The organism is Lactobacillus sp. ESL0230 (genome assembly GCF_003692805.1).
Taxonomy (GTDB): Bacteria; Bacillota; Bacilli; order Lactobacillales; family Lactobacillaceae; genus Lactobacillus; species Lactobacillus bombicola.
Map to the genome: position 1 here is coordinate 1 of NZ_REHI01000003.1, position 115,343 is coordinate 115,343.

Consider the following 115,343-nt stretch of genomic DNA (forward strand, 5'->3'; position numbering starts at 1 on the left):
AAAAGAAGTACGGTGGCAAGAGCAAGAAGGAAACACCTGTAACCATGCCGAACACAGAAGTTAAGCTTCTTAACGCCGAGAGTAGTTGGTGGGAGACTGCCTGCGAGGGTAGGACGTTGCCGTGCTTTTTTAATATTCCGGCTTAGCTCAGTTGGTAGAGCGCTTGACTGTTAATCAAGATGTCGTCAGTTCGAGTCTGACAGCCGGAGCAAGGTTAAAAGAGAAGGTTTAATAACCTTCTTTTTTTGTTTATGAAAATTTATTTTATTTAATGCTGGGCTGTATTCTTAGTTGTGTGAATTTTGTAATTAGTTTTTTAAGACCAGGATCAAGCCTTTTCTTGTGTTTAACTGCAATAAAATACTTAATTTGAATTAAAGTGTGATCAAGTGGAAGAAGATTAATTGGAGTTCGATTCATTCTTTTGATAATACTAGCAGCTGAAATGGTTAATCCCACTCCCTTAATTGCTAAATTTGTTGCAGTTAATATACTTTTACTTTCAAGAACAATGTTTGGCTTGACGTTGAATTTATGAAATATACCATTCACTTGATGACGAATAGCGGAATTGCTAAAACTAACTACAAATGGTTGTTGCAATATTTCCTTAAGATTGTATTCATCTTGATTAAGAATAAACCGGTCTTTTTTAAAATATGATGATTGAGGTGAAATAATCACATAGTAGTTTTCTTCCCCATTAACGAAAAAATCGAGCTCAGTGTTGAGTGATTCAGGTGTTTGTCCAATGTAACAATCAATTTGCTCATTCAAAAGCTGCGTTTCGCTATTTCTAGGAAAGGTTTCAGATAATTGAATCTCAATATTTGGGTTTTCAGCCAGAAAATCGGGTAGTAATTCTGGTATTAAAAAAGTTCCGAGGCTTTCTAAGACCCCAATTCTAATTATTTCTTTTTTGGGTGAGGCGTATCGAATCAACTTTTTGGCTAAATTTTGGTTATTGGCAGTGGTTGTTTCAAGGTATTTGTAATAGATTACGCCGGCTTTAGTTAATGTAAACGGAGTAGTTTTTCGATTAATTATTTTGGTCCCTAATTTATGTTCGATGCGTTTAAGTAGTTGAGTTAAATAAGGCTGTGAGATATATAGTTCTTGGGCGGCTCGGGTAAAATTGCTTTCTTTTAGTAAAACGTCAATGTAGTGTAAGAGTATTTCTGGATCTTTCATCTGTTTCCTCCAATAACACTTTTATTATAGTCTATTTGCTAGAAAACTATTTCATTTTGTTAAATAAAGTTAGTAAAATTTAGTTATTAAAGATTTTACAGAGAGGAATTATTTCAATGATGAAGCCAGGTACATATAATGTAAAAGCAAAAGGGCATGGCTCAAGTTTTATGCCAATGAAGGTTACTCTTTCTGCGACCGCTATTGAAAATATAAGCATTGATTCTAGTGCTGAAACTAAAGGGATTGCTGATGAAGTTTTTAGGCGGCTACCCCAGCAGATTATTGCTAATCAAACACTAAATGTTGATGTGATTAGTGGTGCTACAATCTCTAGCCGCGGTGTTATCGATGGAGTTGCTCAAGCCATCGATGAGGCTGGCGGTGAGGCAAATAAATGGAAACAGCGGGCTAAACCCATTGCTAAAAGCGATAAAGATGAAGAATATAATGTAGATGTGGTTGTAATTGGTGCTGGAGGTGCTGGGCTTGCTGCAGCAACTAGAACAATCCAAAATGACCAAAAAGTGATAATTTTAGAAAAATATCCACAAATTGGTGGCAATACTGCGCGGGCTGGTGGACCTTTAAATGCGGCTGAACCAGAATGGCAGGACAAATTTAAGGCCTTAGCAGGTGAAAAAGAAAGTTTGGCAAAATTAGCTGCGCTACCAATTGATCAAATTGATTTAGAATATCGGCTTGATTTTCAAAAATTACAAAAACAGATTAATGCATACCTTGAATCGGGGGCAAATTATTTATTTGACTCCACCTTACTACATGAAATTCAAACTTACTTGGGTGGTAAGAGAATTGATTTAAATGGAAATGAAATTCATGGTAACTACGAGTTAGTCAATAAGCTTGTTAATAACGCATTCGCTTCAGTGCAATGGTTGACTAATTTAGGTGTAGAGTTTAATCGTGATGATGTAGCAATGCCTGTTGGTGCTTTGTGGCGTAGAGGCCATAAACCAGTTGAGCCAATGGGCTATGCTTTTATCAAAGTTTTGGGTGAATGGCTCAGAAATCATGGCGCAACTATTTTAACTGAAACCCGAGCAAAACATTTAATTATTGAAAATGGGCAAGTTAAAGGTGTGCTTGCCGAAAATAATGGCAAACAAGTGACTGTTCACGCACCAAAAGTCATTTTAACTTCAGGTGGGTTTGGTGCGAACACAAAGATGGTCCAAAAGTATAACACTTATTGGGCACAGATTGCTGATAATATTGCAACTACTAATTCACCAGCAATAACCGGTGATGGAATTGCTTTGGGACAAGAAGCAGGCGCTGCTTTAGTGGGTATGGGTTTTATTCAACTAATGCCAGTATCTGATCCAGAAACGGGTGAATTATTTACAGGCATTCAGACACCACCTGAAAACTTCATCATGGTTAATCAAAAAGGAGAACGTTTTGTCAATGAATTTGCAGAACGGGATACTTTGGCTAAAGCAGCAATTGCTAATGGTACTTTATTTTATTTAATTGCTGATAATAAAATCAAAGCAACAGCCTATAACACAACTGAGGAGTCTTTGGCAGCACAAGTTAAGGCTGGGACACTGTTTAAGGCCGATACTTTAGCAGAACTAGCTGAAAAAATAGGGGCAGAGCCTGCTACTTTAGTTAATACAATTAATAAATACAATTCGTATGTAGATGCCGGTTATGATCCTGAATTTAATAAGAGTGCCTTTAATTTAAAATGTGAAGTTGCCCCATTTTATGCAACACCACGTAAGCCAGCAATTCACCATACTATGGGTGGGTTGAAAATTAATTCTAAGGGGCAAGTGCTTAATCAAGATGATCAAGTTATTACTGGTCTATTTGCTGCTGGTGAAGTTGCGGGTGGTCTTCATGCTGGGAACCGCCTTGGCGGCAATTCATTAGCTGATATTTTTACTTTTGGCAGAATTGCTGCAGATACTGCTTGTAGTCAACTTATATCAGATACTACCAATAGCTCACCACAAAATTAAAAATTAATCAAAAAATAGCCAGTCTTCAGGCTATTTTTTGATTAATTGTCCTTGTTCTAAAGCTACAAAAATGGTGACGATTAATAAATCGGCACAGCCCCCCAAACTATAATTATGGTCTAAACATATTTGGCTAATCTTGAGGAGATATTTTTTTCCTGAGACTGTAGCATAACCTCCTAGAGCAAGATAATGGTTAGCACAGCTGTGTAGCCAATTAATCACATCATAATTACCTGCGCGCTTAATAAGATTACTGTCAACCGTTACTGTAGCAATTTTCATTAAGGTATCTAGTAATCGGCACTGGAGCGTACCGGTGCTCTGCTTTAAGAAAGGCAGGGCATATTTTTTTACAATGGGATAACCTTGTTCAGCTTGTGCACGTGCGCCACCAATGCTGTATTGTTGAAATTCACGTTCACCAGCTGTTTGTAATTGGTTATTTTTTTCTAGGTCATGTTCAACTAAACCATGGCACATTCTAGCGATAGTTGTAAACAATTCAGCCTGATTTTTCTTACAATAACTTTGAGCGCAAACAAAAATACCTAGAGCAAAAATTGCCCCTTTATGGGTATTGACTCCGTTTGTAGCTGCTAGCATTTCTTCTTCAGCTAATAGACCTTCTTGTCTTAATTGAGTGAACATGGTGGAGAGGTCTGTTCCAGTGAAGGTTTGCCCAATTTGTGTAGCTTTATTGAAGTAATGCTCTAGGCTTAAGCTACTGTCAATAAAGGTATAAATATTCATATCAGGATGTGGTCCAGGATTAGCGGGATCAACTAAGCCAGGTTTAGGCAAGGTAGTGACTTCATATAAAAGAGCGCGTAGCGCATTTTGAGTGATTGAATTAGTCATAAGTTCCTTAATTGTGATTACTACTTAATTGCTAAATTGTCGACTAAAGTTTGAATTTCTTGTTTGTTACTTTTAATAAAGTCAATAAAGTCAATAATTCCAGCTGAAAAATGCTGGTTAGGATCATAAACAAGATAAACTTGCCGGATATTTTTAGGTAAATCAAGTTGAATTTGATGAATATCAAAGCCACTGAGATAAATGGTTTTGGCAACAACGCCCACAATATCGTTGGTCAGTACTTGACCAGCAATTGCCAATTCATCATGTAAACGATTGATGATATGCAAATCAGAAGCAACTGCAAGCAAAGCGTTGGTGATATCGCGACCAATTTGAATTTTAGTGGAGTAGGTCATGATGGATTCGCCTTGTAATTCACTGGGCGACATGCGATTAATTTGAGCTAAATTATTATCGGGTGCAACAATTGCAATAATTTCTTCGGTATAAAGCGGAATATAAGTTAGGTAATTAAATTCGGGTACGTAAGAGCAGATACCGATATCATACCATCCATTTTTAATGCCCTCGCATATTTGATAAGAGGGATTATCATGATAAATAAAATGCGGGGAAATCGCACTTTCTTGTTGGTATTTTTTGGTTAAATAAGGCAAAAAGATACCAATTGCAGTAGGGATGCCAGCAATATGAATATTGCCTTGATCTTGACTAATTTTTTGAGCAATCTTTTTTTTACCATATTCCAATGAAGTTAACGTTTTGGTGACCGTGTCATAAAAAATACGGCCATATTCGGTTAACTGGACATAGCGCCCATTATGTTTGAACAGTTTGCAATGCAATTCGGTCTCTAGTTGCTTAATGGAAACTGATAAGGTGGGCTGACTGATAAAAAGATTTTCGGCAGCTTTTGTATATTGTTTTTGGTCTGCCAACTCTTGAAAATAGTAAAGTTGATTTAAATTCATGTTGAATACCTCAATAGTAATTACCATATCAATTGCGCTTTAAATGCTATACCAAATTTTAGTGAAGCGCTTTCTATAATTGTTTATAGGTGTATTGGGAAAATTAATATGTGACTTGAAAAGTTGTTCACATGCTGTTTTAGGTCGGTAATAATTAGTGAATTAATAAGCAAAATGGAGGTGAAAGAGTTGCCTAAGACCAGTAAAATACTCTGAAAACATTGTTGATTATATTTAAAATTAATAATTTAAACTTTGATATCAATTTTACAAAGTTTATTTTTTTAAACATAATACAGGCAAAATATAATATTTCCAAGGAGTAGAGGAGATTAAATTATGTCTGAACAAAATAACTTACACGTCTTACCACCATTTGAAACAACACCAATTATGCACCATGCTAAACCAGGTGAAGCAATGGCGCAAGAAGATTTTACTAATTATTTAAAGGAAATTCGCCATTTGGCCCAAAACGAGTTCGATCAAATGACGAATTTTATTGAGGAGCAGCGTAAATTTCCTGATGACTTTTTTCCGTTAGCCATTAAACACGATCTTTATCGCTTTGCTTTACCGCGAGAGTATGGTGGTTGGGGCCTTAGTGAAAAACAAATCTTACAGGTTCAGGAAGAATTTTCCCGTACTCAAGGCGGTATTCGCATGCATTTACACCATGCTTCCGATATGAACTGGCGTATTTTAGCTGGCTTTGGTAGCCAAGAACTCAAAGATAAGTATATGAATAAGTTTCAAGATAAGTCAATCTATGCTAATTTTGCCCTTACTGAAAAAAGTGGTGGAACAGGAGCAGACTTGCATACATTAGCGGTTAAAGACGGTGATGAATGGGTTATTAACGGCGAAAAAACACTTATTTCTCATGCTGATGTAGCTGATTTTACCTATTTAATTGTTGTCACTGATCCTGATAAGCAAGGTGATGAGCGCCTGTCAGCTTTTTTTGTACCAACTAATACGCCTGGTTTTGAAGCAATGGAAATGCCACTCATGATGGGTTGTCGTGGTGCGGGGCACGCAGATTTGAAATTTACTGATATGCGAATTCCTGAAAAATATATGTTAGGTAAACGTGGAGAAGGAATGAAAGTTGCTATTTCAGCTTTATCACTTTCACGTGCACATATTGCCGATTCTAATTTAGGGATGGCTCAACGGATGCTGGAAATGTCCATTGCTTATGCTAAGGATCGCACTACCTTTGGTAAGCCTTTATGTAAGCGACAATCAGTTATTTTTGAAATTGCTGATATGGGTTCACGAATTCACGCTTTAAGGTTGATGCTCTGGGATTTAGCTGAAGATTACGATGCAGGTAAAGATATCACTAAAAAGGCTTCGATGGCAAAATTAGAAAGTATTAATACTGTTAAATTAGTTTCTGATTATATGCTGGAAATTTTTGGTGGTATTGGTTATTTCCAAGATAATCCTTATGGTCCAGCTGAACGTTTGTACCGTGATTGTCGGGCAATGTGGCTTGAGGAGGGGCCACGTTCTGTTCAACGTTTAACCGCGGGGCGGTTGTTGATTAATGACGGTGGTCAAACCCCAATTACCAGTTTGTAAATCAAATTAATGAAGCGGACCAAATTATTAGGGGGGGAAGAGATGATTTAGCCCGCTTTAATTATTGATAGCTTGGAGATCAGAAAAATGGCTAATGAAATTTTAAAGGGCATTAGAGTAGTTGATTTAACACAATTTCTAGCAGCTCCAACTGTGGGGCGCGTTTTAGGTGAATGGGGTGCAGATGTTATTAAAGTGGAAGCCCCTAAAGGCGATGCTGGGCGAACCCAAGGTGCAGTTTTTGGTATGAAGTATGAGGACGATGAGAACTTAGGTTTTGATGTGTCCAATATGAATAAGCGCTTTATTACGTTGAATATGAAAATTCCTGCTGGATTACAAGCGTTTAAAGACTTATTAAAAAAGGCTGATGTATTTTTAACATCAGTGAGAACAAAAAGTTTAGCAAAGATGGGATTATCTTGGCCGGAATTGCATCAAGAATTTCCTAAATTAGTGTTTGCTCAGGATCGCGGTTATGGAGAATTTGGTCCTAAGAAAGATGCTGCCGGTTATGATGCTACGGCATATCAAGCTCGTGGTGGCGTACAAGGAACAACAGTTGATAAAGGTGGCAATCCTTATAATCCAGTGAACGGTTACGGCGACTTTCAAGTTTCAATGACTCTGGCAGCAGGTATTTGTGCGGCTTTAGTTCAAGTAGCTAGAACTGGTAAGGGAGATAAAGTTGTTGTTAACTTAAATCATGCAGCAATCTTTATGCAGAATATTGCAATGGTTTCAGCGCAATATGGCAATGAGTATCCTAAGAGTCGCCGAGAAGTAACCAATCCTTTCAATGATACTTATAAGACAGGTGATGACCGCTGGTTTGTTTTATGTGTACCTGAATATGACCGTGATTTTGATAAGGTAATGCACCTTATTGGCCGTGATGATCTTAAAGGTGACCCGCGCTACAGCCATATGGATATCCTCAATACTCAAGGAAATAGTAGTGAAGTAATTGCCGTTTTGGAAGCGGCTTTTAAGAAACAACCGCTAACCTATTGGTTAAAGCTCTTCAGTCAAGAAGATTTGCCTTTAGAGGCTTGTCAAGTACCGACAGAAATTTATCAAGATTCTGAGGCCATTGACAATGATGAAATTCGACTGATGGAATTTCCTTCAGGTGCTAAGCGCTATATTCCAACTAATCCAGTTCGTTTTGCTTCGCAAGGAAATCCAACGCTTAAGCCTTCACGCGCACAGGGCTCAGATACTCTGGAGGTGCTCAAACATGATTTAGGATATAGCGACGAGCAAATTGCAACAATGCTTGCTAGCGGTGCAGCTAGCGGTGTTCGCCATTTAGGTGAACCGATTAAATAGGTGACAAAATGGTATTACAATACACACAACAACAAAAAGAATATCGTCATTTAGCCCAAGAATTTGGTGAGCATTACTTGACTTCTGAAATGATTAAAAAGTATGACCAAAATGGTGCTTGCCCCCTAGAACTTTTTAAGCCAGCGATTAAATTAGGGTTACACATGTTGGAAATTCCAACTGAATATGGTGGGGCAGGTCTTTCATATGAAGATTCAGCGATTGTCTTTGAAAAACTAGCTGAGTATGATGCTGGCTATGCTTTGACTTTGATTACTTCATTTGTCGCCTTGCGCTGCGTTTTGCTGGCAGGTACTAAGGAGCAGGCAACTAGGTTTGCTCAAGTTTTAGCACCTGGTCATTTTGCAGCCTTTACGATGTCAGAGGCTGATGCGGGTTCAGATGCAGGAGCAGTTAAGGCAACGGCGGTGCGGCAAGGTGATGAGTACATCTTGAATGGTAATAAAGCCTTTGCCACTAATGGCGGTCTTGCTGATATTTTAATTGGTATTTTTCGCACCTCGGATGCAGGTAATCATGGTTTATCAGCTTTTATGATTGATAAAAAGACACCTGGAATTTGGGCGGGTCAACATGAAGATAAGATGGGTTTACGTTTGTCCGATACAGTTCCTTTGAGTTTTAAAAATGTGCGTGTTCCAGCTGCTAATTTACTGGGTCAAGAAGGACGTGGGCTCAATATTGCCCTTGAAAGTCTTAATTTATCACGGGCGTACGTTTCTACTCTTACGGTTGGAATTATGCAGAGAGCCCTTGATGAAGCAGCTAAATATGCCAATGAACGTGAACAATTCAACCAACCAATTGCGCAATTTCAATCGGTACAAAACATGCTCGCTGATATGGCTACTAGCGTCGAAACAGCTCGTTTATTAGTTAATAATACGATGAAGATGATGGACCAAAATTTAGCGGTGCGGCAAGAAGGTGCAATGACCAAATTGTACGTCACTGATGTAGCTCAAAAAGTAACTTCGCAAGCCGTTCAAATTCTTGGTGGTTACGGTTACACCCGAGCATATCCCGTTGAAAAATTAATGCGCGATGCCAAAGGATTTCAAATTCTTGAGGGTACTAATGAAATTCAGCGTATGACGATTGCGCGCGAAGTTAGCAAAAAATATTACGGTTAAGGAGGAAGGCCATCATGAAAATTGCATTAATTGCTAGGGCTGCTTGGGCTGATCCGCAAGCTTACACGGTTGACAAACAGCGGGTAATTGTTAAACCAGAAAATTTATTTTTAAGTTTGGCTGACCGCGCTATTTTGACCTTTGCACAGCAAGTTGTTCACACTCGAGGCGGAACTATCGATGCTTATACATTTGAACCTGATGCAGCAGCTGCTGATCGAATTTTACATGAAGCTTTAGCTTTAGGGGCAACGACTGCGACTAAAATTGTCGGCGGTGATTTGGCTGATCCTTTGCAGCAAAGAGAACTTATTCAGCGATTTGTTCAAAGACTGATTAAACAAGGCCAGCACTATGATTTGTGGTTGACAGGCGATACTGCTGATTCAGGTTTTGTAGCTATCCTTGCCCAAGAATTAGCAGCGTACTGTTATGAGCATGTAACTGCGCTTGATTCAGCGTTTAACTTTGAAATTAGTCTTGCAAAAGGTAAATTGCTGGGCCAATGCCAACTGCCAGCAGTTATTACAACTGATGATTTGATTCAGGTACCTGAACTGGCAACTTTTGCGGCCTTAAAGACCGCAATGGCAGCCGCGATAACAACCATCGATTTACCCATTAAGAGCAAACCGAGCACTTTAGTCGCGATGCAAGAGCAAACTGACAAGGTAATTTTTAATTTGGCACAAGAACCAGATGCAACTGCTAAATTGGTTGCTCAATTAAAGCAAGACGGAATTCTGAGGTGAACAAATGACACCAATTTATTATATTCAACTGGAAGATCAAAAGATTGCCGAAGGCAATAGCAGTAATACTTTAGCCGGACTCAAAAACAGTTTTACCGGACCGAAGTCCGTTTTAGTTTTTAGTAATCAGGCTATGCAAATCCAAACGAAATATCGGCAAGCTGGAATCCCAACCATTATTTATCAAAATGAGCATTATACTTTGACAAATTTGACCAGCGTTGTGACCACTCTAGTTGCGCGCTTTACTGCAGAAAAAGAATACCTGATTATTTGTGATAATGATCAAGTGGGGAGCAGTCTAGGCAGCCGCTTGGCAGCCGCTTTAGGGGTCGATTTTGTCGCTAATGTTCAAGAAGTGCAGCAGGAAGGCGCAACGCGCATTGCTAACCAATCGCTTGGTCAAACACATGTGTGTCGGCAGGTGCCTTTAGCTGCTAAAAGTATAATCACTACATCTTGCACTGGCGTGGCAGGAAAGGCTAATACTGAAGTAGAAGTGCTTGATTGGAACATGCAGCAAAAAGGGGTAGCTTATCAGTATGTTGCCCAAAAGCAGTCTGCAAATGATTTGGCATACGCTAAGGTTGTTGTGGCTGCTGGCAAAGGCTTAGGCGCTGCAGAAAAATTGCAGCCTTTGCAGCAGTTAGCGCAGCACTTAAATGCTAGTGTAGGAGCAACTAAAGCCGTCACCGACCAAGGCTGGCTTGATGCTACGCGAATGATTGGTATTTCGAATTTGATTATTTCACCCACAGTCTATTATGCTTTTGGCATTTCTGGAGCAGTGCAGCATACGATTGGTATGAAGAAAGCCAAGCAGGTAATTGCCGTGAATACTGATCCTGCGGCCCCCATTTTCAAACTGGCCAACTACGGTATTGTGGGTGATGCCAACACGGTCATTGAACAGCTCAATCAGCTTTTAACGGAGTAATTCAAATGGGTGTTGAACAGAAACTGACCACGGTAAAGGCATTGTGGCATGAGCGCCTGAAGCAAAACCCTGATGACCTCTTTGTCATTGAAGCGGGCCAGCGGTACAGTTATGGGCAGATTGGCCAGCTGGTTGAGCAGGCGGCTAAGCGCTTAACAGCTTGGGGCGTTCAAAGTGGCGACATTGTTGCCTTGCAATTTGAATTAGACCTCGAAAATATTGTGCTGCTGCTGGCCTGCATTGAAGTAGGAGCAGTTATTAATCCTTTAAATCCCCATTTTGACCGGGATGAAGTTACAGCATTGATCAAGCGCTTTAAACCCTATGCTATTATTTCGCAAAAATCAGTGCGCGGTCGAGATACAATTAGTACTTTTCAGCACTTGCCCAACTACCAGCTCACCTGTACGGGTGATTTAAAAATGTTTATCCGCCAAGATCGGCTGGCAACAGTTTTTAAAGCAAATGAGGGACCAGCAGGCGCTGTTGTTATTTTAAATACATCTGGCACTAGTAGCGCTCCAAAGGGGGTTGTGTTAACGAATACTAATCTTTTAGTTGCCGAAGCCGCTTATCTGCAAGCTTTTAGCATTACCAAGAGTGATCTGACGCTGCTCTTATCTGGGATGTATCATGCAATTGGTTTTCATCACGGCTTAATTGCTACTATATTAGCGGGCAGTAAAATGGTACTTCTTAAACACTATGCTATTGCCGAAGTAGCGAAGCTATTACAAGAAGAACCGATTACCTTCATCGATAGTTTGCCTACGGTCATGTATGATCTTTTATTTAAAGTGGCTGATTTAGGCCAATTACGACAGTTAATTTGCGGCGGGGATCAAATTAAGCGCGAACTTCTTCAGCAGGCCCAAAAAAGAAATCTGCCGCTGTATAACTGCTATGGCTTAACGGAAGCTGTCCCATTTAGCTACACGCCCAGGGCTTATTATCAGCAGCAACAGGGCCTGACGACTGCGGTAACGCCAATGGCTGGTATTAAAGTCCGGTTAGTCAACGACCAGCAGGTCATTAATCGAGCAAATATCACTGGCTTAGTTGAAGTCAAGGGACCCGTTATCTTTAAAGAATATTTAGGCGAACCAGAAAAAACTGCGGCTACTTTTGATGGTGAATGGTTGAAGACTGGTGACCTAGCACACTATAACCAAGTTGGTTTATTAGAAATTGAGGGCCGCAGTGGTGACCGCATTATTCGCGGTGGTGAAAAAATTGCAGCTTGCCTTGTTGAGGAAAAACTGAAAGTTTGCTCAAATATTCAGGAAATTGCTGTTATAGGCATCCCTGATATGCGTCTTGGACAACGCATTGGCGCCTTTATTGTTCCAAGAGACCAGCAGAAAAAAATTACTAAAGCTGAACTTCTTGCAGAATTGAGTAAATACGGAGTTGATAAAAAATATTGGCCCGAAAAAATTTGGCAGTTAACTGCTTTACCCCGCACAGTTAATGGCAAGATTAAAAAATATCAATTAACAGAATATTTGAGGGATCAAGCAAGTAATGTACAACAAATTTTTTAAGCACTCAATGGCAGATTATTTTGTTACTCCGCAGATGCTCAACCACATGAACATCACCCATGGTGGGACGATTTTAACTCGGCTTGATTCGGCAATGGGATTATTTGCTAATTCATATGCTAAGACCCAAACTTTAACCGGTCGCATTGATCGCGTTAGTTTTTATCGGCCAAGTTCAGTAGGTGATCATCTTAGTTTTTGTCTCACATTGCTTAAAACAACTAAGCGGACCATGACAATTTATGCTGCAATTAATCGCCTTTCACTGGATAATAGGCAAACAGAATTAATTGGTGAGGCTGTGCTGACTTATGTCGCAGTTGACGCGCAATTAAGACCAATTCAGGGTCAGATTGAGCCATACCAAGTAAGTGATAAGACTGAAGAAGAGTTCATTCATAGCCTTAAAGATCGTTTAGGTCTTTAGCAATACGCTAATTATTTAATTTTTTTATTAAATTATTGAAAAAACCTATTATTAAAATCAATTGGGTAATTGGCTAAAAAAAGGTTAAAACTAGACGTCAATGGCTATGCTGGCTAGACGAAGATAAACAGCAATCTTTGCGATGATGGCGACAAAGTCAATAATGACAAGGTTATTGCTTATAGCTAATACTCATACTTGTACCATAATAAATCATTATTTTTATTTAATTAAATGGGTTATATTATTGGGTAATTAATTACCAATAATTTTGAAAGGTGAAGAGATGGAAAGAAAGAATAATTATGCAGGTGTTGCCACCTCCGTTTATATGCACTTTGCGGTTGTGGGGGCGGCGACACTGTTTATTAGTCAGTATCGCCAAGTTTTAGCACAGTCATGGCATGCAACTGAAACTCAAATCTCGTTGGTGATGGCGATGGTTGGCCTCGGGCGGATTATTACTATTTTGTTTGCAGGTGCGATTTCAGATAAGATTGGTCGCAAGAAGGCCTTGTTGATTGCACTTACTAGTGATGCTATTTTTTTGTTGGGAGCAGCTTTTGCTAATAATATTTGGGTGGCTGGAATAGCGGCGATGTTTTTTGGCGCTACTAACTCTTTTGGTGATACAGCTGGTTATCCGGCTCTAGCCGATGCCTTTCCGACTAAAACGGCCACGATGAATTCTTTTGTGAAAGCAGCCATGCAGGTAATGCAGATGCTGTTTCCATTTTGTGTCAAATTGATCAGTAATCCGCGAATTACTGCTTGTATTTTAGTTGCGTTGATTTTAATTGATGTTTTTTTAACTATAAAAACAGCTTATGCACCGCAAGCGCAAGCCCAAGAGACTAAAGTTGAGCAGGCAACGGCTACAATGCAAACTAGTAGCAATCAGCCAAAACTAGCAGTTGATGGATTAATGATTATTGCTTTAGGATTTACACTTTGTTTTACTTTTTATATTTTTTCCTTATATGCGCCCTATTATGGTCAATATGTACTCAACGAACCTGCTGCTAATGCTAATCAACTAGTTTCGTGGTATTCAATTGCGTCATTGATCTCGGTCTTTGTGACTTCAGTTTTAGTAACAAAAGTAAAGCGTTTGACCTTGATTATGGTTTATTCAGCTATTACTGCAGTGGGACTTTTATTCATGGTTTTGTCTCCTTCACCATTAGCGGGTGAAACTGGCGCGTTAGCAGTCGGGTTCTTCACCGCTGGTGGCGTATGGCAAGTTGGCTTATCTGTTTTGACTTCTTATTTTCCACAAAGTCATGGCAAGATCACATCATATTATAGCTTTGCCCCTGCCATGGTTTACTTTGTTGCACCATTAGTAGCAGCTTTTGTCTTAAAAGCTAATGGTACAAGTACCTTGATGGTTTTCTGGATTACGGCAATTTTTGCAATAACTTCAACTATTCTTGCCGCAATTTTGATTGTGCGCAGTAAGAATTTTGATATTGCAGATTAGTTAGAGAAAGGCAAATTTATGACTAAAATAATAAAGACCCAAGCTACTGGGCGTAATGGACAGATTGATTTTGAAATTAAGTTAACGGGTAACCATATTGATGACTTAGAGGTAACTAAAAATGTGGAAACACCTGGAATTTTTAACCAAGTTGTTGATAAATTAAAAACTCAAGTTATTAATGAGCAAAGCTTTGATGTTGATGCAATTTCGGGTGCTTCAATTATGACGCAAGCCATGCTGGATGCTGGTAAAAAGGCACTCACAGAAAATGGAGTAGATACTACAACCACTAGCAAAGCCAAAGAGCATCAAAACGTTACCCTTGATGTTGATGTAGCTGTTATTGGTTCTGGCATGGCCGGATTAATGGCTGCTTGTCGGGCCCTTTCTTTAGGTAAAAAGGTACTTGTACTTGAAAAAAATGGGTATCTTGGTGGTGCAACGATTTTGAATGGGTCCAATGTAGTGGGCACAGGATCAAAATTATCAGTTAGTATATTTGGTGAAGAAGCTAAAAGGGACACACCTGAATTACTGGTGCAAGATATTAGGCGTGAATGTCGAGGCACTAATGATGCTGGGTTATCTAATCTATTAGCTGAAAATATTGGTAAGGCAGTTGATTTTATTACCGAGTTTGCTACTTTGACCTATCAAAAAGCAGAAACGCAAACGATTGAGCATTCAGTTGACCGCCAAATTGAAATGCCAACCGCCAGTTCATATGAATTGATTACCAAGGTTGGTGAGGCCTTTACCCAAAAAGGAGGGCAAATTTTACAGGAAACTCGGGTAGAAAAGCTAAATAAGAATGAAAAAGGTGAGCTAGTTTCATTAATTGCGGAAAGTAAGTATCAGACTACTAAAGTTAACTTCAAGTCATTAGTGCTAGCAGCTGGAGGTTGGGGTGCACGTGATTATCAGGAACATAAAACTACGATACCATATTATGGTCCAATGACCTCAACTGGTGACTATTTTGATTTTGCCAAAAATATGAATTTAGTTGCACGCAATCTTGATTGGTATAAAGTTTATCCACATGGACTTGAAGTTGAACCAGGTATTGCCAAATTGACAACTTATTCCACTAAGGAAGCCAGCGATATGGGGGCAATTTTTGTTAATACTGATGGTCAGCGAATTGTGAATGAATCGGCGCCATATACCCATTTTCGTGATGCAATTGCGGCCCAAAAGGATAAGCTTGCTTTTGTAATAATGGATCAAAGAATGTGGGATAGATTCTATGAATTGTTACTCAAGTATGGTTTCACTCAAGATGAAGTGCAAGGCTTCTTTGATTTAGATGGTAAGAAGAGTCCAATTTTGGTTTCTGGTAATCTCAAAGTAGTTGCTCAAAAAGCGGGTATTAATTATGCTAATTTACAAAAGACGTTAGCAGAGTATGAAGAAGCAGTTAAAGTTGGCAAAGACTCTGAATTTGAACGTCCAGCACAATTTATGCATAAATATGAAGGCGATACTTACTACGTAATTGAACAAAAATTACGTTTTTGCACTACTTTGGGTGGATATGAGACTAACAAGCATTTACAGCTTTTGACCACTGATTTTAATCCCGTTCCTAATTTTTATGCTGCAGGTGAAATAATTGGTGGTGCCAATGGTCATGATTCAATGCCAAGTATGATGAATTCATGGAGTTATGCTTCCGGCTTTATAGCAGGAACTGAGGCTGCTGATAATGCTAATTTTAGCCAATCACATTTGGTTTCACGTGAAACAGTAAATGTGGTATCGGGTGCATCTACTAAATAAGTATAGATATTATTTTTTTAAAAGTAAGGAGCTAAAATAATGACAAATCAAATTACAGGCGTGAATGGTCCAATTACTGGTTGGCTGGATGGCCACACTTATTTAATTGGTTTAATGGCTTATCCGATTCGGCATTCAATGTCACCTACAATGCACAATAACGCTTTTGCCAAATTAGGTCTAAATTATACTTATCTCTGCTTTGAAATTGGTAACGATAAACTTGCTAGCGCAGTTGATGCTATTCGGACTTTAGATATGCGCGGTTCAAATGTATCGATGCCAAATAAAAAAGAAGTGATTAAATATCTTGATAAACTATCACCAGCTTCAGAAATGTGTGATGCTGTTAATACCATTGTTAATGATCAGGGTGTTTTGACTGGTTACACTACAGATGGTATTGGCTTTGTCCAGGCACTTAAAGCTGAAGGCATTGAAATCAAAGATAAGATAATTACTCTAACTGGAGCTGGTGGTGCTGCGACTCCGATTGCAGTTCAGTCCGCTTTGGATGGTGCTAAGGAAATAAAAATGTTCAACATTCAAGATGATAAATGGGCCCAAGCTGAAAAAAATGTGCAAACAATTCAAGAAAAGACGACTTGCAAAGTTTCATTAACCGATTTAAGCGATCAAGCTGCATTTAAACAGGCAATTGCTGAAAGTGATATTTACTGTGATGCTACGAGTGTCGGCATGAAACCGTTAGAAGATAAAACTTTGGTTTCAGATCCATCCTGGTTCCATAAAGAGATGGTCGTTTTTGATACAGTTTATGCTCCTAGAACTACTAAACTAATGGAAGTAGCTCAAGCAGCAGGGGTTGAACATGTTTTTAACGGAATTGGCATGATGATTGAACAAGGGGCCGCCTCATTTAAACTCTGGACGGGTCAAGATATGCCAACTGACTATATTCGGGAAATTATGTTTACCGATAAGTAAGAAAAGTTGAGGTAGACAATGGCAACTATTAAGGTTAGAAATATTGTTTTGGGAACAGGGCTACCTAAAATTGCTGTTCCAAATGTTGGACGAACGGAAACAGAAATTTTAACTGCAGCGGAAACAATTGTTGCTGCCCAGCCAGATTTAATGGAATGGCGGCTCGATTACTATGCAGCTGGAATTGCTGACCAGGCCGCCTTAATTGCAACTGCCCAAAAATTACGACAAACGGTGGGCGACTTGCCGCTTTTAGTAACCTTTAGAACGCAAAATGAAGGTGGCGTTGCTGCATTAGCAGATGATGCTTATTTGGACTTAGTGGAATTAATTATTACCAAGCGCTTAGGCGATGCAGTTGATATAGAACTGTTTCATGATGAAGAGCGGATTAAGCAGCTCGTTTCCTTAGCCCATGATTACAATATCGTAGTAATTATGAGTAACCATGATTTTGATAAGGTACCCGCCCAAGATGTCATTGAATTTCGCCTTAAAAAGATGGCACAATTGGGGGCAGATATTCCTAAATTAGCCTGCATGCCGCATACTCCGCAGGATGTTTTAACCTTATTAGAAGCTACTCAGGTAGTGCATAAAGCAATTCCTAATCCTTTAATTACAATGGCAATGGGTGATTTGGGTAAAGTTACGCGAATTGCTGGTCAGGTTTTTGGTTCAAGCTTATCTTTTGGGGCGGTAAGTCAAACTTCGGCACCAGGACAGCTTTCACTTAAAGATTTACGCAATGCAGAAAATTATTTGGCTTTACATGACTAATTTAGCAAACAAAAAAAGGTACACAATTGTGTACCTTTTTTTGTTGTCAAATAGTAACTAAGCTTCGTAAGTACCAACTTTTTTCAAGTTGCCTAAAACACTCTTACCGTGAGGTGATTGACCAATTGCAACTGTCAAGTCTTGTCCAGCTAAATTACCATGGTGTTCGCCATCAGTCCAGTGAGCATTGCCAGTAACATCGTAAACATCGCCATCAATTGCTACATAAGCTGGATTTCCATTTTTACCATCATATTTTGCTAAAGATTCTTTTGTGAACTTCTCCATTGAAGCACACTCCTTTCAATAAATAGAATAAAACCTATCTAAAATATAACATAATCCTAAAAAGGTTAGATGTCTAATTATACGCTTTAAAAAATTTTATGGTGGTAAAACTAAACTTTTTTATTGAATGACTAACTTTTATATTTATGCCTGCAACTTTAAGCCAATTTATCTAGTTAATATTAATATCGCCATTGCCACAAGTAACTCTTAGAAGAGGTGTATGTTGCCTGACTTTAGAAAAATGACCAGAATAATTGTTATGGCGGAAGTTGATTTCATTACCAGAATGAGTTGAAAGTAAGTAACTAATCATCGGTGCCTCGCTCATTTGAAAACTACCATCATGTAAATTGAATGAACTGCTACCAAGAATTTTGGAATTGCTGATTGAAATATCGCCATCAGTAAGAGAAACAGAGGTTTTAAATTGGCTAGCAAAAATTGTTAAATCTCCATCATTGCAGTTAGAAGTGTCTGCTTTTAGGGTTGAATTTGTTACCTTAATGTCACCTTCATCTAAGGTGAAAGACGTCTTCAAGGCCTTGATATTGTTGATACTAAGGTCACCATCATCCATTTGCAGGTCAATGTCAGCGATAGTTAAGTCATTTAAACTAACGTCTCCTTCATTGACCAATCCTGAAATGTTGCTTACAGCGTTTTTATCAGGAACAGTAATTAAAAGTTTGCAATCATCGTTAGATGCTTGGTGGTCATTAGCAAGCGTCAGTTCTTGATTTGTTACTCCAATCTTGACTGCTTTAATGTTGCGACTTGTAATTTTTACTTGAAATTGGTCACCCTTAGCAATGTTAATGTCGGCTTCGTTAACCCTGATTTTAATTTTGGAAAATTTCTTCAGGTTGTTTGTTTTACTACTTACAGAATGCTTGTGCTCATGGTCACTAAAAAAGCTACCATTAGTTATTTCATGATGTACTTCTTGCATATTTTATTTGCTAGTATTAAATTTAATAATTAGTAATAAAACAAGACCAATAACTGCAATGATACCAATGATTTGATAGAACTTTTTCATTGTTAAATGTTCCTTTAATTGATTGCAATATCGCCGTCGGCACTGACTACTTTAAGAAGAGGCGTGCCATTAAGCCTTTTAACTAGGTGGCTAGTGTGATAAGTATTGTCAAATTTAATGGTATCCTCTGAATCAGCTGTAAGGTCGTAACTAATTTTAGGTGCCTTGTTCATTATAAAATCACCGTCATTTAGGTTGAACGAACTATTGCCAGTAATTTTAGAATTTTTGATTAACGCATCACCATCATTTAAGGTTGCGGTAATTTTGCACTGAATGTCTGTAATTTTACAGTCGCTATCACTTAAAGCTAATTTTGCACTTGATAAAGTCGAATTGCTGACTTTAAACTCGCCATCACTTAAGATTAAATTCAATTTTTTAACGATGGTATTTTTTAAAATAGCATCACTATCATCGACTTTAATGTTTATTCTTGGAATAATTAAGTTTTTTAAAAGTAGGGTGCACGCATAACATGAACCAGATATTTCTAATAGGGAGTGGCTCTTTGGGACCCTAATTTCAACGTGATAGTTTCCATTATTATAATGGGGTTCGGGCTTGTCAAAAATGGTTAACTGGTTATCTTTAATGGAAGTTTTAATTTTACTAATATCGGCGCCATAATTGCCTATAATAGTTACTTGATATTTCTTACCAGGAATAACTTGGATGTCTGGGAGGTAGGTGTCAAGTTTGATTTTGGTAAATTTTTTAAAAACAATTGTCTTTCTTTTAGTTTGGTTGCTGAACTGGTTTGGTTTGTTAAAATGACTCATTGTTTGAGATGTTGTATGTATGTCATGGTAGATATTTAGACCGATAGCCAAAAAGAAGACGACAAGTACTAGAGCACATATTTTATAAAACTTTTTCATTTATAATAATCCTTCAGCTTGCTTAAATTGATTTGCGAGTAGTTTTTCTTGTAGTATATGCCAAAAGTAAAGTTGGCATATGTAGCGATTAAAAAGTTGGACAATAAAAATAAAACACTACCAAGACAAATGGAAATTTTCCCTGGCAATAGTGGGGAGATGTTGTCGTGTTTTTTGTTCCTAATATATAACATTTTAATTTAGATGTTTATAATTAACAAGATTAAATTAATGCCTTTTTATTAAAAAAATAATATGGGGGAATTAGCAAATTATTATTCAGATAAAAACATAGCTAGGAAAGATGAATTTTTGAGATAACAAAAAAGCACTGTTACTTACAGTGCTTTTTATTTATGATGGGTGGCCAGGGGTTCGAACCCTGGACCCACGGATTAAGAGTCCGTTGCTCTGCCAGCTGAGCTAGCCACCCATTTATTTCTGTTGACAGTTAAATATATTAGCAAGTATTTCTAGTTTTGGCAAGTCATTTTTGCAAAAAAATTAGGATAGTTAGTTATGGCGTCTTTAACCATTAACTAGCAAAAAAGCACCGCCTTCTCGCAGTGCTTCTTTTTAATGGGTGGCCAGGGGTTCGAACCCTGGACCCACGGATTAAGAGTCCGTTGCTCTGCCAGCTGAGCTAGCCACCCAAAAAATGTTATCTTAAATAACCAACAAAAATTATTATGCTATTATTTTAAATGAAATGCAAGCTTTTTTGTTAAATTTTTGTGCTTTTTTTGGCTAAATAGTTAAAAAACAGTATAATGTTAAGCAAAGGGGGGCTTTCGATGCCAAAGAAGATTCTCGTTGTCGATGACGAAAAACCAATTTCTGATATTATCAAATTTAATTTGACGAAGGAAGGCTTCGACGTCGACACTGCCTATGATGGGGAAGAAGCTATTAAAAAAGTTGATGAATATAATCCAGATTTGATGATTTTGGACTTGATGTTACCCAAAAAAGATGGTTTAGAAGTGGCACGTGAAGTTAGACAAACTCATGATTTACCGATTATTATGGTAACAGCTAAAGATACGGAAATTGATAAAGTACTCGGGCTGGAAATGGGAGCGGATGATTATGTTACTAAGCCATTTTCTAATCGTGAACTTGTAGCGCGAGTTAAAGCTAATTTACGGCGCCGTAGTATTGCTAAAAAAGTGGAAAATGATAGTGATAATACTTCAACCAAGAATATAACTATTGGTAATCTGGTGATTATGCCTGATGCCTATATTGTTGAAAAAGAAGGTAAAAAAATTGAACTCACACATCGTGAGTTTGAGTTGCTTTATTATTTAGCGCAACATATGGAACAAGTAATGACTAGGGAACATTTATTGCAAACAGTTTGGGGCTATGATTATTTTGGCGATGTTCGTACCGTTGATGTAACAGTCCATCGTTTGCGGGAAAAAATCGAGGATAATCCGATTCAGCCGCAGATTTTAGTAACTCGTCGCGGTGTTGGCTATTATGTGAAACAGCCAACAGAAGACTAATTAAAGAAAGCCTGCAGAATGATTTTTTGCGTGGCTTTCTTTTTATATATTTGGATAATTATGAATAGAATAAAAAATAAATTTAAGCATTTAACTATTTCAATTAACACTACATTAGCAACTGTTTTTATGGCAATGATTATTGCGACAATTGAGGTCATTGGGGTATATTTCACTAGACAATTAGAACAAAATAGCATTGATAATTTTCAATCGTCAATTCAAGTACTACCAATTGTAACCAATCAGTTATCACTGCAGTTAGTCAGAGATAATAAGCACACTAACAGTAACTTGAATCGTATAGTCAATGATTATAGCAACGGAATTGGTACGATTAGTGAAATTATTGTTGTTGATAATAAGGATATCATTCGGGCTGTTTCTAGGTTAAATGATAAAAATCGTATTGGACAAAGAGTCAATAACACTATTGTTAAGCAAGTAACTTCAACGGGTAGACAAGCTACAAAGGTAGTTAATGATCATGGTGACTATATGATTCAGGTGACACCTCTGAATGCAGGCAATGGTTCTACCAATATTGTGGGCGCAATTTACGTTAAAGCATCAATGCAGGGTGTTTTTAATGATTTACGAAATATTTCTTTAATGTTTTTAGTGACCTCATTAGTGGCAGCAGTAATGGGTGCTATTTTATCATTAGTAGTTTCACATGCAATTACTAAACCTATTGAGGAAATGCAAAGTCAAGCTCTAAATATTGCTGACGGAGATTATTCTAGTCAAGTAAAAATTTATTCTAATGATGAATTAGGTCAGCTAGGCCAAGCATTTAATACTTTGTCAGTTAGAATTGAACGTTCACAAGAAGAATCTGAAAGTGAGCAGCGAAGATTAGATAGCATTTTGTCACATATGAGTGATGGGGTTCTGGCAACGGACCGGCATGGTAATGTTAATGTGGTTAATCAAATGGCACTTAACTTTTTGAATACAACTGAAGAAAAAATCACCAATAAGCCAATTGCGACAATTTTAGGTTTAAAAGAATCTTCCCAAGACTTGATTGCTAATCAGAAAGGAATTGTGCTTACAGTTAACGAAGGTAGTCGTGATGAAGTTATTTTACATGCTAGTTTTTCACTAATTAAAAGAGTGACCGGTTTTGTTTCAGGTAGTGTGTGTGTGTTACACGATATTACTGAGCAACAAAAAAATGAAAACTCTCAAAAACAGTTTGTTTCAAATGTTTCCCATGAATTGCGTACCCCGCTTACAAGTATGCACGCCTATATTGAAACCTTAAATGAAGGGGCTTGGAAAGATCCCAATGTAGCTCCTAAATTTTTACAAGTTACCCAAGAAGAAACTGAACGAATGATCCGTATGATCAGTGAATTATTAAGTTTGTCCAGGATGGATCGGGGTGCAGTCAAAATCAATTTTGAGTGGGTTAATTTTAATGATTTTGTTGCCCATATCTTAGACCGCTTCGATATGATTGTAAAAAATAATCAAAAAGAGGGTAAAAAGAAGTATACAATTAAGCGTCAATTAGGTACACAGGCCTTATGGGTTGAAATTGATACTGATAAAATAGCGCAAGTAATTGATAATATTATGAATAATGCCATTAAATATTCACCTAATGGTGGAGTGATTACTGCAAGTTTAACTCATGATGATCATCGCATTATTTTAAGTATTGCTGACCAAGGTTTAGGAATTCCTCGAGAAGATTTAAGTAAAATTTTTGATCGCTTTTACCGGGTTGATAAGGCACGCTCGCGTGCTCAAGGCGGGACTGGCCTAGGGCTAGCAATTGCTAAAGAAATTGTAGAGCAACATCACGGTCAAATTTGGGCTACTAGTAGTGAAAATAGAGGCTCAACTTTTTATATTGCCTTACCTTATGAACCAATGAGCGAGGGAGATGAGTGGGATGAAGCTTAAATTTAAATTAGGCGATATATTGTTACTAATTGGAACATTAGCAGCAGTTATTTTGTCGATTATTCTGTGGATTTTTATCATGACGAATAATCAATACTTTAGCCACATTAATCAAACTAGTAATGTAACTGAGCAGTCACATAGTCGCAACCGAATTATTTCAAATCTATTTGTACCAACCAGTTCTTATGGCTTTCAGAATGGTCAATTATATAACTTATATGATGCTAAAAAGAATTTACCGTTAGAATTTAGTAATGAACTTAAGGATGTCAAATATGGTAACATCGAAAAAATCAGCTCAAGTCAGCACAAGTATGAGCAAATGCTTAATAATTCTGCATATGTGCAATTAACCTTTCCTAATGAAGTAAGTGTAAATTTGCTTACTAAAAAGGATGTCACTAAAAATGACCAGAAATTTCGCCGTATTTTTATATCGCCGAGCAATTTTTATTTTTATTTAGGTAGTGATAAGAGTACAACAATTTATCGTGTGGGATTAATTAAGGCTGACTTTTCGCGTTTACGCAGTTATGCTCGGAATGCCCATGGACGTCAGCCGGTTAAATTTGTCCGATTAAATGATAGCTATGAAGTATTTTATACCCAAACAGAACATTGGCGGGTTTATAGTTATTTAACTAATAGTCAGCCAGATTCTTACTTCGTTACCCGGCTGCTCGGTACAGCCAATGTAACTGCTCGTTCAAGTAAAAAGGGCTGGACCACTTATTCGCTGAATTACTACACAAAATTGCGAGCACCAAATACTGAACTAAAAGAAGCAGATTTTTTATATTCTCGCTATGAAAAGAGTAAAGTTATGTCTACTAATGAGCGCTTACTCGATAGTGTTGAATATGTTCATAAGTTAGGTCTAAGTGAACAAGATTTGCGTTATTTTGATTATAGTAATGGATCAATTAGTTATGCTAATTATATTGAAGGCTTACCAGTTTTTTTGAGTAGTAAAAACCCGCAAATAACGACGCGTTTTGCGCAAGATGCAATAGAGGTTGCGTTTAATAATACTGATTTACAAATTCCAATTCCGTTTGATGGACAAACGCGAACTTTGCCTCCAAGTGAGACCGTAGTGCATAATTTAGTTAATGCGGGACTAAAGAAAACGGCAATCCAACGGGTAATTGTGGCGTATCGTGTAGAAAAAGATCATAGCCATGACAATTTAATTAATTTGATCCCAGTATATTATGTTAAAGCATATAATCAGTGGAGAAGTGCCGCAGAGTGGGAAAAATATGGCTCAAGTGGAGTTAACCAAAACCAGTTAGTGAAGGGGAATTAGGATGGATCGAAAAAGAATCGAATGGTTAATCTTAATTATATTTTTGTTAATTGATTTGTATCTTGGAATTGAAATGTGGCGCTCACCAATTAGTCTAAGCAATACGGCCGGAACGACAACTAGTATTCGGTCTGAAATGCGGGCAGATGGGATTGATATTCCATTACATATTTCGCGTAAGCAACAATCTGGTTATTATTTGGCGGCTAAAAATCGCGATTATCTTTCGCATAAAGAAAGTGCTTTAACGCAAGTGACAACTCACTATTCAAAAAGTGATAACAGCCTATCTGCAACACCGCAATCGGCAATTTTACTTTCAGGTAATCGGAAAAAAATGCTTGAGCAACTAGATGATTTTAAGAACGATCCTACTTGTGTACCATATGGTAAAAATTTTAAATATGAGCCAAGTATGTCTGGCGAAAATGCTTATTGTTATGTACAAAAAACGGATTACGGTCAAGTCTATGATAATGATGCTCAATTAACAATTAATGTACGGAATAATCAAATTATCGATTATACAATTTCTTATATGGGACCAATTAGTGCAGTAAGAGAACCGCAGTTAATTATTAGTGCCTGGCATGCGGTTAAAGCAATGTATACTGATCGTGAAATTGCTAATAATTCACGCGTGTTAAAGGTTAATTTAGGATACTCGAAATTGACTGAAGTTCGGGGCAACACGATTATGTTACCCACATGGCTTATTTTAGTAGAAAATAAAACAACCAAAAATATAACTGTAAAACGAGTTAATGCATTTACTGCCCAAATTTTGCAAAGTAGCTCGTACAATGTTCAGAAAAATTAGGAAGGAAATTAATGTGCGTGTTTCTGTTTTAGCTAGCGGATCTACGGGAAATACTAGTCTAATTGAGACCAAGCAGCATAAAATATTAATGGATGCAGGCTTGTCAGGGAAAAAAACAAAGCAACTATTAAAAGATATAGGAGTTGATATCCATGACATTGATATGGTTTTTTTAAGCCATGATCATTCAGATCATAGTAAAGGATTAGGCATATTGATGCGCCGCTATCCTAAATTAGCTGCTTTTGCAAATGATGGGACATGGAAATATTTGAATGAAAGTCAAAAAATCGGTAAGCTACCAGTTGACCAGATTAATGTAATTGAATCTGGTCAAACTAAAACGTTTGGTGATCTTGATATCACAGCTTTTGCTACTAGTCATGATGCAGCTAAGCCACAATATTACGTTTTTACTAGTGGCGGCAAAAGGATTGCCTTTTTAACCGATACAGGATATGTTTCGCAGCGAGTAAAAGCGGTAATTGCTGATTGTGATGCTTACTTAATGGAATTTAATTATGATGATCTGATGCTGCGTAACGGTCCTTATTCTTGGTCATTAAAGCAAAGAATTTTGTCAGACGTTGGACACCTATCTAATCTTGATGCGGGTCAAGCGCTATTAGACGTGGTTACTAGTAGAACTAAGCATATCTTTTTGGCCCACCTAAGTCAGCACAATAATACAGCTAAATTAGCTTATGATGCAGCAAAAGAGATAATGGTTAACGGTGATGCCAATTTACCAAGTGATGTTAAAATTGTCATGACCAATGCGAGTGCACCAACAAGCTTAATACAAATGTAATTAAATTATTTATATTTGTTCAAGCTTTATTAGTATTATTTAAAACATAACTAAAGGAGAACTAAATAATGGAAAAACAAAATAGTATTTTTAAAACTGCTATTGTTGGGATAGTAGCGGGTTTAATTGGGGGAGGTGCTTCATATGTGGCACTTGACCAAATTAATAATGCTAATTATAACAATAATGCGCAAACTAGTATTAGTTCCAGTAGTGCTAAAACTTCAAAAAATAGTGCCCGAAATAGTGGGGCAATGACTCCCGCCTACAACAGTGTTAGAGGAGCGGTTGTTTCGGTAATTAATATGAAACGACAAAATACACGTAGTAATTCTTTGTTTGATATTTTTGGTGACGATAATCCTAATAAGGATAAAGGTAAGTTGCAGACTTATAGTGAGGGATCTGGGGTTATTTACACCAAGTCAGGAAATAAAGGTTATATTGTAACTAACAACCATGTTGTTTCTGGGAGTGATAAAGTTCAAGTAATGCTCTCAAATGGAAAAACAGTTAATGCCCGCATTGTTGGTACTGATGCAACAACTGATTTAGCAGTTTTGTCAATTGATGCTAGCTACGCTACACAAATTGCTGAATTTGGCGATTCTAAGAGTTTGCAGGCAGGGCAAACGGTAATAGCCGTTGGCTCACCTCTTGGTAGTGAATATGCTTCAACCGTCACCCAAGGAATAATTTCCGCACCAGCGCGAAGCATTACCACTTCTTCAGCTAATCAACAGACAGTCATTCAAACTGATGCAGCCATCAATCCAGGTAACTCTGGTGGAGCCTTGGTTAATTCTGCGGGTCAGGTTATTGGGATTAATTCAATGAAGTTATCACAATCTGGTGATGGGACATCTGTTGAAGGAATGGGTTTTGCCATTCCTTCAAATGAGGTAGTTACAATTGTTAATCAGCTAGTTAAGAAGGGTAAAATTGTACGACCACAATTAGGAGTCAAAGTTATTGCGTTACAAGGGATGCCAGCTAGCTATCGTAAACAGCTTAATATTAAGTCTAACTTAAAAGATGGAATTTACATTGCAGAAGTTACTAAAAGAGGTGCAGCTAGTGTAGCTGGTATCAAAGTTGGTGATGTTATTATTAAGGTTGACAACCAATCTATTTCAGATGTCGCTTCGTTACACAGTATTTTGTATAATCATAAAGTTGGTGATCGTGTTAGTGTAACGATTAATCGTAATGGTAATGAAATGAAGTTAAATATAAAGTTGCAGGCTGATTAAGTTCGAAAAATAAATGTATTAGTTATTAAAAGCTGTACTACACTGATTTGGATGGTAATACAGCTTTTTTGTTAATAATCAATATGCGGAACATCGTAATATTCGTCTTTTATCTTTGTCAAGTTTTAAATGGGAGCTAAAATCTTGTTGATAACTGTGGAAAACTTTGTGGATTGTGCATAAATTAGCAAAAATTTCGTATAAGCTTTGTGGAAAACTTGTGAATTGTGTGTAAATATTATAGTTTATTTTTTGGCTAATAAAGCTAAAAAAACGGTGATAGCGCCATTCTTATCTAGAAAGTTTGTAAATTTCAACTATCCATGAATAGATGTGCGTAATTTAAAAATAAAAAATAAAAAAAAAGCAGCTAACACAAGTTATGATAAAAGTTAGTCTGATAACCACAAAATGTAGATTTTGCTTGTACACAGCTGTGGACAAAGTCAGTGGAAAGAATGGGTATTTGGGGATAAAGTAAAAATTATGAAGATAAAAATTATTTGTGTGGGTAAGTTAAAAGAAAAATATTTTAAGGACGCAATTGCGGAGTATCAAAAACGACTTAATCGATTTGCTAAAATAGAATTAATCCAAGTAGCTGATGAGCAAGCGCCTGAAAAATTAAGTTTAGCTGAACAAAATCAAGTTAAGGAAATTGAAGGACAAAGGATTTTAGCTAAAATTAAAAGTAAAGAATATGTGTATGTTACAGCGATTAAGGGTAAGGAACGTAGTAGTGAAGAATTTGCTTTAGAATTAGAAAAACTGGGGACTTATGGTCATTCAGATCTTACTTTCGTAATTGGTGGTAGTCTGGGCACTAGTTCTGCTGTAAATCAGCGGGCAGATGATTTACTTAGCTTCGGCAAATTAACTTTACCGCATCAATTGATGCGGGTGGTGCTAATCGAACAAATTTATCGCGGTTTTATGATTAATAATGGTAGTCCTTATCATAAATAAGAAGATAATAAAAAACAATCAACTATGAAGTGCCCCCAAATTTGGGGGTTATTTTTATGGCTAAATTATCTAAATAAGATAAAATTACAAGCTATCGGCTTTGCCATGAATATTAAATTGTTCCTCCTGAATTAAGTTGGCGTTATCAGGTTAGATCTAATATTGATTACTTGCTGGCGTTTCTTGCATGTCACGGCCTAACTATTTTGGCTTAACTTTACACTATTTATAGTAATGACTTTAACCCTCAAGTGGGTAATGTTTTACGGCTTTGAAAAGCAAGTTAAAAATCTTAATGAACTAGAAGATGCAATCAGAGACTACATTGAGTATTACAACCAGAAAAGAATTAAAAGCAAACTAAAAGGACCAACTCCGATTAAATACCGGTAATTAGTCCTCAGTTAATAATTAATAAAGCGCCCTAATTTTGGGTTCGCATCATCTATATGGCTATTTTTTATTTAATTGAAAGTAAGTAGTGCAAGGTTAACAAATAATAGAATAATACCGCTATATATCCAATCACTTATTTTTATTGGAATTGCCACGATCGTTGTCCGTGGCGCATCTTCAACATAGCCATGTGACTCCATTGCTTGGGCTAAATTTTCGGCTGAATTGAGGGCAATTAAGATTGCTTTGAAGTAGAGTGTAGGTGACCAAAAACTTAAATAAACTCCCCGCATCATTGCAGCGGTTTGGACTTTTTTAATTGCTTGTTTCATTTGGGGAACAAGATTAAGTGCTGCTAAAATGCCATATGCGAATTTACTTGGTAGATGAAAATTTTGTTCAAAGCAACGAGCAAATTCTGTGGTCGTAGTTCCAATAAAAACGCAGTAGATGGTCAGAGTGTAGACATAAATTCTACTAGCTAAACAAAGAGCGTTCTGTAAATTGGGTTCAGGTGTAAACCAGTACAGCGTAGCAAAGATGGTCGTTGCTGCTACTAATGGTAAAAGTAATGTTAAAAGTAAATTTTTGATTTTGACATGATTAAAAAGTAAATAAACTACTGCTATTCCAATAATGATTAAATTTGTAGGTAAGCTGGTTGTCAATGATATCTCTAAAGAAACTGTTACTGCTAAAAAGAACTTAAAACCAGGATTCAATGCGAGCACCTCATTTCGTTACATAGGTTAATTGTTGGTTTTTAAAAACAAGATGATAATCACACCACTCCGCAATGTTAGTAAGGTCGTGGGTAATAATTACTAATGTTTGCCCTTGTCGAGCTTGGTTCTCCTTTAATAAATTTATGATTTGTTTAGCAGAATGATCATCTAAGCCACTTAGCGGTTCATCAAGTAAGAGCACAGCTTGACTAGCAATGATCATCAATAAAATTTGCAATTTCTTTTGTTGACCACCAGAAAGGGAATAGACAGCTTGATCTAAGGTTTGATCTAATTCCAAGGCAATTAAAGCTTTATTAATTTCTGGGTCAGTAAAGAAATGGTTGTTAGGACTTTTTTTACTCAAGTTAAGCTCATCTGCAACTGAAATATTAATAAATTGGTCACTAGCTTTTTGGAAAACTTGCCCAACTTGCCGCAAATATTTACGCGCGGATAGTTGGCTAATTTCATGGTCATAATAAGTCAAGCTACCATCGTAGGATAACATTTTACTAAGGGCATTAAAAAGTGAAGTTTTACCAATGCCATTAGCTCCCGTAATGAGGGTGGTTTTACCAGCCATAATTTGTAAGTGCTTTTGGTTTAAAAGTAATCGATTTTCACTAATTTTTGTATTAGTTAAAGTAAAACAGGGTTGCTCACTTTGAGGGAGAGCAAAATGATAATTTTTTTTATCTTTATTTTTTTGCAATAAGTTATCTTTGGCTGCTGCACTTAGCTTAGTGATTACTTTTTTTTGAAATTGAAATATATTGTCACAAATATTTTGATAATTGCTTAAAAGATGATCACTAATGAGAATAGTTTTCCCTTGTTTTTTTAAAGCTGCTAATTTGTTAATTAAAAAGTGCCGAGTATCTGGGTCACAACTGGCAAATGGCTCATCAAGTAAATAAAGATCTACATCCATTGCTACTAGAACAGCTAGTGCGACTCGTTGCTGTTCACCACCAGACATTGTATTAATTTTTTGATCAAGTAGATGGTCAATCTGGGTAAATTTAACGGCCAATTTAAGACGCTGGGCATATTGTTCACGGTCAACTTGGAGGTTTTCTAAAGCGAAGATAATTTCTTCTCGCGGAGTAGACATTGTAAATTGTTCACTAGCATTTTGGAACAGCATCGCAGCTCGTAAGCCATTTAAATCAACTTCCCCAGTGAGTTGACCAGCATATTTGGGATAAAGTGCTGCAAGTATTTTTAGTAGGGTAGATTTGCCGCAGCCTGAAGGTCCTACTAATAATGAAAATTCTTTTGTAGGTATGGTTAAACTAAGGTTATCTAAAATTTTATTCTGCAGGTCATATGTAAAAGTTAAATTTTTAATAGTAATCAATTTTATTTCCTAAGTATAAAAAAAGTCATCATGGCTTCATACCAGATGACGTAAAATTCAAGTGATTTTCCCTTCGTTGGCATTATCCATGCAGGTTCAGTGGGTATGTTCTCAGCCTTATCGGCACCCCAAGATTAGTGTCATTATACCTAAAAGATGGTTTGCTGTCTATCTTGATCATGATATTAAAGTAAACTTTTTTGCTTTAAAAATTTATAAGTAACAAATCTTTTGATATATAATTAAAGTATAATATAAAATCATTGAGAAGGTGAAGGTATGACAGCAGCTAGGCTGGAACAATATTTAGCGAGTGTTTTACAAGCAATAAGTACTGATACAAATGAGGTATGTCTCAAACCAGTTAATAGCACTTTTGATCTATTTACGATTTATCTTGAAAATCATAATACTGGTCTACATCGCTATCAAACTGCTCGTCAAACTATTATTTTTATGGTGGCAGGAACAATAAACATAAAAATCAATGGAAAAAATATTCGTTTAGCAACAGGAAATAGCGTTTTTTTAGAACCAAAATGTGAATATGATGTTCCTAGGCAAACTAAAGAAGATATAATCGTTAAATTTGAATTTACTAATCATTTAAATTTTCTCAATGCTATAGCTAAATTTAATGATGACGAGCAGAAAATAGTTAGCCAAATAAAGTTATCTCTTAAGACGGAGCGGTTGTTATATTTAAAAAATTCAAAATTAGCCAAACCCACCCAACTGATGAGAAGAATCGTTGATGAATATTTAAACCAAAATTTGTTTACTAGTGAAATGATTAGTGCAGAATTAATGATGGCATTTTTAACAACGATTAGAAATCAAAAGCTATCAGCTCTACCACTGGTTAACTATGAATTTGCTGAGACAACTCTAGATCAATATATTGATGAAAACTTTGCTCATATTACTTTGGAACAAACTGCAAAGCATTTTGGTTTAAATCCTAATTATTTTTCAACTTTAGTTAAGCAAAAAACTGGAAAAAGTTTTGTTGAGCATGTTGATGAAAGACGTATGCAGGAAGCACGTACCTTACTAGCACGCCCCGATATTTCGGTTAGAGATATTATTTCTCAAGTAGGATATAGTGGTAAATCTTTTTTTTATAAAAAATTTAACGAGTATTATCATGAAACGCCAGTTCAAATGCGGACAGAATTATTTAGACAAGCAAATATCAACTTAAAATAATGAGATATTAATTTTATTATATAACTATTGTTATATTATGTATATATAAACTTCTGCTTGCTGGATACATATGCTACAATCGCTTTCAAAGTTATATTTATAGCATAATTGGTTGTTAATGACTTTAAATTGAAATCACATAGGTGTAGCCGAAAGGACACAAGATATGAGCAAAAGAAAAGGCATTTTTAAAGATGGTAAAAAAAGAATATTGGGAGCTGTTACCTTTATAGCGCTAAGTTTTTTAACTGCTAATACTAAAGTTGCTGCAGCAGCTTCCTTGTCATCTAGCCCCAAACCGGCTGTAGCTGTATACGAAGGTGCTACTGCTACTAATTCAGTTAAGGTAAAATATCAAGACGATAAAGGTAATCCAATTGCGTCGTTCAAGGATGAGGTAATTTCAACATCTAAAATTAAAGTACCCCAAATTCCAGGTTATACATTTAAGTCAGCGCAATATGCTGATCAGCCAATCGATTCTAAAGATAATTTAATTGAAATTACAACTCCTGTTGCAGATGGAATTTTAATTTTAACTTATACTAAAGATACGGTAGTTGATAAACGCGAACCAATTAAAGGTGCAAATGTCATAGTAAAATATCAAGCTGAAGATGGCAACACACTTGCCGCTGAAGAAGTTTTAAGTGGAAATCTGGGTGATGGTTATATTTCAACTGCTAAAGAAATTCCAGGTTATACACTTAAGACACGACCGACTAATGCCGTTGGATTTTTTGATAGTGTAGAACAGATTGTAACTTATATTTATACTAAGAACGGACAAACTAATTCTACGGGTAATGAATCTGTAATTCCTCCAAAAGACGATAAGTCAAGTAATAAACAGCAGGGACATTCTCAAAATTGTTTACCGACTGGTAAAAAACCGACTGATAGTAAGACTAAGATGACAAGCAATTCTACTAGGGGTAAGGGACTTAATGATCCCAATAACGATCACTCTGCAGGCAAGTTGCCGCAAACTGGTATAAATAAGCAATCCCAGTTATCACTTTTAGTAGCGGGAATTGTTTTATTATTAACTGGGATTAGTTTAACTAGTCTTAAGTCTAAGAAGAAAAATTAATTTTATAGTTATTTAAAAGGCACCCTTTTAAAAAGGTGCCTTTTTTATAATTACATTTTTTCTAAACGAACAATTCGATCTGCTGTTGGGGGATGAGTGTCAAATAAATGTGTCAATCCATGCTGTTGATGTAGAGGATTTTCAATATACATTCCGGCACTACTAGGGTCTGCTTTTTTCATAGGCTCTGAATTTTCAATTTTTTTAAGTGCAGAAATTAAACCTTGTGGATTACGCGTTAATTCTACTGATGAAGCATCAGCCAAATATTCACGATTTCGCGACAATGCCATTTGGGCTAAACTTGCACAAATGGGTCCGAGGATTAAGACGAACAAGATAGCAATAACTTTAAAAATTAAGTTCAAACTATTGTTGCTATCATTATTATCATGGTCATCGTCGTCAATCCACCAGATGTACCTACTGGCTATCCCTGATAGAAAAGAGATAACACCAACTAAGACAGCTGCAATAGTAGAAACCATGATATCGTAATTTCGAATATGCGAAATTTCGTGACCTAAAACGCCTTCTAGTTCTTCACGATTCATCATATCCAGTAGCCCTTGTGTAACTGCAACTGCTGAATGATTGGGATCACGGCCTGTCGCAAAGGCATTAGGACTTTGATCATTTATAATAAAAACACGTGGCATTGGTACACGACCAACTAAAGCCATATCTTGAACAATATGCCATAATTGGGGATTACTTTGTTCATCTATTTCTTGCGCATGGTTGAGGCTCATAACCATATTGGCTGGATTAGGTAAGACAATTAGCATATAAATAACGCTAAAGATAATGGCAACAATCAAACCTAAAAGCGGTCGATTACCGAAAATATAGCCTAAACCAGCGCCAACTAAAGCTAAAATAATTATAAACAAAGTCATAATAACTATTGTTTTTCGTTTGTTGCGAGCGATTTGTTCAAATAGCATAACACTAACCTATTGTTTAAAATTTTACTTTAGGTACTTCTTTTTCAGTTTCATTTGTTTGCAAGTAAGCAACTTTTTGGAATCCATGTATTTTTGCAACAATATTTGATGGGAAAGTCAAGAGTTTCTGGTCATATGATGCAGCAGATGAATTATAAAGTTGTCTGGAATAAGAAATTTTATTTTCAGTATTAGTTAATTCTTCCTGTAACTTCAAGAAATTTTGATTTGCCTTTAGGTCGGGATAGTTTTCGGATAATGCAAAAATTGTTTTTAACGAATCTGAAATTTGATTTGAAACTTTCATTGTTTGAGCGTGATCATCACTCGGTATATTAGTTAATTGATTGCGTAACTGAACAACGCGTTCTAATGTTTCTTGTTCATGTTTAGCGTATCCCTTAGTTGTTTCGACTAAGTTAGGGATTAGGTCATTACGCCGTTTTAATTGGACATCAATTTGACTCCAGGATTCTTCAGTATAGACTTTGGCTTTTTGTAAGCCGTTATAAAGTGTAATATAAATTGCAATTAATAATATGATAACAATAATAGCAATTAAAGTTAAATTGAACATTATTTTTCCTCCTAATTAGGTTATTATTAATTATAACTTACTATACCTGATTTTAATAATAATAAGTTAAATCCAAGGATTAAGAAAATTTCCTTAAACTATTAGTAGTATCCAACCAACAACTGTAAGAATAATTAAACTAATAAATTGCATAATAGACCATTTTTTAAAAAATTCACTGCGAGAAACAGTTGCATTTTGTGTAAATGTTTTCAAAACTAGCATATTTGCCATAGAGCCAATTGGTGACCCAAAGCCCCCAATATTTGATCCTAAAAATAGTGCTTTAGCATATGGTGTGAATTTACCAACTAATATAGTGGCTGGGACGTTACTGATTATTTGACTAGATAAAATTGATATAAAGTAAGTTGAACTTTCTGAATTAATCATTGTGTGAATTAAGGCAACAACTAAGGGAATTTGTTGGATGTCACTGATAAAAATAAAAAAGCACGTAAAAGTTAAAAGTAGTGCATAATCAAGTTTTAGTAAGATTTTTGGATTAATTATTAAAGCAAGTATAATTGCGACAACCATCGGAATAATAATGTTAATAACTTTAAAAACACCTAAAAAGAATAGCGCGAATACAGCTGTAGTAATTACAGTTGGCCGAATACTAATATTAATTTGTTTAGCACTTTGCGTTGGTATTTTTGTTTTGGGAATAAAATATAGAATAACAAAGGTAATTATTAACGCAGCTAGTAGATAAGGTAATGACCAAGAAAAGAACTCAATTGCATTAACCGAATATTTACTAACTAAAAAAATATTATGGGGGTTACCCCAAGGAGTAAAAGCAGCTCCAATATTTGCGCCCATTCCGATTAGGGTTACTGGTAAAATCTGCGGTAAATCACATCTTTTAGCAATATTTAAGTATAACGGAATTAGAGTTAATGCAGTAATATCGTTACCCAAAAACATACCAGAAATAATCGAAAGCAGTGTAAACAATGTGTTTAACTTTTTCATGTTGTCAGTTATGCTAGTCAACTTATACGCTAAGACGTCGAGTACATGTAAGTAAGCGTAAATTTGAATGATGATTAGCATTGTAGCGATAGAAAATATGGTATGTAAATTAATATCTTCTAAACGTGGTCTAGCAAAGAAAAGACTTATAATCGTTACCACGATAGTAATTTGTAAGATTCTATCACTAAAAATCTTTTTTAAGATGGACATAAAATGTCCCCTTTCACAGTTATAATCATCTATCATATTGCTATATACATTTTGAGCCTTTTTTTCTTTGTTCGCAATAAAAACTTTTCATTAGTAAATGGGTGTACATAAACATAAACTTTGACTTCCAGTTAAAAGATAGCCTATACTTGGGAAAATGATTAAGGATTAGGAGGAAGATAATATGAATAACTCTAAATCAATTAAAATCAATATTAAGCCTGAAGCAGCTGATAAAATAAAGGCACAAGCTGCTGGGCAGGTGGTGCTTTTAGCACTTAATGACGGCTCCAATAAATATTCGGATATTGGCGGTAGTTGTACAATCGGTGCAAATTTTCAATTTGTAATTTTAAATCAACCAGATCCAGATTTTCCAATTAAAGTAGACAATAATGCTGACTTAGATATGTATACTAGTTCAGCTGAATTGCAATATTTGGATGGAGGATTGATTGTCAGTCAAAAGGATGCAGCATTAAGTTTGGCTGATGATAGTGGTGTAATCGATGGTGCTGTTACAATTAATGTAAGTAAAAATAACTAATAAGTAATATAAAGAGCAGTCACTGGCTGCTTTTTATATATAACTAACTAGTCACGCACTGATCCATAGTGTACTTGGCGACAAACCTTGCTTGATTAGGCTTTTCGTGGTAAACTGTAAAAGATTTTCGGAAATCTGAAAGGAAGTATAGTACTATGCGTAAAGGTGAAAATTACAACACTGGTTGTGAACCAAGCCAAAGACCTAAAAACAAGAAGAATGGTAAAAAGCGCGTTGCTCATGTGGCAGCAGTTGTTGCTTTCTTGAACAAGGCTAAAGCAGACGAAAATAAGTAGTGTGCATTAAATAAACTAAAAGGGTGGATTACATTTGTAACCCATCCTTTTTTTATGGCCATAAGTTGGTTAAAATGGAGCTAAGATTAATGACATTATTTGCCTTAAAGGAGATATCTTAAAGTGAAATTTCAATGTAGCGCCTGCGGTCTGCGCCTTAATTCCAATCATTTCAAGTATCAAGAAGCAAAGAACCTGCAATTAACTAGTATTTGTGATCAATGTCTGCAACGGGGAGCAAAAGCCGAGGACTTTGGTAATGTACCAATTGCTATTTTTGCTCAAGCTTTGCTCTATGGGTTTGTTGGTCGAGATAATGAAGATCAAGAACTAAATTTTTTAGTGCATTCAAAAGATAAACGTAAGCGCTACGAGTCTTTTATTCAAGATTATGATAGTAATGAATTAGCACAGCAGCAACTTAGTCGGCAAGAGTTTAATCAAGCGCTCATCGCTAGTGAGGTGGGGGAAATTGAATTTATTCCACAATTAAATCTTACTTTTGCTGAAAATTTAAATAAATTAGGGCTAAATGTTGATTTTAAGTTAAATGAAGTCGACTTTATTGATCGTGAACGTATCCGGGCTAAATACCATTATCGCTGTCAATATTGCGGCCGGCGAGGGCATAGCGTGGACCACAAGCATCCGGTATCTTTATCACATAATAATGATTTTGACAATTTGATCTTGTCTTGTCAGGAATGCAATCGGATTAAATCTAATATGCCCTATGAACTTTTTATCAAGTTAAATGCACAAATCGCCCAACTTAATCAAAAATTAGTTAAGTATGAAAATGCTCTAGCAACCTTTAGCGGTGAATTTGAACAAAGAAGGCGCAGTATAGCTGCCACAATGCACCTTAAAGGTGTTGTTAACGATTCGGAATTAACGCAAATGCGAAAGCAAAATAAAAAATTACAAGATGCGATTGATAGTTTAAGTAGTGATTATACTGAATTGCGCCAATTGCGTGAGCAACACTTTAATGTTGGCTGGAAGTTATTAAAGGAGAATGCTAAAGAGGATATCATTTAAGTGATCAAATATTATAATTGAGATACAGGAAGGGGAGTTTAATAATGAAATTTAAAAAGATAAGAGGTCATTTTTCAAAACTAGTTAAGTTAGGAATAATGTTTGCTTTATTAGCTAGTATCGTGGAGTCTGCTGCAACTGTTCAAGGATCAGCCAAAACACTAGAAACAGTAGTAAGTAATCCGAGCTTAGGATTGGGAATTTGGACTGGAAAAGATGGTGACTGCAACTGGAATTATGATGTAGTTACTAAAACATTGACTATTGAAAATGGTCAATTATCATCTATTCCGCTTACCAAAGAGTTGTCGTGGGCAAATGAAATTGAGTATCTTAATTTTGACGGTCAGATAGAGTTACCTGCTAATGTGGCAAACAAATTTGCTAATTTAACTAGTCTAAAGGCCATTAGCGGATTAAATAAAATGGATACAAGTTCGACAAACAATATGGCAAGTCTTTTCGATAATGATCTAAATTTAACTAGTCTTGACTTGAGTCATTTTGATACCAAAAATGTAACCAATATGAGCAATATGTTTGCCTATAGTGGAATTACTAATCTTGATTTAAGTCATTTAGATACCAAAAGTGTTACAGATATGTCTGGTATGTTTTTTCAAACTAGAAAACTGAATAATCTTGATCTAAGTCATTTTGATACCAGAAATGTAATCAATATGAGCAATATGTTTGCCTATAGTGGAATTACTAACCTTGATCTAAGTCATTTTGATACCAGAAATGTAACCAATATGAGCAATATGTTTGCCTCTAGTAGAATTACAAATCTTGATTTAAGCCATTTTGATACTAACAGCTTAACAAGTATGAGAGGTATGTTTCAAGGCACTGGAGCTTTAGGTGAAAAATTCACTTTAAGTAGTCACTTTAATACTAGTAAAGTAACTGATATGTCGGAATTATTTGCTGCTACTAAATATGCACAGATTGTTTTAAACAATCTTGATACTAGTCATGTGACTAATATGCGCGAAATGTTTGCACGCTCTCACGTAAATAGTTTTGATTTAAGCCACTTTGATACTAGTCACGTTACTAACATGTCAGGGATGTTTTCATATAATACAAACTTAACTAGCCTTGACTTAAACCATTTAGATACATCTAATGTTACTGATATGTCCTATATGTTTACCAATGATACCAATTTGAATCACTTAAATCTCAGTGGCTTAGATACGTCTAAAGTAACTGATATGCATTATATGTTTGAAGCTGATCCGGCTTTAACTAGCTTAGATTTAAGCCACTTTGATACTAGTAGACTAATTAATATGCAGGCAATGTTTAGAAAAGATACAAATCTGGTTGACTTAGATTTGCACAACTTTAAGACAAATCAAGTCCAAATCATGGATGATTTATTTGAATATGATTCTAAGCTTGAAAGTGTAAATTTAAGGGGGTGGAATACCCAAAAGGTAACCACGATGAGCAGCATGTTTAGGCATTGTCCCCAGTTAGTTTACGTTGATCTCAGTGGTTTTCATACTCCCAAATTAAAAGACTCTACACTAATGTTTCAGTATGACTATAAGTTAGTTGGTATTGATTTGAGTCACTTTAACATCCATAATAGTAGCATTTTAGATCATGCAGGGAATCCAAATGGCTTTGCAGTTAAATTGGGTCATTATCGTTTGCGTAAGAGTTCAGGCGTGGGGCAAAGTTTTAAGCATATTCAAGCGGTAGGTAACGGAAAGCTTAGTCATCCTCAGGGGAAAAAATATACAGCAGAACAACTCTTTAGGTTGTATAATCATTCGGCTAAAAAAAGTCCAGTGGCAATCTATGTGATGTATAACGGTAAAAAACCAAGTTTTGCTAAACAACTAGGAATTAAATAATTAAAGAAAAATAGGTTAACTTATTAGAAGTTAACCTATTTTGGTTATTTAAGTAATTCTAATCACCTAATGGGAAATCCAATGAAATTAATTGCTTACTAGTCGCTTCTAACAGCCAAGTTGCTTCATTAACTTGGGCAATTGTTGCCTTGTTTGAACGTAAAACTTGGGAAGCATTAGTTAAAGCATTACGATAATTAGCTTCTAAATTACTATATCGGGTAATTACCTTATTAGTATTTTCAAAACTCATAAATAATTTTTGTAGCTCACTTTTATCAGCGTTGGTTGCAATAACTTGATCATTTTGAGCTTGCTGTTTTGTGTTTTGAATTTGTAGTTTATTTTGATTATTAAACTGAACATCACTGGCTTTGATAAAATAGTTACTATAGTTAGCCGCTACATTATTTGGTAAATCATTCTGTTTCAGTGGTTGTTGTGTTTGGTCATTAATTAATTTGGGATTATCATAGTTAAGGAAATGGTAAAATAATTCTGTTTTGTGTTCATTAGGTAGCCAGAGATAAAAGAGACCATCTATTAAAATTGAGTTATTGTTTGTAGTTTGAATACTTATACCACTAGGATTACCTGTAAAATCAAAGAGCTTAATAGAATTTCCTGTTACTGGAGTAACGGGGTTAAAAGCTAACGCTGTATAGTCAACAATTGGTAAGTCATTTCGAAAAGTAATATCTGTTTCATCAATGTATTCGTCGGGATAATCGTGTAGCCGATAGCTATATCCCTCAAAGCCGTCTAGATAGAGAGGAATAACCGCAAGATCAATTTTGATCTTTTGTCCTTTTTTAAGCAGATGATGGGTTTGATGTTGAGAAAGCGTACTTGTTTTGACTGTCGCAAGGAGAGTTGCTGAGCTAACCCCGTTATACCGAGCAATATGACCATCAATACTAGCAATATTATCTGCACGAAGATAACGATTGTGTCCTAAAGCATAATATTGCTTATTACTAATCGTTTTAGTCGGTAAATAAAATATTTGTTTTTGCTTATTAAGATCTTCATCATAAAAGAAATATTTAGGCATCGTTGTGGTTGGTCTGACTTTGCCATAATAAGTAACAATTGCATTTTGTGCAAGACTCTGTCCGGTAGGTTTACCCTTGGCAGTATAAATTAATGACTTGTTTGCCAATACAAGCTTACCTTTTTTAGTATCTTTTTTGTTGACGTCCCTAACAACTGCGGCATTTACGTAATTGCCACCGCCAAGATCATAATATTTTTGACCGTTAATTTTGTTTATTGCATAGTAATTAAAGTCTGAATCTTCATAGGTATAAATTATTTTGTAACCTTGCTGATCGGTCATAAAAGGATCAGGTGATGTATTCCTTTTAACTTTAATTTTATGGCCAAATTTGTCATAAAGATAATCATTTTTGATAAAAGTGATTTTCCCTTTAGATACTTGTTTTGCTGCTTGTATGGATTGTGGTTGATTAGTATTTACTAAAAAGTGACTTGCAATCAAAGAAACGACAGCAAGTCCAATACTAAATTTTTTCGTAATTTTCATTAGAAACCCCTTTTCAACTAATAATTAAATTGATGTATTTAATTGTATTATAGTATATTTAATGCCTAAACAAGCTTGAAGATATTATATCATCTGTAGGAATAACTTTGACCACCAGGTTTTATGGTGATTTTTTTAGTTAGAAGTATCAGAAATCTTTTTAAGCCGATCAACTTTTATCTCGGCTATTATGTAATTGCTGTTTTTGTTGCATAATTTTTTGATCAGTTAATTCAACTGCTAATGCAATACCTTTATTTTTTGTTGCAGAGCTAATGAAATTTAAAAAGACAGAAGGTCATTACTATCAAATGATATGGAGGCCAAAATTAGGAGCAATTATTAAATTTTAATTTAGGACTGATTTTCGATATGCAATCGAGGTCAGTCCTTTTAAGTTTCATTTGAGTCTTTTGTTATTATAGAAGTTACTATATTTTCTGATTGCTTCTTCATAATCTGGCTAAATTCTTTTAATGATATTGTTTATGAAACAAGCCTGTTAAGTAAATTAATAATTATGTCCTAAATAACATTGACAACGTTTTCTAATTAAGAATAAAATTATTTTATGCTGATATGCATATCATACTATATGTTTTATACAAACAAGTGTAATGATTAAAATAAGAAATGGATTAAGTAAAATGGAAAAGTTATCTAAAAGGTGTTTGTCTTTATGGGGTAAGAAGAAAGTTAAAGATGGACAACTATTGTGGTTGCCCTTAGTTGCCCATTTAACTGATACCCAAAAGGTTATTAATTTTCTCTATAATCAATGGCTTAGCCAAGGACAACAAGAATTTTTAACCCAAAACTTGACTGATGAGGAAATTCATAAATTGATTAAGTTTTTGGGATTTACCCACGACATTGGCAAGGCTACACCGGCTTTTCAAACTAAAGAATCATATGATCGAGCTCAGACTTTAGATAACGATTTAATCGAAAATTTAGTTAGAAGTGGTTTTTCTAAATTGGATCAGTTGGAATTGGCTTCACGCAATCTATCACCTCATAATAGGGCTGGAGAAGCCCTTTTATTGGAGTTTCAAGTTCCTGACACGGTTGCAGCTTTAATTGGTGGTCATCATGGAAAGCCTGAAACTGATTCGCCAAGTAATGATTTGACTGCCAATACATCAAATTATTATCAAAGCGATCAAGATGAAACTTTGAAACAGCCGTGGAAGCAGGTACAACGAGAGTTATTTGATTATGCTTTAGTAAGTTCCGGTTACAGTGATGTTAGCGAGATTCCTACGATTACTCAGCCAGAAGCAGTTATTTTAGAGGGCTTGCTTATTACAGCCGATTGGTTAGCTTCAAGTGAATATACCAGAAATGGGAAGGAACTCTTTCCCTTAATCAGTCTGGAACAATCATGGGCTGATTTGGATATGGAGCAGCGGTTTACGAAGGCAATGCATAATTGGTTATTAAATGGTACATGGCAACCGCAAAAAATAAATAAAATGACGGATCCATATCAAGAACGCTGGGGGTTTAACGCACGTCCTGTCCAAAAAGTAGCAACAAAAGCAATTGGTGAAACTATAGATCCAGAAATGATCATTGTTGAAGCTCCAATGGGTTTGGGTAAAACAGAACTGGCCTTAGTGGCGGCGGAACAATTAGCCTATCTTTGTAAAGAAGATGGCGTCTTTATCGGCTTGCCAACACAAGCTACAAGTAATGCCATGTTTAACCGGGTTGATCAATGGATAGAAAAATTAGCTGAAAAGCAAAAAGAAAATTTTCCGATTAAATTAATGCATAGTAAGGCCCAATTCAATAAAGTTTATAAACAATTACCTGATGCGGAAAATGTTGACACAGCGGGCGCTGTAACAGTTAATTCGTGGTTTTCAGGAAAAAAATCGATTTTAACTAAGTTTACGGTTGGAACAATTGATAACTTACTGTCAATGGCGCTAAAGCAGCGTCACCTCTTCTTAAAACATTTGGGTTTTAGCGGTAAAGTGGTGATAATTGATGAAGTTCATGCTTATGATGCTTATATGAGCCAGTATTTGTATAAGGCAATTACATGGCTGGGAGCCTATCATGTACCACTGGTGATTTTGTCGGCAACGCTACCGCAAGAAAAAAGACAAAAATTAATTAAAGCCTATTTAGGCGGAAAGTATGGTAAAAAATATAAGCATAATTTTAAAGGGCCAGCCGATTGGGAAAAAACGCAAGCTTATCCGCTGCTCAGCATTTTAGATAATGGGCAATTAAAGCAATTTTCTGATTTTCCCGGGCAAAGTGATCAGAAGCAGCAAAAATTGCAGGTGACCAGACTTAATTTAGCTGATGAAGAACTGATCGATCATGTTTTAGACAAAATAAGCGGTGGTGGTGTTGCCGGAATAATTGTAAATACGGTTAAACGGGCGCAAGCACTTGCTAAAATAGTGGGACGCAAAGGGGTTGAATGCTTAGTGCTACATTCTGCATTTTTAGCGGCCGAGCGGGGCAAGCAGGAAGAAAGATTGCAAAAAACAATTGGAAAAAATGCTATTCGACCTAAAAAATTGGTTGTAATCGGAACGCAAGTGCTGGAGCAATCACTTGATATTGACTTTGATGTTCTTTATACAGATATCGCCCCGATGGATTTGCTGTTGCAACGTGCAGGACGGTTGCACCGGCACAACATTAAACGGCCCAAGTTACTAGCAACGCCCCAGTTATTTGTGATGGGAATTAATTGTTTGGGTGATTATGGCAAGGCTAATCAAAGTATTTATCAGCAGTATCTATTGCTGAAGACCGATTATTTTTTAAAGAACCAGATTATTTTACCTAATGATATATCTGATCTTGTCCAAAAAGTTTATGACGCTGAAACAGATGCTGAAATCAAGGAAATCAAAACACCTAAAGCTAACTTTGAACATTATATTGCAAATGAGCAAGGCAAAGCAACAAGATTTCAAATTGGTAAGCCCAAAAAAGAAGCAATTACTGGCTGGCTTGATCGTAAACAAGGAAATGTTGATAAAGATGAGCAAAAGGCAAGCGCTGCTGTCCGTGATATTCAAGAAACAATTGAGGTAGTCTTAATTAAACATACCTCTCAGGGCGATTTCCTATTAGATGGACGTAAGTTAGATACAGTACCAGATTATGAAATTGCTGAACAAGTAATCAAATTACCGTCAGCCTTAACTACATATCCAAAAGAAGTTGAACAATTAATCGGGACGCTTGAGAATAAAACCAAGCATTATCATGATAATTGGAACAATAGTGTTTGGCTAAATGGAGCCTTAGTACTCCCATTAGATGATAAGCTGTCGGCTAAGGTTGGTAAGTGGAATATGGAATATTCTAAAAAGTTTGGCTTGAGTTATACAAGGGAGGATGACCATGATTGAAAGAAAATTTAATTTGACTACTGATCCTTGGATTAAGGTAATTGTCAGCGACACCAATCAAGAATTAAAAGTTTCGTTAATAGATTTATTTAAAAATGCACATCAATATCGGCAATTAGCAGGAGAGATGCGTGTCCAAAATTTAGCAATTATGCGCTTATTATTAGCAATTTTAACAACCGTTTATTCGCGTTTTGATGCAGCTGGCCAGCTATATGATTGGCTAATAGAAGGTACTGATCAATTTGGCTCTGACGCTAAATTTGATGAAGATTATGATGAAGAAGACATCGAGGAAGATACATTAACAACTTGGCACGAATTATACCAAAAGGGACAATTTTCTGATTTGGTAATTGAGTACTTAAAATATTATTCAGATCGGTTTGACTTTTTTGGTAAACATCCTTTTTACCAAGCAACCAAAGAAGAATACGACAGTTTGGTGCCAGCAAATAAGTCAGTAGCTAAGGGTAAAGGCACGGTAGCAATTAAACAAATTAATCGACGAGTTTCTGAAAGTAATAATTCGCCTGCCTTGTTCTCACCCAAAGCTGGTGAATATAAAAATGAAATGCCAATTGATGAATTAGTTCGGTGGGTTATTACCTATCAGAACTACACTGGGGTAACTGATAAAACTAAGATTACTGCTAGTGAGAAGTTTTCCGTTTCTCCCGGTTGGCTTTATAAGTTAAATCCAGTTCTGATCAGTGGGAAAAGTATTTTTGAGACATTAATGCTTAACTTGGTTCTCTATAATCAAGGTGAACAAAAAATTGCTTTAGAAAGACCTGTCTGGGAATTTGCCAGTGCCAAAGCGTATATTTCTGAGCGGCAAACAGGGAACCTGCCCGATAATCTTGCAGAACTTTATACGAGCTGGGCGCGAGTTTTGCATTTTGAGTGGAGCGAAGATGGGCAACCAACAATTTTTAGTGCAGGATTACCCAAAATTGACAGTACCAATGCTTTTATTGAACCAATGACTGTCTGGCATCAAGACGACAAAACGGGTAAATATCGACCAGCAGCTAGAAGCTTAAAGACTTTAAGTAAGTCAATGTGGCGTAATTTTAGTAATTATGTCAATGTTCAGACCGCTAATGATACCCAAGAACCCGGCGTTATTAAGTGGCTGCGGCTACTTAAAGAAAATCAACTAATTACCCGCAATAGATTGCTAACTTTAGTATCAATCGACTTAATTGATGATGGCAATGCAACATCGCAGTCGCCAACTGCAGAGCTTTATGATGATATGAGTATTGATATCGGTGTTTTATTTGATACAAATAATGTTTACTATTGGCCGGCAAGGATCGAACAAGTAATTGATCTTACCCAGAAAATTGGGCAGGATTTTTGGATATTTGCCCGTAATCTTGGTAAAATGCGCGGATTTCAAAAAGATGGTCTCACAGGATTTGCTAATCAATTAAGTGCACAATTTTACTATGGTTTGAATGAACCATTTAAAAATTGGCTAGCCAGCTTAACTGATGAAGATGAACGTGACCCGAAAATAATTGCTTGGCAAAACCAATTACGCAATTACGCTTTTAATGCAGGGCAAAAAGTAGTTGATACTAGTTCATCTCGAGATATCAAAGGTATCATTACCGAACATGGGTTACAAAATATTTTTATACTCATGGATCAATTTAAATTTAATGTGAATTTAGATTTAAAGAAAGGTAGGTAGAAATAATTTATGGCAGATGATTATAAAATTAAAGCAGTAACTAATAAAATTATTGAGCGGCTTTATAATAACGGTGATCTTGATAAAGCAACTCTGGCGGCATTAAGGGGGGCTTCTAAGCTTACTAGTCCTAAGGCACAAAAGGCCTGGCCAATCATAATGGATTATTTACCCCACAAATACTTGAGTCAAAATGGTAAACCAACAGCAGGTGAAGTTGCTGTTTATGCTGATATACGTTTTTATGCGATTTTTCAACAGGGCCAAGATAAGTTTGTTTCAGTAAAAGAAGAAAACACATCGGCTGGTGTTAGCTTCTTTACGGCGCTTGCCAAACTAAGACAAGACGAGAAAGTAAAACAAGCATTAGATCGGCGTGTACAGGTGTTGCTGGCAACAACAAATATTGACAGCGTATTGAATTCTTTAGTTCATCTAGTAGAAATACTAAAGAGTAATGATAATAAGACATTAGAGATTGATTTTCCCATGCTCGCGCAAGATTTATATAAATTTCAATGGAATTATCATTGTGCTAATGAGGTCAGATTAGCATGGGGTGAAGAATATTTTGGCCATAATAATGATTTAAGTGAAGGGAAGTAATTATAATGAATGAAAAGAATTTATTTTTAGATTTTAATGTGCTCCAGACAGTACCATCATCCAATATTAACCGTGATGATACCGGCGCACCTAAAACAGCGTTTTATGGTGGAGTTACACGTGCTCGTGTTTCATCTCAAAGCTGGAAAAGAGCAATGCGTAATTACTTTAAAAAAGAAAAGGTCACTATTGGAACTAGAACCAAAGAAATTGCTGTATATCTAGCAAAGCAAATCCAAAAATTAGACACTAGTCTAGATGAAAAAACGGCTATGGATAAAGCTGTTGCTATTTTGACTGCTGCTGGTATTAAAGTTAAAAAAGATAAAGATACTGGTAAAATGGCAACTGGTGCTTTGTTATTTGTTAGTCCGGGACAGATTAATAAATTAGCAGAATATGCTCTTAATCATGATAAAATTGACAATAAAGATGATAAACAAGCAATCAAGCAAATTTTCAAGGAAGATAATTCATTAGATTTAGCCTTGTTTGGTCGTATGGTGGCAGATAATCCGGAGCTAAATGTTGATGCATCAGCTCAAGTAGCGCATGTAATCTCAACCCACGAAATCGTGCCAGAATATGATTACTTTACCGCCCTTGATGACTTACAAGCAGATGACACCAGTGGTGCGGCAATGCTGGGAACGATTGAATATGATTCGGCTACTTTGTATCGCTATGCCAACATTAATGTTAAAGACTTAATTAAGAATCTTGACCAAAAAGATGCTCTTGAAAGCATCGCAGCGTTTATTAAAGCCTTTATTTTGGCAATGCCAACGGGAAAGCAAAATACCTTTGCTAACAAAACCTTGCCAAATTATATTATGCTGACTTTACGTACGGATACGCCGGTGAATTTAATATCTGCATTTGAAGAACCGGTAACTACGCAAAATGGTTATGTCAAAAAGTCAATTGAAAAATTGCAAAATGCATATAAGTCTGCTAACCAACTAGTCGATGAACCCTTATTTAACATCACGTTATCGCAAGTTGACTTAGCAAAAGATAAAAAATTCAACCAAGTTGATAAGTTGACTGAGTTAATTGAGCAGATTACTACCGCTTTAACAAAGGCAATAGCAGATGAAAACATTAACAATTAGACTAACGGCACCATTGCAGTCTTATGGCAATGAAGCAACCTTTGAAAGACGTACATCAGGTGATTATCCTTCAAAAAGTGCAATAATCGGCATGATTGCTGCCGCTTTAGGATATAGCCGTGATGACGAACGAGTGCAAGAATTAAATAAATTACAATTTGCCGTACGCATTGACCAGCCAGGTAAAATATTAACGGATTTCCAAACCGTTGAATGGAAAACTGGTACACGAAAAATTACCTATCGCGAATATCTTCAGGATGCTGTTTTTGTGGTGGCCATTGGCGGAGACCCAGACGATATTGATCGCATTAAATATGCTCTAAAACATCCTCGTTATGCCTTATTTTTAGGACGTCGTGCAAATTCACCAGCAGGAGTATTACAGATAACTGAATTTCCTGATAAAGATCCTGTTACGGCATTAAAAGCTTTACCTTGGCAGGCTTCTAATTGGTATCAAAGAAGACATAGCGCTGATGAATTGATAAAAATTCAAGTCGTTGCTGATGCTAATCTGCTGTCTACTAACAGAACAAGTTTGGTCAAGGATCACGTACTTTCACTTGATTCAAAAGTGCGCCAGTATAAGTCACGCCCTATTACCACAACACAGGTTGAATTACGTAATCCGCTTTTTAAGCAAAATACGCAGCATGATGCGATGTCGCCGTTATAGAAAGGAGCAGAGATGTACTTATCGAGAGTTCAAATTGATGTCGCTAATCGGCAAAAAACGAAAGATTTAACGCAACTTTCTGCTTTTCACAATTGGGTAGAGCAAAGTTTTCCTGATGAAATTAACAATGGCAAAAAATTACGGCATTTATGGCGAATTGATCAGCTACAAGGCAAAAAGTACCTATTATTATTAAGTGAAAATATGCCTGACAAACGACAACTTTTACGCTATGGTGTTCATGATACAGTCATGATTAAGAGCTATGATCGCCTGCTTAATAGCATAAAACAGGGACAACTACTGCAATTTAGATTAACGGCTAATCCTACTCATACTGTGCTTCAACCAGGTATAAAGCAGGGACGAGTTGTTCCGCATATTACGGTAGATTACCAACGAAAATGGTTAATTGAGCGTTCTCAAAAATTAGGTTTTCAATTGGGAACTACAACTGATAAATCGACTTTTGATATTGTTAGTCGCGATTGGCCATTATTATCTTATAGAAGTGGACGTAGACTGCGACTTAGCAGAGTAACTTTTGAAGGTCGGTTACGTGTAGAAGATGCAGATCAATTTAAACAAGCATTAATAAAGGGCATTGGCCGTGAAAAAGCATTTGGTATGGGTCTGATGACAGTGATACCTGGGAAGAATAATGACTGAAAAGTTTGGTGCCAGAAAACCTGATTTACCTGAGCTAGCGAGAGTAAAGGATCGATTAACTTTTCTTTATTTTGAACATGCAAAGCTGAATCGGCAGGATAGTGCACTCATGATAACTGATAGTCGCGGAACAGCTTTTGTTCCGGCAGCAATCGTGAGTGTCTTAATGCTCGGACCTGGGGTAGATATTACACACCGTGCCATGGAATTAATTGGTACTGCTGGTATGGCTGTTGTTTGGGTAGGAGAACGAGGTGTAAGACAATATGCTCACGGGCGTTCTTTGAATCATTCATCAAGACTTCTTGAAGCACAAGCAAAATTGGTTTCTAATACACGATCAAGAATTGCGGTAGCTCGAAAAATGTATCAAATGCGTTTCCCTAATGAAGATGTATCAGGATTAACGATGCAGGAATTGCGAGGTAAAGAGGGCAGTAGAGTGCGAAAAATTTATCGTGAGCAATCCCAGGCAACGGGAGTTTTATGGACCAGAAGAGAATATAATCCTGATAATTTTGAAGCTGGGACACCAATTAATAAAGCTTTAACAGAAGCGCACCAGGCTTTGTATGGTTTAAGCTATAGTGTTATTGTAGCAATGGGTGCTTCTGCTGGTTTAGGTTTTGTGCATACGGGACACGACTTAGCGTTTGTGTATGACTTTGCTGATCTGTACAAGGCAGATTTTTCAATTCCAGTAGCGTTTAAAATTACGGCCAAATATGGCAATGATAAAGATATCGCTGCAAAAACAAGATTGGCAATGCGGGATGCATTTACAGATGGTAAATTATTGGTAAGAATGGTAAAAGATTTACAAAATCTTTTGAATGTAACTGATGAGATTAATAATATTGATGTTATAAATCTTTGGGATGACAAATTAGGCTTACAAAAATTCGGGGTTCAATATCATGAACTAGATCAGGAAGATGACACATGATAGTGATTACTTTAACCAAAGTACCAGCATCCTTGAGAGGAGATTTAACTAAGTGGTATCAAGAAATTCAAACTGGAGTTTATGTGGGCAATGTGAGTGCAAGAATTCGTGATTTACTATGGGACAGAGTAGTTCAAAATATAGGCAATGGCGAAGCTACAATGGTTTATAATACAAATAATGAATTAGGTTATCAGATTAAGACAACACGAAAAATGTATAAAGTTGTTGATTTCGATGGCATTCCATTAATGATGCATCTTAATTCTACTGCTGTATCAGGTTTTGAAAAACATGGGTTTAGCAATGCGGCTAAATTTCATCGTGCTAGAATGGTGGCACAAAAGTCTGAAAAGCCAAGAGTAACTAAAACCAATAAACACTTTGTCTCCCTTGATGTCGAAACAACAGGTCTAAACCCAGATAAAAATCAAATTATTTCTATTGGAGCAGTTAAAAAAATTAATGATAAAAAGTATGATAGTTTTTATAGATTAATTAAAGTTGATACTGCGGTGCCAAAGACGATAACTGAATTAACCGACATAACATTAGAATTATTGAAAAAAGAGGGGGTTACTTTAGATAGAGCTCTTAGAGAACTAACTGAGTTTATTAGTTCTGCCACTATTATTGGCTATAATTTACAGTTTGATTTATCCTTTCTCATGTCCGGCTATAGATCTGTAAATTTAAAAGAACCGGATAATGAAACTTTAGATTTATTACCTGTAGTTAAAAAAGCAGAAAAATTTATTGATAATTATCGTTTGGCAACTATTTTAGATTTTTATAATATTAAGAATTCCAAGCCACATAATGCACTATCTGATGCTAAGGCTACGTTGCAGTTGTTATACAAACTAATGGAAAATGGCAATATCAAAGTTTAAAAATAAGGGTATAACAAGGATCTTTTACTGTGTTCCCCACGTATATGGGGGTGATCCTTAACTCTTACTTGGCGGTTAGAGTTAGTCAACGTGTTCCCCACGTATATGGGGGTGATCCTCCAGGCAAAAATACCAATCAGGTAATCAAGCAGTGTTCCCCACGTATGTGGGGGTGATCCTGTTAGCACCAATGTTAGCTGGTAAGCCTAATAGTGTTCCCCACGTATGTGGGGGTGATCCTGAAAATGCTCCTTTTGTACCAACGCTACAAGAGTGTTCCCCACGTATGTGGGGGTGATCCCAAACAGCTGGAAATCTTAAAAAATACTATGACGTGTTCCCCACGTATGTGGGGGTGATCCCAAATGCAAAAGCAAAAATTATTAACTGGTACTGTGTTCCCCACGTATGTGGGGGTGATCCTCAACTAGCTTACTTTGACGCTTTGCACGGTGTGTGTTCCCCACGTATGTGGGGGTGATCCTGGAATCAGCGTTATCATCTTTTAGATTAGAAAGTGTTCCCCACGTATGTGGGGGTGATCCTGTAAAATCTCTTAATGAAGCTTTAAATTCTTTGTGTTCCCCACGTATGTGGGGGTGATCCTAAATTTAGGTACGCTTACAAATAGACAACTAAGTGTTCCCCACGTATGTGGGGGTGATCCTGTCTGATCCACTTGCTGTTGCTGAAATTTTTGGTGTTCCCCACGTATGTGGGGGTGATCCTACTCATATCTGAATTTAATTCACGCTGTTTGGGTGTTCCCCACGTATGTGGGGGTGATCCTAAGTCATGTGGGTCTTCAGCTATCATAGTACCGTGTTCCCCACGTATGTGGGGGTGATCCTACTAGCCAGAGCCGACTCAAAAACATTAACGAGTGTTCCCCACGTATGTGGGGGTGATCCTATAAGTTCGCGATAGCGTAGATATGCAATTTTGTGTTCCCCACGTATGTGGGGGTGATCCTCGATACAAAAGAAGCTGAAGAAGAGCATGAGTGTGTTCCCCACGTATGTGGGGGTGATCCTCGATTTTCCCTGTAAGCTGAAAGTTAGCTTTTGTGTTCCCCACGTATGTGGGGGTGATCCCAAGACCGCAACTAGTCTAGCTAATGCGAAGAAGTGTTCCCCACGTATGTGGGGGTGATCCTGATTTCTGTAGGCACAGTTGGCTCAATAACTTGTGTTCCCCACGTATGTGGGGGTGATCCTTGATTGTATACATTACTACCATGCTCTGTTGGGTGTTCCCCACGTATGTGGGGGTGATCCTCCTAAAATTAGTGCAGATATGCTGGTCAAATAGTGTTCCCCACGTATGTGGGGGTGATCCCCATAAACGCGAGTTACAGTTGGCGCAATACCAGTGTTCCCCACGTATGTGGGGGTGATCCTGGATGTGACACGAGCAGAAGGTGGGGTTTCGTGTGTTCCCCACGTATGTGGGGGTGATCCTGGCTGTCGTACCTTCCTTGTCGGTAATATCAAGTGTTCCCCACGTATGTGGGGGTGATCCTTAACGACTGGGCGCATAGTCATTTTCCGCCCAGTGTTCCCTATGTGTGTGGGTGTTCCAGAAAAATACCTTAAGTCAATTTGAACCTAAGGAAGTGTTCCCCACAACGGTCAAAACGTATTGATGAACTTAGTGGTGTTCAAGGCGACTTGAGTTAGGTTATTGTTGGTAAAAATGTTGCCTAATATGCTCTACAACTTTAGATTAAGTATTTTTTGGGTATGTGCTAGATTTGGTGGTCTAATTCTTGGTTAACGATTTTTTGATTAGTTAATTCAACTGCTAATGCAACACTTTTATTTTTTTGTTGCAGAGCTAAGGTTTGAGCTTATTCAACGGCACGCATAGCCTGCTGGTATTCGTGGACGTTTTTTAATTGATAGGCTAAGCTTGGTTCACGTTCAATGTCATATTTACGTGCTAGTTCAGTTAGACGGCTCGGCTTAACGGTTACTCCCTGCTGTGCGCATTTTGAATGCTCGAACCCAGTTCGTCCATGTGTATCATCGCATTGTAAACCTGCAAATTAAGGTTATTTTGTTCAAAATCTTTTTGGCAGCTTGCCAATTTTTGGATATGTGACATGCGTTAAGTTTATATCGCTACATCAAACGCCTTTCCGCAGGGTGAGAAGCAGAAAAAGCTAGCACAATTTCTGCTTAATTAAATTTTGGCAAAACTGCGTAATGCCTAAAATTTCATGACGAAAAAAATAAGCAAAAGTCGGTGGGACTAATGCTTATTTTTTATCGTCTAGTCGTGGCCTTTTTGGCCACGATTTTCTTTTAAAAAAAGAAACAAAAAAGCGCCCCTTTTGGGGATCGCTCAGACGGCTAACAAGTAATCAGCTTGTTTGCACGTTTAACTGCTAGAAATCTAGTTAGTTAGTTTTCATTTGTATCATACTTAATCAAGCAACTAAGCTTTTAAATGCTGTAACAGGCATTTTGAAAGAATTAGTAAAATTGTTTAAGTAGATACACGAGAAGCATTGAATCATAGGTTTCAATGCTTTTTTATATATTTCAAAAGAGCGTAACTAAATATAGTCCCAAATTCTTCTCTTTCTGGTTAATACAGGCGTTTCAGCACGATTAGCATAATTATCGATTAGAAGATTGACTAAAAAAATCAACTTCCATATTATAATTAAATTGAGATTGAAACGCGAAACCGGTAAAATGTTGAGTAGTGTAGAGATGGTGATAAGCTTCGTATTTGGTATAGAAGTTATTTGTTTTTTCATTTTATTAGCTTTCCCCATACTGTTTTTAGTAGCAATTTTCGAAAAATAGAACTTAAAGTATTATATAAAAAAGCACTAGGAATTAATCCCAGTGCTTTTTTTGTATGCTTTTAGACAACTTTAAAGGTAACTCCAATCAGTCCAAAATCCAAAGAATAAAAAAACTGCCAAAATAATAATTAACGATACAATACCGGCTGTAACTTTCAACTTTCTTTTACTAATGTTAACTTTAGCATTATTAGCTAAATATTCGTTAGCAAACATTGTAAATGTAGAAAATATAACAAACCATAGCCCCCAGATTCTACTAAATCTAGAATGTGAAAAGATGGGACTCAAACTAGTATTTATTGAAAATATTAGAAAGAACATAATTGTTAAAAAATATTTATTAGCTAGTTTTTTCATTACGTGTTCCTCTCTTTAGCAGAACAGTCCTCCAATTCCCCAAATGGTACTTAGTCCAACACCAACTAATGCTGCTCCAAGACCGGTAGCTCCTGCAACGGCAGATCCAACCGCCCACGCTACACTAGTACCTGTTCCTCCAAGAAACATTGTGTTTGAACAAGCTGTATGATGCTTAACTTTCTTTCTTAAAAGTGGATTTTCATAAGTAAATTCGTCTGGATGATTTTTAGCATATTCATTAACTTTATCTAATGCAGATTGTACATCTTCTACAGTCACTTTAAGATTTGTTTGCTTTAAGGATTGTGCTAAATAATTTTTATCTACAATTTTGACTTGGGCAACGCCGGATGAATCTGGATAAGTAATTAGAGACCCTTTAATAGCAGCATTAAGAGTTTCAGTTTCTGCTTTAGATAGCTGATTGCTCGTTGCTGTTGATTGAGCAGGGGTAGTTGTTGCTGCAGATACTGTTGTAGCTGGTACTGCGAGCATCGAAACGCACACAGCAGCTGATGACAGTAAGGTTATTAAATGCTTCATATTTATTCTTCTTTCTATAATTAAAATAAAAGTTTGAACGTTTGAACGTTTGAAAGTTTGAAACTTTAACCTCTTTCTGATTATAATATAGTACAGGTTTGTAATAAAATCAATATAAATTAATATAAAAATATATAAAGGGGCAATAATTATGAAAAGGGCATTTATCAATATAGTTATTTTGATACAGTTATGCCTATCTGTGCTTAATTGTAATTTTCAAAATACGAAGGCAACTGAAATTGATGATACTGAAAATGCTGGATATAGAGATAACAGTGAATTAGTGTTACGATATCAAAATACAGAGTATCAAAAGGCTACCAAAACTTTTATTAAAATTTCTCCTAAAAAAATAAATAAATTACTTGATAAAAAAAACAAAAGAATCATTTATGTATTTTGGGGAAAAGCTTCTTGTCCTTATTGCAGAGCTTTCGTCCCAGGATTAGCAGAGCTCAGTAAAAAAAGGGGAATAAATATTTATTACATTAATACTGAAAAAACAGATAGTAATAATTTTTTAAAAAAGGAACGAAAAAAATATAAGGTTGAAAGTGTTCCGACATTAATAAAAATTAAAGATAAAAAGCACTTTAAAGTGCTGAATCGTATGAAAGGGACTTTAAACCAATTTTTGACAAAGTATTATTGATACATGTGCTTTTTTACTCCATTTTTGACTAGATATACAGCCTTCTGACTTTAGCCTTAGGTAAAATCATGATTGCTTATACGGCCGTATAAGCAATACCGTTTTTGATACAAGCTAAAGCTTAGATTGTTGGATATTTAATTGAAATTAGCAACGAAAAAAATAAGCAAAAGTCGGCGGGACTAATGCTTATTTTTTATCGTCTAGTCGTGGCCTTTTTGGCCACGATTTTCTTTTAAAAAAAGAAACAAAAAAAGCAATCCTTTTGGGATCGCTCAGACGTCTTGCAAGTGACTGAACTTGCTTTGCACGTCATGTTGCATGTTAAACATACGACCTTAGTGACCTAAGTATAACATGATTGCCAATTCTGGTAAAATGAATAAGCACGTTATGTGCACCATCTGGGAAAGTTGACTGGCTTTCCGTAAAGGAGGTGAAAAAGCGTGTTAGACATATTTACCTTAGTATTATTTTACTTAGTCTTAACTAAGACAGAGCAAGTATTAAGCGACATTATTGTCATACTTGATAAGTTACTCAAGTAAAATAGCAGAGGCAGCTCGGAATTTCTGAGCTGTTTTTGAATTGATATAATTGTGAAATTAGCTCGCCAGGAAAAAAGGAAGACTATTAATTCAGTCTTTCTTTTTGCTATTAAAATTCACAAGGTATTTTAACGCGCATTTTTCAGTCCTCTGCAACCGCCTTTTGGCGCTACTGCGCTTAATGTACATTAGGTTAAGTTGCTTTGGTATGGTGGATTAAAGCGGAGTAAAATATATTTGAGATAGCAATCATAAAGAGGTAATAAAAATGAGTATTGGTGAACTGCTGAAAAAGTATCGGGTAGCACAAATGAAAACACAGAAGCAGTGGATAGGAAATATAATAAGTCCTTTCTTTTATGCCAAAGTTGAGAAAAATATCCATCGGATAACTGTAGAAGATTTACTTGCGTTACTTCATTATAATAAAATATTAGCAATAGATTTTTTTAATAAGCTGGATAAAAAAGATAAAACTAATTATGAATTCAAAAAAGAAATAATTGGTCAAATATAGAAGCATTCTATCTTCATTCAAAGGTAGAACTGAAACAAGTCCGTCAAACAATAAGCAGCAGTGACTTGCCTGATAAGGATGAGCAACTTGCTTTTATTACAGGTTATATAGCACTGCTAGATGACGATTTTACAGGTTTAGATGAGCAAACTAAAGCCCAAATTAAGAATCGCCTGTTTAATATTTCAGACTTTGATCGAGATAATTTATATCTTTACTGCAATTTCATGAGTTTTTATGATCTCGATAGCAATTTAATGCTTTCAAAAAGATTAATTAATCATTTTAAAAATGATAGTGACATAGCCGTTCAAAAGGCGATTTTGAGTATTATCAGTAATTTACTAATGTTTTGCATTAAAGCAGATAGATATGATGAAACAATATTTTTTATTGAAGCTGCTCAGCAAATTGATATAAATCCCGATCTGACATTTTACCGAGGTGCGATAGCTTTTTTAAGAGCTTAATTACTAGTCATTATCAGCCACAAAAAAATGGGAAGGAAGATTGTCAGATTATAATTGATTTTTTTAATTTGATTGGTATGGAAGAATATAGTGAACAATTAAAAGAATTTATACAAAAAACTAAAAATGACCTATTTGACTGAAAATTGTCGAGTACGCCATTTTTTATTTTACTTGTTTTTTAAACATATACTAAATTCATAAACGAATAGAAATGTGCAATTGAATTAGGAGGTTACCAATCATTATTATTTTTCCGTGAAAGAAATCATATTATGCGAATTAATGATACTAATAAGTATGTAAGCTATTTAGATGGATTGCTTATAAAATTTAGGCAAAAAAATTAAATTTTAAAAAGAGTAATAATCATGAAATTAAATAAGACAGTAATTGCAGGATTAACCACGTTAGCATTAAGTCCAGTAGCAACAGCCTTAGGTAGTGGAGTTTTAACAACTCAAGTCGTACATGCCGATACTATTGCAGAAAATCAAGTAACGCAAAAAAATAATAATAATTATGATAATCTAACACCAGAAAAGAAATATGAATTTCAAGAATTGGTGTCAGCAAATTTATATACATCCAGTGAGCAGCATAAATTTTTACAGGATAAAGTCGATTAAGATAATCAAATTTCATTAAGATGGGAAGTAGGAGTTATCAAAGAGGCTGTAAAATATGCCGTAAAATTAGTAGGAGCTAAATTGGGAGAAAAAAGCCTTGCAGATTTTGTGGACTATTTAACTGGATTTGAAGGTAACATTCAAGAAGGGATAGAAAAGGGGTTAATTAAATATCTTCATGTAAATAAAAATGTTGCTTATTGGGCTGCTAAAACAGTAGTATTCATTTTCTTCTGAGGTGAAAAATATTGAATTGGATAAATATACATAAAAAGAGTCTATTTTATGGCTATGTTTTAATAGAATTATTAGGATATATCTTTTTTGCAACCGATATTATTAATTGCAATATACAACAATATTGCTTTCGCCATTTACCAATTTGGTTAAATTTGGTACTCATTGTTATCCAAATTTCAATTTTGATTTATTTATGGCCTAAAAGAATTAAATAGTTTTGACCACCATGATTTTTGGTGGTCTTTTTCTTTTTTTACTGGACGAGCTGAAATTTTTTAAAGTTCATCAACTTTTTTTTCGGCAATTAATTGTAATTGTTGCGATTGATCAAGCAATTTCTGGGTCTGGGCAAGGGTATCGTGCAGGCACACTATTTCTTGCTCTTTTTTGTTTACTGGTAAAGACTTTATCTGATAATGGCTAGTTTGTTTAGAGACACCTAATTCATCTGCTAATTGCTTGATTGTTTTCGCCACTATACATTCCTCATCTTTGTAATCACTGGCAATCATTTAGGTATAGATTACCAGAAGTTGATAAACTAATTGACTGCTGTAAATTTAAAAACGCTATAATGGTGTTCTCAACATTAAAAGCGCTTTATGCTATGATTGTTTTATTAAATGCAAATAAAAATAGCAGACATATTGGGTCGATTACCAATTCTTATCGTTAATTCTATAGGTGTAGATTATGAAGATAAAACTTAGTAAAATTTTTCCTTTTTTAATAGGCATTATATTATTAATAATTGCGATAAAAGATTTTTCTCCTTGGCGCAGTCCAAGGGAAATAATAATAGGACTATTAACATTAGTAGTAGCATTATGTTCCACAAGTAAAAACCAAAAATCAACTTCTTCTGTAACAGATTACTTAGTTGATCACAAAGTTGTAATTTATTCGGAACGTATTTATTTAACGATGTTCTTCGTCTTTATAGTTTTATATTACTTAGATGGGAAAAATATTTTACTAGGTGTTATATCTATTTATTCGTTATTACTTTGGCTTATTCAACAAGTAATAATAATTGTTTTAGAGTTATTAAAAAGTAAAAGAAAATAATTAATTTTAGAGGAAAATTTAGTTGTCGAATTCAAAGGCCCAAGGTTGTAAACTGAATAAAAAAATCATGTTTTTTTGCTAAAACATGATTTTTTGGTCACTGATTTAATTATTCTGGAAGTTACTTAAAAACTTCGTGGTTTTTTCATTTTGTGGATGATTAAATAATTGATCTGGCTTGCCTTGCTCGGCAATAATACCGTCACTAATAAAGAAAATCTGATCAGATATGTCCCGCGCGAATGCCATCTCATGGGTTACAATAATCATTGTTAATCCCGTATTGGCTAAATTTTGCATTACACTTAGAACTTCACCGACCATTTCTGGGTCAAGTGCACTAGTCGGTTCATCAAATAACAAGATTTCTGGATCCATCGATATTGCCCGGGCAATAGCTACACGTTGTTGTTGTCCCCCTGAAAGTTGACTCGGGCGAGCATTAATATATTGCGCCATACCAACTTTTTCCAAGTTCTGCAGGGCAATTTGACGTGCTTCTTCTTTAGCGCGTTTAAGAACTAATTCTTGACCAACCATGCAGTTAGCAAGGACATTTTTATTTTCAAATAAGTCAAATTGTTGAAATACCATCCCTACCTTAGCACGATAGATGTTGCGGTTATAAGAAGAAGCAAGAACATTTTCACCGTGAAAAGTAATTTCACCAGACGTTGGTTCTTCTAAGAGGTTAATACAACGTAAAGTAGTTGATTTACCACCGCCAGAAGGGCCAATGATAGTAGCAATTTCACCTTTTTTTATATCAAGAGAAATGTCACGTAAAACTTGGTGTTCACCAAAAGATTTTTGCAAATGTCTTAGACTCAAAATTGTTTCACTTGTTGCGGTCATTATTTTTTAACCTCCATGTCATTGGTTGTACCAACTTGTACTTGATTGGCCATTAAATTGTAATTTTTATTACCTTGTAAATGTTTCTCAATTAAATTGAAGATTCTGGTAATAGTGAAAGTCAAAATTAGGTAAATAGCAGAAATTGTGAGATAAGTTGGGAAAAACTTGAAAGTCTGGCTAGCAACAGTTGTTCCCACAAAGAACAATTCTGAGACCGAAATGATACTCAAAACTGAAGTGTCTTTAATGTTGACGATAAATTCATTAGTAATTGATGGTAAACAATTTTTAATTGCTTGCGGTAAAATAATATGCCACATTCGTTGGTTATGAGTCATGCCCAAAGCACTGGCAGCTTCAAACTGTCCAGCTGGTGTGGAAATAATCCCTCCGCGAATAATTTCTGCTAAATAGGCGCCAGTATTAATTGAAACAATAATTAAAGCCGCAATGGTCCGATTGATATTAAGATGCCAAAATTGAGCAATACCGTAGTAGATTACCGCAGCTTGCACCATCATTGGTGTCCCGCGGAACACTTCAATATAAACTGATAATAGCCAGTTGCTAACTTTAAGTAATAATTTTTTTCCAGTTGTAGTTGGGGTAGGAATAGTTCTAATAATACCAACAGCTAGACCAATAAAGAAACCTGCAATTGTACCAACAGATGCAAGAAGCAAGGTCATGCCAATACCACTTACTAGCATACTACCATATTGTTTCCACATGGAAATAAACCAGTTTTCTGATTGACCTTTTTTGTTGTCACCAGCCTTAGGCTGTTCTTTAATGGCAGCGGTCATCATTTTGTTTCTTGTAGCGGTTGGAATGGTAGCTAATATTTGATTGACTTGCTTAAGCAAAGACTTGTTAGGTTTCGCAATACCAATGGCTGTTTCTGACTCTTCTTTTGAGACATGGAAACCAGCCATCTTACTAATTGCAACAGCAGTGACATCTGGATCAACTAATTTAAAAGAAATTGCTTCAGTATCTTCTGCTAAGTACCCATCAATTGTTCCTGAAATTAGGCTTTGGCGCATTGCGGCAAAGTCGCGCATTGCAGTTTGTCTTTTGGCACCAGGTAATTCTTTAATTAACCCGTAATGGGATGTTCCTTGTTGAGCAGTTAACTTTGCGCCTTTAAAATCAGTTAGCTTTTTAGCGTGGGCAAACTTACTATTTGGTTTGGTAATAACAACAAATGTTCCGCGGCGATATGGTTGAGAAAAGTTAATGGCTTTAGCCCTTTCAGCAGTTGGACTCATGCCAGCAATGATTAAATCAGCCTTACCACTGGTTAAAGCTGGTAGTAGTCCATCCCATTCAGTTTTAAGCACAACCACTTTTCGATGCATTTTTTTACCAATGATTTTGGCAATTTTAACGTCATAACCATTAGCAAAAGTATGTTGCGATCCATCAATTGGGACAGCACCATTTGCAGCATTAGTTTGGGTCCAATTATAAGGTTGATAGTTAGCTTCCATTGCTACTTTAAGTACATTACTATCTTTTTTAGCACTGACGCTATTTGAATTACAATTCAAACCAAAGGTCATGCTGATTATTGCTATCATAACAGCAGTAATCCATTTATATCTTGACTTCATTTTGAAAACCTCCGAAAACTTTTCTCAAATAAAGCCAATACAATAAAAAGCGTAATTAAAAACCTCGTTGTACTTCAAAAACAACGAGGTCTAATCTAATTTTATTTAGACAAATCATATAGCGCTCCCTAGTAATTAACTAGGACAGTCTGCAAGATATTATCTTGCAGCCCAACAAAAAAATTGAAACGAACAAAATTTTTGTTTCGGCGATAATTCTTACGATAGCTTTCTTAGTGTTCGTTCACTCTAGCTAAGTTTGTAATTATCGCAACCTCTATTGCATTGGAAATTATTTAACTTTATATGCGATAATAGGCTAAAAATAGGACTTTGTCAATAGTTGTGTTTAAAATGTCTATAACAATTTTTTTATATTAAGATAATAATTCCCAGCCATTGTTTGGCTGATAATCTTTTATTTTCATTCTAGAAACATAAGGATTACCGCTAACGTAGTATCTCAAAGGTTTGCTGGTCCAAGTAGGGCTTGATTGGTTAATACCAATGCGCGGACTGGCAATAATCTTACGGGCGTAATTTTTGTGGTTATCATTTAAATCAATAGTAAAAGGAGACTTGCTTAGAAAATGTAAGTTCCAGTCTTTATTATGAATGCCGAAGGCTTGCATCATTTTAGCCGGCCCATTAGTTAATAAGGGGCCGCTTTTACCTGAGCGATTAGTTATCATTTGCTTGATACCCCAAGCAGGTTCGATAGCTCTAATTAAGATGCCTTGAGGTTCACCAGCTTTTTGGGTAGCAATGTCGAAGAAGAAATATTGGCGTTGGGCATAGATATAAATTGTGCCTCCTCTGCGATATAATCCTTCATTAGCAGCAGTTCTGCGACCTTGGTATGAATGAGCAGCACGATCTCTTTTTCCTAAATAAGCTTCAGTTTCCACAATATAACCACCTAAAATTTGTTGCCCATTATCAAAGATTAAGGGTCGACCAAGCAAATCGATACTTATTTTTTCAGTTGTTGATTTAGTAAAATAAGTTGAATAGTCCATGATTACTCGCAAATAGTTATTAAGTAAAATTATAATTTATGTAAGTAATTATAAAGCTTACTTGTTGTATAGAAGATAAAAGACACAATTATTGAATTGTGCCTAAAAAAGAATGGTAACTTATAAATTATGCTTAATGAGAATGGTTATTGGAGTGCAAAAAATGAAAAGCAATGGTAATTAACAAAATGCCAAAGACTAAAGCGGCGAAAATAGAATTTGGTAACTCATAATGAAGTGGTGGAAGTGAGACAAGTAATTTTAAAGCAATAATGCCAATTAAAATATATGCCATTGGTTGCAACTCAGGAATTATATCCATTAACTTAATAATAACTTCAGCTACACCTCGCATACATAAAATACCAATCATCCCACCAATTAAAACAACTACAGGATTACTTGAAACAGCAAGGGCTGCTAGAACTGAATCTATTGAAAAGACGATATCCATTGCTTCGATTGATATAACTGCTCGCCAAAAAGGTGACAGGAAACGCTTATTACTTTGATGATGCTGGGTAGTTTTTGGCACTTGACCGCCTTCTTTATCTGCTGAATGGTGGCGTCGATCATAGAAGAACTTGAAGCAAAGGTAAAAAAGATAAATACTACCAGCTAATTTAATTTCCCAAAAATTAATTAGGTACGTGCCAATTCCAATGACAATAAAGCGAAAAATATAAGCGCCCCACATACCATAAAATAAAGACTTTTCTTGTTGCTTTTTGTCTGGTAAAGATTTGGTTTGGGCTGCAAGTACAACAGCATTATCAACTGATAATAAACATTCCATCAAAATTAGGGTAAGAATGACTAGCCAGTCATTGACATTAGTTAAAACGTGAAGCCAGTTATTGGCATCAAAGAATGGCGCATACATTTTAATAATTGACATTTGTAAAAATCTCTTTTCTGAAAGTACTAGCAGCTTTTGAACAATAAATTGAGTTAAGCAATAACTTATAATAATCCATTAATCAAGCTATTGCCTAATATTTTACCATAAGAAATATGTCTGTTTAAATTTGTTGGAAAACATCTAGTGCATCGCCAGTAATAGCCGCAATCCCGGCTAACGGAATTGCTGTTTTATTAATTGCCCATATTTTAGCATTGGTTTGACAGTAAGCTAATAATTGAGCGAAAGGATAGACCACAAAGCTAGTACCGCAAATAATTACTAGATCAGCCTTTTGGATAGCTTGAATAGAAGTAGTTAAGTTTTGAGAATTGATATTTTCACCATATAACACAATTTGGGGGCGAATAATACCACCACAGTTATGGTGCAGATATGATTGAGCATAGGTAGAATACTTAACAGTTTGTTGGCATTTTGTGCAATATAACTGATAGAGATTACCATGAAACTGGGTGACCTGTTGATTGCCAGCTTTTAAATCTAGACTATCGACATTTTGGGTAATTAAATGACCTTTATTATTACAAATTTCGGCAATTTTTTGATGAATAATATTTGGTTTAGCGTCGGGAAAATACATGTTATTTAAGACAAAATGATAGAACAATTCTGGGCGGTGATACAGTGTTTCAGCACTTAAAATGGTTTCTGGCTTTTCAATGCTATCATTATAAATACCGTTTTTAGAGCGATAATCTGGAATGCCAGAGGGTGTAGATACACCGGCACCAGTCAAAAAGGTAACATAATTTGCTTGTTCAATTTCGGCTTTTAAAGTTTTTATTTGCTTAGTTACAATCATAATTTTTCCCCTGGGCAATATTTATGCAGTAGATAATTTATGCTAATAGCTTAATTATCGTATTACTAAAATAGACCTCCTGTAGCATTAGCTAAGTTGGAGGTCGGTTGGTAGTTAAAGAATTTGAATGTTATGGGCTTGACACATTTTCAACATTTCCTTTGGCCAAATACTGGCTTGTACTTCGCCAATGTGAGCTTTACCCAATAAAAGCATACAAAGGCGTGATTGGCCAATTCCGCCACCAATGGTAAATGGTAGCTCGCCGTTGAGCAACATTTGATGAAAGTTCAATTGTTCACGTGCAAGGCAATGAGCTTGGATGAGCTGTTTGTGTAAGCTTTGCGGGCTAACCCTAATTCCCATTGAAGAAATTTCTAGTTTTTGCTTGAGGGGTTCATACCAAAAAATCAAGTCACCATTTAATTGCCAGTCGTCATAATCAGGGGCGCGACCATCATGAGGCTTACCACTACGAGCCAGATTGTCACCAATTTTCATAAGAAAGACGGCCTTCTTTTGCTCAGCAATCTTATTCTCTCGTTCTTCTGGACTCAAGTCTGGCCATCTATCCTCTAGTTCTTGAGTAGTAATAAAAAATACATCATCTGGCAAATGATAAGTTGAAGCAGGATAGCGTGCAGCACATTCAGTTTCAACTTGCTTAATTGCACTAAAAATTTGCGCAACTGTTTCAGTTAAAGTTGTAATTGTTCGTTCATCTTCGGCAATGATTTTTTCCCAATCCCATTGATCAACATAGATCGAATGAAAGTTATCAAGGTCTTCATCGCGCCGAATGGCGTTCATGTTTGTATAGAGGCCTTCATGCATACCAAAATGATATTTTTTAAGGGCCAGTCGTTTCCATTTAGCTAAAGAATGGACGATTTCAATGGTATCGTCTTTAGGAAAAGCTTTTACGTCAAAATCAACCGGACGTTCGATTCCATTTAAGTTATCATTGAGTCCGGTATTTTTTTCAACAAACAAAGGTGCCGACATTCTCTGTAAATTAAGTTTTTGCCCTAGTAAAACTTGAAAACGTTCACGGATAAAAACAATTGCCGCCTCAGTATCACGAATTGTTAAAGTAGGCTGATAATTTTGGGGCATAATTAAAGTCATAATTGCTAACCTCCTGATTTGAGGTCAAAGAAAAAGCCCTCTGCCTCAGCTAATAAAAACAAGGACGAAAGGCTTTTTCCGCGGTACCACCTAAATTGTCCGCTATTTGCGAACCACTCATGAAGCACAATCATGCTTCACCAGCTTGATAACGTACTGGAGACGGCACCACCTACTTGAGTTGTTCAGTGTGCTGCTAAAAGGGTTTTTCAATAATTCAGGGTCTGCTGGCTTTGCACTAATACCAACTCACTGTGAGAAATAAATTATTTACTCGTCTTTTTCATCGCATTTAATTTAATGCCTATTTAATAATATTTTTAAATAAAATGCAAGCCAATAGTTCAAAATTGTCTGCTAAAACTACTAAAAAATCGTAGTCTGTTATAATAGACTAAGAGTAAATATTTTGAGGAGAGTTTTTATGGCTGGTTTTTACTTAATTTTAGAAGCGATTATGCTGGGCTATGCTTGTTATAGCTGGTATTGGCAAGCAAATATTGATTTAAAGGGACAATATCGATTCTCTTCAATTATCTGGTCACTAATTTTTATTTGGCTTGGCTTTTCTTGGCAATTAATTGAAAAAAATGATCAGGGTCTGACTGTTTTTTTGGCCAGTTTTATCTTGATAGGTATCATTGATGGTTTTACTGGCTTTGGCGCAAAGAAAGTTGTAGTAGCGGGTTATTTTAAACGAACAATTTCATATGCTGATATTGATTTGATTACCCTAATCAGGGTACCTAATCCCAAGAAAAAACAAGTGATTTGTATTCTTACTACAAATCAAAATCGTCAATATTATTTACGTTTTGCCCAGAGCATAGCGAAAATAGTGGGTACGATTAAGAGTCATGTCAACCATGATATTAGAATTGAAATACAAGATATAATTTAAGAACATTTAATGTGATTAATAATTCAGGGTATCTATAAAATTGGTGAAAGCATTCGTGAAAAATACTGCAATGTTCGCAGTAAGCGCCCCTGCTTAGCAATTATTTGTGGCGTAAGTAGGGTAGAATGCTCCATGTCCGCTATAAATGATTGAGCTATTTCATGGGCAAAATTTTTGTCATAAAAAACAGCAACGTCTTCAAAGTTGAGGTCATAAGAACGATAATCTTGGTTCATTGAACCAACAGTAGCAAAGTCATCGTCGACTACAATTGTTTTAGCGTGGATAAAGCCTTTATTGTAGATATATACTTTAATACCGAAACGAGTTAGTTCGTTAGCGTACCATTGTGTAGCGCGATAAATAAAAGGGTGGTCTGGTTTGCAGGGAATCATAATTCGTAAATCAACGCCTGACATAGCAATGGTTTGCAAAGTAGCCATCATGGCATCATCAGGAATTAAATAAGGTGTTTGTAGCCAAACTCTTTTCTTAGCTAGCGACATTAAGCGCATTATGCCATTACGCATATTAGCGATATCTCGGTCAGGCCCATCTGCGACGATTTGCATTGGTACATCACCAGGATGGATTTCATTCTCATCTAAGTTAGGAAAAAGCATGGTATTAAAAGTAATTAATTGACTTTCTTTTTGAATTGAGGCATTCCAATCCATGACAAAACGCTCTTGTAAAAGTAGCGAGGCTGAACCAACAATTCTTACATGACTATCGCGCCAGTAACCAAACTTTTTGTTACGGCTTAAATACTGGTCGCCAATATTAAAACCACCCGTCCAAGATGTTTTGCCATCAACTACTACAATCTTACGGTGTAAATGATAATTGATGCGAGAACGCGTAATCATATTACGTGAAGTGATGAAAGGTAAGACTTCACCGCCTGCTTGGCGGAGTTGATCAAACCAAGTTTTACTAGCACCTAAAGATCCCCAGGCATCATAAAGGACGCGTACAGCAATACCTTCTTTTGCTTTTTTGATTAGCAAGTTAAGAATTTCGTTACCAATTTGATCATTATAAAAGGTATAAAATTCAACGTTAACGGATTGTTGTGCATCTTGAATGTCGTGCATCATGTCATCAAACAGCGCTTGGCCATCTGTGTAGAGTTTGACATGGTTATTTTTACTAAGAGGTGATTCACCGTTATGATCAAAAAAGTGAATAACCATTCTGGCTTTGTAAGAGGTATCAGCAGGACTGGTTTTTTTAGGTGCTTTAGTAATTGATTTTTGAACATTGCGTAACCCAATATGGTGTTGCTTGTTAATGGCAAAAATGTTCTCTTGCGAAATGCCGCGACCAAAGAAGCCATAGAGAATGAGACCAATCACTGGAAAAACTAATAAAATAATTAGCCAAGCCCACGTAGTTGAAACCGACCGCCGGCGGTGAAATACAATATAAAAGGCTAAGATAATATTAGTAGTGATAATGATTCGTAGTATATCTTGTATTACAATCACGTAAATCCTCCGAAAATTAAATTTTATATTTTGAAGTTGATAAATTTATTGACAATGTCAATGACAAACGGATTATCATGCATCCAACTATGTTCGGCATATTTTTCGCCGCGAATTTCTACTTCATGGTAGGATTTGACCAATGGTGCTAAAACATAGCGAATACTTTTTGCAGAAGTAACAGAAATAAATTTATCGCTATTGGTATTATCTAAAACATTTCCGTAAATGTTCAAGACGGAAATATTCGGATTAAATCGTTTTCGTCTAAATAAAAAATAGCAATAGTGTAAATTCATCATTGTAGGTCTACCTTTTTTATTAAAACCGTTGACGTTTGGAATATCTCCCATATAGGTCACACCGTCAAAGGGGCCAGCGATTAAGGCACATTTGTTTAAGTGCGGGAAATTGGTTTTATGGGCCTTACGCATCTCTGTGCGTATTATACAAGGACAGGCCAATGAGTGAGCGACTGCCGAATAATGGGTAAAGTGGTATCGCTTAGCTAAAAAAGGTAGAATAAGACGTAAATAGTAGTCAATAGCATAGACACCAACAATTCGTTGACGAAAAACCACTTGAACGATTGGCTTTTGATCACCTGTCCATGTCCCCTCTAGTTTGAAATTTCCCCATAAATCAGCAGTAACCTTTAGGTAGTTAGAAGTTTTCTTCTCTTTTAGTGCTTGCTTAATCATAACATTGGTGGTGTAGTCCCCACCGCGAAAGCCATGAAAGTAAATTACAGGTTCTTGGATGAATTCTCCTTTTTTGCTTTCAATTTTTGACTTATCTTCAATTTTTCTTTTATGTAGGCGCAAAAAAAAGCGAGTAGGACCAATGGTAGCTAGAATTGCTAACGAAACCATATTAAACATACTAGGGTCTTTAGACAGATTACGTTTACGGTTTTTTTCAGCAATTTCAGTATATTTTTTGGTATTAAAGAACATAAATTACCACCTTAAAATTAGTGCTACTGATATTTTAACATTGACAACAATTTTTAGTGAGTGAGGAACATATGAAATTTTATGCTGTAAAAAAAGGTCGTCAACCAGGGGTTTATCGCACTTGGAAAGAAGCAGAAAAACAAGTTAATGGTTATTCTAATGCCGAATATAAGTCGTTTGAACAAATTACTGATGCGACCAATTATTTGGGCTTTAATCAAGCAACAGCTAAGAAGCTACTGCAAAAAGATGAAGACTCATTAAGACAAGCAATTGCTAAAATTCAAAAGGCAAGTAAGATAAAGCCCTTAAATAAAGAAAGAGGGGCCTCAAAAACAAATAAAAAATATTTTGCCAAAATCTATACCGATGGTGGTACGCGCAATACTGGAACTTATAAAGGTGGCCATGTACACGTAACTGATAAGGCGGCTTGGGCATATTTAATTGAATGGCAGCAAGCAGGTAAAAAGCAATCATTTTATGATAGCAATGGTGAATTAGGTGCAACCAATAATAAAATGGAATTAACAGCCTTAATTGAGGCACTAAAAAAGTTGTTGGAATTAAAATTTAACCAACAACCTCTATTATTTATACTTGATTCACAATATGTTTTAAATCCGATTACACAAGGCTGGCTCCAAAATTGGAAAAAACGGGGCTGGCACAAGAGTAGTAAAGGAAAAATTGCTAATGTCGAAGAATGGCAAAAATTAGATCAACTACTTAGTGAGTTCACTCAAGCCGAATTTAAGTGGACCAAAGGTCATGCTAAAAATCGCGGTAATGAATTTGTTGATCATACTTTAAACAAGTTTATGGATCAAATGTAATTACTTAGAATTAGAGAAACCTGCTACAAGTCCACTAAAGAAGCTAGTAATCGCATCCCAGATTTGTTCAAATAAGTTTCGATTTTCGGTAGTATTGATTTTATCAAAGATACCTTTAGCATTTTTTTCAATATTTTTGGAAAGAGCATCAGCTTGATCTTTAAAATGATGATCTTTTAAAGCACCAGAGTCACGGATTTTAATTAAAATATTGATAATTTGCTCTTTTTGGTTATTGTTAATAACATCACCTAGGTGATTAATATTAATTTGATTGTTAACAATGTCATGAATTTGACTATCAGAAACATTGTTGCCAATTTTCCCCATTTCTTGTTTGGCGCCAGCAACTGCATTATTTAGTTGGGCATCACTATAGCCTTTTTTATTTTGATTTTCCTTGGTTATTTTACTTAATGTTCCCATCTCATCTTGTGCAGCATTAACTTGGCTTTGATTTAAATTTTCCCCATTTTTACTATAAGCGGAGTAAACGCCAGCTAAAGCTCCAGAACCATCAATTGGAATAGCACTAGTAACATAAATATTGGCATCTGCAATTCCAGCAGTTAGAGCAGCATTTTTATATTGATTAGCTGTAATCGTTGTAATATTATTATGACCTTGATAGTCAAGAATATGGACATTAATGCCGCTACCTTGAGCAGTTTTTTGAATCATTGCACTTGACCAAACACCTGAAGTGTTAGTGAAATTTGCACCGGAAGGATTAAGGTATTGAACTAAATCTTGACCAGTAATAGTTATGGTGTGATAGCTGTTGTCACTTAAAGGATTACTCAAAGTCTTTATTGTACCTTGGCGTTGGTTATCGGTAAGAGAAGTTCCTAGACAAATAACGGGGGAGTCGTCTGCTTGAACAATTTGTTTAGGCAGATTCATTCCCAATAGCCCTCCAAATAAGAGGACAGTAATTATTAGAATTGATTTTACTTTTTTCATAAGATTCATTAACTCCTTTTGCTGCACATATTATACTAAATCATTTAAGATAATAAATAACGTTATTACTTTTTTAACGTTTAGTTTATAGTATTTTTAAAATTTTAAAAATATTAAGATGGTATAATAATTTATGAGGGAGGGGTGCTATGATTCAGCAACCTGAGTTAACAGTCATTATGCCAATTTACAACGTTGAAAAATATATTAGTCGGGCACTAGATCACCTGGCTAAACAAGATAATATGAACTTTAAGTTGTTAATTGTTAATGATGGCTCAACGGACAATACAAAAAAGATAGTAGAGAGCTATCAAACGAAGTTTCGTTATATCCAAATTATTAATAAACCAAATGGTGGCTTATCTGATGCGCGCAATGTTGGTCTTGCTCATGTTGATACACCATATTTTACTTTTCATGACGGTGACGATTGGGTTGATGCTGGTTATACCAACTTTTTTATACAAGCGTTTCATGAACATCCAGAAGTAGCTATGGTCTCATGTGGATTTTGGCTAGATTACGAAAATAAGCTAGGTTCTACGCCAGTTACCAAAAAAGTTATAAACGGTATAAAAACAAAATTAAAAAGCTATCAACTGATTAATAATCCGTTAGGATCGCTGTTTGATAATCATATTTTGGGTACACCAGTTAAGGGTTATACTTGGAATAAAGGATATAAAATTTCTGTTGTACGGCAAAATCATTTATGCTTTATGGAGAATTTAGCATTCATGGAAGACCAAATTTTTAATGTGGAATATCTAGCTTTGACAGATGGCTTTTATTGCACTAGTCGGCCACTATATCATTATTGGCAACGCAAGGATAGTATGGTACACAATTTTAATTTAAAGATGATTCCTGATAATTTTAAAGCAAATTATATTATTGCCAAAATTATTATTCGTAGCTTATGGCAGGAACATAAAAAAGAAGATAATTCTAAGCAAAAACTAGTTGAAGCTAGTGAAAGGAATCGTCAATGATAGCAGAAGTTAATGGCAATAATTTATACTACAATAAACTAGGTCAGGGTGAACCGTTATTATTACTACATGGTCACCATTTTGATGGTGGAATGTTTGCACAAATTATTGCTCCGCTTGCCCTATATTACACAGTGTATGTGCTTGATATGCGGGGACATGGATTGAGCGAGGGAGAAATAGCGCAGCACTATCAAACAGAAGTCGCAGATATTGCTACTTTCATTGAAAAGATGGGAATTAAAGGCTGTTATTGTTTTGGCTTTGATGCGGGTGGATTAGTGGCGATGATGCTTGCTAGTCAAGATTCAAGCGCCTTTAAGAAATTAATGGTTGCCGGAGTGTTTGTCAATGGTAATGGCATTCGACCGTATCATTATTTAACTGAAGGCTGCCTGCGCTTCTTGCAATTAAATCGGGATAGTCGAGTTGAATTAACCGAAAGTTACCTTTCAGTTGATGCTTTAAAAGCAATCACTATTCCAACCTATTGTGTTGTTGGTGAGAAGGACTGGGTTAAAGTTGATCATGTTCGTTGGTATAGTCAGCTTATCCCTCAAGGGCAATTATTGATAATGCCAAGACAAAAGCATAATAGTTATGCTGTTAAGAGCTTTAAACTACTTGATTTAATGAAAAATTTTTTTAGAGACGAAAATTAAAATTATACAATTTGCTGGAAGGATATCTCCAGCTTTTTTAATTTCCGTCAATTTCTAGGCACTAGGAACTTTTTTGGTTATAATAGACTGAAAAGATGGTATTTTTGATAAAGAGGTAGTTATGAATAAAGAAGAAATTCTTCAATTAATGCATCCAATGAAATTAATCGGTTTAAGTGGGAATCCAGCTTTAAATGAAAAAATTGCTACAATTTTGAAAAAACCGTTGATTGAAACAGCGGTGCAGCATTTTAGTGATGGTGAAATTCAAGTTAATATTGGTGAAAGTGTTAGAGGATGTGACGTTTTTGTTATTCAATCAATTCAAGATCCAGTAAATGAAAACTTTATGGAATTAGAAATTGTTTTGGATGCACTTCACCGGGCATCAGCTCATAGAATAAATGTAGTTGTTCCATATTTAGCATATTCACGTTCTGATACAAAGACGCGGTCACGTGAACCAATTACAGCAAAATTGATTGCCAATCTGCTACAAATTACAGGATTAGATCATTTGATTGCATTAGATTTACATGCTTCTCAAATACAAGGCTTTTATAATGTGCCCGTTGATCATTTGCATGCGATTCCATTATTAGCACAATATTTCATTGATAATGGCATTGCAACTAAGGAAGATGATGATATAGTTGTAGTTTCTCCAGATCATTCTGGGGCTAAGCTGGCCCGAAATTTTGGTCAAATGTTTGATGCTCCGATTGCTATTGTTGACCAAAGACGCGCCCGTTATGATGCAGATGTTCACGATATAATTGGTGATGTTAAAAATAAAAAGTGTATTATTGTTGACGATTTAATTGATACAGGTTCAAGAATTTCATCGTCAACTAAATCAGTTATGGCTGCAGGCGCTAAGAAAGTATATGTTGCTTCAACACATGCCTTACTTTCACAAAATGCAACTGAAATTTTAAATGGGTTACCTATTGAGCAAATTGTAGTTACGGATACTATTAAGCATCAACATTATCCAGATCGTATGATTAGAATATCGGTTGATTTATTATTAGCGCGTGGAATTAATTATGTCTACAATGATCGTTCAATGCACTTATTAAGCGAAAGCGAACTGAAGTAATTTAATATTCTGGGAGGAATGTGGTAACAAAGTATTAGTACTAGTCAGAGGTTTTTGTTTTCTTTTTGTTTATTTATTTTATATCATTGATATAATAAGAATATAATGTATAGAAAACGGAGAAACTATGATGGCACGACGGAAAAATTATAAAAGAAGACGAATTATCTTAAAAAATACATTCCATTTAATAAGAAAGAATGGGATGGAAAATGTTTCTTTTCAAATGATTGCAGAGAAATCTGGAATTTCTAAATCACTTTTGCAATCATATTACCCCCATAAAGTTAAGTTGACCGATGATGTGGTCCGTAATATATTAAACACTTTAGATAAACAAGTTAATAAATTTAATCATACAAGTTACGGTACTGTTGGTGCACGTACTAAAGCATTTTTGTATACAATTGCAATGCTAGGCATTTATGATGAAGGCTTAAAGCGTATTATTAATGAAGTATTTAGCAGTAATGACACGCTTGATAATTGGAGCAGTATGGTTGAAGAATGGGTCAGAGAAAACCAAATTTTTGATGAAGACTATTTCAACCCACATGAAGTTGAGTATGGCATCGCCTTTGTTATAACTGGGATTGGCCGACTTTACTATAATAATAATACACAGTTTAATCTTTCTGCTGAGCAATTAGCAGATTATGCCACTAGTTCATTGATGTATAGTTTTCTACACTGTACACCGGATGAAATTAATCAGGCATTAAAAAAAGGACATGAGATTATTGCTTCAACTGACATCAAAGAAATTCATCATGCAATTGATACTATGTTTGATGATGATAAAGATATTGTTTGTTAGAAAGGAATAGCATGGCAAATGGCGCACGAAATAGTTTGCGTAGAGTAAATCCAGAACAAAATCTTCAGTACAAAAGGGTCTTATCCTTTTGTATTTTATTAATTGTGACATTGGTTATGACTACAGTAACTTTTCTCAATCCTTTTTTTATGAAAGGACAGCTGAGAACTAATAATAATGAAGCAGTTATTGTTCGACACGTTAACAATCATTTTGACGAGCTAGCTAAAGTGATTGGTGCTAATAAAGATGTAAATTCTAATTTATTGACTACTAAGCAAACGCAGCCCATTGCCGATCATATTATTGATTATGCCATAGGTGTTCCATGGTTTAAGTTTAATAATATCAAGTTGGCACAACAAATTTTGCATGATATTGAATTAAATATAGATCAAGAGGCATCTAGCGATGCCCAATTAGTACAAAAGAGACTCAAAAGACAAGGGAAGAATGCTCCATATGATGTAATAGATGCTTTTAATTTAGATTTAGTTACTTTGGGCGGAAACATTGCTTTTGTGCTATTGATTGTAAACATTATGCTGTTTATAATGATAATTATCAGTTTACGTTCACTAATTAATGATATGTTAATGGTGATGAATTCTAAGACCTTAGTCCATACTGTTACAGCTGCTGGAATGTGGGCGGGGTTTTGGTTAATTTTAATATCTGGTATATTAGCTATGATTCCAATTATTGTTAATGTTGATGAGATAGCAGTCTTGGGATGTGTATTAGAAATTGGAAGTAGCATATTTTTAGATTATGTGATTGCTGGTGTGGTCTTGTATATTTTAAGTGCTATACCGTGGGAAATTAGTTCACCTAATAATTAAAAATAATGTTTAAACTATCTTACAAAAATATTTAGGTGTTCTTTGTATTATAGGAGTTGATGATGAAAGTTTATTTGGCTAACGCACTGTTTTCACAAGCAGAAATTAATTACAATGCTTACTTGGCAGAAAAAATTCGGCAATTAGATACTGCAATTGATTTATATTTACCACAAGAAAATAATGCAATAAATAATAAACAAGCCTATGCTGATTCAAAGATGATTGCTCAAGCAGATACAGAAAGATTGGTTAAGAGTGATTTACTAGTAGCAATTCTTGATGGTAATAGCATTGATAATGGTGTGGCAAGTGAAATAGGTGTTGCCTATGCTAAAAAAATCCCGATTATTGGTCTATATACTGATACACGGCAACAGGGAAGCGAAAATAAGCAAAAGTTAGCGGCGTTAAAGCAAGTGGCAGAAAATCAATTTCATTATGTTAACTTATATACTACTGGTTTAATTAAATTAAATGGTACTATTGTTACTAATGAAGCTGCCTTACTAGCAGAAATTGTAGCCGTTTTGAATAAGTTTTAATATTAAATAATCCTATCTTTGGCGATAAACATAATAAGTGAATTTTATGTTTCAATGAAGATAGGATTTTTATTGCGGCCTAAAAAGATATAAGCTACCCTTAATAATTAAGATTTAAAAAATAACTAGTTGATATTAAGGTTAATTCGTAAAGTATACTTTTAGTTTTATAAGCTAGGACGAATTTATTAAGTAACTAAGACGAAAATAATTAATTTTAAGTTATGATGGTAATTTTGCGATGAGGCAAAAACATTTATAAAAATTAACTAAATTACCATTATTCAGCTAGTTATTGCCGTATAATAAAAAAGTTAGAAAAAATGATAAGAGGTAGAAGCAATGACTAGGAAAACACAAGTTGGTCTTATTTTTGGTGGTAATTCTTCTGAGTATGAAGTTTCAATTATGTCGGGGCATAACATTTATAAGGCAATTGATAAAAGTAAATTTGATGTTCATCCTATATGGATAACTAATGATGGCTATATTGCAAGTGAGCAAGAATCATTAAAAGTTTTAGCAAATGCAGAATATAAGATTAAAAATCCGCATCAAGTAGCGAATATTTCTAACTTAAGTGAACTAGCTAATTTTCCAGAATTAGATGTATTTTTTTCCATTGTACATGGTAATTTAGGTGAAGATGGTAGTTTACAAGGTTTATTTAGGATTATTGATAAACCATTTGTCGGGGATGATGTTTTAGCTGCAGCGGTAACTATGGATAAAGAATTTACCAAAATTTTAGCGCAACGTGTAGGCGTTTCTGTGGCTGAATGGATTTCAATTAAACGTTTTGAATATGAAGATGAGCAAAATGCTAAACGTGATTATGATCAAGTTAGTGCAAAATTAGGGCACGATTTATTTGTTAAGCCAGCTAACCAAGGTTCATCTGTTGGTGTACACCATGTAACTAATAAGCAAGAATTTGATGCTGCTCTAGCTGATGCCTTTCGCTATGATGATAAAGTTTTAATAGAAGAAACTATTCATGGTACAGAAGTTGAAACTGCTGTGCTTGGAAATGATCATCCAATAGTTTCAGGGGTTGGTCAAATTATTAATGCCGAGGGGACTTTTTATAGTTATGAAAATAAGTATGATGCTAATTCAACAACTAGTTTACAAATTCCAGCTGACTTGCCTGAAGAAACTATAGCTGAGATTAGAGCCAATGCTTTAAAAGTCTATCAAGTAACGGAATGTAGTGGTATGGCAAGAATCGATTCAACATTGCGCAAGAGTGATCAAAAAGTTATTTTGACAGAGGTTAATTCTTTACCTGGTTTTACTAATATTAGTATGTATCCTAAATTATTTGAAGTTGCAGGTATTCCTTATACTGAATTAATTACGAAATTGATTACCGAAGCCCAAAAAAGATATGAGCATAAAAAAAGCTTGCTACATAAAATAGATTAATTTGATTGTGCTATAGGGAGTAATACTTTATGAGTGGTAATAAGCATGATTTTGAAGAATTAACCGCACCGGCAGCAACTGCTAAGGAATTACAAGTTAGTGTAGCAACTTTAAGAAAGTATTCTTTAATTGTTGAAAAGGTTACTGGCCAAGCAAATTATTATGCTAGAACTAAGCAGAATGCGCGGCTATATAGTAAGCAAGATATTCAAGATTTACAAGATTTTCATCGATTAGCTCAAAAAAATGGTTTAACTTTATACGAAGCAGCGCAGCAAGTTTTTGCAGTTAGTTCAAAAGAAATCAAAAAGACGGGCCAGACTAAAAAAAGCAAGCAAGAGGTAATGACATCTGCACAAGTGATGAAATTAATTGATGCCTTTCAGCAAACTATTAGCCAACAGAATACGGCACTGGAAAATTTACAAGAGCAGCTCAACCGGATTGAAGCTCAAAACCAAGAATTATTACAAAAACAAAATAGTCAAACTGAAAAGTTCGAGGGTCTGGCAGATATTTCTGGGATAGTAACCGCTGAAGAAAGCCAACCCAAAGCACAGTTATTTACAGCTGAGCAAAAGCGCCAACAAATTGTTCATGATGAAAAGAAATCGTCTGAGCAGCTTCATGATGAAATTTTAGCTAAAGCTCAAGAAAATTCTCAAAAAACAGCTAGTGTTAATGAGCACCGAACGCTAATTGATATGCAACCTGAGACAGAAACTAGACATTGGTGGCAAAGATTTCTTAATCTATAAAATAAAGATTAGATAATATTGATCATAAGAAATTATAGTGAATTATGTAGGTTAGGATGTTGATTTTGAAAAAAATTAAGCAACGCTACTTGGTAGCGGTAATAGTGATGCTTATTGGTCTGATATTGACGGCTAGTATTTATTTTGCCACTAATATTTATACTAAAAATGACGTTGCAATAATTACCGATGAAAAAATCACGGATACTTTAGTCGAAAAAAATAAAGACGTATACGATAATAAAGATGAAACTAGAAAGCAAGTCTTGCATTTGAAAATTCTATCCGGTAAACATCAAAATCAAATGTATACAACAACTAACTTTTATTATCCATCACAGCTTGTAACCCAAAAGTATCGTCCAAAACAGCGAGTTTTTGTCAATATTAAAAAGAATGATCCAGCAATTCAAAATCCTAAGCGAGACTGGGTACTTGTCTTGGCTATGACAGTGATGACTACCTTACTTGTAGCAGTTTCTGGTAAAAAGGCACTGGCACTAATTTTGTCAATGCTCTTGAGTTGGCTACTTTTCTATTTTGTTATTATGCTGAATATTAAATTAAATGGTGCGTATATCGTCTTGCTATTTGCTGTAGCAGATATTGTGTTTTCCTTTTTCAGTTTATTAATTGTGCAAGGATATAATCGCAAAATGTTAGTGACCTGGTTAGCTACTTTATTAGGCGTTTTTATTTCTTTTGCACTATGTTATATCATCATGCGTTTAACAGGAGAGTCAGAAATCAAATATGAGACTGGTGACTATGCTACGCAAGATCCTCGCGGCATTTTTTTGGCCCAGACTTTATTAGGCATTTTGGGAGCAGTAATGGACGAGGCCACTGACATTGTTTCTAGTTTATATGAGCTGATTCAAACAAAAAAGGACATTACAACTAAACAGTTAATTAGGAGTGGACGGACCATGGGTCAGGAAATTATGGGACCGCTAATCAATGTTTTAGTTTTAATTTTTATGTCAGAAGCCCTACCTTTAACAATTATCTATTTACGTGATAACAATAGTTTTGGCTCAACTTTTGGTTTTACTTTATCTTTAGGTGTTACTCAAAGTGTGATTTCAGCCATTGGTATCGTGTTAACGGTTGTTTTTGCAACAGGCTGTAGTTTGTTATTTTTAGATAAAAACAAGTGGGAAGTGTGGCATAAGTAATGAGTACATTAACTGCTTTGGTAATAGTTTTGGCGATTTTGATGACGATTATCGGTGGCGAGACAGGAATCAGGAGCTTCTTTAGTGTATTAATTAATACGTTATTATTAATTTTATTAGCAGTTTTTATTTCCTGGGGTATCAATATTCCATTACTTATTTTGATTTTTATTCCACTCAAATTAGTGACTATCATTTTTTTAGGCACGCATGATTATCAAGTTGCTAAAAATTCATTTTACTCGTCAATGGTTGTTTGCTTATTAGTCAGTGTAATAATTTTAGGTTTTGAATATATTGCACAGGCAGCTGGACTTGGTCCTGAAGCTGGAGAAATTTTAGTAGGTTTATCACAGATGCCGGGTTTAAGTTATCCACTCATTGCTGTTGCCGTCGCTATTTTTTCAACTTTAGGTGCAGTAGCAGAAGCAGCTGTCGCAATTAGTTCTGGATTATTGGAAATTAAAAAGCATAATCCCAAGATTGCATATGATGAATTAAGGTCAAGTGGGACAAAAATCGGTAATGATGTTTTAGGAACAGCAATAAATACCATTTTGTTTGGCATGTTTGGTAGCTGCCTTTCTTTATTTTTATGGTATATTCGGTTAAATTATACTCTAGGTGAAATTTTTAATGAGAAAATGCTAGTTAATGAAGCCCTGATTATTGTGTATTCCTTAATTGGTGTAATATTAACGGTACCATTAACAACAAATTTTTTAGCAAAAAGTATGGTAAAACGTGAGGCAAAAAATGAAAACAAATGAAATAATTTTAACAAATTTTAATGGACGCAAATTTAAAATTCATCCATATATTTTGGATTCAATTGGTGATTTAATCAAGCCGCGGCATCCATTGGCAATTGTGATTCCAGGTGGGAGTTTTGATCACCTATCAAAGCGTGAAGGTGAGCCAATTGCCTTAGCTTTTAATAATTGCGGGTTTAACAGTGTTGTGATGGATTATAACCTGATTCAAGATGAAGGTGATATTTATCCAGATGCTGGCTTGGATGTTTTAACCACAGTAAAATATTTTCGTGATCACGCAGCAGAATATCAAATTGATGCCGACAAAATTGTAACAATTGGCTTTTCTGCTGGTGGTCATGTGGCAAGTTTTGCTAACAGTATGGCTAATTCGCTGGAATACCAAGATCGCTTTAATTTTACTGCCAAAATTGTGTTACCCAATAAAACTATTTTAGGTTATCCGTTGATTAATCTACATAAGATCGGCTTTGCTATCCCAAAAAGTGCAACCAATAAAGTACCATCAGATCAATTTGTGCTAAATAGCGCTATAGGGGTGACCTCTAGGACACCAGCTACTTTCATTTTTCATGCTTGGGATGATCCAATCGTTTTAGTGACTAACACTTTAGAATATGCAATGGCACTACAAAAGGAAAAAGTACCATGTGAAGTTCACCTTTTTAATAAAGGTGGTCATGGTTTTTCTTTAGCCCGGACAGATATGGTGACAAAGGGTCGCGAATGGCAAGATAATCCGCATGCAGCTCATTGGTTTAATTTGGCACAAGAATGGTTAAATAGTGAGTGGTTAAATAAATAATTCAGAAAGTATTAAAAATATTAATTTTTTTTCATAATGTCTTGAATTTAATTCATAAAAGCATATAATTATATACTTGAATCGAAAGAAAGGACATGATTTTTTGAAGCTAATAAAAATAAAAAAATTAACCGCAATTAATGGCTTACTAACTTTGACCAGTTTATTCATGTTGTTCTTTGGATTATGTGATCAAGTTAATGAGTCAAATCAATTGGTTCAAACTGACCAGTTAATTGCACTGACAAATAGTGATAATATAATTATTTTTACTGCGGTTATAGCATTAGTGATTTTTGGTTTTGCTTTTTTTGCGGGCTGGCTTAAGAGTTCGTGCAAGACTCGTTTATTATATGATAGAACTTAAGTATATTAGGAAGTTGTATTTAAATTAGTATAGTGCAACTTTTAGTTTGAAAAAGTAAAATTAAAAAGCAGGTTAGTAACTAACTAACCTGCTTTTTTTACTTAGGACAAATTAATATGAAAAATTTTTTAATACCAATGATGGATAAGCCAAAATCTTTTCGCATTAACCCATGACCCATAACGATTATATACATAATTATCGGCAATACGTTCTTGATTTTTAGGGGAATAGTTACCGCCTAAATATGCTAAATTAAGCTGGTATTTACCGTAACAAACGCCATTACGTGCATTGTAATTACCACCTGATTCGTGGCGGGCAATCCAGTTTTTAGCTGCCTTTTCTTTTTTAGATAATTTTTGTGCGGCTGCTACAGTTTGTATAGCAGTGTCCTTATGAGCTAATTCAATAATTGCAGTGCAGTTAACCGCTAAGGCTAAGGCTGTAATTAGTTTAAGCATAAATTTTTTACCTTTAATCAATTTGTCTTATACCTCACTAAGTAGTCTATTTAATACTACAGATACTATACCTAATTAATATTTCATTGCTGTTACAGAAAGAACACGCCTGCCTTACAATCCAGTTTTAATGATATTTAGATGTGATTTTGGTAAAATTTAGTAATAAGCTTTTTTCTAGGAGGTAAATTATGGCAACGAAACATTTTTATGAAACTTTTCATCCTGATCATTACGATTTATTCATTGATGTTAATCGAGAAAAGAAAACAATCGCTGGTACGTCAACAATAACCGGTGAAGTAATCGAAGATACTGTTTTAATCAACCAAAAGTATATGGAGGTTTCTTCAGTTAAGTGTGATGGTGCTGAAGTTCCATTTACAGTAAGTGATAAAGACGAAGCAATAAAGATTGACTTAGGTAAAAAAGGTAGCGTCAAGATTGAAATTGTTTATACTGCACCGCTAACAGATACAATGATGGGAATTTATCCGTCCTACTACATGATTGATGGTGTAAAGAAACAAATTATAGGTACCCAATTCGAAACCACAGCTGCGCGTCAAGCATTTCCCTGTGTGGATGAACCAGAAGCTAAAGCAACTTTTTCTTTAGCACTTAAGTATGATGAACACGAAGGTGAGACCACACTAGCTAACATGCCAGAAATAAAAGTCGAAAATGGTGTGCATTACTTTGAAAAATCTGTCAAAATGTCCAGCTATTTAGTTGCTTTTGCCTTTGGTGAATTACAATCTAAATTGACGAAGACCAAAGATGGTGTTGAAGTTGGTGTCTTTGCTACCAAGGCACACCAGGCTAAAGAACTGGATTTTGCTGTGGATATTGCTAAACGTGCAATTGAATTTTATGAAGATTTTTACCAGACTAAATACCCACTACCCCATTCATGGCAATTAGCTTTGCCAGACTTTTCAGCTGGTGCAATGGAAAATTGGGGCCTAATTACTTATCGAGAAGCAGCTGTTTTACTTGATCCAGATAATGCTACAGTTGAGCAGAAGTCTTATGTGGCAACGGTTATTGCTCATGAGTTGGCACACCAATGGTTTGGCGATTTGGTCACAATGAGATGGTGGGACGATTTGTGGCTTAATGAAAGTTTTGCAAACATGATGGAATATGTTTCAATAGATGCCTTAGAGCCTGATTGGCAAATCTGGGATAACGCATATCAAATTTCAGAAGTTCCCGCAGCGCTGAAACGAGATGCAACTGATGGTGTCCAATCGGTCCATGTTCAAGTTGAGCATCCCGCTGATATCGATTCATTGTTTGATGGAGCCATTGTTTATGCTAAGGGATCCCGCATGCTGGTAATGGTTAGGGCCCTGTTAGGTGATGATGCTTTACGCAAAGGACTTAAGTATTACTTTGACCAACATAAATATAGTAATGCAACCGGTGATGACTTATGGAATGCCTTATCAACGGTGACCGATTTAGATATTGGCAAGATTATGCATACATGGCTTGATCAGCCTGGCTATCCAGTTGTCAATGCACATGTTGATGAAAATGGACATTTAATTTTGCAACAAAAGCAATTTTTTATCGGTGAAGGTAAAGAAGTTGGTCGAACATGGGCAATTCCAATAAATGCAAATTTCAAAGCGCCACAAATTATGACGCAAACAGAACTTGACTTGGGTGAGTATAAACAACTACGTGCAGAAGCTGGTCATGCTTTGCGGCTTAATGTCGGTAACAGTTCTCACTTTATCGTTAATTACGATGAAAAATTAATGGCCGATATTGTGGCCAATCTTGAACAGTTAACTGCAGTAGATCAATTGCAGCTATTGCAAGATTTAGGTCTTTTAGCTGAAGGGGGCCAGATTTCTTATGCTGAAATTGTGCCATTACTACCTAAATTTGCTACTTCAAAATCTTATATTGTTATTAATGCCTTATTTAATACCGCCCGTGAATTACGTAAGTTTACTAATCCGGGTTCTGACGAAGAGCAGAATTTAAAAGCTTTTTATAATCTTTTATCTGAAAAGCAAATTGCTCGTTTAGGTTGGCAATCAAATAATGATGTAGGCGATGACGCCTTAGTTCGTCCTTTAGCCCTATCAGCTGGCTTATATGCTGAAAATACGCAGGTTATTGAAGGCGGACATCAAATTTTTGCTAATAATAAAAATGATTTAGTTAAAATTGCAGCGTCTATTCGACCATATGTTTTAGTTAATGAAGTTAAAAATTATCGCAAGCAGGACTTAGTTGACCACTTGATTAATGAGTATCAAGTAGCAGTTGATCCTTATTATAAGGCAGATTTACTAGCCGCTATAACAGCTTCGCAAGATATAACAGATATCAACAAGATAGTGGCAGATTTTGAAAATGCGGATGTTATTAAACCACAAGATTTACGTTCTTGGTACTTTAATATATTAGCTAATGCTAAAGGACAGCAGGCTGCTTGGGACTGGTTGCGTAAAGAATGGTCGTGGTTGGAAAAAACAGTTGGTGGTGATATGGAATTTACAACTTATATTACGGTAACTGCTAGAGTTTTCCATACCACAAATAGATTGCAAGAATTTACTAAATTCTTTGAACCAAAAATTAATCAACCAGGTTTAGGTCGTGAGATTCAAATGGATACTAAGGTAATTGCTACTAGGGTTAATTTAGTAGAACAGCAACAAGATGCTGTGAATAAGGTAATTAAAACGGTACTATCCTAAATAATTAGCTGGATAATAAAAAAGCACTATCAATTTGATAGTGCTTTTTATTATTAAATTTAATTGTAAATGATAACTGGTTCATGTTTGCTTATATTGCTCCATACGTGTTTGACTTCACTAGGTTTAATATTAACACAACCATGTGATCCACCACGTAAGTATGCTCTCTTACTCCAATCGCTACGCCAACTGGCATCATGAAAGCCACAACCACTTAAGGTGAATGGCATCCAATACTTAACTGGAGAAGCATATTTAGAGCCATCGTTGTTACGGCCACGTAAAGTTGCAGGAGATTGCTTATAATGAATGTACCAGACCCCTTCAGGTGTTACATTTGATTTGTTGCCAACTTTAGTTCCAGTAACAATGTCGTTTAAATGAACGGCAAGTTTACCATTTTTTACAACCCATAGTTCTTGTTTTTTTAAGGAAACTACAATATAGTTATTACCAATGCCATGATTAGTTTTACCGTATCCTAAACCATACGTGCTGTATCCTAAGCCATAAATATAATCTTTTCCATCTAAAGTTTTTGTCTCGTTTAAAAATGCCTGCTCAACAGCGGACTGGGCCTTCTTTACATAGATTCCCCAACCATAACTTTGATTTTTCACTGTAATTTTTTTACCAGATACTTGATTCCTAGTTGGGACAGCGAAGGTATAGTTTTGGTGGATTGTTGAAACAGCGCGGTCAATTTTATTTAGTTCAGCTACTAAGTTTTCGGAATTAGTAAAAGTATACTTCCCCTGCTTAAAGACGGCCTGATTAATTAGTTTTTTGGCTTCTAATTTATATGTTTTATTGGCAACTTTATAATTGACAATAGCGTCACTTACCGTTTGCATTTTTTTGTTAGCAGTATCTAACTCATTATTGGCAAATATGTAGTTCTGTTTACTCGGCATAGTAGTGTGTTGCTTTTTAAAAAAATTTGTTACTTGTTGTTTGTTAATTGTATCAATATTTGGGTCTCGTTCAGTGGAAACCTTGCCTTTTTCCAATACAATGACATTGTTTGCTTGTTTATTTATTTTTTTAGTAGCTTTGTTAATGGTTAACTTACCAACTTTTACGCCATAGATATTTACATTTGGATTAAAATGAGTCGTAGCAAACTTTTTAGCTTGCTCTTGTGCGGCAATATGGTTGTTATATGAAATAACTCCAAAAATAACGGCAAAGATTAATATAAATCCTGCCATGACTAAGTAAATATTATTGCGATTATTGTGTTTTTTTAGTTTTTTTCTTGATTGCATAAATTCACTCACTCTATAAACATAATTTTCAAAAGTAGTCGCAAATACATTTTATCATCTATTGTAGTAGTAGTAAAACATTAGGAGGGAATAATGAAAGATACTGAGCCCTTAGTCTTTGATTTCAAACTTGCTCAAGGGAAACCTAATTCTTACCAAACAACGGTAATTAATGATAGTTGTCCATTTTGCAAAGTAGATAATTTAAAAGATATCTATGTTCAAAAAGGTGAAATGATTTGGCTGCACAATAAATTTCCCACTCTCCAAGATACAACGCAAACAATTATCATTGAATCTGGTGATCATTGCGGTGATATTACAACTTATTCGTGTAAGTATAACCGAGAATTGCTGAATTTTGCTTTAGAATGTTTTCGCGATATGAATAAACAACAGTTTAACTCAGTTTTATGGTATAAAAATTTTGGCCCTGCTGCTGGTGGTTCATTGGTTCATCCCCACATGCAAATTGTGGGACTAAAACATAAAAATGGTTATAAGTATATTTCAGCAAGTAATTTTAGTGGCATCTCATTATTTGCTAGTAGTCATGTAGAAGTAAATATTGCCACGCAGCCAGTTCAAGGATATATTGAAATAAATATAAATTTACTTAGTTTAGCAACAATTGATTTATGGGCTGATTGGATTCAAATAGCAGCAAAATATCTCTTAACTGAATTATCAAATGGACGGTGTAAATCTTATAATTTATTTTTTTATCCCCGAAATGACAATGGTATATGTGCTAAATTAATTCCACGCTTTGTCACATCGCCTTATTTTGTTGGATACAAATTATCCCAAGTAGATGATAATGAAAAGCTGACCGAAGAAGCAGCAAAATTAAAAAAATTTTTTATTAGGAATCGGTCACATTAGATAAAGCGTAGTTTTTACTAAATATAATAAAATATGAGATTATTGTTGGTAAATTAAGTGAATTATGAATGATGTGATTATTTTGAGGAGAAAAAATGCAGAGAAAACAAACCAGAAATTTAGCAATTACTGCTTTATTTGTAGCAATTTTTTTGCTTCAAACTTTTGTGCCCAATATTGGTTATATTAGGATATTACCAGCCTTGCCGGCAATAACTACTGCCCCTTTAACAGTTGCTATTTATTCTTTATTAATGGGCCCCAGAGCTGGTGCCATCTTTGGCTTATTTTGGGGCGGACTTCGGCTTTGGTTAGCTATTACTCAACCAGGGGATATGGTCAGTTTGATGCTATTTCGTAATCCTATTATTGCAGTGCTTCCTAGTGTATTGGCTGGATTGTTTTCGGGTATGATTGGGCAGGCATTTGCACAAAAATCTAGCAGAATTAAAGAATTAAGTTATATAGGTGCCGGTGCGATAGCTTCTTTAACTAATACAATTATGGTTATTTTATTGACTAGTATTATTTTCATGCCCAATTCTACCCAACTCATTGGTTATCTGGGGAATTTCGGCCGTAATATACCATTAATTGAGGTGCTGTTTCTTGCATTAGGTCTGAATGGGTTAGTTGAAATGATTTTTACGGCCATTGTAACGCCAATAGTTGTTTCACCGCTATTAAAAGTTTTACATCGGCTTAGTTAGTGCTTTAAAAATATTTTTTCAAAGGGTCTTTCACAAAAGAAAGGCTTTTTTTTAATTTATTGACAAATTTTACCAGTTATCTTATTGTATTAGATAAATAATACAATAATGAGGTGGAAATAATGACAATGATTCTACAAGTGGATCATGTGACCAAGGTCTATGGCCAATCGGGTGAAAAACAATATCGAGCATTAAGACAAATTGATTTTACAGTTGATGCTAGTGAATTTGTAGCAATTATGGGGGCTTCTGGGTCAGGGAAAACCACTTTACTTAATATGCTGTCAACGCTAGATAAGCCTACTTCTGGTCATGTTTTTATTGACGGTCAAGATAATAGTGAACTTAAGGGCGATAAATTAGCCAACTTTCGTAGTCAGAAGATAGGTTTTATTTTTCAAGATTTTAATTTATTAGAAAATTTGACCAATGAAGAAAATATTGCCTTACCACTATCTCTGCAGGGGGTGACAGTTAAGCAGATTAATCTTTTGGTTGAACGAATTGCTACCAGATTGAAGATCAATCCAATTTTGGCTAAATATCCAGCAGAAATATCTGGTGGTCAAAAACAGCGAGTAGCAGCAGCTCGGGCTTTAGTACATAATCCGGCGATTTTGTTAGCTGATGAACCAACGGGTGCACTAGATTCAAAAAGTGCCAGAGAATTACTTGAGACAATGGCAGACTTAAACCAAAATGATCAAGTAACCACTTTAATGGTTACGCATGACCCATTTGCTGCTAGTTTTGCTAGTCGTATTTTATTTATTAAGGATGGAAAAATTGGTAATCAATTAGTTAAGGCTGATCAATCTCGAAAGCAGTTTTATCATTTATTAATTGATCAATTGGAAACAGGTGAATTATGATTTGGAAATTATCTTTAACAGGAATTAAGAAACGTTTTAAAGATTACTTAGTACTGTTTTCTGGTTTAATTGTTTCCAGCATGATTTTTTATATGTTCTTATCTATTGCCACTAATCCAGCTTTTCTTGCACATGATGTGAAAGTAGAAACGAGTATTGTAAAATTTATCTTTGCTTTTGGAATCATTCTTTTAGTACTTGTTACACTTTTATATTTAATTTATGCTAATTCATTTTTGCTGAGTATGCGTGAACATGATTATGGTATGTTTATGATGTTAGGTGCAAAAGGTAAGTGTGTCGGCTTAATTGTTTTTTTGGAAACATTTTTTACGGGCATCTTGGCTACGGGAATTGGAATCCTTCTTAGCTTTGGGTTAACAGCAGTTATTAGCAACTTATTAATTAGTAAGCTTAAACTGGCAATTCTTCATTTTCAGGTAATATTACCAAGTGCTATTTTAGGAACAATAGGCTTCTTTATCGCTGTTTTCCTTTTTTGTTCTATAAGGAATGTTCATAAATTAATTCGTACGCCGCTTATTAGATTATTAACTGAGAATCAGCAGCCAGTTAAATTAAAAAGGCAACCACTAATTCGCCTAATTGAAACAATTTTAGGTATTATTTTATTAGCTGTAGGCTACCATGTTATGTCTTTGCCTTCTAGACAAGTTCATATCATTATTTCTACGGGATTCGTTACGATAGTTTCAGGTTCATATTTTATTTTTGCTGGCTTTTTCAATCTAATTATAACTTTTTTGAGTAGGAAGAAAAATTTTGCTTATCATGGTTTGCGTATTTTTACTTTGGGGCAATTGAAATTTCGTTTGTATGAGTATACGCGAATTTTAACTTTAATTTCGCTGCTTTTTGCGTTAGCCCTTGGTGCAATTACTGTGGGTTTAAATTTTGATACAGTAAAAGAAGTCGCTAAGCAAAGTACCTATTATGATTCAGTTGTAGTCAGCGGTAAGCCAGAAGTTAAAAAAGAAGTCGCTAAACTAAATATTCAGGCAAAACAAACTTATAATTATAAGGAAACAAAGCGATATCTTTATTTTAAGCAAACTCAGTTTAAAGATAATCCGCTTAAAGAGCTCAAATTTTATCTAAAAAATGAGCAGCCGTTATATAAAGTACAAAAATTACCGACACATGAATTAGCGCATTCGGGTACTGCTGCTAATAATAATCTGAAAGATATGTTAATTAATGGCAGCGAGAAAAAAATTCGCTTGGTTTCACAAACTAAATGGCAAAGGCTACAAGGTAAGCGTAGATTTATAACTTTACTGAATGTTAAAGATTTTGATTATGATTATCCAATATTATTGCGAATTCAAAAATTGCAGTTACATGAAAACCCAAAGTATTCCGCGATTTATGATAGAAGTAAGCCAAATAATTATCAGCTACTAATTAATTTAGCTAGTGGGTTTGAATTTATGGGCTTTTTCTTAGGGATTGCTTTTTTAACTATGCTTGCTTCGACTTTAATGTTTAAGGTTTTGAATGAAGCTAGTAGGGATAAGGCCCGTTATCAAATGTTGAATAAAATTGGAATTAGAAAGCAAATACTTAAACAGTCAATTAACTATGAAATTGGGACTTTATTTTTATTGCCAGCTAGTTTGGGAATAATCGACGTTTTGTTTGGTTTACAACTTTTCCGCAGTTTATTACCAGATCCGTATCATAATATCTGGCTACCATTTATAATTTTTGGCATTTTATACTTGTTATATTATCTTTTGACCGTCAAGTTATATAAAAAAGTGGTATTGGATTATAAATAAAGCGTATCTAAAAAGGTAACATATCATGTTACCTTTTTTAGATAGCAAAAAATAATTTAATATTTAAAAATAACTTGACAATATAATAATTATTACTTATAATTCTAAATATTAAATTAAAATTATTGGAGGTTACTTTAATGAAAACTAAATATTTTAATATTCAACCAAACATTGGAGTAATTGCCATCATAAACTTAGTAGCCGTGTTGATTATTTGCTGTAGGACTTAATTCAAAAGAAATTACTAGTGTAGTTTAAGTTTGTTAAGTCCTTGTTTGCATTTTATGAATGGGGCTTAACTAACAAATTAATTAAGCCTCATTCAGTTCAATGAATGAGGTTTTTTGATGGCTAACAGTCAATAAAAAGGAGAAAAAATGAAAAAAATTAAAAGAATACTGGGTTTGATAACGCTAGCAGCCATGATGCTAACGGGTTGTAGTATTGCAAAAAACAATAACAGTAGTGGAACTCACCAAGACAAGGAGACAATTAAAATTGGTGTCAATATGGAACTGTCCGGCGCAACTGCTGGTTATGGAACTGCAGAAAAGCAGGGTATTCAATTGGCTGCTTCTGAGATAAATAAAGCTGGCGGAATTAATGTTAATGGGCATAAGAAAAAAATTAAGCTAATTATTCACGATAATAAATCTTCAATTGCTACGTCTGCTTCTGTAGGGACTCAATTGGCTACTAAAGATAAGGTAGCAGCAATTGTTGGCCCAGCAACCACTAATGCTGGTACAGCACAAATTCCTAATATTACTAAGGCGGCAGTTCCTTTTATTAGTCCATCTGCAACTGATCCAAGTTTTACCCTACAAAAAAATGGTAAAGTCCAGCCTTATGTGTTTCGGACTTGTTTTCAAAATAATATCCAAGGTGAAAATGCTGCCAAGTTTGTGACAAATAAATTAAAAGCGAAGAAAGTAGCAATCTATGCAGATAATTCAAGTGATTATGGTACTGGCTTAGCCAAAGCTTTTAAAGAAACATATAAAGGGAAAATAGTTGATAGTCAAACTTATTCAGCGGGTGATAAAGACTTTAATGCAGTGTTAACTTCTTTTAAAGCTAAAGGCATCGATGCTATTTATGTGCCGGGCTACTATACTGAAGTTGGTTTAATCATTAAACAAGCCCGGCAAATGGGGATTAAGGTACCAATTATTGGGGGCGATGGAATGGTCGACCCTAAGCTTGCGCAGATTGCTGGTGCGCAAAATGCAACTAATATCTATTACACTACACCGTTTTCAACCCGCTTAGCAGCAAAAAATCCAGTCGCAGTGAAATTTATGATTGCCTTTAAGCAGCGTTACAAGGTGGGTACTTCAGCTTTTTCAGCTTTAGCCTATGATGCGGTTTATATGATTAAGACGGCTATTGAAGAGCAAAAAGCTGATGATTCGACTAAGCTGACTAAAGGATTAGCTAATATAAAAGATTTCAATGGCGTTACAGGCAAGATTACAATTAATAAGACACACGATCCAGAAATGCCAATTGCAATTGAAGAGATGACTAATGGAAAAGTAAGTAATTCATTTAGTGTTAAGTAAGATTAAAGCAAAGTTAAAGGAGTGATTAGTTTGCAAACTTTTCTTCAACAAATTATCAATGCACTATCACTAGGATCAATCTATGCCTTGTTGGCCTTAGGGTACAGTATGGTCTACGGGATTATTAAATTAATTAATTTTGCTCACGGTGATATTTATATGCTTGGCGCATTTACAGCCTACTTTGTAATTAATATCTGGCACGTCAATTTTATGACTGCTCTTTTTGCAGCAATGGCAATTAGTGCACTTTCAGGGGTATTGATTGAGTATTTTGCTTATCGACCATTACGTAAATCACCGCGTATAGCAGTTTTGATTACAGCTATTGGAGTTTCCTTTTTACTTGAAAACGGAATGTCATATTTGGTGGGTTCAAACGCCCGTAGTTTTCCACAAGTAATTGCCCAGGTTAACTACAGTATTGGGGGTATTTTAATCTCTAATATTCAGATTTTAATTTTAGGGATTGCTTTAATTTTAATGGTTTTATTGCAACTAATTATTAAAAAAACTAAAATGGGTCGCGCAATGCGGGCTGTTTCGGTTGATCCAGATGCAGCTGAACTAGTTGGTATCAATGTTAACCAAACAATTTCGTTTACTTTTGCATTAGGATCAGCATTAGCAGGCGCAGCCGGAATTTTAATTGGAATGTACTATAATTCAATTGATCCGCTTATGGGAATGACACCGGGTATTAAAGCCTTTGTAGCTGCTGTTTTAGGTGGGATAGGTTCAGTTCCAGGGGCAGCTTTCGGTGGCTTTTTAATCGGAATTTTAGAAACACTTTTCCAATCAGTTGGACTGTCTGCGTATAAGGATGCAGTTGTGTACCTAGTATTGATTGTAATTTTGCTCTTTTTACCAGCGGGTATTTTTGGCAAAAATATTAAAGAAAAGGTCTAGGTGGCAAGATGAGAGCAAATTGGAAATATATATTATCATGGCTAATAATGATGATTGCCGGTTTTTACTTAATTAATATCTTAATTATGGTTGGCGTGATTGATAGTTTTATTGAGAATATGCTGGTAATGATTGGTATTAATATTATCTTAGCGACTGGACTTAACTTAATTATTGGTTTTAGTGGGCAATTTTCACTGGGGCACGCCGGCTTTATGGCAATTGGTGCTTATACTACTGCAATTATTACGCAACATTTTGACAGTGAATTGGGTTTTATTATCTCCCTTATCGTGGGAATAGTACTAGCAAGTATCATTGCCCTAATTGTAGGTACAGCAACTTTTATTCGACTCAAAGGTGATTATTTAGCAATCGCTACTTTAGGTGTGGCGGAAATTATTCGTAATATAATTAATAATTTAAAAATTACCGGTGGCTCAGCTGGGATGTTCAATATTCCCCCACTAAGTTCATGGCCAACCGTTTATATCATGGTTTGTTTAACAACAATTGTTTTATTAAACTTTATTCGTTCGCGAAATGGTCGAGCAATTAAAGCGGTACGTGAAGATGAACTTGCTGCCGAAGCAATGGGAATTAATACAACAAAGTGGAAAGTGGAAGCCTTTATTCTAGGTGGAGCTACAGCAGCGATTGCTGGCAGTATGCAAGCTGCATACGTTCAAACAATTTCTCCTTCTAATTTTGGTATTATGGAATCTATTTCAATTCTAGTAATCGTTGTTCTAGGTGGTGTAGGCAGTATGACGGGAACATTTTTAGCCGCGATTGTTTTAGGAATTTTGGATACAGTCTTACAAAATTTTGGTGCACTTCGGATGGTTATTTATGCTATTGCCCTTATTTTAATTATGCTCTTTAAGCCATCTGGACTTTTAGGTAACTGGGAATTTTCTTTTAAAAAAATTATACCGACTAATAAGAAAGAGAGGGACTAGGGCATGGAACACTTATTGCAAGTTGAGCATGTGGTTCGTAAATTTGGCGGATTAACAGCTGTTGATGATGTATCGTTTTATCTGAATGAACATGAATTGGTTGCTCTAATTGGACCTAATGGTGCCGGTAAGACCACCTTATTTAATTTATTGACGGGCATGGTTTCAGCAACTAGTGGCGTTATAGATTTACAAACTAATAAGCAAAAATATGATTTGACTCATAAAAATGCAACGCAAATTGCTGATTTAGGCTTGTCGCGTACTTTTCAAAATATTAGACTATTTAAAAATTTATCAGTAATAGAAAATGTTTTAACAGCGATGACTAGTAAGTATAAAGAAGGGTTCATGACAGCTGTTTTACGCTTGCCTAGTTTTTACAGAACCGAACAAGAAATGAAAAGTGAAGCGCATCAATTATTGAAAATTTTTGACTTATCCGCTGAGGAACAAACGTTAGCTAAAAATTTACCTTATGGGATACAACGGCGTCTAGAAATAGTTCGCGCTCTAGCAACACATCCCCAAATTCTCTTTTTAGATGAGCCAGCAGCTGGAATGAATCCAGAAGAAACAGCAGATTTAACCGATTTGATTAAATATATCCAAGAGCAGTTCAAAATTACTGTATTGTTAATTGAACATGATATGTCATTGGTAATGAATTTAGCGCAAAGAATTTATGTGCTTGATCAAGGGAAAGTTTTAGCATCTGGAGAGCCGGCGCAAATTAAAGCAAATCCTCAAGTGATCAAGGCATATTTGGGAGAAGGTGCTGATTAGATGGCAATGTTAGAAGTTCAAAACTTATCTGTAAACTATGGTGTCATTCAAGCTGTTAAAGGAGTTAGCTTTAATATTAATCAAGGTGAAATTGTGACCCTGATTGGGGCAAATGGTGCAGGAAAAACGACAATAGTTAAGACTATTTCTGGTTTGTTAAAGCCCAAAAGTGGGGAAATTATTTATCAAGGAAATGAAATTCACCGTAATAAAGCCCCCCAAATTGTCCAAGCCGGTATTTCACAAGTTGCGGAAGGTCGTCATATTTTTGCTGGCATGACCGTAATGGAAAATTTACAGCTAGGTGCTTTCTTACAAAAAAATCGCGCCGAAATTGAACATAGTTATGCTGAAATTTTTGAAAAGTTTCCTATTTTGAAAAAAAGACGTAATCAAGATGCAGCAACATTATCTGGTGGCGAGCAGCAGATGTTAGCAATTGGGCGCGCGTTAATGGTTAAGCCTAAGCTACTCTTACTAGATGAACCTTCAATGGGGTTATCCCCTCTGTTTATTCAAAAAATTTTTGCAATTATTAAGGAATTAAATGAAAAAGGAACGACAATTTTATTGATCGAGCAAAATGCTAAGCAAGCTTTAGCGATTGCTGATCGCGGGTATGTTTTGGCTACGGGCACGATTCAGTTGTCTGGAACGGGGCAGGAACTACTTACTAATCCTGAAGTACAAAAAGTTTACTTTGGCGGCTAGTTATTTTTGCAAATAGCCAAATAATCTAAAAAACCAGGGCAATTATGTCCCTGGCTTTTTAGATTTTCATTTTATTATATGAAATAACTTTTTGACTTGAATCAGTCATATGCATGATGGTGATTGATGCGTTGCGTGGTCCGACACTAATATCATAATCCCCAAAGCGTGCGGCAATACTGCGAATTGTAAAACCATGGGTAACCAGCAAAATATTTTCTGCACCATCAAGTTGATGGATTAGTTTAAGGCCCTGATCAAGTCTTGACCAATATTCTTTAGCATTTTCTGCTTCGTGAAAGGGATCAGCTTCTTTAATCCAATCCTTGATGGTGTCAATCGATTCGTTTTTAAAAATGTCATAATGGTTCTGATAGCCATGTGGTCCACCAATCATTTGCCAAGCCATATCTGTATCCATGCCTTCGAAATAGCCATAAAATTGTTCACGAAATAAGGGTGTTGCTAGATGTTGAATTTCGTCGTGATTAATGTTGTGCTTAATAATAAAATCGCAGGTATCATTAGCTCGTTTTAAATCACTAGATAAGGCAATATCAAAGGGGATATTTTTAAGTATTTCACCTGCATGTTCGGCTGTGGCAACACCTGTTTTGGTTAGCGGTGTATCACACCATCCTTGCATTTTATTATAACGATTTATATAAGTTTGACCGTGGCGTATAATGTAGATTCTTTTCATGATTCTTTCCTTGCACTTTTAATTATTTATGATAGAGTTTCTTGGCATTGGCAATATCAATTGGCTCGATGGGATAAAGTGACTGGGTAGGATACATCACTGATTTTTTTATATTGTTATGTTTAAGACCAATTGCATGACCTAATTCGTGCTCAACTGTATTGACAATCCGATCATAATTATAATAGTAATTAGAAAAGTTTTGTAAATAATAGATATTTAAGTTAACAGCTGCTTCATATAGAAAGCCAGTTTTAAGATAATATTGAAAGGTGGTAAAACCGGCATAGTTAGTGTAGGGATGATATACCTGACTAATTGTAATGTCGGCCTTTTTCTTATTTTTAGTTTTACTGAATGTAAAGACTCTAGTTCTATTCCATGCACTAATTGCATCATTAGTGGCAGAAATCATGTCTGGATTATCATTTAAATCGATGTAAACTTTGGCTCTAGGCTTTTGCCAACGCCAGTGATTGCCGATAACGGCTTTAGTTTTACTATTTTTACTAGTCTGCTTTGACTTTCGCGCATAAACAACCTGGCTATTGCATTTAATAATTGATAAACTTTCATCAAAAATAAAATTGCTCAAAATTATCACAGTCATGAGCGCACAAGTTAATTTGACTAGAAAATAGTTAAAACTTTTCATATTACTCAACTCCAATTTACTTTAAATAAAAAATGCCAATGCTATTAATCAAATTATAAACATAATTAGATTAACTTTCATGATTTTTCATATTTTTTACAAATAAACTAAAGAATTATATATTAATCCGATTTCATGTTAAAATAATATGCAAGTTTTGAGAAAATAGGTGACCTTATGACAAATGCGATGGATGATAAAGAGTTTGAACAAAATCATCTCAAACAAATTTTAAAAATGATTAGAGCCAAAAAGTCTGAGTTGTCTTCATCAATAAAATCTGCTGCGGGAGAAGCTAAGGAACTTAATTCTCACTTTTATGATGATGTAAAATTAGATTATGATGGTTATTCTACGTCAATGGAAACAGCCTTGTCTATTCATCAGCAGCAGCAATTGCTTGATGAACGTGAAAACGCTTGGCAACATGCGGCTAAACAGTTGGGAATTGTGCAAAAGCTAGAGAAGCGACCTTATTTTGCGCGCGTAGATTTTAAAGAAAATGGCCAACAATTAGAGACTATTTATATTGGGTTGAGTTCATTTGCAGATAAGGACAACCATTTTTTGATTTATGACTGGCGTGCACCAATTTCTTCAATTTATTATGATGGTAAGTTGGGGCAGGTTTCTTACATGTCACCTGAAGGTGAAATTACAGTTGAAATGAGTAAAAAACGCCAGTTTATGATTGAAGACGGTAAGATTATCAACATGTTTGATACCGATGAATCAATTGGTGATCAGATGCTTTTAGAGGTACTAGGGGAAAAATCTAGTACGCAAATGAAATCAATTGTTACAACAATTCAGCGCGAACAAAACAAAATTATCAGAAATACTAGCGCGGATTTACTTTTTGTTCAAGGAGCAGCTGGTTCAGGTAAAACATCAGCTATTTTACAAAGAATTGCCTATTTGCTATATCGTTATCGTGGTAATTTGAAAAGTAGCGATGTCATTATGTTTAGCCCTAATCAGTTGTTCAATGACTATATTAAAAATGTATTACCCGAAATGGGTGAACAAAATATGGTTCAAATGACCTATTGGCAATTTGTGGCTAGACGCTTACCAGGCATGGAGGTAGAGAATTTATTTGACCAGTTTGAAGATCAGGTTGCTGATTCGGCAATTAGTCGTTTGAAAGATTCGGCGCACTTTTTTAAGCTGATGACTCATTATGCTAAATATCTTAATCAACATGGGGTCGTTTTTAAAAATATCTATTTTCGTAATCAAAAGCGTCCTTTTTTTGATAAAGAAAAAATCGGCGAAATTTATTATTCATTCAACGAAAATTATAATTTAAGTAATCGAATTGACGCAACACGTGAAGAATTAATTAAGCTTCTTAATCGAAAGATTAATACTGAAGCTAAGAAAAATTGGGTGGCCGAAGAAATTCAAAATTTAAGTCGTGAACAATTAATGCAATTATACGATCATCCAGATCAAGAATTTGAATCAGAAGAAAAAGAAGAAAAATTCTTAAGCCGAAAAATTGTAATTAAGTCCTTAAATAAGGTGTTTCAGCAGATTAAGCGCAATAATTTTATTAACATGCGTTTACAATATCTCAATTTCTTACGGGCGGTACCTAAAATGACTGATTTATCCAAGTGGGGAATTAGTTTAGCCGATTGGTCTAAGCATATTATAAGTGTAAAAGAAAGTTTTACTAAGCATTATATCCATATGAATGATGTTTCAGCATATCTTTACTTATATGATTTGTTAACGGGACGACATGTTGACTATGAAATGCGCTATGCTTTTATTGATGAGATTCAAGACTATACTCCCTTCCAATTATGTTATTTGAAATATAACTTCCCACGGGCCAAATTTACCATGTTGGGTGATCTGAATCAGGCTATTTTTACTAAAGATGAGAGTAGCACTTTGCTGAAACAAATTAGTAATTTATTTGATCCTAAAAAAACCACTGTGGTGCAGTTGACTAAGTCATATCGATCAACCAAACAATTAACGGACTTTACTAAGCAAGTTTTGCGTCAAGGTGAGAAAATTGAATCGTTTAATCGACAAGGACCAAAACCTACTCTGTGGCAAAGGTCAGATAGTGAAGCTATCCATGTCTTAACCGAAATTCTTAAGCAAAATAACATAGATAAACTGACTACGGCAATTATTACGAAAGATTTAGCTAGTGCGCAAGTTGTTGCTCAAAAATTAAAAGCCAATGGAACTAAAGCAGTTTTGATTGCTACAGCCAATCAGCGGTTAGTTGATGCTACGTTAGTCATTCCATCCTATCTGGCCAAAGGCTTAGAATTTGATGCCGTAATTATGTGGGATGCTTCAAAGGATAATTATCATAAGCTTGATGAAACACAACTAGTTTATACAATAACGTCACGGGCAATGTATAAGCTTGATATTATTTATACGGGTGAAAAAAGTCCCTTGCTCGATGTTGATCAACATACTTATATTGAAAAGTAGGTAGCATAAATGATAGATAGGAAAGATTTTTCATTTAAAAAAATTGCTGATATGTCTGGACGTGAAATGTTCTGTATTGAACGCTTACGCGCAGATACATTTGTTTGTGAACAAAAAATTATTGATCCCGAGCTTGACGATCAGGACCTAGAGGCAATTCATGTTTTTCTTTTGAATCAAAAACAAACTAGGGCATTAGCGGTTTGTCGTATTTTTGTAGAAAATAATAAGTGGATGCTAGGTCGAGTTGCTGTTGATAGTAATTTACGTGGGCAACATCTTGGTGCAGAAATGATGGCGCAAGTACATAAATACTTAAGACAAAAGGGGATAAGCCAATTATATTGTCATGCCCAGCTGCAGGCTAAGCCTTTTTATGATTCTTTGGGCTATCAGGCACAAGGTGATGTATTTGATGAAGCTGGTGTAAAACATATTATGATGTATTACAATTTATAAATAAAAACTCGTATATCGATACGAGTTTTTATTTTGGAAAGAAACTATTCTATAAGACTATTCAGTTTTAGTTAATGTTTTAGCCTTTTAAAATGGGGGGCTATTTTTGTTTTATAATAGAATAAAATAAATTTAGGGAAGCATATTAATGAAAAATTATTTACGTTTTAAGCGGGACGAATGGGCGGCATTATCCCCTGAAAGCAAAGTCCAAGTCACACCGGAAGAACTTACAAAAATCAAATCCTTAGGTGACGTTATCAATTTAACTGATGTTCAAGAAATTTATAGTACATTAGTTTCATATCTTTATTTAATGTATCAAGAAAAATGTTCCTTACAGCAAAAGCAACGTGAATTTTTATTGCAAAAGGTGGATACTGCACCGTTTATTATTGGTATTTCTGGATCAGTTGCGGTTGGTAAATCCACTATAGCTCGCCTTTTACAGATACTCTTAAGCCGAACGTATCCTAGTTTAAAGGTGCACTTAATGACGACAGATGGCTTTATTTACTCTAATCGCGAATTAAAAAGACGTAATTTGTTTGAACGCAAGGGTTTTCCCGAAAGCTATGATATGAACCTACTTAGTGATTTTCTGCAAGATGTATTAGGTGGAAAAAAGGAAATAGCTTACCCATTGTATTCGCAAGAGTTAAGTGATATTGTTCCAGGTAAGTATGGTCATGTAAAACGACCTAATATTCTGATTATTGAAGGTATTAATACTTTGCAATTACCAACTAATGGTCAAATTGTAACCAGTGATTTTTTCGACTTTTCGATTTATGTTGATGCACAAGAAGAATTAATTGAAAAATGGTTTATGCAGAGGTTTATTCGGGTGTTAGAACTCAATAAAAATAATCCAGATAATTTTTATTACAAAATGGCCAACGGTCCACGGCAAGATGCTTTGCAACTGGCACAAGATACATGGCAGATGGTCAATTTGGTTAATTTGCGCGAATATATAGCTCCGACTAAACAGCGTGCAGGCTTGATTTTACATAAAACTGCTGGTCACATTATTGATCAAATTTATCTTAAACAAATCTAGCTTATAAAGTTTAATTATCAAGGAGAATATAATGTTAATTTTGACAAAAAATGATATTGAAATGTGTTATTCAATAAAAGATTGTATCAGTGCAGTACAGGATGCCTTTGAATATTTTTCTGCAGGCAAGGTTGATGTTCCCCTAAGAACCCAAATTGTTAAAAGCAACGGTAAAGATAGTTTTTTATGTATGCCAGCTTTTTGTGAAGCATATAATGCTGCTTGTGTAAAAGTTCTGAACATGTTTCCCGAAAATATTAATAAGGGTAGATCATCGATAAATGCCCAAGTATTAAATATTGATACTCAAACTGGTGAAATTAATGCAATTTTGGATGGTAATTATGTGACACAATTACGAACGGGCGCTGCATCTGGTGTGGCTCTAAAATACCTTGCTAAAAAAGATTGCCATAAGGGAGCCTTAATTGGGACGGGTGGTCAAGCTGCTACGCAGTTAGAAGCAATGTTGCTTATGTGCAAGCCAGCGTTAGTTCAAGTTAGTGATTTAGATTTTGCAAGAGCAACAAGATTTGCACAAGAAATGCAGCAAAAATTTGCTAAATATCAGACTAAAATTATGGCGGTTGAATCAGCTAATACTGCAATTAAAGATGCTGATGTTATTATTTCAGTGACGCCTTCAACTACACCGGTTTATGATGCTAGCTATATTAAAGCAGGCGCAACTATTTGCGGTGTAGGTTCTTATCAGCCACAGATGGAGGAAACTCCAGCGGAGTTAGTAACTAGGGCTGATAAAATTTATTTTGATTCGCAAGCGGCAGTTTTAGCTGAATCTGGTGACTTGATTATTCCTTTAAATAAGGGGTTAATTTCGCAAGCCAAGCTTACTGGCGAAATCGGTCGTGTAATTAGTGGCGAACTTGTAGGACGTGAAAATGATCAAGAAGTAATTTTCTTTGAAACAGTAGGAATAGCTGCGCAAGATTTAATGACGGCTAAAACAATTTATCAAAAAGCTGTTGAGCAAAAAATTGGTAGTAAGCAAAATTGATTATATTAAAGAAGTAAAAATAGTAAAAAGTAAAGTAGTTAATGTCTGCCATAATTTAACTATTTTTGTAGCGAGAAGGACAAGTTTGCTATAATTAATTAGATGAATAAGATTTATTTATGATTGATTAAAAAACTTATATTGCCTCCAGCGAGGACTTAGTTATTTTTAGTCATTTCTAATTAAGCATTTAAGGAGTAAAAAATTGGTACAGGCAATTAATTTGAAAAAGGGTATGGTTTTTAATCAGGATAGTAAGTTGATACGGGTCTTAAAAGCTAACCATCACAAACCAGGTAAAGGAAATACCGTTATGCAAATGGATTTGCGTAATATTGAAAGTGGAGCAGTAGTTCATAAAACAATGCGACCGACGGAAAAGGTTGAACTAATTGATATTACTAAAAAAAATGCCCAGTTTTTGTATAATGAAGGGGATACTTATACCTTTATGGATTCAGAAACTTACGAACAGTATGAAGTTACTAGTGAAAAATTGGGTGACGACAAGCTTTACTTAATTCCTAATATTCAAGTGCAACTTGAATTTGCTAACGATAGTAACCTTCTAGGGGTCGAACTTCCAGCAACAGTAGTAATGAAGGTAGTGCATACAGAACCTGGAATTAAGGGTGCCACAGTCACTGGTACAGGTAAACCAGCAACTATGGAAACTGGTCTAGTTGTGCAAGTTCCTGATTTTATTAAAGATGGAGAAGAATTGGTAATTAATACGGCTGAAGGTGTATATAAGTCAAGAGCTGAAGTTGGAAAATAATCTTTGATATAGATTGGTTATTTTAATAATAGCGCTTGCATAAAATAATATTTTAGGTATAATTATATATATAAAATATTAAAAATGGATTGTTACTCTTTGAGGCATTACCATTAGATGAAGTACTTCGTGTGCTTCCTAATTAGTAGTGTTTTAAAGAGTTTTTTGTTTTGGAGGAAAATTTTGTTTAAATTTTTAAAGAAAAAAAAGCGAGAATTTAAAATAACAGCACCGGTTTCGGGGACCTTAATTAACCTTTGCGATGTGCCTGATCCTGTTTTTTCACAAAAACTAATGGGTGATGGTTTCGCAGTTAAATTGAATAAAGATGAGGAAATTATTCATGCTCCGATAGAGGCAAAAGTTGTCTCCTTACCTGAAAGTAAGCATGCAGTTGGATTAGTTACTGCTGATGGTGATGAAATATTGCTTCATATTGGAATTGATACGGTCAATTTAAAAGGGCAAGGGTTTACGGCTAAGGTTAGACAAGGTGACAAAGTTAAGCAGGGGCAAGCACTTATTAGGTTAGATCGTGATATTTTAGCTAAAGAAAAAGCAGATTTAACAACGATGGTTATTTTAACTAAGCTAGATTCTAATCATCAAAATTGGGATTTTGTTAAAGAATTTGGTGACCAAATAACTGAACAAGATGAAGTAATTAGGCAATAACATTTATGTAATTTAGGGGAAGCTAATGCAAGTTATTAAAAAAATTAATAATAACGTGGCAATTTGCTTAGATCAAAATCATGATGAATTGGTAGCATTTGGTAGAGGAATAGGTTTTCCAAAAATTCCATATGAATTAACCGACCTGAGCAAAATAAGAATGACTTTTTATCGTATTGATACATACAATTTCAAGTTGATGAAAGAAATTCCTGAAAATATTTTAGATGTAAGTGCGGAAATTATTCAAAAAGCTCAAGCTGTACTTAAACATGATCTGAATCAAAATATTCTTTTTAGTTTAGCTGATCATATCAATTTTGCTATTAAGCGTTCAAAAAATAATATTAAAGTTAACTACCCTTTTTCTTACGACATTCGTTCATTTTACCCTAAGGAATATCAAATAGGGGAACTAGCTTTAAAGTTAATCAAAAACAAGTTAGATATTCAGTTACCGCTAGAAGAAAAAATTGCAATTGCTATGCACTTTATTAATTCACAAGTAGTGACTACATTACAGTTAAGCGAATCAAGCTTCAATTCCATTGCTGAATTAGCAATTAAAGAAGTTGAAAAACAATTTGATTTAAAAATTGATTGCAATGACTTTATTTATAACAGGTTTGTGACACATTTAAGATATTATTTGAAGCGGCTTGAAAGCAATGAACAAATTAATGATGGATCAAGCAAACTAATTAGAACTAGTTTTAAGCAAAATTATCCCAAAGTTTGCCAATGTACGATAGATATTGTTAATCAAATTGATAAGCAATTAAATACAGTTAGTACCGATGATGAGGTCTTTTATTTAATGATTTATGTTCAGAGAATGATTTCACAGACAAGTCAGAATGAAGGAGAAAAAAATGAGTAAAAATTACCAAGATATGGCGCAACAAATTGTGCAAAAAGTTGGAGGAAAAACTAATGTAGTCAGTGTAACTCATTGTATGACTAGATTACGCTTTAACCTAAAAGATATGAGTATTCCCAAAGATACTAAAATTAAAAACATTGTTGGTGTACTTGGTGTAGCACGTTCAGGTGGGCAGTATCAGATTATTGTAGGTCAGACAGTTAATGAAGTTTATGATGCAGTTGTAGCTACTGGCAATTTGACTGAAGCAGCACCTATTAACGAAAACGTTGAGCAAACAAATAAAATGCATGAAAAGATGACTTTGAAATCTGTTGGTAATACTGTTCTAAATAAGATTTCAGGTAGTTTAACGCCGCTAATTCCAATGTTGATTGCAGCATCAATGTTTAAAATGCTTGTAGCTGTCTTAGGCCCGACAATGCTAAATGTGATTTCGGTGCACAGCGACTTGTATCAACTATTTACTTTTGTTGGTGACGCAGGTTTTTATTTCTTTCCTGTAGCTATTGGTTATACAGCGGCAAAGCAATTTAATACTTCACCAATTTTGGGAATTTTTCTAGGTGCAATCATGCTTGATCCGGGATTGGTAAAAATAGTTGCTGCAGGTAAACCATTTACTGTTTACGGCTTACCTATGCATTTAACTGATTATGGTAGTACAGTTGTGCCAATTTTGCTATCAGTTTGGATTATGTCATATATTGAACGCTTTTTTAATAGGCATATAACTGCTTCTCTACGGACAATTTTTGCACCTACTTTGACGATAGCGATTATGTTGCCACTTTCTTTATGTATATTGGGACCTTTAGGTGGATTCTTAGGTGAATATGTTTCTAAAGGAATAATTTCATTTGGTCAGCTTGGTGGATTAGCTGCTATTATTGGGGTTGGATTAATTGGCGCGTTTTGGGAAGTATTAGTAATGACGGGGATGCACTTAGTAATGATCAGTGCAATGATTACAATTATTGCCCAAACTGGACACGATAACTTTATTATCTTAGGTTCACTTGCTGCAAGTTTTGCAGTTGCTGGTATGAGTTTAGGAGCTACTTTACGCTTAAAAGATAAGAAAGAAAAGTCTCAGGCATTCAGTTATTTTATTGCAAATATCATTGGTGGAGTTACAGAGCCGGGGTTATATGGTTTAGGAATTAAATATCGCAGACCGTTCATTGGCATGATGATTGGTGGTTTTGCAGGTGGTATTTATGCAGCAATTATGCACGTGTCAGGGTATGTAGTTGTTCCTGTAGCTAACTTTATGGCGCTAACATGTTATGTTGGTGGCTCTGCTACTAATTTTATTAATGGTGTGATTAGTGGTGTAATTGCATTGTTAGTTGCGGCAATTGTAACCTATGCTATTGGTGTTGAACCAAAGAAAAATAAAAGGAGAAAGAATGATGCATAATCTGATAATTAGAGCCGATGATCTTGGCTATTCTAAAGGTGTTAACTATGGTATCTATGAAAGTATTAAGAATGGCATAATTAATAATGTAGGTGTAATGGTTAATATGAAAGACACACTACATGGTTTAGATTTATTAAAGAATTTTGATTTCGATATTGGGATGCATACTGTAATTTGTGCAGGTAGACCTATTACTGATCCTAAATTGATTCCCAGTCTTGTAACAGAGGACGGATACTTTAAACCTTCTAGAGTATATCGTCAATCCAATCATGATTTAGTTAACCTAGATGAAGTCGTTATTGAAATTGAAGCACAATATAAATTTTTTAAAAAAATTGTTGGCAAAAAACCTGATTACTTTGAAGCTCATGCAGTATATAGTGAAAATTTGCTAAAAGGATTAGAAATTGTTGCCAATAAATATGATCTACCGTTATTACCATTTGATTTAAACTTGAATCCGGTTAAATTTAAAAAAGAAACAACTATCATTAGCTATATGGACAGTATGAAACCTAACTATGATCCATATAAAACATTTAACAACACAGTAAAATTTGCTTTCAATTCGTCACCGAATTATGTGCCAATGATGGTGTGTCATCCTGGCTTTTTGGATCAAAGTATTCTGCAACAATCTAGTTTGACCTTGCCACGTACTCAAGAAGTAGATTTTTTGTGCGATGCACAAGTCCGTAATCAAATATACCAAAAAGATATCCATTTAGTTCGTTACTCAGAATTAAGTTAGAAAACATAAAAATAGCATAAATATGTCATGAGTAGATCTTTAGTAGAGATCAAGAAATTATTCGACTAAGAATTACACTTGATTAAAAACTATTGGATTAAGCACAGCAATTGTAGCTGATGAACTTAAAAAAATTTTCGTTACTTTTAATTTAAAAACGAAAAAACCACCAAAAATCTTGGTGGTCTGAAGCTAACCCCCTAAAACTGGACGTTAGTTTTATATCATTTTACTTAAGGCTTGATTCCGATATTGAATCGGAGTTAAGCCTTTTAGTTTGTGCCGAATTCTATCTTCATTGTAATAACTTATCCATTCTTTCATCGCCTTAACCAATTGTTTCTTAGTATCAAAGTGATGTGTAAAATAATTCATTTCAACTTTCATAATGTGAAAGAAACTTTCCATAGCTGCATTATCATGACATGTAGCTCTTCGTGACATGCTTTGAAATACTTTATGTTTTCGTAAAGCATGTCGATATGGATTAGATTGATATTGAATTCCTTGATCACTATGGATTGTCATTCGATAATTTAATAGCTTTGGTCTTGCAGTAAACACTCCCTCTAATCCTTCTAGAACATATCTTGTTAATGGACGATCGGTGATCGTATAACTAATAATTTCACCGCTGAATAAGTCCTTAAATGGCGATAAATATACACGACTACGGATAGTCATGTTCCCATATCTAAATTCACTAATATCAGTTACGACCTTTTGATATGGTCTCAGTCTTAAACTTTTGATGGAACCGATTCTTAGCTTTCTTATTTTGTGGACCCTTTGAAGAATCATATTTACCGGCTCTCAGATTATATTTATTAGCTCCTAAATTGTTCTCACGCATTAAGCGTTGAATACGTTTATGATTAACCATTAGGTGATAAGTCATCCTCAGAGTATCAGTTACAGGCCAGTATCCATAACTGGCATGATGCTTCTTTATCATTTTGATAATTGAAACAAGTGCTTTATCACTGATTAGCTTCTTTTTTGGATGAGGATGGTACTCGAATGTACTTTTAGACAAACTGGTGTAGGGTAATATTTCTTTTAATTTAAAGCCAAATTCTTGCCTGAGTTCATTAACTATAGATCTTTCTTCGTCCGATGTCCGCGTTTCTGAACTAAGGCATCTAGTTTTTTTAGATATTCATTTTCTACATGTAATGCACGATTCTCTAAACGTAGACGTTCAAGTTCAGTTAACTCTTGAGAAGTATATTTATGCTTCTTTGCTTTAATTTTCTTTTTATGCATTAATGGTCGTCCTTGCTTAATAAATAAAGCATCAACACCGCCTTCATTTAATTTTCTTTGCCAATTCGCAATAGTGGAATGTTGTTTAATATTAAAATGATTGGCAGTAATTTGATAGCTGGCACTATGTTCTTTTCTCCAGTTTAAGACTTCTAATTTAAATTGACCACTATATCTTGTCTTAGAAAAGCTTTTTTCCAGGCCTCTGTTACCATACTGTTGATAATTATTGATCCAACCATCAATAGATCTACGTGATGTGATATGTAATTGCTCTTGAATTTCTTTTGTACTAAATCCTCTTTGATACAAATCTACTGCTTCTAATTTTGTTTTTAGTAAATATTTAGACATAAGAAAACCCCCGAATTGGAATCTTTGTCCAATTCCGGGGGTTAACTTCACTGAAGTTGCGGTTTTTTCTTGATGCTTAGATTACTCATTAATACAAAGTAATTGTTTTTATTTATCTCCAACAGCAATTCTTGTTTTCTGCATTGAATCTTTAAATTTGTCTTCTTCTTGTAAACAAAATGTTAAGATGTCAATCAAATACATATTCGAGAATTGAGAATTAATAAATTTTTCATTATCAGTAAATCTGGGATTATAAACATGAAAAATCAAATCACTAATTTGAGCAACAGGATTATCAAGGTAGCTCGTAATCGATACTATTTTTGCAGATTGCTTTTTAGCAATTTTTAAAGTATCAACAATAGATTTGGTAGTACCACTATTTGAAATTGCTAAAAATAAATCTTTGTCAGTTGAGATACTTGCACGCATTTTCATCCAATTTGGGTCAATAAAGCTCTGAGCGTCAAAACCCATTCGCATCAACCGAAGGCCAAAAGCTTCTGCTGAAACACCAGAATTACTTGAACCTATTAAAATAATATGTTCTTGACTTTTTAATAGTTTTATAAATTGTTTAATTGAATTTTGATCAATCATTTGTTGAGTATTTTTAATAACTGTTTGGTAAAAACTAAATACTTCGCTTAAAATATCATTTTCTTGTCTAGATATGTTCTTAATTAAATGCTGACTAATATCTACTTTCATATCGGAATAACTTGTACAACCAATTTTTTTAACAAAACGAGTAACTGTTGCACAGGAAGTTTTAGTATTATGTGCTAACTCAGTTATTTTCATATTATTAATTTTAGGACTGTTTTGTAAAATGTAATCAGCAATGGACCGTTCATTTTTAGAAAAGCGTAAATAATTTTTTTGTATTGCAACAAGTGGGTTCAAAATAAATTCATTCCTTTTGTGATAGTTAAAACATATTGACTTTTTATATTACTAATTATAATGAATTACTATACTTAATGAAAATTATTTTCCTCAAGATTTAATATTATTAATTATTTTTATTTTTCATTTAGACTAAATCTGGAAAGCTCAAATTGTTAAAGGATATAGGTAAAATTAAAGTTACTAATAGCAGTGCATATTTAAGATTATTTTATCAATTAAATTCTTGAAATTTTTAGTTTATGCAAATAAATTATTTGTTTATTGTGTATTTTATTTATTTTCTTTGAAAATTATTTTCTTGAAAATAAAATTGCGTAAATTATTTTCTTGTAATATAATCAATTATGAAAGGGGTTCCATAAAAATGAAAAAACAACCATATATTTTGCATAATATAAAAATGAAACGAGATGGTGAAATTGTAACTATTGAATTGTGTCATACAAAACAGCAACGTACTTATGAATTATTGGCAGGCAATACAACTAGTGTAAAGGGAATTAATACGAAATTGGCAACTAGTTCTAATGGTATTTTTCAAATTAAAGTACCACGTACAGGTTTACCCCAATACTTTATTATTAAATCTGAAAATGGTGACTTTTCAACAAATCTATTTACAGAACGAGTGCTTCCTTTGAATAATGCAATTAATATACGTGACATGGGAGGATATGAATCAAAGGATGGGAGATTTTTAAAGTGGGGGCTTCTTTTCCGTGGGGATCAGCTATCTAAACTGGATAAAAATGATATTGAGATTTTAACACAATATCATTTTAAAACCATTGTTGATTATCGTTCACCGCATGAACGGCAATATCATCCCAATAAGTTTTTATCAACGGTTATACAGATTTTAAATTGTGACCCTCAGTCAAGTTTTTCCGAAGCTGCAGCTAACGTTGTTGATTTGCGAGGAGAAAACGAAAAACTGGTGCAATCTATAAAAAATGGAGAAGTTCCTAACAAATATCTTAATGACCGTGGCGAAAATGTTATTGAAAGTTACCAAGATTTAGTTACATCTCCAGTTGCCAAACAAGCATACGGCAGAATGATCAAGGCAGTGTGTCGCAAAGAAAACTTACCTTTATTTCATCATTGTCGAGGGGGTAAGGACCGAACTGGCTTTGGTTCAATGCTGATTCTACTGTTATTGAATATAAAGGAGGAGGATATTATTCAAGATTATATGATTACCAAAACAATTCGTAAAGATCGAAATCAGCTAAAGTATGATTTGTATCGAGAACTTGTGCAAGAAAAATCATACCTTGATTATTTAATGGCGATGATAGATACAAGAAAAAGTTATATTAAAGCGGCAATTGATAAAATTTACGACTTGTTTGATACTCCAGAAAATTATTTTCAAAAGCATTTTGGCATAACAATGGATGAGATTAATAATGTAAGAAATTTTTATTTAGAAGAAGGAACGCAATATGATAGATAAATCCTCTAATGTAGCTGTTATATTGGCTAGTCATGGCTTTTTTGCAAAAGAAGCTCTACGCAGCGCTGAAATGATTGTAGGAAAACAACAAAATTGTGCATATCTTGCAGTTAAAGAAGATATGAATCTAGAACAAGCAAAAAGCCAAATGGAAAAATTATTAATGGATTTGGATACTAGTAAAGGAATAATCATTTTATGTGATATTTTAGGAGGCACTCCTTCGAATGTCAGCGGTGCATTTTGCTTAAAACAGAAAAACACTTTGGTATTAAGTGGTTTAAATTTACCAATGCTTTTAGATTTATTTACCAATCGTAATCGAAATTTAAATGAACTAGCCGAGTCACTTGAAAAATCATATAAAATGGGTTTTCAAAATATTTCAGAAAGATTTAGAGAAGAGGAACAAGAAGATGGCAGTGGAATTTTGTAGAATAGATGATCGTTTGATTCATGGACAAGTAGTAACAACCTGGTTAAATATTAAGCAAATTGAGCAGGTAATCATTGTTGATGATGCCGTTGCAAAAGACAAGATTCAATCGAACGTTCTAAAAATGAGCGTACCGCGTAACATTAAATTGCATATTTTTACTACAGAAAAATTTTTGAAAATTGTTCCTAATAATCCAGTAACTAGAAGAACAATGCTGTTGTTCGCATCTCCGTTTACAGTGGAAGAAATTGTTGATAGTGGTTATAAGATTGAAAAACTAAATATTGGTGGTATTCGTGGTAATGATAAGCGTAAGCAATATACTAAGGCTGTGTTTTTAACAGATGACGAAAAATGTGCATTAGAGAAAATGATGGATCAAGGAGTTGATATTGAAATTCAAATGGTTCCAACTGATGGAGCTGTGAAACTAAGAGAGGTTTTAGAGAAATGAAAGTCTTTATTTTAACTGCTTTAGCTTTTCTCTTAGGAATTGATGATGTTAGCACTAAAATGTTTCGTAGACCGCTTTTGATAGCACCAATTGTTGGTATTATTTTGGGCAATTTACAAGCAGGATTAATTATTGGTGCTACTTTAGAAATCATGTGGATGGGAATCGGTGATGTCGGTGCTTATATGGCACCAGATTTAATTACTGGGACAATGATTAGTACATCGCTTGCAATTATGGGAAATAGTAATGGGTCGATTTCAACTATGGTTGCGACTGCGATCACATTAGCTGTTCCTACATCAATTTTGGCACAACAATTGCTTGTCTTAATTGAAACTGTTAACTGTTCTCTTAACGGCTGGGCTAAGAAGTTAGCTGATAATGCTGATGTAAAAGGAACATATTGGTTGACTTGGCCACCAGCACTTTTATATGGTTTTACTCGTGCATTTCCTACCTTTTTAGCTTTACAGTTTGGTGCAGGAGCTATTCAGCAAGCAATTAATGATTTACCAAAGTTTATTATCAATGGTTTAAGTACAGCAGGATCAATTATACCATCAGTGGGTATTGCCTTGTTAATGATGACAATGTTGAAAAAAAGAGAACTTTGGATGTTTGTTATTTTAGGATTTGTTCTATCTTCTTATTTAAAATTAGACATTTTACCAATTACTTTGATTGCTATAGTATTTGCTTTCTTGTATGAAAGAGCAACAAGAGAGTTAGCAAATCAAGCAGTTGCAAGTCAACCTGTACAAACAAGTATTGGTGATGAAGATGAGGAGGATTATGACTTATGACCGATGAAAAATTAACTGCGCCAGAACATAAGTTAAATAATCGTGACTTATGGCGCATGTTTATGCGATTGAACACAATGAGAATTACGCTTAATTATGAGACCTTACAGGGTGTAGGTTTCATGCGAGCAATTGCTCCCGCATTAGCTAAAATATATCCTGATAAAAAAGATCTATCTGAAGCAATGAAGCGACACCTTGTTTTTTATAATTCGCATGTTAATTTCGATGCTGTGATTTTAGGTTTATCAGCTGCGATGGAAGAAACTACGCCAGCAGATGAAAAGGAAGGAATCAATCCATTAAAAACAGGTTTAATGGGACCTTTAGCTGGTTTAGGAGATAGTTTAATTAAATTTACTTGGCTGCCAATTGTTGGTAGTATCGGTGCATCAATAGCATTTGGTGGTAGTGTTTTTGGCCCTATCTTAATGTTTATTTTATATAATATTATTAACATGGGTGCACGTTATTATGCAGTTTCTTTTGGTTACAAAAAAGGAATTGATTTTTTAAATAGTAATCAGCAAAGCGATGTTATTCAAAAAATTTCAACGATGGCGAATGTTGTTGGACTAATGGTAGTTGGTGCATTAATTTCTACAGTAATCAAAATAAGTACGCCAATTAAAATTACGGTCCACTCAAACGTTTCAAGTAAGGTTGGTAATAATGTAATTAGCTTACAATCAATGTTTGATAAAATAATGCCTGGGTTATTAAGTTTACTTGTGACAACAGCAGTTTACTATATTTTGAAAAAGACTAATGGTAAGCATGCAGCGATGCTCATTATTGCAATGATGGTAATTGTTGTTGGATTAACATATTTCAAGATTTTATAGAATGTAGAAAAGTTCATTGGTATAACAAAAAATTATCAAATTTGATCATTTGAAGTCAACCCTTAAACTTGAACGTTAAATTTAGAAAGGTGTTACTTTATAGTTTTGCTAAATTAAAACTGGGGAACATCTTTTTTGTGTATTTCAAAAATAAATGATAATAATGATAAGTTTGTAGATTTTAAGAAAAATTTTAAAACTAGCGAGATTCTAGTTTGAGTCCAATTAAAAGTGAGAAGAATTGAAATTTTAGAATCAGCAATTAAATTTTCTTAAGAGCAAAATTAGTGAAAAGGCTTTATTAACAGTTTTAAATCTTTACGAGCAAATATTTATACTAAATTTATAGTTTCAAATTTTTTAAAAAATAAAACTAACTATAACTTAAAATATTATTATATTTATTGGATTTGTTAGGACTTTCGTATTTTGTTAGATTAATTTATTGAGTAAAACCCACTATTAATTTTTTATTGAAAAATAAGAAGAACCGGACTAACTAATTATTTTTACACGATTATAGGTCATTAAATTTGGTTTCATGGAAGTAATTACGGTAGTTGTTGAAAAATTTAGCTAAATATTATGTAATAAATGTACCAAACTATGACTTTATGAGAAAAGTCGGAACATTAAAAGTAATTTGGCATAATAATATAGTAAATAGTAGTTGTAACGTTAAGATATTAAATAAATTTAGAGAAACTGTAAGCATAATAAGTGTGATAGCCGAAGCAGCACTTGGACAAGTTGATACTTGCAAAGTAATAAAAATATTCAAGTCTAGATTTTAGCAATATAAAGATTGGAGCTATCAATAATAATGGCAAAAACTTACAATTAAAGAACAACTTTTAATGACAAAGCTGTATGGATTACTGTACTATGCGAGCTTTAGGTAGATTTCAAACTTATGGAGTTGAGAATTGGTGTTTTAGTTTTTAATGTTAAGGATTTCAATTTATTATTTTTAGTTTTATAACAGTTAATTAATTTTAAAATTTTAGTGATTTATATTTATAATAATTACTAAAATGTGAAAGGAAATAAAAATAAGTAAATAAATTCATTATTATAACGATTAGATACGTTAGCATAAATATATCATAAGCAGATTCTTAGTGGAGACTCAAAAACTATTAAATTAATCACAGCAATTGTAGCTGATGAACTTAAAAAGATTTTCGTTACTTTTAATTCAAAAACGAAAAACCACCAAAAATCTTGGTGGTCAAAATTGTTTTAAAGCTGTTTTATTTATATTCTCTAAAAAAATATTTAATAATCTTTTGATAAACCATTTCAAAAATAAAAATAATTACAAAAAGATATGTAAAACTTATTATACTATCTGAAACCTTGCTAAAGATATTTATACTATGAATTAGCATCAATATTTCAGTATCAAATTTATTTAGTAATGCAACAATTAATATAATACAAATAATATGTATAAATATAAAGTATTTAATTTTTTTAGATTTATTTTTATTTTTCATTAGGCATACTCCGAATCACTTTACATAATATTAAGACTGTCTTAATTGCTTAACCTGTATTGAATTTTAGCTAAATTTCTTTGTTAGTATTGGTATTTGCCAAAGCAGTATTTAAAAGTAATCCTAAATAAGATAAGCTAAAAACATTGTTTTAATTATAGCTTTAGCAGATGTTTATATGAATTACCTTTTTGTAAAATAAAGTTTGTCTACTTTCCAATAGATGCTATTTTCTTTTTTCATATCAACCCCGATTGCTTTCCCTTTAATTTCTGTACCATACCAATCAATATTTTTACTTCCACCTTGGTAATCGGAAGTGTTTTTGCAAGAATCTCTCTTATTAAGGTGAACTAAAAAAGAATAGATTCTTTTATCACTTGATACTGCTCTCATTTGTTTGGTATCATGATTTTTAATCATTGTATTAATTTGATAATCTAATTCATAAGGAATATAAGATCCTGAATAAAAAAGGTAAGGGATATAACTTCCTAGTAATATGATATAACCCCCTAGTAATATGATATAACCCCCTAGTAATATAATTAATACAAGCACAATGTAAGTTAGTTTATGATTATTATTCATTAGAATACCGCCAGTTAGTAAACACTATTTTTATAAAAAAGTTAACCTATACAAATATTATACAATAAAAATTAGTTTATACATTTAGTGAATAAAATAAAAACTACTTTAAGCATTAAGGACAAGTTGATACTTGAACTTGAAAAGGCATTATCATAATTGGCAAAAAAGTTGCTGGTATCGTAATTAAAATAGCAAGTAAAAAAAGCAGTTAAGAATAACTCTTAACTGCTTTTTATTTAACTTAGATTAAATTAGTTATTTACTTTTAAATTATTACCGCCCAATATGATCTTTGTATCAGAAACTTTTATGTAGCATTCATTGCTCCTCTTTTGACCAATATCTAAATATTGATCGGCCACCCGATAGAATGGCACAGCTTTACCTGTAGTTTTATCAGTAATATCAATCATAGAAGTTACTGTAATACTACCTCCTTTATGATAGTTTGGCCTATTATCTTTCTCTATTACTTTTTCGCCCTTTGCGTTATATAAATATCCATCATTAACAAACAATACATCAGTATAGTTAGTATACCTAGGTAAAGGCTGTCTAATTTTTTTGACACTATATTTATTAATAAAATCATTAGTCCCCTTTATCCGATAAAGATTAGTGCCTCCATTGTATCCGTCACCTTTTTTGAGTAAGCCATTACGTCCCTGGTAAGAGTACAATTTCTGCCTGCTTTGATTATAAATGCGCGTGTTGCAGTTTTATTTTGCGTTTAGTCAGTTGTTTATGCTGCATGATTGGTTAAGACTAGTGGTAATTACTGGCACGGTGGCCAAAGCAACTGCCGTTAAACTTAGTTATTGCTTTATACTTTTTAAGAAAGTGAGAACTAAAAATGAATCCAAAGCTGAAAGACAAATCTGATTTACACAAAGAACATAAAAAGCCATATCAGTTACTTGATAAGTATTTAAGGTTTTTCATTGGGCCTGGCTACTACTACTTTTATTACTATTCCTAAAATGACCAAGCTAACCCCTAATAGAGTATATAAAGCTAAATTTATATTAGCAGAAGCGATTGTAGTAATAATGGCAGTCATCAGGGGGGCGCTTATAATAAGGATGGTATTCAGAGCTCCCATGGACGATGCCAAAATATTTTGATCAACAGTAGAGACTAACCACTGCATCATTTTCGGAGAAATAGTCCCAATAAAGATTCCTAAAAAAAGCAAAACGATTAAAGAAAGGAATATATTTTTAGT

113 protein-coding genes, 3 tRNA genes, 1 rRNA gene, 1 CRISPR repeat array, 1 riboswitch and 1 other annotated feature (1 of these 120 running past the window's edge) are annotated in these 115,343 nt (G+C 34.8%); of the genes, 80 read left to right on the plus strand and 37 right to left on the minus strand.

Annotated features, from left to right (window positions below; all coding sequences use genetic code 11):
- Positions 1 to 8 precede the first annotated feature (8 nt).
- Together rrf and F5ESL0230_RS00330 are read left to right on the plus strand one after the other, a co-directional pair.
- Positions 9 to 125 (plus strand): 5S ribosomal RNA (gene rrf / locus F5ESL0230_RS00325).
- A gap of 11 nt (positions 126 to 136) precedes the next feature.
- Positions 137 to 209: transfer RNA gene (locus F5ESL0230_RS00330), tRNA-Asn, on the plus strand.
- Between the two features lie 55 nt (positions 210 to 264).
- On the opposite strand, the gene F5ESL0230_RS00335 is transcribed toward F5ESL0230_RS00330, so the two are convergent.
- Entirely contained in the window at positions 265 to 1,191 is a 927-nt protein-coding gene (locus F5ESL0230_RS00335; protein WP_122021119.1) for a LysR family transcriptional regulator, read from the minus strand.
- 119 nt (positions 1,192 to 1,310) lie between these two features.
- Between F5ESL0230_RS00335 and F5ESL0230_RS00340 the strand changes: the two genes are divergently transcribed.
- Positions 1,311 to 3,185, plus strand: coding sequence for a flavocytochrome c (locus tag F5ESL0230_RS00340; protein WP_122021228.1), 1,875 nt, complete (start codon positions 1,311 to 1,313; stop codon positions 3,183 to 3,185).
- 30 nt (positions 3,186 to 3,215) lie between these two features.
- Here the strand turns inward: F5ESL0230_RS00340 and F5ESL0230_RS00345 are convergent, their stop codons facing one another.
- Positions 3,216 to 4,046, minus strand: a complete 831-nt coding sequence (locus F5ESL0230_RS00345; protein ID WP_122021120.1) for a triphosphoribosyl-dephospho-CoA synthase — start codon at positions 4,044 to 4,046, stop codon at positions 3,216 to 3,218.
- 20 nt (positions 4,047 to 4,066) lie between these two features.
- Positions 4,067 to 5,008: a LysR family transcriptional regulator gene (locus tag F5ESL0230_RS00350; RefSeq protein WP_122021121.1), complete on the minus strand. Its 942-nt coding sequence runs from the start codon at positions 5,006 to 5,008 to the stop codon at positions 4,067 to 4,069.
- Positions 5,009 to 5,320: 312 nt separating this feature from the next.
- On the opposite strand from F5ESL0230_RS00350, the gene F5ESL0230_RS00355 reads away from it, so the two are divergent.
- The 11 genes from F5ESL0230_RS00355 to aroD all read left to right on the plus strand — a co-directional run bounded on the left by F5ESL0230_RS00355 (position 5,321) and on the right by aroD (position 17,713).
- Positions 5,321 to 6,571, plus strand: coding sequence for an acyl-CoA dehydrogenase family protein (locus tag F5ESL0230_RS00355; protein ID WP_199692491.1), 1,251 nt, complete (start codon positions 5,321 to 5,323; stop codon positions 6,569 to 6,571).
- 87 nt (positions 6,572 to 6,658) lie between these two features.
- Entirely contained in the window at positions 6,659 to 7,903 is a 1,245-nt protein-coding gene (locus F5ESL0230_RS00360; RefSeq protein ID WP_122021122.1) for a CaiB/BaiF CoA-transferase family protein, read from the plus strand.
- 8 nt (positions 7,904 to 7,911) lie between these two features.
- Positions 7,912 to 9,057, plus strand: a complete 1,146-nt coding sequence (locus tag F5ESL0230_RS00365; protein WP_122021123.1) for an acyl-CoA dehydrogenase family protein — start codon at positions 7,912 to 7,914, stop codon at positions 9,055 to 9,057.
- A 14-nt stretch (positions 9,058 to 9,071) separates the two neighbouring features.
- Complete coding sequence (locus F5ESL0230_RS00370; protein WP_122021124.1) at positions 9,072 to 9,809, plus strand: hypothetical protein; 738 nt, start codon at positions 9,072 to 9,074, stop codon at positions 9,807 to 9,809.
- A gap of 4 nt (positions 9,810 to 9,813) precedes the next feature.
- Entirely contained in the window at positions 9,814 to 10,746 is a 933-nt protein-coding gene (locus tag F5ESL0230_RS00375; RefSeq protein ID WP_122021125.1) for an electron transfer flavoprotein subunit alpha/FixB family protein, read from the plus strand.
- A gap of 5 nt (positions 10,747 to 10,751) precedes the next feature.
- Positions 10,752 to 12,290 carry a class I adenylate-forming enzyme family protein gene (locus F5ESL0230_RS00380; RefSeq protein ID WP_122021126.1) on the plus strand — a complete coding sequence of 513 codons (1,539 nt, stop codon included), beginning with the start codon at positions 10,752 to 10,754 and terminating at the stop codon, positions 12,288 to 12,290.
- Positions 12,291 to 12,297: 7 nt separating this feature from the next.
- Positions 12,298 to 12,717 (plus strand): acyl-CoA thioesterase, encoded by a 420-nt coding sequence (locus tag F5ESL0230_RS00385; RefSeq protein WP_158593040.1) that lies wholly within the window; start codon positions 12,298 to 12,300, stop codon positions 12,715 to 12,717.
- 286 nt (positions 12,718 to 13,003) lie between these two features.
- A complete protein-coding gene (locus F5ESL0230_RS00390; protein ID WP_122021128.1) occupies positions 13,004 to 14,200 on the plus strand; it encodes an MFS transporter in 1,197 nt (398 codons plus the stop codon).
- 18 nt (positions 14,201 to 14,218) lie between these two features.
- A complete protein-coding gene (locus tag F5ESL0230_RS00395; RefSeq protein WP_122021129.1) occupies positions 14,219 to 15,985 on the plus strand; it encodes an FAD-dependent oxidoreductase in 1,767 nt (588 codons plus the stop codon).
- A gap of 39 nt (positions 15,986 to 16,024) precedes the next feature.
- Positions 16,025 to 16,933 (plus strand): shikimate dehydrogenase, encoded by a 909-nt coding sequence (locus F5ESL0230_RS00400; RefSeq protein ID WP_122021130.1) that lies wholly within the window; start codon positions 16,025 to 16,027, stop codon positions 16,931 to 16,933.
- A gap of 18 nt (positions 16,934 to 16,951) precedes the next feature.
- On the plus strand, positions 16,952 to 17,713 hold the full coding sequence (gene aroD / locus F5ESL0230_RS00405; protein ID WP_122021131.1) for a type I 3-dehydroquinate dehydratase: 762 nt from the start codon (positions 16,952 to 16,954) through the stop codon (positions 17,711 to 17,713).
- Between the two features lie 57 nt (positions 17,714 to 17,770).
- On the opposite strand, the gene F5ESL0230_RS00410 is transcribed toward aroD, so the two are convergent.
- From F5ESL0230_RS00410 to F5ESL0230_RS00430, 5 genes are all read right to left on the minus strand, one after another.
- On the minus strand, positions 17,771 to 18,001 hold the full coding sequence (locus F5ESL0230_RS00410; protein ID WP_090094244.1) for a cytochrome b5 domain-containing protein: 231 nt from the start codon (positions 17,999 to 18,001) through the stop codon (positions 17,771 to 17,773).
- Between the two features lie 172 nt (positions 18,002 to 18,173).
- On the minus strand, positions 18,174 to 18,953 hold the full coding sequence (locus tag F5ESL0230_RS00415; protein WP_122021132.1) for a DUF4097 family beta strand repeat-containing protein: 780 nt from the start codon (positions 18,951 to 18,953) through the stop codon (positions 18,174 to 18,176).
- Positions 18,954 to 19,057: 104 nt separating this feature from the next.
- The gene (locus F5ESL0230_RS00420) at positions 19,058 to 19,924 is read right to left on the minus strand and encodes a DUF4097 family beta strand repeat-containing protein (RefSeq protein ID WP_122021133.1); all 867 of its coding nucleotides are present in this window, start codon (positions 19,922 to 19,924) and stop codon (positions 19,058 to 19,060) included.
- Positions 19,925 to 20,284: 360 nt separating this feature from the next.
- Positions 20,285 to 20,357: transfer RNA gene (locus F5ESL0230_RS00425), tRNA-Lys, on the minus strand.
- Positions 20,358 to 20,504: 147 nt separating this feature from the next.
- Positions 20,505 to 20,577, minus strand: a tRNA-Lys gene (locus F5ESL0230_RS00430).
- Positions 20,578 to 20,718: 141 nt separating this feature from the next.
- Here F5ESL0230_RS00430 and yycF point away from each other — a divergent pair.
- The 8 genes from yycF to F5ESL0230_RS00470 all read left to right on the plus strand — a co-directional run bounded on the left by yycF (position 20,719) and on the right by F5ESL0230_RS00470 (position 28,907).
- Positions 20,719 to 21,435 carry a response regulator YycF gene (gene yycF, locus F5ESL0230_RS00435; RefSeq protein WP_122021134.1) on the plus strand — a complete coding sequence of 239 codons (717 nt, stop codon included), beginning with the start codon at positions 20,719 to 20,721 and terminating at the stop codon, positions 21,433 to 21,435.
- Positions 21,436 to 21,495: 60 nt separating this feature from the next.
- A complete protein-coding gene (gene walK, locus F5ESL0230_RS00440) occupies positions 21,496 to 23,352 on the plus strand; it encodes a cell wall metabolism sensor histidine kinase WalK (protein WP_122021230.1) in 1,857 nt (618 codons plus the stop codon).
- On the plus strand, positions 23,342 to 24,664 hold the full coding sequence (locus F5ESL0230_RS00445; protein ID WP_122021135.1) for a hypothetical protein: 1,323 nt from the start codon (positions 23,342 to 23,344) through the stop codon (positions 24,662 to 24,664). The genes walK and F5ESL0230_RS00445 overlap by 11 nt, the downstream gene beginning before the upstream one ends.
- A 1-nt stretch (position 24,665) precedes the next feature.
- Entirely contained in the window at positions 24,666 to 25,484 is an 819-nt protein-coding gene (locus F5ESL0230_RS00450) for a two-component system regulatory protein YycI (RefSeq protein WP_122021136.1), read from the plus strand.
- 13 nt (positions 25,485 to 25,497) lie between these two features.
- Positions 25,498 to 26,295 carry an MBL fold metallo-hydrolase gene (locus F5ESL0230_RS00455; RefSeq protein ID WP_122021137.1) on the plus strand — a complete coding sequence of 266 codons (798 nt, stop codon included), beginning with the start codon at positions 25,498 to 25,500 and terminating at the stop codon, positions 26,293 to 26,295.
- Positions 26,296 to 26,363: 68 nt separating this feature from the next.
- On the plus strand, positions 26,364 to 27,548 hold the full coding sequence (locus tag F5ESL0230_RS00460; RefSeq protein WP_118897563.1) for a S1C family serine protease: 1,185 nt from the start codon (positions 26,364 to 26,366) through the stop codon (positions 27,546 to 27,548).
- Positions 27,549 to 28,034: 486 nt separating this feature from the next.
- Complete coding sequence (gene rlmH, locus F5ESL0230_RS00465) at positions 28,035 to 28,514, plus strand: 23S rRNA (pseudouridine(1915)-N(3))-methyltransferase RlmH (RefSeq protein ID WP_122021138.1); 480 nt, start codon at positions 28,035 to 28,037, stop codon at positions 28,512 to 28,514.
- Positions 28,515 to 28,748: 234 nt separating this feature from the next.
- Positions 28,749 to 28,907: an IS3 family transposase gene (locus tag F5ESL0230_RS00470; protein ID WP_090094103.1), complete on the plus strand. Its 159-nt coding sequence runs from the start codon at positions 28,749 to 28,751 to the stop codon at positions 28,905 to 28,907.
- A 71-nt stretch (positions 28,908 to 28,978) separates the two neighbouring features.
- Here the strand turns inward: F5ESL0230_RS00470 and F5ESL0230_RS00475 are convergent, their stop codons facing one another.
- Together F5ESL0230_RS00475 and F5ESL0230_RS00480 are read right to left on the minus strand one after the other, a co-directional pair.
- Positions 28,979 to 29,632: an energy-coupling factor transporter transmembrane protein EcfT gene (locus tag F5ESL0230_RS00475; RefSeq protein WP_122021139.1), complete on the minus strand. Its 654-nt coding sequence runs from the start codon at positions 29,630 to 29,632 to the stop codon at positions 28,979 to 28,981.
- Positions 29,633 to 29,642: 10 nt separating this feature from the next.
- The gene (locus F5ESL0230_RS00480) at positions 29,643 to 30,998 is read right to left on the minus strand and encodes an ATP-binding cassette domain-containing protein (RefSeq protein ID WP_122021140.1); all 1,356 of its coding nucleotides are present in this window, start codon (positions 30,996 to 30,998) and stop codon (positions 29,643 to 29,645) included.
- A 51-nt stretch (positions 30,999 to 31,049) separates the two neighbouring features.
- Positions 31,050 to 31,139, minus strand: a riboswitch (TPP riboswitch).
- Positions 31,140 to 31,277: 138 nt separating this feature from the next.
- Here F5ESL0230_RS00480 and F5ESL0230_RS00485 point away from each other — a divergent pair.
- Entirely contained in the window at positions 31,278 to 32,207 is a 930-nt protein-coding gene (locus tag F5ESL0230_RS00485; RefSeq protein ID WP_122021141.1) for a helix-turn-helix transcriptional regulator, read from the plus strand.
- A 166-nt stretch (positions 32,208 to 32,373) separates the two neighbouring features.
- The gene (locus F5ESL0230_RS00490) at positions 32,374 to 33,300 is read left to right on the plus strand and encodes a MucBP domain-containing protein (protein ID WP_122021142.1); all 927 of its coding nucleotides are present in this window, start codon (positions 32,374 to 32,376) and stop codon (positions 33,298 to 33,300) included.
- A 50-nt stretch (positions 33,301 to 33,350) separates the two neighbouring features.
- Here F5ESL0230_RS00490 and htpX read toward each other — a convergent pair whose 3' ends face one another.
- The 3 genes from htpX to F5ESL0230_RS00505 all read right to left on the minus strand — a co-directional run bounded on the left by htpX (position 33,351) and on the right by F5ESL0230_RS00505 (position 36,018).
- The gene (htpX, locus tag F5ESL0230_RS00495) at positions 33,351 to 34,247 is read right to left on the minus strand and encodes a zinc metalloprotease HtpX (RefSeq protein ID WP_090094097.1); all 897 of its coding nucleotides are present in this window, start codon (positions 34,245 to 34,247) and stop codon (positions 33,351 to 33,353) included.
- Between the two features lie 16 nt (positions 34,248 to 34,263).
- Entirely contained in the window at positions 34,264 to 34,824 is a 561-nt protein-coding gene (locus F5ESL0230_RS00500; RefSeq protein WP_090094095.1) for a LemA family protein, read from the minus strand.
- Positions 34,825 to 34,917: 93 nt separating this feature from the next.
- Positions 34,918 to 36,018, minus strand: coding sequence for an SLC13 family permease (locus tag F5ESL0230_RS00505; RefSeq protein WP_122021143.1), 1,101 nt, complete (start codon positions 36,016 to 36,018; stop codon positions 34,918 to 34,920).
- 184 nt (positions 36,019 to 36,202) lie between these two features.
- Here F5ESL0230_RS00505 and F5ESL0230_RS00510 point away from each other — a divergent pair, with 184 nt between their 5' ends.
- The 4 genes from F5ESL0230_RS00510 to F5ESL0230_RS00525 all read left to right on the plus strand — a co-directional run bounded on the left by F5ESL0230_RS00510 (position 36,203) and on the right by F5ESL0230_RS00525 (position 39,773).
- Complete coding sequence (locus F5ESL0230_RS00510; RefSeq protein ID WP_118895811.1) at positions 36,203 to 36,565, plus strand: iron-sulfur cluster biosynthesis family protein; 363 nt, start codon at positions 36,203 to 36,205, stop codon at positions 36,563 to 36,565.
- 155 nt (positions 36,566 to 36,720) lie between these two features.
- Complete coding sequence (locus F5ESL0230_RS00515) at positions 36,721 to 36,861, plus strand: hypothetical protein (protein ID WP_122021144.1); 141 nt, start codon at positions 36,721 to 36,723, stop codon at positions 36,859 to 36,861.
- 123 nt (positions 36,862 to 36,984) lie between these two features.
- Complete coding sequence (locus tag F5ESL0230_RS00520) at positions 36,985 to 37,902, plus strand: HNH endonuclease (protein WP_122021145.1); 918 nt, start codon at positions 36,985 to 36,987, stop codon at positions 37,900 to 37,902.
- Between the two features lie 44 nt (positions 37,903 to 37,946).
- On the plus strand, positions 37,947 to 39,773 hold the full coding sequence (locus F5ESL0230_RS00525) for a BspA family leucine-rich repeat surface protein (protein WP_122021146.1): 1,827 nt from the start codon (positions 37,947 to 37,949) through the stop codon (positions 39,771 to 39,773).
- A 58-nt stretch (positions 39,774 to 39,831) separates the two neighbouring features.
- Here F5ESL0230_RS00525 and F5ESL0230_RS00530 read toward each other — a convergent pair whose 3' ends face one another.
- Positions 39,832 to 41,319 (minus strand): SLAP domain-containing protein, encoded by a 1,488-nt coding sequence (locus F5ESL0230_RS00530; protein ID WP_122021147.1) that lies wholly within the window; start codon positions 41,317 to 41,319, stop codon positions 39,832 to 39,834.
- Positions 41,320 to 41,966: 647 nt separating this feature from the next.
- On the opposite strand from F5ESL0230_RS00530, the gene cas3 reads away from it, so the two are divergent.
- The 8 genes from cas3 to cas2e are packed head-to-tail and all read left to right on the plus strand — an operon-like array spanning position 41,967 to position 51,318.
- Positions 41,967 to 44,705: a CRISPR-associated helicase Cas3' gene (gene cas3 / locus F5ESL0230_RS00535; protein ID WP_122021148.1), complete on the plus strand. Its 2,739-nt coding sequence runs from the start codon at positions 41,967 to 41,969 to the stop codon at positions 44,703 to 44,705.
- On the plus strand, positions 44,698 to 46,410 hold the full coding sequence (locus F5ESL0230_RS00540; protein ID WP_122021149.1) for a type I-E CRISPR-associated protein Cse1/CasA: 1,713 nt from the start codon (positions 44,698 to 44,700) through the stop codon (positions 46,408 to 46,410). Before cas3 ends, F5ESL0230_RS00540 begins: the two co-directional genes overlap by 8 nt.
- Positions 46,411 to 46,419: 9 nt before the next feature.
- Positions 46,420 to 47,016, plus strand: a complete 597-nt coding sequence (gene casB / locus F5ESL0230_RS00545) for a type I-E CRISPR-associated protein Cse2/CasB (protein WP_122021150.1) — start codon at positions 46,420 to 46,422, stop codon at positions 47,014 to 47,016.
- Positions 47,017 to 47,021: 5 nt separating this feature from the next.
- Complete coding sequence (gene cas7e / locus F5ESL0230_RS00550; RefSeq protein ID WP_122021151.1) at positions 47,022 to 48,131, plus strand: type I-E CRISPR-associated protein Cas7/Cse4/CasC; 1,110 nt, start codon at positions 47,022 to 47,024, stop codon at positions 48,129 to 48,131.
- Entirely contained in the window at positions 48,112 to 48,810 is a 699-nt protein-coding gene (gene cas5e / locus F5ESL0230_RS00555; RefSeq protein ID WP_122021152.1) for a type I-E CRISPR-associated protein Cas5/CasD, read from the plus strand. The genes cas7e and cas5e overlap by 20 nt, the downstream gene beginning before the upstream one ends.
- 12 nt (positions 48,811 to 48,822) lie before the next feature.
- Positions 48,823 to 49,479, plus strand: coding sequence for a type I-E CRISPR-associated protein Cas6/Cse3/CasE (gene cas6e, locus F5ESL0230_RS00560; protein ID WP_122021153.1), 657 nt, complete (start codon positions 48,823 to 48,825; stop codon positions 49,477 to 49,479).
- Positions 49,472 to 50,425 (plus strand): type I-E CRISPR-associated endonuclease Cas1e, encoded by a 954-nt coding sequence (gene cas1e / locus F5ESL0230_RS00565; protein ID WP_122021154.1) that lies wholly within the window; start codon positions 49,472 to 49,474, stop codon positions 50,423 to 50,425. Before cas6e ends, cas1e begins: the two co-directional genes overlap by 8 nt.
- Complete coding sequence (gene cas2e / locus F5ESL0230_RS00570) at positions 50,422 to 51,318, plus strand: type I-E CRISPR-associated endoribonuclease Cas2e (protein ID WP_122021155.1); 897 nt, start codon at positions 50,422 to 50,424, stop codon at positions 51,316 to 51,318. The genes cas1e and cas2e overlap by 4 nt, the downstream gene beginning before the upstream one ends.
- Positions 51,319 to 51,347: 29 nt before the next feature.
- Positions 51,348 to 52,840: direct repeats of the CRISPR family, unit length 29 nt; unit sequence GTGTTCCCCACGTATGTGGGGGTGATCCT.
- Positions 52,841 to 54,205: 1,365 nt separating this feature from the next.
- Here the strand turns inward: cas2e and F5ESL0230_RS00575 are convergent.
- The gene (locus tag F5ESL0230_RS00575; RefSeq protein WP_122021156.1) at positions 54,206 to 54,496 is read right to left on the minus strand and encodes a hypothetical protein; all 291 of its coding nucleotides are present in this window, start codon (positions 54,494 to 54,496) and stop codon (positions 54,206 to 54,208) included.
- A gap of 15 nt (positions 54,497 to 54,511) precedes the next feature.
- A complete protein-coding gene (locus tag F5ESL0230_RS00580; RefSeq protein WP_122021157.1) occupies positions 54,512 to 55,042 on the minus strand; it encodes a hypothetical protein in 531 nt (176 codons plus the stop codon).
- Positions 55,043 to 55,193: 151 nt separating this feature from the next.
- Here F5ESL0230_RS00580 and F5ESL0230_RS00585 point away from each other — a divergent pair, with 151 nt between their 5' ends.
- From F5ESL0230_RS00585 to F5ESL0230_RS08355, 5 genes are all read left to right on the plus strand, one after another.
- Complete coding sequence (locus tag F5ESL0230_RS00585) at positions 55,194 to 55,697, plus strand: thioredoxin family protein (protein ID WP_122021158.1); 504 nt, start codon at positions 55,194 to 55,196, stop codon at positions 55,695 to 55,697.
- An 816-nt stretch (positions 55,698 to 56,513) separates the two neighbouring features.
- Positions 56,514 to 56,762 (plus strand): hypothetical protein, encoded by a 249-nt coding sequence (locus F5ESL0230_RS00590; protein ID WP_122021159.1) that lies wholly within the window; start codon positions 56,514 to 56,516, stop codon positions 56,760 to 56,762.
- The gene (locus tag F5ESL0230_RS00595; RefSeq protein WP_255409250.1) at positions 56,759 to 57,232 is read left to right on the plus strand and encodes a hypothetical protein; all 474 of its coding nucleotides are present in this window, start codon (positions 56,759 to 56,761) and stop codon (positions 57,230 to 57,232) included. Before F5ESL0230_RS00590 ends, F5ESL0230_RS00595 begins: the two co-directional genes overlap by 4 nt.
- 371 nt (positions 57,233 to 57,603) lie before the next feature.
- A complete protein-coding gene (locus F5ESL0230_RS00600; protein ID WP_122021161.1) occupies positions 57,604 to 57,861 on the plus strand; it encodes a hypothetical protein in 258 nt (85 codons plus the stop codon).
- 81 nt (positions 57,862 to 57,942) lie between these two features.
- On the plus strand, positions 57,943 to 58,098 hold the full coding sequence (locus F5ESL0230_RS08355) for a hypothetical protein (RefSeq protein WP_158593041.1): 156 nt from the start codon (positions 57,943 to 57,945) through the stop codon (positions 58,096 to 58,098).
- 278 nt (positions 58,099 to 58,376) lie between these two features.
- Here F5ESL0230_RS08355 and F5ESL0230_RS08360 read toward each other — a convergent pair whose 3' ends face one another.
- On the minus strand, positions 58,377 to 58,577 hold the full coding sequence (locus tag F5ESL0230_RS08360) for a hypothetical protein (RefSeq protein ID WP_199688753.1): 201 nt from the start codon (positions 58,575 to 58,577) through the stop codon (positions 58,377 to 58,379).
- A gap of 217 nt (positions 58,578 to 58,794) precedes the next feature.
- Here F5ESL0230_RS08360 and F5ESL0230_RS00615 point away from each other — a divergent pair, with 217 nt between their 5' ends.
- Positions 58,795 to 59,169, plus strand: coding sequence for a hypothetical protein (locus F5ESL0230_RS00615; protein ID WP_122021163.1), 375 nt, complete (start codon positions 58,795 to 58,797; stop codon positions 59,167 to 59,169).
- Between the two features lie 105 nt (positions 59,170 to 59,274).
- Here F5ESL0230_RS00615 and F5ESL0230_RS00620 read toward each other — a convergent pair whose 3' ends face one another.
- The 6 genes from F5ESL0230_RS00620 to asnA all read right to left on the minus strand — a co-directional run bounded on the left by F5ESL0230_RS00620 (position 59,275) and on the right by asnA (position 65,517).
- Positions 59,275 to 60,024, minus strand: coding sequence for an amino acid ABC transporter ATP-binding protein (locus F5ESL0230_RS00620; protein WP_090093966.1), 750 nt, complete (start codon positions 60,022 to 60,024; stop codon positions 59,275 to 59,277).
- Positions 60,024 to 61,643: an ABC transporter substrate-binding protein/permease gene (locus tag F5ESL0230_RS00625; protein WP_122021164.1), complete on the minus strand. Its 1,620-nt coding sequence runs from the start codon at positions 61,641 to 61,643 to the stop codon at positions 60,024 to 60,026. The genes F5ESL0230_RS00620 and F5ESL0230_RS00625 overlap by 1 nt, the downstream gene beginning before the upstream one ends.
- 377 nt (positions 61,644 to 62,020) lie before the next feature.
- Entirely contained in the window at positions 62,021 to 62,662 is a 642-nt protein-coding gene (locus F5ESL0230_RS00630; protein ID WP_122021165.1) for a DNA-3-methyladenine glycosylase, read from the minus strand.
- 133 nt (positions 62,663 to 62,795) lie between these two features.
- Positions 62,796 to 63,560, minus strand: coding sequence for a TerC family protein (locus tag F5ESL0230_RS00635; protein WP_090093961.1), 765 nt, complete (start codon positions 63,558 to 63,560; stop codon positions 62,796 to 62,798).
- Between the two features lie 124 nt (positions 63,561 to 63,684).
- Positions 63,685 to 64,389 carry an NAD-dependent protein deacylase gene (locus F5ESL0230_RS00640; protein WP_122021166.1) on the minus strand — a complete coding sequence of 235 codons (705 nt, stop codon included), beginning with the start codon at positions 64,387 to 64,389 and terminating at the stop codon, positions 63,685 to 63,687.
- A gap of 114 nt (positions 64,390 to 64,503) precedes the next feature.
- Positions 64,504 to 65,517, minus strand: a complete 1,014-nt coding sequence (gene asnA, locus F5ESL0230_RS00645; RefSeq protein ID WP_122021167.1) for an aspartate--ammonia ligase — start codon at positions 65,515 to 65,517, stop codon at positions 64,504 to 64,506.
- A 57-nt stretch (positions 65,518 to 65,574) separates the two neighbouring features.
- Positions 65,575 to 65,813, minus strand: a binding site (T-box leader).
- 128 nt (positions 65,814 to 65,941) lie between these two features.
- Here asnA and F5ESL0230_RS00650 point away from each other — a divergent pair.
- Positions 65,942 to 66,418: a hypothetical protein gene (locus F5ESL0230_RS00650; protein ID WP_090093957.1), complete on the plus strand. Its 477-nt coding sequence runs from the start codon at positions 65,942 to 65,944 to the stop codon at positions 66,416 to 66,418.
- Positions 66,419 to 66,450: 32 nt separating this feature from the next.
- Here F5ESL0230_RS00650 and cls read toward each other — a convergent pair whose 3' ends face one another.
- Positions 66,451 to 67,908 (minus strand): cardiolipin synthase, encoded by a 1,458-nt coding sequence (gene cls / locus F5ESL0230_RS00655; RefSeq protein ID WP_122021168.1) that lies wholly within the window; start codon positions 67,906 to 67,908, stop codon positions 66,451 to 66,453.
- A 23-nt stretch (positions 67,909 to 67,931) separates the two neighbouring features.
- A complete protein-coding gene (locus F5ESL0230_RS00660; RefSeq protein WP_122021169.1) occupies positions 67,932 to 68,864 on the minus strand; it encodes an alpha/beta hydrolase in 933 nt (310 codons plus the stop codon).
- Positions 68,865 to 68,935: 71 nt separating this feature from the next.
- Here F5ESL0230_RS00660 and F5ESL0230_RS00665 point away from each other — a divergent pair, with 71 nt between their 5' ends.
- Positions 68,936 to 69,700 carry a ribonuclease H family protein gene (locus tag F5ESL0230_RS00665; RefSeq protein ID WP_122021170.1) on the plus strand — a complete coding sequence of 255 codons (765 nt, stop codon included), beginning with the start codon at positions 68,936 to 68,938 and terminating at the stop codon, positions 69,698 to 69,700.
- Here F5ESL0230_RS00665 and F5ESL0230_RS00670 read toward each other — a convergent pair whose 3' ends face one another.
- A complete protein-coding gene (locus F5ESL0230_RS00670) occupies positions 69,701 to 70,603 on the minus strand; it encodes a DUF1002 domain-containing protein (protein WP_369931533.1) in 903 nt (300 codons plus the stop codon).
- Between the two features lie 209 nt (positions 70,604 to 70,812).
- Here F5ESL0230_RS00670 and F5ESL0230_RS00675 point away from each other — a divergent pair, with 209 nt between their 5' ends.
- The 12 genes from F5ESL0230_RS00675 to F5ESL0230_RS00730 all read left to right on the plus strand — a co-directional run bounded on the left by F5ESL0230_RS00675 (position 70,813) and on the right by F5ESL0230_RS00730 (position 80,938).
- Entirely contained in the window at positions 70,813 to 71,658 is an 846-nt protein-coding gene (locus F5ESL0230_RS00675; RefSeq protein WP_122021172.1) for a glycosyltransferase family A protein, read from the plus strand.
- A complete protein-coding gene (locus F5ESL0230_RS00680; RefSeq protein WP_122021173.1) occupies positions 71,655 to 72,320 on the plus strand; it encodes an alpha/beta fold hydrolase in 666 nt (221 codons plus the stop codon). Before F5ESL0230_RS00675 ends, F5ESL0230_RS00680 begins: the two co-directional genes overlap by 4 nt.
- 121 nt (positions 72,321 to 72,441) lie before the next feature.
- Positions 72,442 to 73,422 (plus strand): ribose-phosphate pyrophosphokinase, encoded by a 981-nt coding sequence (locus F5ESL0230_RS00685; protein ID WP_122021174.1) that lies wholly within the window; start codon positions 72,442 to 72,444, stop codon positions 73,420 to 73,422.
- Positions 73,423 to 73,552: 130 nt separating this feature from the next.
- Positions 73,553 to 74,239, plus strand: coding sequence for a TetR/AcrR family transcriptional regulator (locus tag F5ESL0230_RS00690; RefSeq protein WP_122021175.1), 687 nt, complete (start codon positions 73,553 to 73,555; stop codon positions 74,237 to 74,239).
- Positions 74,240 to 74,250: 11 nt separating this feature from the next.
- Positions 74,251 to 75,081, plus strand: a complete 831-nt coding sequence (locus F5ESL0230_RS00695; protein WP_122021176.1) for a hypothetical protein — start codon at positions 74,251 to 74,253, stop codon at positions 75,079 to 75,081.
- 62 nt (positions 75,082 to 75,143) lie between these two features.
- Positions 75,144 to 75,626, plus strand: coding sequence for a nucleoside 2-deoxyribosyltransferase (locus tag F5ESL0230_RS00700; protein WP_122021177.1), 483 nt, complete (start codon positions 75,144 to 75,146; stop codon positions 75,624 to 75,626).
- Positions 75,627 to 75,968: 342 nt separating this feature from the next.
- Positions 75,969 to 77,054 carry a D-alanine--D-alanine ligase family protein gene (locus F5ESL0230_RS00705; RefSeq protein ID WP_122021178.1) on the plus strand — a complete coding sequence of 362 codons (1,086 nt, stop codon included), beginning with the start codon at positions 75,969 to 75,971 and terminating at the stop codon, positions 77,052 to 77,054.
- 29 nt (positions 77,055 to 77,083) lie between these two features.
- Complete coding sequence (locus F5ESL0230_RS00710) at positions 77,084 to 77,812, plus strand: transcriptional regulator (protein ID WP_122021179.1); 729 nt, start codon at positions 77,084 to 77,086, stop codon at positions 77,810 to 77,812.
- 56 nt (positions 77,813 to 77,868) lie between these two features.
- On the plus strand, positions 77,869 to 78,990 hold the full coding sequence (locus tag F5ESL0230_RS00715) for a YibE/F family protein (protein ID WP_369931529.1): 1,122 nt from the start codon (positions 77,869 to 77,871) through the stop codon (positions 78,988 to 78,990).
- Positions 78,990 to 79,760, plus strand: a complete 771-nt coding sequence (locus tag F5ESL0230_RS00720; RefSeq protein ID WP_122021180.1) for a YibE/F family protein — start codon at positions 78,990 to 78,992, stop codon at positions 79,758 to 79,760. The genes F5ESL0230_RS00715 and F5ESL0230_RS00720 overlap by 1 nt, the downstream gene beginning before the upstream one ends.
- Complete coding sequence (locus tag F5ESL0230_RS00725; protein ID WP_122021181.1) at positions 79,747 to 80,571, plus strand: alpha/beta hydrolase; 825 nt, start codon at positions 79,747 to 79,749, stop codon at positions 80,569 to 80,571. Before F5ESL0230_RS00720 ends, F5ESL0230_RS00725 begins: the two co-directional genes overlap by 14 nt.
- A 76-nt stretch (positions 80,572 to 80,647) precedes the next feature.
- Positions 80,648 to 80,938, plus strand: coding sequence for a hypothetical protein (locus F5ESL0230_RS00730; RefSeq protein WP_147441742.1), 291 nt, complete (start codon positions 80,648 to 80,650; stop codon positions 80,936 to 80,938).
- 128 nt (positions 80,939 to 81,066) lie between these two features.
- On the opposite strand, the gene F5ESL0230_RS00735 is transcribed toward F5ESL0230_RS00730, so the two are convergent.
- Complete coding sequence (locus tag F5ESL0230_RS00735) at positions 81,067 to 81,402, minus strand: aggregation promoting factor surface protein (protein ID WP_122021232.1); 336 nt, start codon at positions 81,400 to 81,402, stop codon at positions 81,067 to 81,069.
- A gap of 191 nt (positions 81,403 to 81,593) precedes the next feature.
- Here F5ESL0230_RS00735 and F5ESL0230_RS00740 point away from each other — a divergent pair, with 191 nt between their 5' ends.
- A complete protein-coding gene (locus F5ESL0230_RS00740) occupies positions 81,594 to 84,125 on the plus strand; it encodes a M1 family metallopeptidase (protein ID WP_122021183.1) in 2,532 nt (843 codons plus the stop codon).
- Between the two features lie 59 nt (positions 84,126 to 84,184).
- Here F5ESL0230_RS00740 and F5ESL0230_RS00745 read toward each other — a convergent pair whose 3' ends face one another.
- Positions 84,185 to 85,396, minus strand: a complete 1,212-nt coding sequence (locus tag F5ESL0230_RS00745) for a L,D-transpeptidase (RefSeq protein ID WP_122021184.1) — start codon at positions 85,394 to 85,396, stop codon at positions 84,185 to 84,187.
- A 93-nt stretch (positions 85,397 to 85,489) separates the two neighbouring features.
- Between F5ESL0230_RS00745 and F5ESL0230_RS00750 the strand changes: the two genes are divergently transcribed.
- The 9 genes from F5ESL0230_RS00750 to F5ESL0230_RS00790 all read left to right on the plus strand — a co-directional run bounded on the left by F5ESL0230_RS00750 (position 85,490) and on the right by F5ESL0230_RS00790 (position 94,604).
- Positions 85,490 to 86,281, plus strand: coding sequence for a DUF4931 domain-containing protein (locus tag F5ESL0230_RS00750; protein ID WP_122021185.1), 792 nt, complete (start codon positions 85,490 to 85,492; stop codon positions 86,279 to 86,281).
- Positions 86,282 to 86,376: 95 nt separating this feature from the next.
- Entirely contained in the window at positions 86,377 to 86,991 is a 615-nt protein-coding gene (locus tag F5ESL0230_RS00755) for an ECF transporter S component (RefSeq protein ID WP_122021186.1), read from the plus strand.
- A gap of 122 nt (positions 86,992 to 87,113) precedes the next feature.
- Complete coding sequence (locus F5ESL0230_RS00760; RefSeq protein ID WP_122021187.1) at positions 87,114 to 87,866, plus strand: ABC transporter ATP-binding protein; 753 nt, start codon at positions 87,114 to 87,116, stop codon at positions 87,864 to 87,866.
- Entirely contained in the window at positions 87,863 to 89,668 is a 1,806-nt protein-coding gene (locus F5ESL0230_RS00765; protein ID WP_122021188.1) for an FtsX-like permease family protein, read from the plus strand. Before F5ESL0230_RS00760 ends, F5ESL0230_RS00765 begins: the two co-directional genes overlap by 4 nt.
- A 380-nt stretch (positions 89,669 to 90,048) precedes the next feature.
- Positions 90,049 to 91,236 (plus strand): ABC transporter substrate-binding protein, encoded by a 1,188-nt coding sequence (locus tag F5ESL0230_RS00770; RefSeq protein ID WP_122021189.1) that lies wholly within the window; start codon positions 90,049 to 90,051, stop codon positions 91,234 to 91,236.
- 30 nt (positions 91,237 to 91,266) lie between these two features.
- Positions 91,267 to 92,145, plus strand: a complete 879-nt coding sequence (locus tag F5ESL0230_RS00775; protein WP_122021190.1) for a branched-chain amino acid ABC transporter permease — start codon at positions 91,267 to 91,269, stop codon at positions 92,143 to 92,145.
- Positions 92,146 to 92,153: 8 nt separating this feature from the next.
- Entirely contained in the window at positions 92,154 to 93,107 is a 954-nt protein-coding gene (locus tag F5ESL0230_RS00780) for a branched-chain amino acid ABC transporter permease (RefSeq protein ID WP_122021191.1), read from the plus strand.
- Between the two features lie 3 nt (positions 93,108 to 93,110).
- Complete coding sequence (locus F5ESL0230_RS00785) at positions 93,111 to 93,893, plus strand: ABC transporter ATP-binding protein (RefSeq protein ID WP_122021192.1); 783 nt, start codon at positions 93,111 to 93,113, stop codon at positions 93,891 to 93,893.
- The gene (locus tag F5ESL0230_RS00790) at positions 93,894 to 94,604 is read left to right on the plus strand and encodes an ABC transporter ATP-binding protein (protein ID WP_122021193.1); all 711 of its coding nucleotides are present in this window, start codon (positions 93,894 to 93,896) and stop codon (positions 94,602 to 94,604) included.
- 58 nt (positions 94,605 to 94,662) lie between these two features.
- Here the strand turns inward: F5ESL0230_RS00790 and F5ESL0230_RS00795 are convergent, their stop codons facing one another.
- Positions 94,663 to 95,307, minus strand: a complete 645-nt coding sequence (locus F5ESL0230_RS00795; RefSeq protein WP_122021194.1) for a histidine phosphatase family protein — start codon at positions 95,305 to 95,307, stop codon at positions 94,663 to 94,665.
- 22 nt (positions 95,308 to 95,329) lie between these two features.
- Positions 95,330 to 95,962 carry a M57 family metalloprotease gene (locus F5ESL0230_RS00800; RefSeq protein WP_122021195.1) on the minus strand — a complete coding sequence of 211 codons (633 nt, stop codon included), beginning with the start codon at positions 95,960 to 95,962 and terminating at the stop codon, positions 95,330 to 95,332.
- A 177-nt stretch (positions 95,963 to 96,139) separates the two neighbouring features.
- On the opposite strand from F5ESL0230_RS00800, the gene helD reads away from it, so the two are divergent.
- The 9 genes from helD to F5ESL0230_RS00845 all read left to right on the plus strand — a co-directional run bounded on the left by helD (position 96,140) and on the right by F5ESL0230_RS00845 (position 105,487).
- Positions 96,140 to 98,431: an RNA polymerase recycling motor HelD gene (gene helD / locus F5ESL0230_RS00805; protein WP_122021196.1), complete on the plus strand. Its 2,292-nt coding sequence runs from the start codon at positions 96,140 to 96,142 to the stop codon at positions 98,429 to 98,431.
- A 9-nt stretch (positions 98,432 to 98,440) separates the two neighbouring features.
- Positions 98,441 to 98,890, plus strand: coding sequence for a GNAT family N-acetyltransferase (locus F5ESL0230_RS00810; RefSeq protein WP_122021197.1), 450 nt, complete (start codon positions 98,441 to 98,443; stop codon positions 98,888 to 98,890).
- Between the two features lie 148 nt (positions 98,891 to 99,038).
- A complete protein-coding gene (gene coaA, locus F5ESL0230_RS00815; protein ID WP_122021198.1) occupies positions 99,039 to 99,953 on the plus strand; it encodes a type I pantothenate kinase in 915 nt (304 codons plus the stop codon).
- A 31-nt stretch (positions 99,954 to 99,984) separates the two neighbouring features.
- Positions 99,985 to 100,971: an ornithine cyclodeaminase family protein gene (locus F5ESL0230_RS00820; RefSeq protein ID WP_122021199.1), complete on the plus strand. Its 987-nt coding sequence runs from the start codon at positions 99,985 to 99,987 to the stop codon at positions 100,969 to 100,971.
- Positions 100,972 to 101,176: 205 nt separating this feature from the next.
- Positions 101,177 to 101,749 carry an elongation factor P gene (efp, locus tag F5ESL0230_RS00825; RefSeq protein ID WP_122021200.1) on the plus strand — a complete coding sequence of 191 codons (573 nt, stop codon included), beginning with the start codon at positions 101,177 to 101,179 and terminating at the stop codon, positions 101,747 to 101,749.
- A 183-nt stretch (positions 101,750 to 101,932) separates the two neighbouring features.
- On the plus strand, positions 101,933 to 102,424 hold the full coding sequence (locus tag F5ESL0230_RS00830; protein WP_158593042.1) for a PTS glucose transporter subunit IIA: 492 nt from the start codon (positions 101,933 to 101,935) through the stop codon (positions 102,422 to 102,424).
- A 25-nt stretch (positions 102,425 to 102,449) separates the two neighbouring features.
- Entirely contained in the window at positions 102,450 to 103,304 is an 855-nt protein-coding gene (locus F5ESL0230_RS00835; RefSeq protein ID WP_122021202.1) for a PRD domain-containing protein, read from the plus strand.
- The gene (locus F5ESL0230_RS00840) at positions 103,297 to 104,730 is read left to right on the plus strand and encodes a PTS transporter subunit EIIC (protein ID WP_369931531.1); all 1,434 of its coding nucleotides are present in this window, start codon (positions 103,297 to 103,299) and stop codon (positions 104,728 to 104,730) included. The genes F5ESL0230_RS00835 and F5ESL0230_RS00840 overlap by 8 nt, the downstream gene beginning before the upstream one ends.
- Entirely contained in the window at positions 104,720 to 105,487 is a 768-nt protein-coding gene (locus F5ESL0230_RS00845) for a ChbG/HpnK family deacetylase (protein WP_122021204.1), read from the plus strand. Before F5ESL0230_RS00840 ends, F5ESL0230_RS00845 begins: the two co-directional genes overlap by 11 nt.
- Positions 105,488 to 105,706: 219 nt before the next feature.
- Here the strand turns inward: F5ESL0230_RS00845 and F5ESL0230_RS00850 are convergent, their stop codons facing one another.
- From F5ESL0230_RS00850 to F5ESL0230_RS00865, 4 genes are all read right to left on the minus strand, one after another.
- Positions 105,707 to 106,171 (minus strand): IS3 family transposase, encoded by a 465-nt coding sequence (locus tag F5ESL0230_RS00850; protein ID WP_233551629.1) that lies wholly within the window; start codon positions 106,169 to 106,171, stop codon positions 105,707 to 105,709.
- Between the two features lie 25 nt (positions 106,172 to 106,196).
- Positions 106,197 to 106,523 carry an IS3 family transposase gene (locus F5ESL0230_RS00855; protein WP_122021206.1) on the minus strand — a complete coding sequence of 109 codons (327 nt, stop codon included), beginning with the start codon at positions 106,521 to 106,523 and terminating at the stop codon, positions 106,197 to 106,199.
- A gap of 59 nt (positions 106,524 to 106,582) precedes the next feature.
- Positions 106,583 to 107,107 (minus strand): helix-turn-helix domain-containing protein, encoded by a 525-nt coding sequence (locus F5ESL0230_RS00860; RefSeq protein ID WP_122021207.1) that lies wholly within the window; start codon positions 107,105 to 107,107, stop codon positions 106,583 to 106,585.
- Between the two features lie 108 nt (positions 107,108 to 107,215).
- Entirely contained in the window at positions 107,216 to 108,016 is an 801-nt protein-coding gene (locus F5ESL0230_RS00865; protein WP_122021208.1) for a MurR/RpiR family transcriptional regulator, read from the minus strand.
- 370 nt (positions 108,017 to 108,386) lie between these two features.
- Between F5ESL0230_RS00865 and F5ESL0230_RS00870 the strand changes: the two genes are divergently transcribed.
- The 5 genes from F5ESL0230_RS00870 to F5ESL0230_RS00890 are packed head-to-tail and all read left to right on the plus strand — an operon-like array spanning position 108,387 to position 112,025.
- Entirely contained in the window at positions 108,387 to 109,481 is a 1,095-nt protein-coding gene (locus F5ESL0230_RS00870; protein ID WP_122021209.1) for a tyrosine-protein phosphatase, read from the plus strand.
- Positions 109,471 to 109,917, plus strand: a complete 447-nt coding sequence (locus F5ESL0230_RS00875) for a PTS sugar transporter subunit IIA (RefSeq protein ID WP_122021210.1) — start codon at positions 109,471 to 109,473, stop codon at positions 109,915 to 109,917. Before F5ESL0230_RS00870 ends, F5ESL0230_RS00875 begins: the two co-directional genes overlap by 11 nt.
- Entirely contained in the window at positions 109,898 to 110,374 is a 477-nt protein-coding gene (locus F5ESL0230_RS00880) for a PTS sugar transporter subunit IIB (RefSeq protein WP_122021211.1), read from the plus strand. Before F5ESL0230_RS00875 ends, F5ESL0230_RS00880 begins: the two co-directional genes overlap by 20 nt.
- Positions 110,371 to 111,180 (plus strand): PTS sugar transporter subunit IIC, encoded by an 810-nt coding sequence (locus F5ESL0230_RS00885; protein ID WP_122021212.1) that lies wholly within the window; start codon positions 110,371 to 110,373, stop codon positions 111,178 to 111,180. The genes F5ESL0230_RS00880 and F5ESL0230_RS00885 overlap by 4 nt, the downstream gene beginning before the upstream one ends.
- Entirely contained in the window at positions 111,177 to 112,025 is an 849-nt protein-coding gene (locus tag F5ESL0230_RS00890; RefSeq protein ID WP_122021213.1) for a PTS system mannose/fructose/sorbose family transporter subunit IID, read from the plus strand. Before F5ESL0230_RS00885 ends, F5ESL0230_RS00890 begins: the two co-directional genes overlap by 4 nt.
- Before the next feature lie 1,682 nt (positions 112,026 to 113,707).
- Here F5ESL0230_RS00890 and F5ESL0230_RS00905 read toward each other — a convergent pair.
- The 3 genes from F5ESL0230_RS00905 to F5ESL0230_RS00920 all read right to left on the minus strand — a co-directional run.
- The gene (locus F5ESL0230_RS00905) at positions 113,708 to 114,115 is read right to left on the minus strand and encodes a hypothetical protein (protein WP_122021216.1); all 408 of its coding nucleotides are present in this window, start codon (positions 114,113 to 114,115) and stop codon (positions 113,708 to 113,710) included.
- A 254-nt stretch (positions 114,116 to 114,369) separates the two neighbouring features.
- Positions 114,370 to 114,798: a hypothetical protein gene (locus F5ESL0230_RS00910; protein ID WP_122021217.1), complete on the minus strand. Its 429-nt coding sequence runs from the start codon at positions 114,796 to 114,798 to the stop codon at positions 114,370 to 114,372.
- 248 nt (positions 114,799 to 115,046) lie between these two features.
- Positions 115,047 to 115,343 carry the 3' portion of an MFS transporter gene (locus tag F5ESL0230_RS00920; RefSeq protein WP_122021219.1) on the minus strand. 945 nt of this gene lie beyond the right edge of the window, so the window shows 297 of its 1,242 coding nt (coding positions 946–1,242); its start codon lies beyond the right edge, outside the window; it ends in the stop codon at positions 115,047 to 115,049.

Coding starts and splice junctions, on each gene's coding strand:
- F5ESL0230_RS00635 (WP_090093961.1), bottom strand. CDS start 63,560: ATGTCAATTATTAAAATGTATGCGCCATTCTTTGATGCCAATAACTGG.
- F5ESL0230_RS00490 (WP_122021142.1), top strand. CDS start 32,374: ATGAGCAAAAGAAAAGGCATTTTTAAAGATGGTAAAAAAAGAATATTG.
- F5ESL0230_RS00485 (WP_122021141.1), top strand. CDS start 31,278: ATGACAGCAGCTAGGCTGGAACAATATTTAGCGAGTGTTTTACAAGCA.
- cas2e (WP_122021155.1), top strand. CDS start 50,422: ATGATAGTGATTACTTTAACCAAAGTACCAGCATCCTTGAGAGGAGAT.
- F5ESL0230_RS00685 (WP_122021174.1), top strand. CDS start 72,442: ATGAATAAAGAAGAAATTCTTCAATTAATGCATCCAATGAAATTAATC.
- F5ESL0230_RS00745 (WP_122021184.1), bottom strand. CDS start 85,396: ATGCAATCAAGAAAAAAACTAAAAAAACACAATAATCGCAATAATATT.
- F5ESL0230_RS00365 (WP_122021123.1), top strand. CDS start 7,912: ATGGTATTACAATACACACAACAACAAAAAGAATATCGTCATTTAGCC.
- F5ESL0230_RS00410 (WP_090094244.1), bottom strand. CDS start 18,001: ATGGAGAAGTTCACAAAAGAATCTTTAGCAAAATATGATGGTAAAAAT.
- F5ESL0230_RS00600 (WP_122021161.1), top strand. CDS start 57,604: ATGAAATTAAATAAGACAGTAATTGCAGGATTAACCACGTTAGCATTA.
- F5ESL0230_RS00675 (WP_122021172.1), top strand. CDS start 70,813: ATGATTCAGCAACCTGAGTTAACAGTCATTATGCCAATTTACAACGTT.
- F5ESL0230_RS00625 (WP_122021164.1), bottom strand. CDS start 61,643: ATGAAGTCAAGATATAAATGGATTACTGCTGTTATGATAGCAATAATC.
- F5ESL0230_RS00630 (WP_122021165.1), bottom strand. CDS start 62,662: ATGGACTATTCAACTTATTTTACTAAATCAACAACTGAAAAAATAAGT.
- F5ESL0230_RS00445 (WP_122021135.1), top strand. CDS start 23,342: ATGAAGCTTAAATTTAAATTAGGCGATATATTGTTACTAATTGGAACA.
- asnA (WP_122021167.1), bottom strand. CDS start 65,517: ATGACTTTAATTATGCCCCAAAATTATCAGCCTACTTTAACAATTCGT.
- aroD (WP_122021131.1), top strand. CDS start 16,952: ATGGCAACTATTAAGGTTAGAAATATTGTTTTGGGAACAGGGCTACCT.
- F5ESL0230_RS00360 (WP_122021122.1), top strand. CDS start 6,659: ATGGCTAATGAAATTTTAAAGGGCATTAGAGTAGTTGATTTAACACAA.
- F5ESL0230_RS00695 (WP_122021176.1), top strand. CDS start 74,251: ATGGCAAATGGCGCACGAAATAGTTTGCGTAGAGTAAATCCAGAACAA.
- F5ESL0230_RS00415 (WP_122021132.1), bottom strand. CDS start 18,953: ATGCAAGAAGTACATCATGAAATAACTAATGGTAGCTTTTTTAGTGAC.
- F5ESL0230_RS00700 (WP_122021177.1), top strand. CDS start 75,144: ATGAAAGTTTATTTGGCTAACGCACTGTTTTCACAAGCAGAAATTAAT.
- F5ESL0230_RS00875 (WP_122021210.1), top strand. CDS start 109,471: ATGATAGATAAATCCTCTAATGTAGCTGTTATATTGGCTAGTCATGGC.
- F5ESL0230_RS00380 (WP_122021126.1), top strand. CDS start 10,752: ATGGGTGTTGAACAGAAACTGACCACGGTAAAGGCATTGTGGCATGAG.
- cas5e (WP_122021152.1), top strand. CDS start 48,112: ATGAAAACATTAACAATTAGACTAACGGCACCATTGCAGTCTTATGGC.
- F5ESL0230_RS00370 (WP_122021124.1), top strand. CDS start 9,072: ATGAAAATTGCATTAATTGCTAGGGCTGCTTGGGCTGATCCGCAAGCT.
- walK (WP_122021230.1), top strand. CDS start 21,496: ATGAATAGAATAAAAAATAAATTTAAGCATTTAACTATTTCAATTAAC.
- F5ESL0230_RS00760 (WP_122021187.1), top strand. CDS start 87,114: ATGACAATGATTCTACAAGTGGATCATGTGACCAAGGTCTATGGCCAA.
- F5ESL0230_RS00740 (WP_122021183.1), top strand. CDS start 81,594: ATGGCAACGAAACATTTTTATGAAACTTTTCATCCTGATCATTACGAT.
- F5ESL0230_RS00525 (WP_122021146.1), top strand. CDS start 37,947: ATGAAATTTAAAAAGATAAGAGGTCATTTTTCAAAACTAGTTAAGTTA.
- F5ESL0230_RS00340 (WP_122021228.1), top strand. CDS start 1,311: ATGAAGCCAGGTACATATAATGTAAAAGCAAAAGGGCATGGCTCAAGT.
- F5ESL0230_RS00590 (WP_122021159.1), top strand. CDS start 56,514: ATGAGTATTGGTGAACTGCTGAAAAAGTATCGGGTAGCACAAATGAAA.
- F5ESL0230_RS00670 (WP_369931533.1), bottom strand. CDS start 70,603: ATGAATCTGCCTAAACAAATTGTTCAAGCAGACGACTCCCCCGTTATT.
- F5ESL0230_RS00530 (WP_122021147.1), bottom strand. CDS start 41,319: ATGAAAATTACGAAAAAATTTAGTATTGGACTTGCTGTCGTTTCTTTG.
- coaA (WP_122021198.1), top strand. CDS start 99,039: ATGAAAAATTATTTACGTTTTAAGCGGGACGAATGGGCGGCATTATCC.
- F5ESL0230_RS00710 (WP_122021179.1), top strand. CDS start 77,084: ATGAGTGGTAATAAGCATGATTTTGAAGAATTAACCGCACCGGCAGCA.
- htpX (WP_090094097.1), bottom strand. CDS start 34,247: ATGCTATTTGAACAAATCGCTCGCAACAAACGAAAAACAATAGTTATT.
- F5ESL0230_RS00890 (WP_122021213.1), top strand. CDS start 111,177: ATGACCGATGAAAAATTAACTGCGCCAGAACATAAGTTAAATAATCGT.
- F5ESL0230_RS00585 (WP_122021158.1), top strand. CDS start 55,194: ATGAAAAGGGCATTTATCAATATAGTTATTTTGATACAGTTATGCCTA.
- F5ESL0230_RS00460 (WP_118897563.1), top strand. CDS start 26,364: ATGGAAAAACAAAATAGTATTTTTAAAACTGCTATTGTTGGGATAGTA.
- yycF (WP_122021134.1), top strand. CDS start 20,719: ATGCCAAAGAAGATTCTCGTTGTCGATGACGAAAAACCAATTTCTGAT.
- F5ESL0230_RS00510 (WP_118895811.1), top strand. CDS start 36,203: ATGAATAACTCTAAATCAATTAAAATCAATATTAAGCCTGAAGCAGCT.
- F5ESL0230_RS00390 (WP_122021128.1), top strand. CDS start 13,004: ATGGAAAGAAAGAATAATTATGCAGGTGTTGCCACCTCCGTTTATATG.
- F5ESL0230_RS00810 (WP_122021197.1), top strand. CDS start 98,441: ATGATAGATAGGAAAGATTTTTCATTTAAAAAAATTGCTGATATGTCT.
- F5ESL0230_RS00735 (WP_122021232.1), bottom strand. CDS start 81,402: ATGCTTAAACTAATTACAGCCTTAGCCTTAGCGGTTAACTGCACTGCA.
- F5ESL0230_RS00840 (WP_369931531.1), top strand. CDS start 103,297: ATGAGTAAAAATTACCAAGATATGGCGCAACAAATTGTGCAAAAAGTT.
- F5ESL0230_RS00690 (WP_122021175.1), top strand. CDS start 73,553: ATGGCACGACGGAAAAATTATAAAAGAAGACGAATTATCTTAAAAAAT.
- F5ESL0230_RS00780 (WP_122021191.1), top strand. CDS start 92,154: ATGAGAGCAAATTGGAAATATATATTATCATGGCTAATAATGATGATT.
- F5ESL0230_RS00335 (WP_122021119.1), bottom strand. CDS start 1,191: ATGAAAGATCCAGAAATACTCTTACACTACATTGACGTTTTACTAAAA.
- F5ESL0230_RS00375 (WP_122021125.1), top strand. CDS start 9,814: ATGACACCAATTTATTATATTCAACTGGAAGATCAAAAGATTGCCGAA.
- F5ESL0230_RS00750 (WP_122021185.1), top strand. CDS start 85,490: ATGAAAGATACTGAGCCCTTAGTCTTTGATTTCAAACTTGCTCAAGGG.
- F5ESL0230_RS00820 (WP_122021199.1), top strand. CDS start 99,985: ATGTTAATTTTGACAAAAAATGATATTGAAATGTGTTATTCAATAAAA.
- cas3 (WP_122021148.1), top strand. CDS start 41,967: ATGGAAAAGTTATCTAAAAGGTGTTTGTCTTTATGGGGTAAGAAGAAA.
- cas6e (WP_122021153.1), top strand. CDS start 48,823: ATGTACTTATCGAGAGTTCAAATTGATGTCGCTAATCGGCAAAAAACG.
- F5ESL0230_RS00540 (WP_122021149.1), top strand. CDS start 44,698: ATGATTGAAAGAAAATTTAATTTGACTACTGATCCTTGGATTAAGGTA.
- casB (WP_122021150.1), top strand. CDS start 46,420: ATGGCAGATGATTATAAAATTAAAGCAGTAACTAATAAAATTATTGAG.
- F5ESL0230_RS00885 (WP_122021212.1), top strand. CDS start 110,371: ATGAAAGTCTTTATTTTAACTGCTTTAGCTTTTCTCTTAGGAATTGAT.
- F5ESL0230_RS00870 (WP_122021209.1), top strand. CDS start 108,387: ATGAAAAAACAACCATATATTTTGCATAATATAAAAATGAAACGAGAT.
- F5ESL0230_RS00400 (WP_122021130.1), top strand. CDS start 16,025: ATGACAAATCAAATTACAGGCGTGAATGGTCCAATTACTGGTTGGCTG.
- F5ESL0230_RS00580 (WP_122021157.1), bottom strand. CDS start 55,042: ATGAAGCATTTAATAACCTTACTGTCATCAGCTGCTGTGTGCGTTTCG.
- cas7e (WP_122021151.1), top strand. CDS start 47,022: ATGAATGAAAAGAATTTATTTTTAGATTTTAATGTGCTCCAGACAGTA.
- cas1e (WP_122021154.1), top strand. CDS start 49,472: ATGACTGAAAAGTTTGGTGCCAGAAAACCTGATTTACCTGAGCTAGCG.
- F5ESL0230_RS00640 (WP_122021166.1), bottom strand. CDS start 64,389: ATGATTGTAACTAAGCAAATAAAAACTTTAAAAGCCGAAATTGAACAA.
- F5ESL0230_RS00905 (WP_122021216.1), bottom strand. CDS start 114,115: ATGAATAATAATCATAAACTAACTTACATTGTGCTTGTATTAATTATA.
- F5ESL0230_RS00500 (WP_090094095.1), bottom strand. CDS start 34,824: ATGTTCAATTTAACTTTAATTGCTATTATTGTTATCATATTATTAATT.
- F5ESL0230_RS00450 (WP_122021136.1), top strand. CDS start 24,666: ATGGATCGAAAAAGAATCGAATGGTTAATCTTAATTATATTTTTGTTA.
- F5ESL0230_RS00355 (WP_199692491.1), top strand. CDS start 5,321: ATGTCTGAACAAAATAACTTACACGTCTTACCACCATTTGAAACAACA.
- F5ESL0230_RS00795 (WP_122021194.1), bottom strand. CDS start 95,307: ATGAAAAGAATCTACATTATACGCCACGGTCAAACTTATATAAATCGT.
- F5ESL0230_RS00395 (WP_122021129.1), top strand. CDS start 14,219: ATGACTAAAATAATAAAGACCCAAGCTACTGGGCGTAATGGACAGATT.
- F5ESL0230_RS00420 (WP_122021133.1), bottom strand. CDS start 19,924: ATGAAAAAGTTTTATAAAATATGTGCTCTAGTACTTGTCGTCTTCTTT.
- F5ESL0230_RS00785 (WP_122021192.1), top strand. CDS start 93,111: ATGGAACACTTATTGCAAGTTGAGCATGTGGTTCGTAAATTTGGCGGA.
- F5ESL0230_RS00615 (WP_122021163.1), top strand. CDS start 58,795: ATGAAGATAAAACTTAGTAAAATTTTTCCTTTTTTAATAGGCATTATA.
- F5ESL0230_RS00350 (WP_122021121.1), bottom strand. CDS start 5,008: ATGGTAATTACTATTGAGGTATTCAACATGAATTTAAATCAACTTTAC.
- helD (WP_122021196.1), top strand. CDS start 96,140: ATGACAAATGCGATGGATGATAAAGAGTTTGAACAAAATCATCTCAAA.
- F5ESL0230_RS00705 (WP_122021178.1), top strand. CDS start 75,969: ATGACTAGGAAAACACAAGTTGGTCTTATTTTTGGTGGTAATTCTTCT.
- F5ESL0230_RS00660 (WP_122021169.1), bottom strand. CDS start 68,864: ATGTTCTTTAATACCAAAAAATATACTGAAATTGCTGAAAAAAACCGT.
- F5ESL0230_RS00620 (WP_090093966.1), bottom strand. CDS start 60,024: ATGACCGCAACAAGTGAAACAATTTTGAGTCTAAGACATTTGCAAAAA.
- F5ESL0230_RS00845 (WP_122021204.1), top strand. CDS start 104,720: ATGATGCATAATCTGATAATTAGAGCCGATGATCTTGGCTATTCTAAA.
- F5ESL0230_RS00715 (WP_369931529.1), top strand. CDS start 77,869: ATGTTGATTTTGAAAAAAATTAAGCAACGCTACTTGGTAGCGGTAATA.
- F5ESL0230_RS00860 (WP_122021207.1), bottom strand. CDS start 107,107: ATGTCTAAATATTTACTAAAAACAAAATTAGAAGCAGTAGATTTGTAT.
- F5ESL0230_RS00835 (WP_122021202.1), top strand. CDS start 102,450: ATGCAAGTTATTAAAAAAATTAATAATAACGTGGCAATTTGCTTAGAT.
- F5ESL0230_RS00385 (WP_158593040.1), top strand. CDS start 12,298: ATGGCAGATTATTTTGTTACTCCGCAGATGCTCAACCACATGAACATC.
- F5ESL0230_RS00790 (WP_122021193.1), top strand. CDS start 93,894: ATGGCAATGTTAGAAGTTCAAAACTTATCTGTAAACTATGGTGTCATT.
- F5ESL0230_RS00720 (WP_122021180.1), top strand. CDS start 78,990: ATGAGTACATTAACTGCTTTGGTAATAGTTTTGGCGATTTTGATGACG.
- F5ESL0230_RS00345 (WP_122021120.1), bottom strand. CDS start 4,046: ATGACTAATTCAATCACTCAAAATGCGCTACGCGCTCTTTTATATGAA.
- F5ESL0230_RS00575 (WP_122021156.1), bottom strand. CDS start 54,496: ATGAAAAAACTAGCTAATAAATATTTTTTAACAATTATGTTCTTTCTA.
- F5ESL0230_RS00770 (WP_122021189.1), top strand. CDS start 90,049: ATGAAAAAAATTAAAAGAATACTGGGTTTGATAACGCTAGCAGCCATG.
- F5ESL0230_RS00755 (WP_122021186.1), top strand. CDS start 86,377: ATGCAGAGAAAACAAACCAGAAATTTAGCAATTACTGCTTTATTTGTA.
- F5ESL0230_RS00725 (WP_122021181.1), top strand. CDS start 79,747: ATGAAAACAAATGAAATAATTTTAACAAATTTTAATGGACGCAAATTT.
- rlmH (WP_122021138.1), top strand. CDS start 28,035: ATGAAGATAAAAATTATTTGTGTGGGTAAGTTAAAAGAAAAATATTTT.
- F5ESL0230_RS00850 (WP_233551629.1), bottom strand. CDS start 106,171: ATGACTATCCGTAGTCGTGTATATTTATCGCCATTTAAGGACTTATTC.
- F5ESL0230_RS00515 (WP_122021144.1), top strand. CDS start 36,721: ATGCGTAAAGGTGAAAATTACAACACTGGTTGTGAACCAAGCCAAAGA.
- F5ESL0230_RS00880 (WP_122021211.1), top strand. CDS start 109,898: ATGGCAGTGGAATTTTGTAGAATAGATGATCGTTTGATTCATGGACAA.
- F5ESL0230_RS00650 (WP_090093957.1), top strand. CDS start 65,942: ATGGCTGGTTTTTACTTAATTTTAGAAGCGATTATGCTGGGCTATGCT.
- F5ESL0230_RS00665 (WP_122021170.1), top strand. CDS start 68,936: ATGAAATTTTATGCTGTAAAAAAAGGTCGTCAACCAGGGGTTTATCGC.
- F5ESL0230_RS00765 (WP_122021188.1), top strand. CDS start 87,863: ATGATTTGGAAATTATCTTTAACAGGAATTAAGAAACGTTTTAAAGAT.
- F5ESL0230_RS00470 (WP_090094103.1), top strand. CDS start 28,749: ATGACTTTAACCCTCAAGTGGGTAATGTTTTACGGCTTTGAAAAGCAA.
- F5ESL0230_RS00800 (WP_122021195.1), bottom strand. CDS start 95,962: ATGAAAAGTTTTAACTATTTTCTAGTCAAATTAACTTGTGCGCTCATG.
- F5ESL0230_RS00680 (WP_122021173.1), top strand. CDS start 71,655: ATGATAGCAGAAGTTAATGGCAATAATTTATACTACAATAAACTAGGT.
- F5ESL0230_RS00505 (WP_122021143.1), bottom strand. CDS start 36,018: ATGTCCATCTTAAAAAAGATTTTTAGTGATAGAATCTTACAAATTACT.